Source organism: Nocardia anaemiae NBRC 100462, assembly GCF_001612725.1.
Classification (GTDB): domain Bacteria; phylum Actinomycetota; class Actinomycetes; order Mycobacteriales; family Mycobacteriaceae; genus Nocardia; species Nocardia anaemiae.
This window is the reverse complement of sequence record NZ_BDAZ01000026.1, coordinates 56,815-167,227: the sequence shown is the minus strand read 5'-3', so window position 1 is coordinate 167,227 and position 110,413 is coordinate 56,815. Positions and strand designations below refer to the sequence as shown.

Below are 110,413 nucleotides of genomic sequence, written 5' to 3'. Positions count from 1 at the left end.
GGGAGCGGCGGGCATGCCGGAACTCTACCTTGACACGATCTAAGTTCGTTATATAGAACTTAGATCGTAATAACGAACTTAGTTCGTATCGATGTTCGCGGAGGTGTGATGCGAGTTTCCGTTGTCGGAGCCGGGCTGGGAGGTCTGGCGCTCGCGCAGGGCCTTCGTGGTGCCGGGGTCGAGGCCGATGTGTTCGAACGTGACCCGGGGATTGTCGCGCGGTTCCAGGGCTATCGGCTCGTGCTGAACCCAATCGGTTTTCAGGCGCTGCGCGACTGCCTGCCGACGCGCTGGCACCCGGTGCTGGACGAGATCGTCATGGACGCCTCCGCCGAGCAGCTGATCCTGGACCCGCAATTGAACGAGACCGGCAGGCTCGGCGCGAGCCGGACCGGCATCGTCGTCGACCGCCAAGTGCTACGACACCTGCTGCTGACCGGCCTGACCGTGCACACCGACGCCGCACTCACCGGCTACGACGTTCTGGCAGGCGGCAAAGTCCGAGCCCAGTTCGCCCGCCGCGACCCGGCCACCGCCGACCTGCTCGTCGGCGCAGACGGCATCACCTCCGCGGTCCGCGGGGTGCTGTCGCCGCAGACCACCCCGACCGACACCGGCGTCCGGTTCGTCATCGGCCGCACCCCACTGACCGACGAGTTCCTCGGCCTGTCCAAGGCCTACGGCTCGAAGATCACCGGTGACGGCGTCAGCCTGCTGCTGGGCGCGATGCGCTTCCGTACCCCGCCCAAGCAGGCCGCCGAACACCTGGCCCCCGAAGTCTCACTGCCTGACATCGGCGACTACGTGCGCTGGGCCATGATCCTGCCGCCCAACGGTTCGCTGGCGGACCTGACCGCGCAGGACGCGGTCCTGTCCAGGATGCAAGGTTGGCACCCGCAGCTGCGCACGCTGATCGAACAGGCCGACCCGGACAACAGCACGCTGCTGTCCATCCGGGTGGTCGAGCCCGGCCGGCGCTGGGCGCCCGGCCCCGTCACGCTGCTCGGCGACGCGATCCACGCCACCTCCCCGACCGGCGGCAACGGCGCGAACACCGCGCTGCGCGATGCCGATCTGCTGCGCCGCTGCCTGATCGAGGTCATCGAAGACCGCCAGGACCTGCACAGCGCGGTCGACGACTACGAGCGGCAGATGTTCGACTACGGCGCCGAGGCCGTGCGCAGCAGTCTCGAGAAGCTGCCCGCCTTCGCCCCGGAAGCGAAACTGTCCTGAGCCGAAATTTCCGGTCAACTGCGTCAGGATTCACCGATGTAGCCACCTCGGACAGTGGCGCGGGCCCTCAGGCGCGTTTCGCGTCGATATGGCGCGGGGTTTCCTGCAGGGCGCTGACCTCGCCGAGCCACTGGCGTTGACGAGCCTCGTCGAGGCGGGCGCATTCTCGAGTCTCCGGCGCAACCGCGGTCTGCGGGGGCCGGTGATCGTCCGGTGGCGTTTGGCCTATCAGGCGCGGTCGTGGAGAGTGACCTGGTAGCCGTCGGGGTCGGCGAAGGTGAACGTCCGACCGAAGGGGCCGTCGATCGGTGCGGAGACGATGGTGTGACCGTCGGTGACGAGAGCATCGTGAATGGCCTGGACGTCTGTGGCGTGGAGCCAGATCGCGGCACCGATGCCGGGCTGAGCAACGGACGCGAGATCGGTGCCGGGTACGACGTCGCGGAGTGCGAACGCGATCGGCTTCGTCTCGAAGACGACGGCGTGCGGAGGTCCGTTCTGCGAGCGGACGAGGCCGAGGTACTGCTCGTAAAACGCCTGCGAAGCGTCGAGGTCGCGCGCCTGGAGCGAGATGAAGTCAGGGCCGGTGACGGGCATGATGATGCTCCTTAGTCGGTGTCAGTTTTCTGACACAGACCAAGCTATGTCAGAGTACTGACATGAGTCAAGACGGTGTCGGCATCGACCTACAGACGTCACTGGGCTACCTGCTGAAAGAGGCGTCGAGCGCCCTCCGCGTAGCCATGGAGGAGGTGCTGCGGCCGCTCGGGATGAGCGTGACTCACTACTCCTGCCTCGAGCTGCTGGCTCAACGACCGGGCCTGTCGAACTCCGAGCTCGCCCGGGGCGCGTTCGTGACACGGCAGACGATGAACGTGCTGCTTCAGGCCCTGGAACGAGACGGCTACGTGACCAGGCCTGCGGAGGCGCCCGTCGGGAAGGTTCTTCCCACGCGGCTCACGCCTCGTGGACGACGAAGCCTCGAGAAGGCGACCGTAGCGGTCCGGTCTGTCGAGGTCAGAATGCTGGCCGACCTGACCGAGACCGAGCAGTCAGACGCGGTCCGGATCCTGCGGAGCATGATCCATTCCCTGCGCGATGGCAGCGACGGTGCATAGCTCGTTCCCCGGCGCACGTCTCGTCGCGCCCGGATTGTCGGCGGAAAACTGAGCGCCACGCGGCAACTCAAAACGGACCATCTGGTCGGTGACTCTGGCTCTATCCGGGCCAGGGAGGACCGAAGGGGTGCTCGCTGTGGAGGATTGGGCTGAGATTCGTCGTTTGCGCCGGTCGGAGCGCATGCCGATCCAGGCGATCGCCCGGCTGATGGGCGCGCCCCGCAACACCGTGAAGCGGACCCTCGCTGCGGACGGGCCGCCGAAGTACCAGCGCCCGCCCAGCGGCGTTTGCCGGTGGCGATGTCCTCGGCTCAGACGATTCGTCCGAGCGCTTTGGGAGCAACAGCTTTGTGTAGTGCGCCGTTGGTCTGGCTTTCCTGCCCTCGGCACCTTGTCGGGAAGCACGCCGCGACCGATAGCCCTCGATTTGCTCGTGTGAGGACTCGTTGGCGTGTCGTCTCGGCGACGCGCCGATGGAGGCGATGAAGTGACTGTATCTCTGTATGTCACGGCAGCTAATTGCTTAGCTCAAGTAAGTAGTATATAGTTGCATAGCACAAGCAACTAATCTCGTGCTGGGAGTGGGCATGGCAGTGTCACCGGATGCGGCTCAGAGCCTGATAAAGGAGCTCTATTTCATGGGCCGGGCGATTCGCGCTGCCCTCGCGCACCCGGAAGAGGGACACCTGCTTCCCGGCGGTGTCGGCGTGCTGGGATCTCTCGAGGCCAGGGGAGGGTGTCGGCAGGTGGATCTGGCCGCGGACTTGTGCATCAGCCCATCGACACTGAGCAGGCACGTCGCCGATCTGGTGAGTTCCGGCCACATTGCCCGCCATGCCGATCCCAGGGACGGCCGAGCCACCCTCATCCAAATCACCGACCAAGGACGCGATCTGCTGCGGCGCATCCGAGTATCGCGGGCTCGGGGACTGCAGGCTGCTCTCGCCGATTGGAGCGAGGAGGAAGCCGAGCAGGCCGCCATGTTTGTTCAGAAGCTCAGGAATTCACTGGCCGCAGTCGCGCACCACACCGGGGTGTGCGAGGGCGAGCCGGTCGCGACGGAGAGTCAGGAAGTGGATGTCTAATTCAGTCGATGCGGGGACGCGGCGCGAGCCGGGCGCGATGACCCATCGTCAGGTCCTGGAAGCCCTGACCGGGCTGCTGGCAGCGTTGTTCACGGCGCTACTCAGTACCACGATCGTCTCGACCGCGCTGCCCACGATCATCGGCGATCTGCAGGGGTCGCAGACCGCATACGCCTGGGTCATCACCACGGCGCTGCTGGCCAACGCCGCGTCCACCCCGATCTGGGGCAAGTTCGCCGATCTGTTCAATAAGAAACTGCTGGTCCAGTCGGCCATCGTCATCTTCGTCGTCGGCTCGGTCATCGCCGGACTCGCCCACAACGTGCCGGTGCTGTTGGTCGCGCGTGTCATCCAGGGCATCGGCATGGGCGGGTTGACCGCACTGGTCGTGGCGATCATCGGCTCCATCGTCGCGCCGCGCGAACGCGGTCGGTACTCGGGCTACATGGGTGCGGTAATGGCGGTATCGATGTCGGGTGGGCCGATCCTCGGCGGTGTCATCGTCGACAGCCCGCTCGGCTGGCGCTGGTGCTTCTTTGTGTGCGTGCCGATCGCGGTGATCGCGCTGGTGCTGCTGCAGCGAACGCTGCGGCTGCCCACCGAGCGCAAGGACGGAGTGTCGATCGACTGGCTCGGTGCGGCGCTGCTGACCGCCGGTGTTTCGGTGCTGCTGATCTGGGTGTCCTTCGCCGGGAAGGCGAACTACTACCCCTGGATCTCCTCGGAGTCGGCGCTCTACGTCGGTGCGGGTGTGCTGCTGCTGATCGCGACCGTGTGGGTCGAATCCCGCGCCAAGTCGCCGATCATCCCGCTGCCGATCGTCACCGAACGCACCACCGGTCTGGCGATCATCGCCTCGATCGCCGTCGGTGTCGGCATGTTCGGTGCGACCACCTTCCTCGGTCAGTATTTCCAGACCGCACGCGGCTACTCACCGACCGTGGCCGGTGTCCTGACCATCCCGCTGGTAGCGGGCATGCTCGTCGCCTCGGTCGGCTCCGGCCAGCTGATCACCCGGTTCGGCAAGTGGAAGGGCTTCGTTGTCAGCGGCGGTGCGCTGCTGGTGGTCGGGTTCGGGCTGCTGTCCACGATCGACCACGCGACCAACCTGTGGCTGGTCGGCAGCTACATCGCCGTTGTCGGGCTCGGGGTCGGCATGATGATGCAGAACCTGGTGCTGGCCGTGCAGAACACGGTGAGCGTGCACAACATCGGCGCGGCATCCAGTAGCGTCGCCTTCTTCCGCACCTTCGGCGGCGCCATCGGGGTCTCGGTCCTGGGCTCGGTGCTGGCGACTCGCGTGAGCGAGCTTTCGGCAGAAGGTTTCGCCAGGCTCGGCATTCCGACCAGGTCCTCCGGCGGCAGCAACCTGAATCTGGATGCGTTGCCGACCCCGATAGCCACGATCGTGCGCGTCTCCTACGGCGACGCGACCGGCCGGATCTTCCTGATCGCCGCCGCCGCGACGGTCGTCGCCCTCATCGCGACCATCCTGCTTCCGAACCGTCCACTGCGCCGCACGATCGACATCGACCCGAACCTCGACCCGAACCCGAAAAAGACTGTGTCGCAGGACGATCCGACCGTCGGGGACGATATGGCGGCACTGGATGCCGAACTGGCTGCATTCGCGGAGTCGAGCTGGGACGAAGCCCAACTCCGGGAAGGCGCCGAGCGGGTCTTCTCCGAGCCTGAACCGGTGTCGGCCGCGTCGGTCAATGGGCATGCGCCGGTAGAACAGAACGGTCGTGTGTACCGGGTCCATGCGTCGTCACAGACCGGTCGGGCGAATGATGGCTCGTCCGGCTCGGACACCGGTGGTGGGGCATTGGGTGGTCGTGTCCATCGTGAGGACGGTCGTCCGGTGTCGGGTGCGGTGTTGACGTTGATCGAGCCGGGTGGCCGTCAGGTCGCGCGGGCGAGCAGTGCTGTTGATGGTGGCTATGCGATCACTGCGCCGGAGCCGGGCGGCTATGTGTTGATCGTGTCGGCGATCGGACACCAGCCGACCGCGGTCAATGTGTCGGTCGGTCAACGCTCCCAGCGACTGGATCTGACCTTGGTGGGTTCCGGTGAGTTGTCGGGTGTGGTCCGTACCGCGGGTCACGGTGTGCCGTTGTCGGGTGCCATCGTCACGTTGACCGATTTGCGTGGTGAGGTGGTCGGGTCGGCTGTCACGGGCGGCGACGGCACCTACGTATGTCATGGTGTGGTGTCGGGTGTCTACACCTTGGTCGCGGTCGCTGAGCATATGCGCCCCAGTGCCACCACGTTGACGGTGCCCGACAGTGGCGTGTTGCGTCATGACATCGAATTGGCTGCGATGGCAGTGCTTTCCGGGGCCGCCTGGGCAGACGGCAGGGCGGTGCCGGATGTGCTGGTGAGTGTGCTCGACGCCGCAGGTGAGGTGGCCGCGACGGCACGCACCGACGAGAACGGCTGTTATGTCGTAACCGATCTGCTCGAAGGGCAATACACCGTCGTCGCTCGCGGCTATCCGCCGGTGACCGGACAGGTCACTGTGTCCGGTGGCGAGGTCGCCTACGATGTGCGTCTCGGTTACGACGAGTCTGGGGATCGTTGATGAGTGGGTTGACCGGTCGTATTTGCACTGCGCAGGGGTGGCCGGTACCGGATGCGGTGTTGACGGTGACGGATATGAGCGGGCGCCAGATCGCCCGCGCGGTCGTCGACGAGACCGGGGCAGTGGGAACCGAGCTGTTGCCCGCGGGTGTACATACCGCGGTGCTCACTGCTGTCGGGTTCGAGCCGGTGGCGCGGACCGTGCAGATCTCCTCGGTGGGGACGGGTGTGCTCGGTGAGGTGGTGTTGGTGCCGGTCATGGGGGCGATGGCGCTGCCGCCGCCGGGGCCGTGGACGATCGATCCGGTGCATTCGACGGTGATCGCGACTGTTCGTCATCTGGGTATCGCGAGTATCAAGGCCCGATTCGCGGAGCTGAGCGGGCGGCTCGATATCGCTGAGCCGTTCGAGCGGTCGACCGGACATGCGGAGATCAATGCGGCGAGTATCGATACCGGTATCTCGATGCGTGACGATCACCTGCGCTCGCCGGAGTTCTTGGAAGTCAACAGTTATCCGCTGATCACCTTCACCGGCAGCGGGTTTCGTCGCACAGGGGGTGACACCTGGGTGATGCCGGGTGAGCTGAACCTGCACGGGCAGCGTCGCTCGGTCGATCTCGAGGTGACCTATGGTGGGTTCGGAGCGGATCCGTGGGGTGGTGTGCGCGCTGCGTTCCACGCCGAAACACTCTTGCACCGCAATGATTTCGCGATCGACTACAACGCGGTCGTGCGCGCGGGAGTGGCCGCCGTCGGCACCTCCGTCAAACTCGATCTCGACATCGAAGTCGTACAAGGCGAGCAGCTCCCAGCAATCTAGATAACTGCCGCCGCCACGGAATCGCGCGGTCGGCCGCGAGGACGCCACGTTGTCCGAAACCAGCTCGCAAACCGCGCGGTTGCCTGGGAGTCTGCGGCGAGATGCGTTGTGAAGATCCGGTAGTGCCGAACCGGTGCGTCGGCGCGGCATCGAGCAAGGTCGCATCACCTGATGCGAGGCCGTTCCTTCCGGCGCGCACTAACCCGAATCAGGTGACACTGCCGCTTGATGCGCGGTCGTTCACGGCGTGAGAACCGCTATGTGAACGAGAAAGGCCCCGCACCTCGATGGTGCGGAGCCTCTTCAAGTCACGCTGAATCAGATAGCGCGGACATCCTGGGCCTGCGGACCCTTCTGGCCCTGGCCTACCTCGAATTCCACGCGCTGGCCCTCTTCGAGGGACTTGAAACCTGACCCGCCGATAGCCGAGTAATGCACGAAGACGTCAGGGCCGCCTCCGTCTTGAGCGATAAAGCCGAAGCCTTTTTCACCGTTGAACCACTTCACACTGCCTTGAGCCATGTTATTTACAACTTCTTTTCTGTAGGTGAGCCGTGCAGATCGCTTCGATAAGCCCGGTCTCAACAGACAACTATGCCATGAGGCGCAGAATTCACACCTCCGGGGCTCGTATACCGAGGGCTCGGCATGGGTCGGCTGGAGTCACGAGGCCTGAAATATGCTTGGTGGTAGTGCCCAGACAGGCGGCCAGGTTTTGCGACCGGGTGGATGTGCGGCCGCGACGTGGGGTCCGAAATCTGTACGCAACCGATTCGGGACGGGAGGAATCATGAACGAAGATCAGTTGGTATCCGCGGTTCGCAGCACTGCGCAGATCGATGATGTCGACGAGGGCGCTCTGGCGATCCGGGCCACCCTGCAGGTGCTCGGTCAGCGGATCACGGGTGGTGAGACCAAAGACCTCGCATCACAGCTGCCGAAGACCTTTGCCGAGGCCTTGCCGCAGACCGGCGCGGGGGAGCGCTTCGCGATCGACGAATTCTATCGACGGGTGGCCACCGCTGAAGGCGGAGAACACACCGAGCAGCAGGCGCGCAGGCATTCTCGGGCCGTTATGGCCGCTTTGAAGGTGGCGATGCCACATGAATTCGACCATATTGCGGCGCAATTGCCCGCCGACTACGCCGACCTGCTCGGCACCGAACCCGTCCAGCACTGAACCGGATGCCGATGTGCTGACCGGGCTGGTATTCGTCATCGCCGGATGGAACGGTGGCCACCTCGGTGGCGGCACCGACGTGACCACCGCGCCACGGTCATGCGCACATAACCGAGAAGTAGAGACGTGGTGCCGGTTCCGCGGAGTAGCCTACGGTTGCATGAGCGCATGCGAGGTTTGCGGTAACGAATACGCTATGCCGATCGTCGTCGAGGCTCAGGGAAAACGGCATGTCTTCGACTGCTTCGAATGTGCGATCCACCGCATGGCACCTATCTGCGAGCACTGCGAGTGCAAGATCATCGGCCACGGCGTGGAAGCAGATGGTCGATTCTTCTGCTGCGTGCACTGCGCGGTGTCCGAGGGGGCCAGAGGCCTGGTCGACCACGTGTGACGGCGGTGCTGTCCCGGGACCGACGGTTCTTCCTGTTTCCCGGCGCAGCAGCGTTCAGTCGCATGGAATCTGAGCTGCTCGGTGTGGGGGCGATGAACTCGCCGCGGTACCGTCCCGCCGGGCTGCTGGTGTCCTCCTCTAGGTCGCGGATCATGTTCGACGGCGGACCGGGGGCCGAGCCCGGCGGCCGTATCGACGCCTGGCTGCTCACCGACGACCGTGCCGAGCTCATCGCGCAGATACGCCGCCTTGCGAGGGCTTACGACACCGAACCCGCAGTCGGCTCTTACAGTGCTCGAGCACTGCGGGTCGACCCGTGCCCTGTCGTGCACACCAGCCATCCCACCTGTGGCTATCTCATCTCCTGCGGCAGGCGTCGGGTGGTGTGGGCACCCGAGTTCTGGCAGTTCCCACTGTGGGCGGCTGGTGCGGATCTGATGTTCGCCGATGCCGCGGGCTGGACTCGGCCGATTCGTTTCGCGCACAACGTCGGCGGGCACGCCGCGGTGTGCGACACCGCCCGCCGCGCCCGGGAAAATGGTGTTCGACGACTGGTTTTCGCTCACATCGGCCGCCCGTCGATCCGTGCCATCGACCGTGGCGCCGTCCCGGAATTCGGCGAGTGGGGAGTCCAAGGCCGGATCTACCGCCTCCGCTGAAGAAACACCGCCCGGCGGCGAGCGCGGGTTTCAGCGCGGCAGGATGCCGCGTTCCTGGGCGGTGGCTCGGTTGAGTCGCGTCGATACGCGGGTGGCGAGAGCGGCGCCGCGCATCAACCATCGGAAGCTCCTGGATGATGGTCCTGGGAGCAGTCCGGCAAGTTGCACGCCGTCGATGAGGTCGTAGAGGGTTTCGCCCTCGTACATCAGATGGTCGGAGTTGAAGTGGTATCGGTCCACCGCTGTGCATTGGATGAAGGCGCCGTTGCCGGGGATGGCGACCGCGTCGGTGCCGTAGGGGTGCAGTTTCAGTGGGCCGACGAGGTGGCCGCTGCCGTAGTAGCGGACGACCATGCGTATCTCGCCCTGCGGTGTCACGTCGAGGTAGGACTGTCCGGGGATCGGGTCGTAGCGCCAGTCGGGAATGGCATCGAAGAAGGCGAAGTTGTACTGCACGAATTGATCGAGGCCGATCATGGTGGCGCCCAACGTCGTAACGTCTTTGTAGCGCAGATCCTCGGTGTAGAGCTCGTGGTTGTAGCTCATGTCTCGGGTCTGCCAGCTCCACCAGTACTTCTTCGCCCAGTCGAGGGTCCAGGCGATGTCGAGGCCGTGCTGGTGGTAGAACTCGATCTTCTTTTCGTACTCGTCGAACCATTGCTGGGTCATTGCGGTGAGAGCCGGTTCGTCGAGGACCGTTACGGGTTCGGCCCGGTTGTTCAGGATTCGCGGTATCGGCTGCGCCAGGCGTGGCCGGCGCAGCGATTGTTGGAATTTCTCGTCGTCGAACATCGACTACTCCATCGGGAAGCAACTGGTTTCCGATCAGGGTGGTTGTTAATGTGGCGCCGTGTCAAGGAGTTACGGTGGACGGGCGGCCGAGGATCGCGTCGCCGAACGGCGAAACCGGCTCGTCGACGCCGGGGTCGAAGTGGTCGGGCGTTGCGGCGTTGCGGCGTTGGGGATGCGCGCGGTCTGTCGGGAGGCGGGGTTGAGTCAGAAGTTCTTCTACGAGAGCTTCCCGAACGTCGAGGCGCTCCTGCATGCCGTGTACGCGGCCGCCCTGTCGCGGATGGAAGACGCTGTCGCACCGGCAGTTACCTCGAATGACCTGCACGGCGTGTTCGATGCCGCCGCGCGCCTCATGGAGGCCGACCCGCGCATCTGCCGCATCCTGCTGATCGAGCCGCTCGCGGATATCGGCCTGCGGCGTCACGTGCGAGAAACCACTCCGGGAATCGCGGTGTCGGCGCTGGGTGGTCTCATCGGCGGTGCACCCGATGACCCTCTGGTCAGGATGCGGTTCTCCGCGCTGTTCGGCGCGCTGATCTCGCTGTTCGTGGAGTGGACCGAGGGAAACCTCGGCACCGACCGCCGCGCCTTCGTCGATCACGTCACCGAGGTGGCCAAGCAGCTGGTTGGTCCGGAGGGCGGTGTCGGCCGCTGAATGGACACGTCGCGATGGCATCGGCGGTAAGCGCCGAACCATCGGCCAGCCCGCCCCGACGTCGGCCAGCGCGTCTTCGCGCGGCGGAGCCGCGGACTGTGCCCAGCGCGGCAGCCGCATGGCGAATCCGCTCCGAATGCCCGACCGACCCGCCAGCCGACGCACCGCCTCGGCCCGCTGCTGTTCCGCGATATGTTGGCGTGCATAGGGATTCGGCGCGTCATCGGTCAGAAAGAATGCCAGTGTCTGCACGATGGGTACCGGATCATCGGCGGCCAGCGGCTTGGCGAAGTCCAAGTCGTAGACCATATCGCCGAACTTCGCCAGATGGTCGCGGAACCGAATCCCGAACTTCTTCGCCCTCGGTCTCGGCTGTACCGTCGGCGAGCGCACATGGAATCCGGGCGGCACCGGCAGCCCGCGGCCGCCGTCCGCGCCAATGACGCCCCTTTGCCGCCGACCCGTTCGAGCGTGGCCGTCGGATCGGCCATACTCATAATGAACGAAATATCTTGCGTATCAGCATTATTCATTGTGTCTTTGTCATCAGAATTCTTGATCGGCGAAATCCCCGTGCTTGCTTCCCGGTCTCGACCGGGACGCGGAGTACGTCGCGGACCGCGGCTGCCGCCTTGGCCGCTGAGCACTGCCTGAGCTGAGCATCGGGTCACCGCGCCGACGATGTGGGCCGCCATGCGGGCAGCCGCTGCACCGCGCACGAGCCTTCACTCGCCGCCGAATGCCGGGTGATCGACAACGCGGATGGGGACTGATTCCGTCCGAGGTTTCGGTACGCCCCTGGAGGGTAGCCAGCAATTCCCGGCGGAGCGCCGGTGGTTTTCCTGATGTTCGGTCGGCTGCACGGAGTTGGTTCGGAAGGAGAACCGACATGTCCCTCGCTCCGATTCTGGCCGAAGTCGCGAACCTCAATCCCGAAACTCCACCGCTGTCGGAGCGGTTGATCAGGCTGCTCGGGCTCGTCACCTGGCTGCATTGCGCGGCCACCCTCACCGGCGTGGTCTGTGTCTGCGCTCAAGCCGCCTGGGCACGCGGCCACAACAGCCCGATCAGGTTGACCACCGTGCTGCTGCGCGCCGCGCTCGCCACTGCTGTGGTGGTGAGCGCTGGCATATTGCTGGAATCCATAATCCGGTAGCCGCTTGGGTAGCAACGCCGCGACCGTGCCGCCCACCGTTGCGCCGCTGAGGTTTGCTTATGATGCGTGCGCAGTGCTATTTTCCCAGCCCATCGGCTATTTACAGCCTATCGCTGAATGTTTGCCGATAAGGTCGCACGTGAGCTCGGACTTGCTGGTCAAACGAATGCCGTGAACTACCCATGGAGGTCATGGTCTTGACTCGTCGGTTTCTTCGCTTTCTCTGCAGGCGCAGCGGTTCGGTCCGGGTCATGAGCGCGCTCGGTAGCGCGGCACTCGGGCTGGCGCTGGCGACGACCGCAACCGCGGAACCGTTGTATCCGCAGCCCGATCCAGACCCGTTCTTCGCCGCCCCGGCGGATCTCGCATCGCACCGGCCCGGTGATGTGCTCGCCGTGCGGGCAATGCCACCCGTGGTCCTGTTTCCCGGCGCCACGGTCACGCTGGTCGCATTCCGGTCCACTAACTCGCACGGTGCGCCGATCGCCGCCACTACCACGGTTCTGACTCCCATCGGCCACCAGCCCGACGCGCCGATGCTGTCGTTTCAGCACTTCATCAATGCGCTCGGCACCGCCTGCGCGGTATCGCACCAGCTCTACAGCGGCGATCCGAATCTGGTGACGACGGCGTCGATGTTGAACACGGCGCTGGCGCAGGGCTGGAGCGTCGCGCTGCCGGATCATCTCGGCCCGAACTTCGCTTTCGGGGCGGCGCGTTTGGGCGGCCAGATCGTCTTGGACGGTGTACGCGCAGTGAAACGGCTGCCTGAACTCGCCGTGCAGCACAGCCGGGTTGTGCTGGCCGGTTACTCCGGCGGCGGCATGGCCACCGGATGGGCGGCTGCGATGCAGCCGTCGTATGCGCCGGAACTAGAACTCGAGGGCGCGGCCATCGGCGGCGCCCCGATGAACATCGAGAAGATGGCGGAGGCGGTGGGCATGGAGGCGCACCCGGCCTTCGGGCTGGCCATGGCGGCGGCGATCGGCCTGGAGCGGGAGTATCCCGACCGGATGCCGGTGAGCGCGTATCTCAACAAGCGCGGCCTGGCGATCCGAGATGCCATGGCCAACAGTTGCACCAACCAGATCCTCGCCACTGGTGTCGGCGGCAGTGCAGCCGAATACCTCGCAAGCAGCCCTACCGCTGCGTTCCCTGAGGCTCGGGCGGTGTTGCGGGAGAACAGCCTGGAGATGTATCCAGGGATTCCGGAAATACCGGTGTTCGAATGGCATTCGCCGACCGACCCCCTGATTCCGATCGACGCGATCGACCATGTCAACAGCCGCTGGTGTGCGGCCGGGGTGCGGCTGCAGACCATGGAGGTGCCCGCGTTCGAGCATCTGTCGGCCGCGGTGATCGGCGCCCCCGGGGCAATGACCTGGCTGCACGCCCGAATTGTCGGTGAGCCCGCACCCGCCACCTGCTGACGGGAGCGGCGTCGCCGCCATGCAGTTGCCGCAGCGTAGTACCTGCGGTATCGGGTTGTAGTGCGCGAAGGCGACGTGTGACACCGGATTTCGATCATCGGCGGCCCGCAATGCTTTGCGGAGCCGCCGATTTCGGTCACTCAGCCAATTTCCTGCCCGAGGTCGAAGGTGTGCGCAACCGGTGACGGTGCTGCCGTCCATTGGGACGTCGGCCTATCGCCCCTGCTCGTCGGAGTGGTGACGGGATTTCGGGATCGGCGTCGGGAAGGACTACCTCGGCGGCCAGGAGGAGTGCGGTGGGTACTGCGGGTATTGGCCGGGTGGTTGTTGGGTGGGTGGTTGCTGCCACTGCGGTGCGGTCGGGGTTCGCGGCGCGGGCGGCCGGGCCGACGCGATGATCGCCGTTATCGAAGCGCCCAGGGCGAAAAGCGCGGCGGGTATGCCGAGGGCGAAATCTTTGACCTCGGCGTAATCCGAGTGCTGCGCCGCACCGACCACGAGCGAGAGACCCGGGGCGAACAGCGTGCCCGCGGCGACGGCGGCGAGCGCACGGAAAGCGCCGTTCTTGGCACCGGCGCCGGTCACCAGGACAATGGCCGCCACCACGGCGATCACGGCACAGAGCAGGAACGGGATGTTGTCACCGAAATCGAGGTAGTCGTTGGTGAATCGCCAGATTCCGGTCAGAAGCGTGGACAGGACGAGTAGTCCAGCGGTGATCCAGTCCAGCGGCGAGGCGCCCGCCCGCGGCGGCGCAGCGAACCCGCGCGGCGGATACTCCGGTCGCTGCTGCGGATACGGGTACCCTTGCGGATTGGGGTAATTCCCTTGCGGCGGAAACGATTCGGGTTGATGTGGCGTGACCACGGCGAACTCCTTGCTGACCCCCGGGGCCGACGTGCGATCGATCAGGTCGGTCCGGCAACCATACCGAACCAGGGGCCCATGGGCCTGCCGGTCCTACGGCCCGACATATAACTGCTCGTTGGGGAGCCGCGGCAGACCGCGCCCGTCGTCCGGGATTACCGAAACCGCGTCGACGTAGTGGTGGGTCCTGTGGTCCTCGATGAACTGTTGGGCGGCGCTGGCCCGAGCTATGAAGTCCAGGATCATTCCGCGCAGGTGCACTCGCAGGTGCACGTCCGGCTCATCGGATGCTCTTGCGGTCGGCGCATCTTCCGGGGACGTGCACGCATCGCTGAGGATGGTCGACCGTGGTACGGGATGCCAGATCATCGGTTCACGCAAATTCCGAACAGCTAGTTCCTCGGTGAGGTGGTATTCCAGTATTCGTCCAAGGGCGTCAGCCGACCCTTCCCACTGCTGGTGAACGGATCAGCACTTGCAAGGCGGTGTGGCTGCCGGGGAGGTGGACCGTGCTGCCGGTGGCCCGGTCCGGATGGGGAAGAAGCTGACCGACCCCGCCCGGACCGGCCGAGCGTCATGTCAGGTCGGTGGCGATGATCTTCTCGATATTGCGTTCCGCGAGACCGGTAATCGTCAGGAAGGGATTGACGCCGGTGTTGCCAGGAATCAGCGATCCGTCGATGACGTACAGTCCGGAGTATCCATTGAGGCGGCCGTAGTTATCGGTGGCTTGGCCGAGCACGCAGCCGCCGAGAGGGTGGTAGACGAAATCGTCGCCCCAGACCTTGTAGACGCCGAAAAGATCGGTCCGATAAATCGTTCCCGCCTTGGAATTGATTGCATCGAAGACACGTTTCGCCGCATCGATCGAGGGTTGGGTGTAGGACGCCTGCCAGGACAGATCCACCCCGCCGGTGGACGCGTTGTAGGTGAACTTGGCGCGGTTGGGGTTCTTGGTGATCGCCAGATAGAGATTCACGCCGTTCTCGGTACCCGTTGGGAACGGGGCGATTTCGGCGAATACCGGACCATTCGCGTCGGCCCAGTTGTCGATGCCCATGCAGGGAATCGCGGATTGCAGCGCGCCGGTCAAATCCAGTCCGGCCCGGCCGACCATCACATTGCCGTTATTGCCCCAGCCCGCGCCGACCGAATCGGCCAGGTTGGGTAGCTTGCCCAGCGCCTTCATGGTGACAAGCAGCTTGCTGGTGCCGACACTGCCCGCCGCGAAGAAGACCTTGTCCGCGGTGACGGTCTTGGTCGCCACTGTATTGCCGAGCACGTCGATCTGGGTGATGACCACCGTGTAGCCGCTCGCGGCCGGTGCCACGCTGGTGACCTTGTGCAGCGGCGAGATGCTCAGGTTGCCGGTCGCGGCGGCTACCGCGAGATACGTCTTGTCGAGTGAGCGCTTTCCGTAGTTGTTGCCATAGATGACCTCACCGCCCAGCGCCGAGCGGGTGACGGTATTCGCCTGCTCCTTTTGCATATAGCTGAAGTCGTAGACGTTGGGCACGAATGTTGTTGTGTAGCCTGCCTTATTGGCGGTGGTGCGACTGACCCGCGCGTATTTGTAGCATTCGGCGGATTCGAACCACGCCGAGTCGACATTGTTGACGCCGAGTGCGGCCTGTGCCCGGGGAAAGTAGGTCGAATACATCGTCGTCGCATCGACCGATGGCAGGATCTGTTGGAAGTAGTCCTGTTTCGGCAGCGGTGCCATACCGCCGTTGACCAGCGAGCCGCCGCCGACCCCGCGGCCCTGATATACCCGGGTCGCCGCGAAATGCTCCGAATCGAGCACACCGGCGTCGCTCGGGCTGATATCCCGGTTGATATCGGCTCCGACGAAATAGCCGACCGGCTGCTCGGTCCTGGTCCGGAACCAATACGAGCGCTCATCCGGATTGATCATGGTGCAGAACACTTTTCCGTCCGAGCCGGGTGTATTCCAATTCTGTCCCATCTCGATCATCGCGACCTGCTTGCCCGCCTGACATAGGCGCAACGCGGCGACCGCGCCGCCGTAGCCACTGCCGATGATCAGATTCGGCACGTGATCCCCGTTGCCGATGGGTGCCGCCGACGCCTTTGCGGTCCACGCGGCCGGGCTGAGCGCCATCGCTCCGGCCGCAATTGCCGTGCCCGCCAAGAATTTCCGGCGATTCATCCCTTGGCGAACGCCGGTGTTGGCCGAGGGGCGTCGGTCGTACATGCGCGAAAACCTTCCGATGTGAGGCGTAGGAGAATGCCTCGAGTCGGCAGACTGTAACAGGTTCTAGTTGAGCAATTGAGCAAATTTCGATGTTGACGTGTCAAGCCGAAGCGGATTCTTGCGCCGCAGCTTCGATCGGTCAATAGCGTTGGCGTGCAACCAATTTCGATACAGGCTTAGACGAGGATCCGGCGATGTGTCGGAAGCGCTGCGCCGCGCTCAGCTCAACCCGTGATTTCGCGGTTGTAAAAGAACATGGTCACGAGTCCAGGTGGCGGGTGCGCAAGCGGTACTCGAACACGCCTCGCGGTTCACCTGGGCCGAAATATTCGTCGTCGTGTTCGACGAATTCGAACCCGGCCCGCTTGAACAGGTTCTCCGCGGGCTGATTGTCGGGTCGTACCGTCAGATAGACGACCTCGGCCCCATCTGTCCGGCACTGCTGCAGCATGTGGTGCAGCAGTGCCGGACCGTAGCCTTTGCCCTGGTGTTGCTCGGCCACCGCGAACGTGAACAGCAGGGCCCGGCCCGCCTTGCGCAGTGTCAGCGCATAGCCGATTACCCTGCCGTCCAGCTCGGCGACCAGCCAGTCGGATCCGTGCAGGTCGTAGAGCTGTCGCAGCATCAGATACAGGTACGGCTCGGCGAACACCGCGGCCTCGATGGCCGCGATATCTTCGATATCGGTCAAGCGTGCCTGCCGGTAGTGCGGCTGCGGCGCTCTTGCGAGTTCCATGAGCTTCCTGGTGCCGGGGCATAGGTCGTCGCGGACCACTGCACCAAGAACGATACGCGGCTGACCAGCGCCTGTGAGAACGTCGTTGGATCGGATATCACGACAGCGCGGACGATCATCAGAGGCCATTGTGCGCCAGTGCTTTTCGGAAATTTGTGTTCGGCCCGCATGTCGGACGGGCTCAGTCGTGACAAATCCAAACAGATCCGAAGTGTGATTCCGCCGCGACATAGTCTGGCCTCCGTCGGGGTGGTGTCGAATTCGGGAGGTATCGGATGTCGAGTCTCCGGACTGTCGTCGTCGCGAGCATGGTGGGTTGCTCGTTGCTGATGGGGCCGGTGCCCGCGCAGGCCGACCCGACCGAAGTCCCGGCAGCGCCTATGTCACCTGGACCGTCCGACCTGCAGCGGTGGATCGATGCTCACATCCCCGCGCCTTCGCTACCGCCCGCCGCGGCACCGCCATCCGGTGCGGTGCCCGCGGACTTGGCGGCGTTGTGGCAGGCGGTGCGGTCCGCGCCGTCGGGGGATCGGATGTTCGACGAGTGGCCGGATGGGCTCGATGGTCTGGCTCCCGGCGATATCGTCGAGTGGCGTGATGTGACGGCGACGTCCGCACCGCTGGCGATTGTGCCGATCGATCGTGCGATCCTGCTGAAGTTCCGGACGACGGACGCATCGGGCCTGCCATCCTTCGGCACTGCGACATTGGTGATTCCCGCCGCCGCGTGGACCGGTCCGGGGGATCGGCCGGTTTTGGTGAATGCCTTGCCGATCAATTCACTCGGGCTCAGCTGCACGCCGAGCTACGCGATGGCACACGGGCTGCACAGCAAGTTCAATGCCGGTGATCTGTTTCCGCCGAACACCGCCTGGGCGCTCAGCCGCGGCTATGCGGTGCTGATTCCCGACCACGAAGGTCCGTTGATGGCCTACGCCGAACCGAAGGTCGCCGGACATGTCCTGCTGGATTCCATTCGCGCGGTGCGCAATATGCTGCCGACCGCGTTCACGGACAGCCGTTTCGCGATCACCGGATATTCCGGCGGGGCGATCGCGTCGTATGCGGCCGCGATGCTGCTCGACGAGTACGCGCCGGAACTGTCGGATTCGGTGGTCGGGGCGGCCATGGGTGGGCTCGTCACCGATTATCGGATGGTCGCCAGTCGATTCAACGGCAACTCCGCGTCCGGCATTCTGCTGGTTGTCGCGCTGGCGATGAGCCGCGAGCATCCGGAGATACTCGGCTACCTGAATCATCTGGCGCAGTGGGCGGCGACCTCACCGATCAAGGACACCTGCGGGGACAGCAACGGCCCACTCGGTGTGGTCGGCGTTCCGATCGATGCCGCCGCCAATATCAGTGCCCCCTTGACCAGCGGTCTCGCTGACCGGATCTTCGGCCAACTCAGCCTGACCGACCGTAAATCGGGTGCGCCGCTCTACATCTACCACGCCGCCAGCGACATCTGGGTCCCGCACGAGAACGGCGACGATCTCTACCGCGACCAATGCCTGCGCGGCGTCCCCGCGGTGCACCGCACCGAACCCGGCGAGCACGTCATCGCCCTGTTCACCGGCTTCCCAGGGGAGATCGGTTGGATCGATGGACGTTTGCGTGGCGAGCCCGCGCCGAGCGAGTGCCCAGCGCAGTGAATGAGGCCTCTGGTGAGACACCGCTGAATGCCATTTCGCGGACCTGTGCTGATAATTTCAGCCGAGTGCTCGATGGGGAGCGCGATTGCGTCGGCTGTGACGACGCTTGTGGGGCGACTAGTGCGTTGCGGTTGCGAAAGGTGTTGCTACAGGGCCTGCTTCGGTGCGATGCGGGTGCGTCCACAGGCCGCGGCGTTCCAGGATGGGCAGCACGCCCTCGCCGAACCAGTAGGCCTCTTCGATGTGTGGGTAGCCGGAGAGGATGAAGTGAGTGATGCCGAGGTCGGCGTACTCGATCAGGCGGTCGGCGACCTCCTCGTGCGAGCCGACCAGGGCCGTGCCCGCCCCGCCGCGCACCAGACCGACGCCCGCCCACAGATTCGGCGCGATCTCCAGACGATCGGTGCGGCCGCCGTGCAGATCCAGCATGCGGCGCTGGCCTTCGGATTCGCTGCGCGCGAGACTGGCTTGCACCCGGTCGATTTCGGCGGGGTCGAGGCCGGACAGCAGTCGATCGGCGACGGCCCAGGCCTGTTCGGAGGTGTCGCGGCTGATGACGTGAATGCGTAAGCCATAGCTGAGGTCTCGGCCTTCGGCGGCGGCAAGCCCGCGAATCCAATCGAGCTTCTTGCCGACCGCGGCGGGCGGTTCACCCCAGGTGAGGTACGTGTCGGCATAGCGCGCCGCGACCGGTCCCGCGGGTCCGGAGGAGCCGCCGAAGAAGACCGGCGGGATCGGGTCCGGATGGTTGTTGAGCAGGGCATCGCGGATCTGAATGTGGGTGCCCTCGAAGCTGATCGGTTCCCGTGACTCCCACAGCTCACGTACCACGTGCAGGAATTCGGCGGTGCGCGCGTAGCGCTGTTCCTTATCGAGGAAATCGCCGTAGGCCTGTTGTTCGTGCGGTTCGCCGCCGGTCACCACATTCAGCAGCAGGCGGCCGCGGGAGTGGCGTTGGTAGGTTCCGGCCATCTGCGCGGCCAGGGTCGGGCTGAGCAGTCCGGGGCGGAACGCCACCAGGAATTTCAGCGTTTCGGTGGTTTCGACGAGCATGGCGGTGGTCAGCCAGGCGTCCTCGCACCAGGCGCCGGTCGGGGTGAGGACCGCCTCGAAACCGTTGTCTTCGGCCGCCGCGCCGATCTGGTTGAGGTAGCGCAGCGATGCCGGACGGTCGCCGGACATCGAGGTGCCATGACCACCGGCGATCAGGCCACGCGAATCGCCGTAGGTGGGCAGAAACCAATGGAACGACAGTGACATCGACAACTGCTCCTCGCGGGTTCGGATGCCGTTTTCGGGCACGGATAATCGCGATGCTGCCAGTGTGGTCGAGCCGTGTCACCGATTGGAATCTGTGTGGTTATTACCCCTACCAGGGTGTTTCGATCGCAGTGCGGATAACTGGTGAGCTGACGGGTAGGTCCGCGCGATCGTGGAGCGATGACATCCATCGAGGCGAAATCCACCACAGACTCCGACCTGGATGCGATCTTCGGGCCGATCTTCGACCGCATCGCACAGGGCGCGGTCGAGCGCGAGATCGATCGTCGGCTGCCCTTCGAGGAGGTGCGCTGGTTGCGGGCGGCCAAATTCGGTGCGTTGCGGGTGCCGGTCGAATTCGGCGGCTACGGTGTCACGGTGCGACAGCTGTTCCGGTTGCTCATCGAATTGGCGGCCGCCGAATCGAATCTGCCGCAGGCGCTGCGGGTGCACTTCTCCTTCGTGGAGGACCAGTTGCTCGCCGAACCGGGGAAGAACCGCGAGCATTGGCTGCGTGCCGCGGCCGGGGGCACGCTCGTCGGCAATGCGATCACCGAGCCGGGCGTCGGCGCGGTCGACCATTACCGCACGCGCCTGACCAAGGATGATGATCGGTGGCTGCTCAACGGCACCAAGTACTACAGCACCGGCTCGCTCTACGCGGACTACATCCTCGCGGCGGCCGATCGCGACGGTGAGCGGGTGGGCGTACTCGTCGACGCGAATGCCGACGGCGTACGCCAGCACGACGACTGGGACGGCTTCGGTCAGCGGCTGACCGCCAGCGGCACAACGGAATTCGCTGATGTCGTAGTTGAACCGGAGCGCATTCTGGGGCCGGGCTACGGCGCGCCGGGACCCACCTACGCGACTTCCTACCTGCAGTTGGTCCAGCTGTCGGTGCTCGCCGGTATCGCGAAGCGCGCCGAGCGCGATGCCCGCGAGTGGGTGGCGGCGCGCACCCGCGGCTACACCCATTCGGCCGCCGATTTGCCACGCCGGGATCCATTGGTGCAGCAGGTGCTCGGACGGCTTTCCGCCGCCGCCTTCGCCGCCGAGGCCACCGTGCTCGCCGTAGCCGACGTACTGGATAGGGTCCTCGCTGGCGGCGCACAGGACGAAGAGTCCATCGTGGCAGCGGAACTCGCCGCCGCGCAGGCGCAACTCGCGGTCATCGATGTCGTTTTGCCCGCCACCACATTGCTGTTCGAGGTGGGCGGCGCATCGGTCGTCTCCGAGCGGCTGCGGCTGGATCGGCACTGGCGCAATGCCCGCACCATCTCGGTGCACAATCCGGCCATCCAAAAGGCCAGGGCGATCGGTGATTATCTGTTGAACGGTACGCAACTGCCGTTCGCGTGGAGCGCGGGTGAGCGCAAGATCGGAGACCAGCAGTGACGCGCCGCATTCGCTTCAATGCCTTCGATATGAACTGCGTCGCGCACCAATCACCCGGTCTGTGGCGACATCCCGACGACCAGTCGCACCGGTACAAGGAACTGAGCTACTGGATCGAATTGGCAAAGCTGTTGGAGCGGGGCCGTTTCGACGGCATCTTCATCGCCGACGTGCTCGGCACCTACGACGTATACGGCGGCAACGACATCGCCGCACTGCGCCAGGGTGCCCAGATTCCGGTGGCAGACCCGCTGCTGCTGGTTTCGGCGATGGCCGCGGTCACCGAACATCTCGGCTTCGGTATCACCACCGGCACCGGCTTCGAACACCCGTATCCATTCGCGCGTCGGCTCTCCACCCTCGATCACCTCACCAACGGCCGTATCGGTTGGAATGTGGTGACCGGCTATTTGCCTTCGGCCGCACGGAATTTCGGCGCGGACGACCAGCTGGACCACGATGAGCGCTACAACCAGGCCGACGAATACCTCGAGGTGCTGTACAAGCTGTGGGAGGGCTCCTGGGAAGACGATGCGGTGGTTCGCGACGCCGCGCAGGGCGTCTACGTCGATCCGGCGAAGGTGCATCACATCGGCCATCGGGGTACGCATTATCAGGTGCCCGGCATCCATCTCTCCGAGCCGTCGCCGCAGCGGACACCGGTGATCTACCAGGCCGGTGCGTCGCCGCGCGGTGTCCGCTTCGCCGCCGAGAATGCCGAAGCGATATTCGTTGCCGGACCTTCGAAACGGATTCTGGCGCAAACCGTTTCCCGAATCCGTGACGCACTGGAAGCGGCGGGCCGGGATCGGTACTCCGCCCGCATCTACGCACTGGCGACGATCATTACCGACGCCACCGACGAGGCGGCACACGCCAAGCACGAGGAGTACCTGTCCTACGCCAGCGTCGAGGGCGGGCTGGTCTTCATGTCCGGCTGGATGGGCATCGATCTGTCGAGTTACCACTTGGACGGTCCGATCGGCCAGGTGCAGAGCAATGCCATTCAGTCCGCCGTGGCCGCCTTCCAGGAATTCGACGACGACGGCCGGGAATGGACCGTGCGGGATATCGGCCGCTGGGCCGGGATCGGCGGTATGGGACCGGTATTCGTCGGCTCAGGTGTCACTGTGGCCGACCAACTCCAGGACTGGGTCGCCGAAACCGATCTGGACGGCTTCAACTTGGCCTACGCCATCACCCCCGGCAGCTTCGAAGATATTGTGCGCCATGTGGTTCCGGTGCTGACCGAACGCGGCGCGTACGCGGCCGACTACACACCTGGCACCCTGCGAAACGCCTTGTTCGACAAGGGAGATCGGCTGCCGCAGGAGCACCGCGGCGCGCGATATCGCCTCGGTGGATCATTATCGACAGCCTTGCCCGACGCCGTTTCGCGCCCGGGCGCCACCGTCGCTGCCACTTAATCGAGCGAATTCAGGAAGGCCTGGGCGATGGATTCCAGGCCTTTCCTGTCGATATCGTCGAAGCGGCTCGGTTGTGGGCTGTCCAGATCGAAGACGCCGACAAGGATATTGTCGCGCACCAGCGGAACCACGATTTCCGAGCGTGTGTCGGCATCGCAGGCGATATGCCCCGGAAATGCGTGCACGTCGGGCACCAGTTGGGTCTTTCGGGTATCGGCGGCGGTACCGCAAACCCCTTTGCCGATGGCGATGCGCACGCAGGCCGGTTTGCCTTGGAACGGGCCGACCACCAATTCGTGCCCGTCGAAGAAATAGAAGCCGACCCAATTCACCTCGGTGAGGGCGTGGAAGACGAGCGCGGACAGATTCGCGGCATTCGCGATCCGGTCGGCCTCGCCCGCGACCAGTGCCTCGGCCTGCGCGACGAGTTGACGGTACTGTTCGGTTCGGTCACCGGTCAGTGCGGAAACAGTGAACGACATGGCTGAATCGTAGGGCAGCGATGATCGCACACGTTCGGTGCGATCGCGAATTCCAGGTCACCCCATTGATTCTCGATGATCGCAACACTGCGATCAGCGCGGCCGTGGACCGACCATGGTTGGCATGACATCGCAGAATTCCCGCTCCACCCGTTCGGCCGCGGTAATCGGCGCCGGTCAAACCCGCGTCACTGCGGCTCTAGGATTACTCGACGCCGGATTCGACGTCACGCTCTACAGCGACCGCGATCAGCGGTCATTGCGCGACGATGTACCCGCCACCGGCACCGCACTCGAATTCGGGGAGACCCAACAGGCCGAATCCGCGCTCGGTCTGGACACCTACACCGGCCGCGCCCCCCGGCATACCGGGCTCAGTGTGCGCATCGCCGGACCCGAGCGGGAGGAATTGATCCAATTCGACGGTCATTTCGACGGATATGTCGGGGTTGCCGTCGATACCCGGTTGAAGGCCGACGAACGGCTGGCCGCATTCCTGGAACACGGCGGACGTTTCGTGGTCGAGCAGGTGACCCCGGATAAACTCGACGCCATTGCCGCGGCCGCCGATCTCACGCTGGTCGCCACCGGACGCGGCGGTCTTTCCGACCTGTTCGCGATAGACCAGTCACGCACGCCTTACGACGCGCCGCAACGGTCGCTGCTCACCGTCACCGTGACCGGAATCGGCCACGACGAAAGCGTTTTCGCCCACCGCAGCCGGGCCGGTGGCGCGCACAGCGGTTTCTCGATCTTCGCCGAACAGGGTGAGGGCTGGTGGGGGCCGTATCTGCACAAGGACGCGGGTCCGAGCTGGGCCTTCCTCGGCTGGGCGCGGCCGGGCAGCGAATGGGAAAGTCGTTTCGCCGCGGCGGATTCGGCCGAATCGGCGCATCGGATCGTGCAGGACCTGTATCGCGATTTCATCGATTGGGATCTGCCCGAGGTGCTCGAAACCCGGGTGATCGCCGAGGATCCGCATTCCTGGCTCAAGGGCGCGGTCCGGCCGGTGGTCCGGTCCGGCGTCGGGCGCACCGCCGGTGGCCATGTGGTCGCCTCGCTCGGTGACACCTCGGTCGCCTACGACCCGATCGCGGGTCAGGGCGCGCAGAGCGGACTTATCCAGGCGCAGCGGCTGATCGCGGCGGCCGCCGTGCACGAGGGACCGTTCGACGAACACTGGATCAACGCGCAGTACGCGGCATTCCTGGCCGCGCGCGGGGATGCGGCGAATAAGGTCACCCGCTTATTCCTCGGCGACCCGGAATTGGCGGATATCGGCAATCAGCTCTTCGCCGCCGCCGCGGTCGATCAGCGCTTCGCGAATGCGCTCGTCGGGCTACTGCACCGCCCGCAGCCATTCCTCGGCGTCGATTCGCTCGACACAGCGGCCGAATTCATCACCGAGGTCACCGGTGCGGATGCCGAGGCGCTGCTCGGACGGTTCACACCGGCCGGTCGATTCAGTCGATCCGGTTACCGCCTGGCCAACGTCTGATCGCTACACCCATCCGATCGCACAGATTCAAACCCTCCTGTCGGTGGGCTTGCGGTGCTGGAGTGGAAGGGGCGCACGGTGCGCCCCTTCCTGGCGATAGACGGTTCCCGACATCAATGGAGTAAGCATGACGACAGAGCACATCGCCGATCAGATCCGGTTCGCCTACTGGGTGCCGAATGTCAGCGGGGGGCTGGTCACCAGTGATATCGAACAGCGCACCAGTTGGGACTTCGAATACAACAAGAAGTTGGCGCGCACCGCGGAGAACAACGGTTTCGATTATGCGCTGTCCCAGGTCCGTTACACCGCCTCCTACGGTGCGGAATACCAGCACGAGTCCACCTCGTTCAGTCTCGCGCTGCTCGGTGCGACCGAGCGGCTGAAGGTGATCGCCGCGATTCATCCCGGACTCTGGCATCCGGCCGTGCTGGCCAAATTCGGCGCCACCGCCGATCACCTCTCCAATGGTCGTTTCGCCATCAACGTCGTATCCGGTTGGTTCGCAGGGGAATTCACCGCACTCGGCGAGCCGTGGCTGGAGCACGACGAGCGGTATCGGCGCAGCGCCGAATTCCTCGAGGTGATCCGCAAGATCTGGACAGAGGATGATGTCAACTACGGCGGCGATTTCTACCGCATCCGCGATTTCACGCTGAAGCCCAAGCCGCTGAACACCCCCGAACGGCCGAATCCCGAACTGTTCCAGGGCGGTAACTCGACCGCGGCCCGCCGCAACGGTGGCCGCTACGCCGACTGGTACTTCTCCAACGGCAAGGACTTCGACGGCGTCACCGAACAATTGGATGAGCTGCGCACCATCGCGCGGGCGAACCAGCGCGAGGTCAAATTCGGTCTGAACGGCTTCATCATTGCCCGCGACACCGAGAAGGAAGCTCGCGATACCCTGCGCGAGATCATCGAGAAGGCGAATAAGCCCGCGGTGGAAGGCTTCCGCGACGCCGTACAACAAGCCGGTGCGTCCACCAAGGACCGCAAGGGGATGTGGGCGGATTCCACATTCGAAGATCTCGTGCAGTACAACGACGGTTTCCGCACCAAACTGATCGGCACACCCGAACAGGTCGCCGAGCGCATCGTGGCCTACAAGGAACTCGGCGTCGACCTGATTCTCGCCGGTTTCCTGCACTTCCAGGAGGAGGTCGAGTACTTCGGCGCGAAGGTGCTGCCGCTGGTTCGCGAACTGGAGGCCGCACGTACGCCCGCCGCAGTGGGGCACTGATGACCGCCGTCGTCGCCGACCGGATCGAATCCGCCGCACACGCGTATTCCGTTGCCGCGCAGCTTGCTTCGGATTTCGCCGTCGGCGCCGCGGCGCGTGATCGCGGCCGGGAGTTGCCCTTCGCCGAGGTGGATCGCCTCGCGTCGAGTGGATTGCTCGCGATCACTGTGCCCGCGGCATTCGGGGGCGCGGACCTGCCGCCGAGTGCGGTGGCGGAGGTGGTGCGCATTCTGGCGGCCGCGGACCCGAATATCGCGCAGATTCCGCACAGCCACTTCGTGTATCTGAACCTGTTGCGGTTGGCGGGTACGGCGGACCAGCAGGCGCGTTATTTCGGACAGGTGCTGGCCGGGGCTCGGATTGCCAATGCACAGTCCGAGCGCGGCACTGCGACTGTCGCCGATATCGCGACGACGGTGCGTCCGGTGGGTGATCGTTTCCGTATCGATGGCGTCAAATTCTACTGTACGGGTTCGCTTTTCGCGGATCTGCTCGCGGTGCTCACCCGGCTCGATGATCCGGAGGGCAGCAGTGGACTACCCGCGGGGGAGTACATCGCATATCTGCCAGCCGATACCCCGGGCGTGCGAATCATCGACGACTGGAACGGCATCGGTCAGCGCACCACCGGCAGTGGGACCATCGAATTCGTCGGGGTGTCCGTCGAGCCGGATCAGTTGATCGCCCGATCGGCGGCGGTGCACGCGCCGACCGGTTACGGTGCCTACGCGCAACTGCTGCATGCCGCGATCGATACCGGCATCGCCCGCGGTGCACTCAGGGCGGCAACGGAATTCGTGCGCAGCACGAGTCGGCCGTGGTTCGAATCGGGTGTCGACAGGGCTATCGACGATCCGCTGCTGATCCAGCGTTTCGGTGAGTTGTCGGTCGCGGTGACGGCGGCCGAGGCGACGCTCACCGCCGCCGGTGTTGCCGTCGATGCCGCCGTCAGTGCCGCCGAATCTGTTGCCGCGGCATCGCTTGCCGTTGCCACCGCCAAGGTACTCGGCGATCGCGCGGCCAACGAGGTGTCGGCGGCATTGTTCGAGGTCGGCGGAACACGCAGTGCGGCAGCGGATCTGAATCTGCACCACTTCTGGCGCAATGCCCGCACCCACACACTGCACGACCCGGTCCGGTGGAAATTTCAGCACATCGGCCGGTCGCTATTGCACGACACCGCGCCACCGTTGCACGGCGTGATCTGATCGAGCGAGAAGAGGATACGGAAAGTGACAGTTACGGTCGTCGTCGGGAATCCGAAGCCAGCCTCTCGTACCCTGACCGCGGCGACGCTGATCGCCGCGGGGTTACGCCCGGACGTGGAACCGGAGGTGATCGATCTGGTCTCCTTCGGTGCGGGCCTGCTGTCCTGGGGTGATCCCGAGGTCGCGGCCGCCGTTCGCGCAGTGGCGAATTCGGAGCTGGTGGTCTTCGCCAGTCCGACCTTCAAGGCCACCTACACCGGTCTGTTGAAGCTGTTCCTCGAGCAGTTCGAGGGCGGCACCGGACTGGCCGATGTGGTGGTGGTCCCGCTCATGCTCGGCGCGGGCCCCGCGCATGCGCTCGCCCCGGATCTGCTGCTCAAGCCGGTGTTGGTCGAACTCGGCGCGACGGCGGCGCTGCCCGGTCTCTACCTGTCGGACAGCACATTTCAAGAAGACGGTGCCATCGCGCGCTACACCGAACGCTGGCGTCCAGTCGCCGCGGCTCTGGCATCGCAGGCGGCCGATCATGCATGAGCTCTTCGAATTTCCGTCCGACGGCTCCGGACTGCGTCGGGTCTTCGCCAGCTTCCCCAGCGGTGTTGTCGCAGTCTGCGCCGAAATCGAAGGTACGCCACACGGTTTGGCGGTGAGCACCTTCGTCCCGGTCTCGCTTGACCCGCCCCTGGTGTCGTTCTGCGTGCAGAACAGCTCGGCGACCTGGCCGAAGCTCGATACCGCCACCCACCTCGGTCTGAGCCTGCTCGGCACCGATCAGGAGCACGCGGCTCGGGCTCTGAGCAACCGCGACGGCAACCGCTTCCACAATGTGGATGTGCATCGCGGTGCGGCCGACGCGATCTTCATCGATGGTGCGACGGCGTGGATCGAGGGCGCGGTCGAAGCTCGCATCCCGGCAGGCGACCACACCGTGGTCATCTTGCGCATCAACCGACTCGCTGCCCGCGACGACGCCGAGCCGCTGATCTTCCACGGCAGCAAGTTTCGCAGCCTGCACCCGTATCGGGAGATCACCGAGATCGCGAGCTGAGGCCGAGAACTGCTACCAGCCACACAACCACCGTGTCGATCGCGGCGACGGCGAGATGCCGCCGTCAGGTCGGGCGAGGTGCGGTGCCGCCCGGGAAGGTGGCGACGCGGACACCCGCGTATTCGGCTTGGACTTTGTAGTAACGGTTGATGGGGCCGTAGGCGGCGTAGAAGACGAAGCCACGGGTTTCTGGGTCGGCGAAGGGTGCTTCGGCGACGAAACGGGCCAGGACCGGGTCGAGGTGGGTTGGAAAGCTCGCTGGTTCGCACCGCACCGGGAAGCAGATCCGCTCCATATGCGATGAGGTCCAGGAAAAGGTGCGGTAGAGGTTGAAGGTGCGGGCGAGTAGGGCGAGTTCGGTGTCGGTCGGTGCGGTGAAGTCGAGTTCGGCCAGGATTCCGGTGATATCCGCGGGCGTGAGATGGCCGGGCTCGAAGACATTAGAGTAGAGGTTCATCGTGCGGGCATCGAAATCTACCGCGAGTATTCCGATTCGGCCGCCATAGCGGGATAGATGATCCGCGTGCGCGCGTGCCGACTCGGGAATTCCGGCGAAGCCGAGCACCCGTTCCACGCTGAGCAATTCGGGAAAGACCAGCCAGATCTTCTGCACCCCACCGGCAAGGGCGAGATCGACGCCCGAATTGACCGGCACCTCGGCCGCGATCTCGGCAAGCAACTTCTCCATCGGATGGCCGGTGTAGGTGAGAAGTCCCGCACCACATAGTTTCTCGATGAGCTCGGTCGGCTCGCCGGGGTGCATCACCCGGGCATTGACCTCGCGCTCACCCACCGGATGCGTGGTGGTGCGCACGCCGACGACGGAGTTGGTCCATAGGTCAGCGAGGGTTTCCAGTACCGGATCCACGATCACGGGGTCGTAGCGCGCCTCGGCCAGGCGCGCATACTCTCGCAGATCCTTGCGGAGTTGATCGAGTGTCCTTGCCATGCCGTTCATCGTCCCGGAAATGTTCGCCCGAACGCAGCGCTTCGCATGATCTCGCGGACGATGTCATGGAGCCTGTGATGCTGGCCCTTCGCGTTCGCCGATCTGCGCACGCTGTTGCGGTAGGTTCCGCCTGTGGCTTTGAACTGGAAACTGGTCATAGACACCAGCAACGCACCCGCCCTCGCCGACTTCTGGGCCGCGGCCCTGGACTACCAGGTCGAGGACCCGAGCGCGCTCGTCGAGCACCTGCTGTCGGCTGGCCAGCTCCCGCCTGACGCGGTCGTCGAACATCACGGCCGCAAAACCTTTCGCGGCTATGCCGCCATCCGGCACCCCGACGACCCCTTCGACCCGATCAGCGGCGTCGGCCGGGGTCGGCGACTACTCTTCCAAGACGTTCCGGAGGAAAAATCCGGTAAGAACCGTCTGCACATCGACGTGCACAGCGAGCCGGGCACCCTTGATGCGCTCGTTGCGCGGTTGGAAGCGTTGGGAGCAACCCGGATCCGCGAAATCGATAAAGGACCGGCCGGTCACTGGTGGGTTATGCGCGACCCCGAAGGCAACGAATTCTGCGCCGCATAGGTCGGGTGCGGGCGGGTGTTGCCCGCCCGCAGCCCTTCAGTGGTCAGGCCGGAACCCGTTCGGCGGCAACGAAATCGTCGACGAAGCCCAGCGCCCGGTCTTCCAAGCCCGCATAGTGGGCTTCGCGGACCGCGCCGGTGAGGGCTTCGTCGAACAGCAGATTGCCCGCGTCATCCAGGCGCTGCTGCTTCTCTTCCGCGCCGGGCAACAATCCCACCGACGACTGTGTGAGGCCGCAGTAGTAGGCGATACCGTCGTTGAGTTGCGCGCTGAGCGCGTCCTGCATGAGCTCGACGACCGCGTCGTCGGCCGCCGCGCCCGCCAGGCCCAGCCACAGCATCCGCTTGCCCGCGAGCCTGGGTTTGCTGCGGCCGTAGGCGAATCCGTAGTTCCACACCCGATCGATCCAGCCCTTCAGGATCGCCGGGACATGCATCCAGTACACCGGGAACACCGCGACGATCACGTCGGCGGCGAGGATGCGCCGCATATGGTTCTCGACTTCGGGGGAGTAGGACTTCTCCCGATTACCCCATTCCGGGAGGTCGGCGGCGGTCATCCGGGGATCGAAGTTCTCCGCGTGCAGGTCGAGCAGATCGATCCGGTAGCTGGCCGCGGTGAGCCGCCGGGTGGCCAGTTCGGCGATATGGGCGGTCAGCGAATCGGGCCGAGGGTGAGCGACGACGACCAGCGCGGTGCGGGTGGTCGCGGTGTCCACGGTCGGGTTGTGCTGCACGGGGGCCTCCCTGTTGGTCCGGGATTCCGGACGATCGGTTATACGGTCTGGGTTTTCATTCCACACCCCGGGCGATGGACGATCTATGGGTAAAGATCTACATTCGATAGGAGTTCGTCTACCCTCGCTGGTGTGGATCCATTGAGCAAACTGCTGGGCGGTATCCGTGCCGAGGGGGCTATGCTCACCAACGCGGTCTTGGAAGCACCGTGGAGCATCCGGTTCGCCGACGAGGCACCGCTGACCATGGTCACCGTGCTGCGCGGTGCGGGAACACTGCTGCTGCCGGGCGGTCTCGAGCGTCGGATCATGGTGGGGGACACCGCGATCGTGCGTGGCCCGGAAACGTTCGTCCTCGTCGACCGCGCGGATACTGTCGGCCTGCCGCACGAGGAATACGAGGTCGCCTGCTTCGCGCCGGATGCGAAATGCGATCCCCCGCTGGACGGCGGTCGCTGGGGGAACGACCCCGCCGGTGAGACCGCTCTGATTGTCGGTGCCTATCGGGCGTCCGGCCGACGCCACGAACGGCTGCTGCGTGCTCTACCACCCGTGCTGGTCGTGACCGACGATGTGGAGGTGTGCGCGTGGATGGAGTCGATCGCCGCGGATGCGGCCCGGCGTCCGGCCGGAGCGCAGGCGATGATGGACCGGCTGCTCGACTGGGCGTTGGTGTGCACGCTGCGCAACTGGTTCGACGAGCTGGACGCCGACGCGCCGGGTTGGTATCGCGGTCCGGCCGATCCGGTGGTCGGCCCGGCGTTGGAGGCCATGCACGGAAAGCCGTCCGCCGGTTGGACAGTCGCGTCGCTGGCGTCCGAGGCAGGGGTATCGCGCGCGTTGTTCGCACGGCGGTTCTCCGAGGTCATGGGACGGTCGCCGCTGGCGTATCTCACCGAATGCCGGATGGATGAGGCTGAGGAACTACTGGCCGACCGGAGTCTCACCGTGGCGCAGGTGGCGAAGGCCGTCGGTTATGCGGACGCTTTCGGTTTCAGCGCGGCGTTCAAGCGACATCGGGGTATGCGCCCCAGCGATTTCCGCGCCGGTGCCGGTCTGGGAGCGTGAAGCCATCGGGGCCGCTTGCGCAATCGGGCTGTCGCCGACTCCGGCACTGAAATCCGTTGTGATGCCCCGCCTTCCGCATTCACCGACCGTCAGGCTTCGAAGCGTCGCCGGGCGGACTCGATGTGCTGGAAGTACCGGTAGGTCCACTCGCACATTCCGTCGACCGTCGCTCGAAGTCCGTGGCCTGCTTCGGTGAGGGTGTATTCGACCCGGGGCGGGACGGTGGGGTGAACGGTCCGCTCAGCTAGGCCGTTGCGCTCCAACATACGCAGGTTCTGGGTGAGCATCTTGTGGCTGATGCCCTCGACTCGGCTGCGCAGCTCGCTGAAGCGCAGGGTGCCCTCCCCTAGAGCCTCGATGATCAACAGCGCCCACTTGTTGGCAACTTCGGAGAAGATCTCCCGCCCGAGGGAGTCGGCTCGCCGCAGGTCGGCATCCTCGGCCGAACCGCTGAGCTGTTTGGTCACCATAAGGTTCCTCAGTCACTGAAAAGTGCGTTCTTCCATGTCAACGCACACTCTCCTACAGTTCCTGAGTAACCACAAGAGACTCAAAGAGTCGTTTGACGAACTCGGGCTTGCAGGAGCCCGGACAAGGAGACGGACAACATGGCCATCACGCTGAAGAACCCCGAGGGACTGCCGAAAATCGATGTCTACCGGCAGGTGGCGATCGCCTCGGGTTCGAAGTTGGTCTTCATAGCCGGGCAGGTCGCTTGGGACGCGGAAGGGGTCACGGTCGGCGAAGGCGACCTCGCCGCGCAGGTTGAACAGTGCTACCTCAACATCGCCACCGCACTGGGCGAGGTCGGCGGTTCCTTTGGCGACGTAGCGAAACTGACCTTCTACGTCGTCGACTGGACTGCCGAAAAGATGCCCGCGCTCCTGGATGGAATCTCCCGGGCGACCGCGAAGCTGGGGGTCACTCCGGTGCCGCCGACCACGCTGATCGGCGTCGCGGCGCTGGACGTCCCCGAGCATCTGGTCGAGATCGAAGCCACCGCAGTCCTCGACTGAATATGTACCGCTGAGCGCCCAAGCGGCCAGCTACCGCACTCAGTTCCGTCACGACTGGACGCCCCCACCGCGTCGCACTCCCAATGGAATACTGGCTCCTGATTCACCGCCTGCGAACAGTCGCTGAAACCGCGGGTGCGTCGGATTCTGGACGTGCACACGGCAATCGGGATGGCGTGGTCCGAACCCGGCGACGTGAGACCGGACGCCGACCAGCCGGATCCGCCCATCCGAGTCGACAAAGGGGATCGGGATGAAGACGCATGATCCGATCAAGCATCGAGGTCGGTGGCGACCAGTTTGGCTACGAGCTCGAGTGCGTTGGGGTCGTCGCTGGTGACAACCACATCAGTTCCGTAGGCGGCGCCGAGGGTCATGATCATGAGGGCGGAGCCTGCGTCTACGGGGTCGCCGCCGACGAGGGACAAAGTTACTTCGGCGCCGGAGTCGGTGACTGTTTCGGCGATGATGTTGGCGGGGCGGGCGTGCAGGCCGATGGTCGAGGCGACGGTGACGGTGGTGCTGGCCATGGGGGTTCTCTCCTTGGGTGAGTGGGGGTTTCAGGCGGTGGCGAGGGCGGGGGTGCGTGGCTTGATGAGTTCCTTGGCGGCGGTGACGCAGAGGGCGGCTACGGCGGTGCCCGCGAGTAGGGCGGCGAGGAACCAGACGATGTGGCCTACCGCGAAGAAGACGAAGATGCCGCCGTGCGGTGCGCTGAGGGTGGTTCCGGTGGCCATGATCAGCGCACCGGTGACCGCGCCACCGGCCATCATCGAGGGGATGACGCGCAGCGGGTCGGCGGCGGCGAAGGGGATCGCGCCTTCGGAGATGAAGGAGGCGCCGAGAAGCCATGCGGCCTTACCGTTTTCGCGTTCGGCCGTGGTGAACAGACGGGGACGCAGCACGGTGGCCAATGCCATGGCCAGCGGCGGGACCATGCCCGCGGCCATGACGGCGGCCATGATGCGCAGCGAGGCCGGGTCGGTGACCGACAGTCCGGCTACCGCGAAGGAATACGCGGCCTTGTTGACCGGGCCGCCGAGGTCGAAGCACATCATCAGGCCGAGGATGGCGCCGAGGGCGAGGGCGGAGGTGCCGGTGAGGCTGTTGAGCCAGTTGGTGAGGCCGCTGGTGATCGCGGCGAGCGGCTTGCCGAGGAAGATGAACATCAACGCGCCGACGATCAGTGAGGCGAACAGCGGGATGACCACGACCGGCATGAGTCCGCGCGCCCATTGCGGGGCAGGTAGTTTCGCCACCCATAGGGCCGCGAATCCGGCGATCAGGCCACCGACGAGGCCGCCGAGGAATCCGGCGCCGACGAAGACTGCCACGGCACCGGCGGTGAATCCCGGTGCGAGACCTGGTCGGTCGGCGATGGCGAAGGCGATGTATCCGGCGAGAGCCGGTACCAGGAAGCTGAATGCCAACGAACCCAGCTGGAACAGCACCGCGCCGAGATAGGTTGGTAGGCCGCCGTCGGGTAATGCCGTCAGTGAGTTGTCGAGCACGATTTTCTCGGCGTGGTCGGCGATTTCGTAGCCGCCGAACAGGAATCCGAGCGCGATGAGCAGGCCGCCCGCGGCGACGAACGGGATCATATAGCTGACGCCGGTGAGCAAGATCTGCCGCAACCGGGTTCCCCAGCCGAGTGCTGCCGGAGCCGAATCACCTTCGGGGCGTGCGGATCCCGCCACGGTCGCGGCGGTGGGGTCGAGGGCAGCGCGCAGCGCGTCGGCGACCATGGTGTCGGGCTCGTTGATCGCCCGCTTGACTCCGGATTCGATGACCGGCTTGCCCGCGAATCGTTCCCGGCCGCGGACACCGACATCGGTGGCGAAGATGACAGCGCTTGCGGCGGAGATGGTTTCGGCGCTCAGCGGGGTGCTGCCGCTGGAGCCCTGGGTCTCGACGTGCACCATGACGCCCGCACGGTCACCGGCGGCGACGAGGGAGTCGGCAGCCATGTAGGTGTGGGCGATGCCGGTAGGGCAGGCCGTTACCGCGACGATCGTGCGCCCGGCAGCGGGGTCGGTCGCGTCATCCGAAACACCCTCGGGCGCAGGTGTTGTCGTGCTGGGCGATGCGTCGACGCCAGTCGCTGCCGGAGTAGTCGTTGGGCCATTTGCGGCGTCTTCTGATGTGCCGATCGAGGCCGCGGGCGTGGCGTTCGAAGCTTTTTGTGACACGGCTGCGCCGATCGAAGGCGCTGATGGCGCGGGCGTGCCGTTCGCGGCTGCCTGGGATGCGCCGCCGTGATCTGCTCGGGACGCGGCCGCGCCTGCGGAAGCCGTGCCGTTCGCGATGGGTGCGTCCGCGGCGTTCGAAGCCGCCTGGGACGTGGATACACCGTCCGTCGCAGCGGGTGTGACGGTACCGTTCGAAGCCGTCGGGGACGCTTGTGCGCTGCCGTTCGAAGCGGCGCCGGGCACGCTGCTCGAAACAGCGCCAGGCGCAGTCTTTTTCGGCGTCATCGCAGGCGTCTGCGCAAGCACATCCGTAACCAGCGCAACCACCTCATCAGCACTCGCGGCCCCCCGCAACGACCCCACGAACTCCGGCCGAACAAGCGCCCGAGCCAAACTCGACAACAACTTCATATGCTCCGCGCCAGCGCCCTCTGGCGCGGCGATGAGGAAGACCAGATCCGCGGGCCCATCGGCGGCACCGAAATCCACTGCGGGGTCCAACCGAGCGAACCCGAGCGACGCACTGGTCACGGCCGAATTCCGGCAATGTGGAATGGCGATCCCGCCGGGGAGCCCCGTCGCGGATTGTGCTTCGCGCGCCAGTGCCGCATCACGCAATGCCTCGGCAGAGCTAGCACGCCCATTGTCGGTGAGGCGCTGCGCGAGCGTCGCGATCACCGTTTCCTTGGCGCTGCCGAGGTCGGTATCGAGGCTGATCAACTCGGTGGTGATGATCGAATCAGGGGAGTGGGCCATCGCAGTGTCCTTCAGCGACTGTGCAGGGATTCCAACGTCGTGACGGCCACGGCGCGGGGGTCGGTGTGGTGTGGGCCGGGCAACCCGGTCCCGGGCAGCGCGGCGGCGGCGCTGCCGTAGGCGACGGCGCGGCGCAGCCGATCCGGCGCGTCCAGCCCGTCGAGCTCGGCGAGCAGGTATCCGGCGAGTGCGGAATCGCCCGCTCCCACGGTGCTGCGTGGGGTGATGGCGGGTGCGGCGGCATGCCACGCGCCCTCCGCGGTGACCAGCACGGCTCCGGCCGCGCCCAGCGTCGCGAGCACGGCATCGACGCCGCGACCGACCAGCGTGCTCGCCGCACGCGCGGCAGCGACGGGATCCTCGAGCTCGACCGGGTCGCCGTGGGTGAGCTGGGCCAGCTCCTCGGCATTGGGCTTGAGCAGTTGCGGCGCGGCCGATTCCAGTTCGGCGGCCAACGCGAGCAGGGGAGCGTCGGAGGTATCGACCGCGATCCGAGTGCCGCGCAGCCGGTGCAGCAGATACGCGTACCAATCCGTCGGGACGGCGGGCGGCAAGGACCCGGACAGCACCACCCAGCTCGCCTCGTCGGCGAGTTCGTCGAGCTGATTGGCAAGTGCGGCAAGGCATTCGGCGGACAGCGATGATCCGGGCTCATTGATTTTCGTGGTGGTGCCATCGCGTTCGGCGACGGTGAGATTGGTGCGCGCCGGGGTGGCGCACGACACCGCGCGGTGCCGGATATCGGCATCGGTGAGCATGCGCAGCAACGGATCACCGGCATTGCCGGGCAGTACCGCAACGGTCTCGACTCCGGCGGCGGCGATCACCCGAGAGACATTGACTCCCTTGCCGCCGGGCTGCGAGAGCACGGTCTCGGCACGGAGTACGGCACCGCGCCGCAATGGTTCCCGCAGGCTGACGGTCCGGTCGACGCTCGGATTCGCGGTAAGCGTGATGATCATGCGGTGACCACCTCGATGCCGTATTCGGTGAGTTCGTTGTGCACCGAAGGCAGCAGCCCGGTGTCGGTGACCAGCACGTCGAATTCGTCGACCGAACCGAAGCTCAGCAGGTCCTCGCGCCCGACCTTCGTGGCATCGGCGACCACTACGACCCGATGGGCGCTGGCGATCATGGCGCGCTTGACCGCCGCCTCGTCGGGATCGGGGGTGGACAGTCCGTGGCCGATGGTCAGCGCATTGGTCCCGATGAATGCCACATCGACCCGCAGTTCGCCGAGTACCCGCAGCGCCTCCGCACCGACCGCGGCCTGCGTGACACCCCGCACCCGGCCGCCGATCAGATGCAACCGCACCCCGCCGAATCCGCTGAGTCGGGCCGCAATGGGCACCGAGTTCGTCACGGCGACCAGTTCGCGGTCGGCGGGCAGGGCGGCGGCCACCCGGGCGGTGGTAGTTCCGGCATCGAACAGCACGCTGCCGCCGGTCGGGGGCAGATAGTCCAGGGCAGCCTTGGCGATGCGGTCCTTCTCGGCGGCACGCGAGTGTTCGCGCTCGGTGGTGCCGAGTTCGATCGCGGTGAGCGCCGCCGCGGGCACCGCACCGCCGTGCACCCGGCGGATCAGCCCCATCCGATCGAGGACCGCCAGATCCCGGCGCACGGTTTCGGTGGTGACCCCGTATTGCTCGGACAGATCGGCGACCGATACGCGCCCGCGTTGCCCGACCAGGGCGGCGATGGCCTGCTGGCGCTCCTCTGCGTACATCCGATCCTCCGATTGCCAATGTGTGTTTATGTTGTTTTATGCCCGTCTATGTTGCTTTGTCAAGAGATTTGAGTAGTCTGGATCACATCGAGCCGAGCTGAGTAATCGGTCGCACTCACTCGACATCGGCGTGGAGGAGGAATCGAATGTCCGGATCACCGCAGGCCACAGGCTCCGCGCGGGTAGCAGGCAGCGCCATGACATTGCGCGGCACCCCGGCGGTGCCCGGGATCGCCGCCGCGCCCACCGTGCGTCCGGCACCGCGGATCCGCGTAGACCTTCGTTCCGAACCGATCGCCGAGTCCGATCGGGCATCCCACCACGAAGCCTTCCTGGCCGCGACATCGGTGGTTGCGCGGCGCTTGCGTGAGCGAGCCAGTCGCGCGAGCGGGGCGGCCGCGGAGGTGCTCGCCGCGAATGCCGCCATGGCCGCCGATCGCGGCTGGCTCGGCGCCGCCGAGAAATTGATCGCCACGGGAACTCCCGCCGCCGTGGCGGCGACCGCGGCCACCGATCGGTTCGCCGAGGTGTTCACCAAGTTGGGTGGGTTGATGGCCGAGCGCGTCACCGACCTCCGCGATGTTTGTGACCGAGTGGTCGCCGAGCTGGCCGGTGCGCCGGAACCCGGCATCCCCACGCCCACTCGGCCATCGATCCTGCTCGCCGAGGACCTGGCTCCGGCCGATACGGCCGGTCTGGATCCGGAACTCATTGTCGGCCTTGCCACTTCGCGCGGCGGCCCGACCAGCCACACGGCGATCATCGCCCGGCAGCTCGGCATCCCGTGCGTGGTCGCGATCGCCGGACTCGACGATGTGCCCGCTGGAATCGACGTGCTGATCGATGGAGCGGCCGGACAGGTCGCCATCGGCCCGGACCCGCAAACCGCTGCCCGCGCCATAGCCGAGTACCGCACCCGGGAATCGCGCACGGCGGCCTGGACCGGTCCTGGCGCGACCGCCGACGGGCACCGGGTCGAGATCCTCGCCAATGTCCAAGACGGGGCCGGAGCCCGCGCGACGCGCGCACAACCGGCCGAGGGCATCGGCCTGTTCCGCACCGAATTATGTTTCCTGGACCGCGAATCCGAGCCGAGCATCGCCGAACAGGCGGGCATCTATCGCGAGGTCTTCGATGCGTACGCCGGGTCGAAGGTAGTGATCCGCACCCTCGACGCCGGATCGGATAAACCATTGCGTTTCGCCGAGCATGCCAAGGAAGCCAATCCGGCGCTCGGTGTGCGCGGCATCCGCATCGCGGCCCACGACAGCGGAATCCTGGACCGCCAACTCGACGCGATCGCCCAGGCCGCCACCGAGCGCACGCCGACACCGTGGGTGATGGCCCCGATGATTTCCACTGCGGCCGAAGCGAAGTCGTTCGCCGCCGCGGTGCGAGCGCGCGGGCTGGTCCCGGGCGTCATGATCGAGGTCCCTGCGGCCGCCCTGCTGGCCGAGGCCATTCTGGAACATGTCGACTTCCTCTCGATCGGCACCAACGATCTCGCCCAATACACCATGGCCGCCGATCGCATGTCCGCCGACCTCGCCGCACTGACCGACCCCTGGCAACCCGCGGTCCTGGCACTGGTGGCGCGCACTGCGGCCGCAGGGGCAGCCGCGCACAAGCCCGTCGGCGTCTGCGGCGAGGCCGCCGCCGATCCGCTATTGGCTTGCGTCCTAACCGGATTCGGTATCAGCTCGCTGTCCGCCGCCGGTGCCGCGGTGGCCGCGGTCGGCGCCACCCTCGCCACCGTCACGTTGGAAGACTGCCGCCGCGCCGCAGCCGCTGTCCTGTCGACCTCCGATCCGGAAAGCGCCCGCGCCGCGGCCCGCGCCGTCCTACGGGCCGCCGGATGATTGGCAGTTGAGTTTGCTGGATCCCTTGCTTCGTGTTCCAGCAAACTCGAGCGAAACGGTCGGGGATGTTGCGGCGATCTGGTGAATATGGCCACCGACACCATGAATCTCGCCGAGCGACGTCAAGCGATTCGACGCCTCGTCGCGGTCTGCCACGTAGTCAACAAGCTGGTAGAGCTAGCCGAGACGGAATCATCCGAACCGTTGATCGCGCAGGCGCATACCACCCGCCGGGTGCTCCAGGATCTGGTGCTGGACCTGGTGGCGATCGAGCCGCGCCCGACGTGTGAGCCGGAACGGGCAGGGCCCCAGTAAAAGTTAGCTGTCAAACTCGAGGCCGCGGTCCGCTATCGGGGACCGGGCAGGCATCGGCCGCCTCGGCGACTACTTGTGGTTCGGTCGCCTCCGCAGGACGCTCCCCGCGCTCCCAGCCAGCGCCCGTGACCGGTTCGATCGCGGCCAGCGCAACGAGCTCATCGTCATCGAAAACCCTTCCGCGACTGAGGAATCGAAACCCCTCCGGTGATTCCAGACTGAAGCCGGAACCGCGACCCGGCACCACATCGAGGACCAACTGGGTGTGCCGCCAGGCGGCGAACTGCGGTCCCGAGATCCATACCGGCGCAAGATCATCCGACTCCGGCGCGGTAGCTGGCAACTCGTCGACCCGCAATCGCAAATCGAGCAATCCGAGCAGCACATCGTGATCGCCGACAATGAATTCGCCTGCGGGATAACACATCGGGGCTGATCCGTCGCAGCAACCACCGGACTGGTGCAGCATGAGCGGTCCGTGCAGCCCGCGGAGGCGACGGAGCAGATCCATCGCCGCCGCGGTGGCGCGCACGCGCCGGGGGACTGCGGCCATCAGAAGAAACCTTGCGCCTTCGACGCATAGCCGACCAGCAAGTTCTTCGTCTGCTGATAGTGGTCGAGCATCATGCGGTGGTTCTCCCGGCCGATACCGGACTGCTTGTAGCCGCCGAACGCCGCATGTGCCGGGTACTGGTGGTAGGTGTTGGTCCACACGCGTCCGGCCTGGATATCGCGTCCGGCCCGGTAGGCCACCGAACCGTCACGCGACCATACGCCCGCGCCGAGGCCGTAGAGGGTGTCATTGGCGATCTTGATGGCTTCGTCGTAATCCGCGAACGAGGTCACCGAGACAACCGGTCCGAAGATTTCCTCCTGGAAGATCCGCATCGAATTGCTGCCAGCGAAAACTGTTGGCTGCACGTAATATCCGCCGGACAGATCGCCGCCGAGGTCGGCGCGCTCGCCACCGGTCAGCAACGTCGCACCCTCACCCTTACCGATTTCGAGGTAGGACAGGATCTTTTCGAGCTGATCATTGCTGGCCTGTGCGCCGATCATGGTTTCGGTATCGAGCGGATCGCCCTGCCGCACCGCCTTGGTGCGCACCACCGCGGCGGCCAGGAATTCGTCGTAGATATCGGCCTGGATGAGCGCACGCGACGGACAGGTGCAGACCTCGCCCTGGTTCAGCGCGAACATGGTGAAGCCCTCGAGCGCCTTGTCCTGGAAGTCGTCATTGGCGGCGAGGACATCGCTGAAGAAGATATTCGGGCTCTTACCACCGAGTTCCAGCGTGACCGGGATCAGGTTCTGCGAGGCGTACTGCATGATCAGGCGACCGGTGGTGGTCTCACCGGTGAAGGCGATCTTCTTGATCCGCGGGCTCGAGGCCAACGGCTTACCCGCCTCGACACCGAAACCGTTGACGATATTGACCACGCCGGGCGGCAGCAGATCACCGATCAGCCCGATCAGGAACATGATCGAGGCCGGGGTCTGCTCGGCGGGCTTGAGCACCACCGCATTACCGGCGGCCAGGGCGGGCGCGAGCTTCCAGGTGGCCATCAGAATCGGGAAGTTCCACGGAATGATCTGACCGACCACACCGAGCGGCTCGTGGAAGTGGTAGGCGACGGTGTCGGCGTCGATCTGTGACAGTGAACCCTCTTGTGCGCGAATGGCACCAGCGAAGTAGCGGAAGTGGTCGATGGCCAGCGGGATATCGGCGGCCAGGGTTTCCCGGATCGGCTTGCCGTTGTCCCAGGCCTCCGCGAGGGCGATCGCGTCGAGGTTCTGCTCGATGCGGTCGGCGATCTTGTTGAGGATGACGGCGCGCTCGGCGACCGAGGTCTTGCCCCAGGCGGGTGCGGCGGCGTGCGCGGCATCGAGGGCGAGTTCGATATCCTCCGCGGTGCCGCGCGCGACCTCACAGAACGGCTGACCCGTTACGGGACTGGGGTTTTCGAAGTACTGCCCCTTGACCGGCGCGACCCATTCGCCGCCGATCCAGTTGTCGTATCGGGTCTGGAACGACATGGCGGCGCCGGGTGTGCCTGGGCGGGCGAAGACGGTCATCGAATGCTCCTCGATCTGCTGACTTTCCTACGTCAGGTGTGATCCGGAACACTAGAAGCGGCCATGTTGCACGACAGTTGCAAGAAACCGGTCAGATGCCCAATTTGCGGTCGAGCAGTCGCAGTTGCGTCTTTACCTGGGCATAGAGCGAGGACTGCCGGTCAAGGGAGGCGAGGTAGGCGGTCCACGCCGCAACGTCCTCGCGGCCGTCGACTGAATCGGTCCAGCGGGCGAGCAAGCGGCGATCACCGGCGGTCAACAGGGCCGCGCGCAGCCGTCCGCGCAACTCGACGCGCAGTTCGGTGATGCCCGGTGCGAGCGATCGCGGCAGAATCGGACCGGCATAGGCGCGCAACGCTGCCGAGGTATCGCCGTGCGCGAGTGCGCGCCGAACCTGGTCGACATCAGTATCCAGATCCATCAGCAGCCGATACGGACGCGAACCGAGACCATTGGCGCCCAACATCTTTCGCACCCGCGACATCTCGGCGCGCACCGTCACCGGATCCAACTCGGATTCGTCGAGCAGCATGGCGAGATGGTCGGCGCTCAGTCCCTCCTGGAAATTGGCAAGCAGCAAAAGGATTTCGGCATGGCGCTGGGACAGACGGATGCGCTCACCATCGCGGATCAGCGTCGGTCGGGCCGGACCGAGCACCTCGAGGCGTGCCGTCGTCGATGCGAGCGGTTTCGGCGCGTCGAGCATGAGCAGGCGCAGTTCGGATTCCGCGGCCGACACCGTAGCGCGGATCAGTGATAACACCTCCGGCGCCGCGACACGGGGTCCGCCGGTGATATCGATGGCGCCGATGATCCGACCGCTGCGCGGATCATGTACGGGCGCAGCGGAACAACTCCATTCGTGCACCACGCGACTGAAGTGTTCGGCCCCGAAGATCTGCACATGGTGGTCGAGGGCGAGCGCGGTGCCGGGGGCATTGGTGCCCACCCGGCCCTCACTCCAATCCGCACCCTCGACGAAATTCATCCCCAGCGCCCGGTCCTTGACCTTCGAATCGCCCTCCACCCACAGCAACCTGCCCTCGGCATCGCTGATCGCGACGAGCAGTCCGGCATCTGCGGCATCCTCGACGAGCAGCTTGCGCACCACCGGTCGGATCAGCGCGGTCGGATGCGTGGCCCGATACCGTTGCAGCTCAATGCCATCGAGATCGACACCGGCGCCGAAGCGGTCCGGGTCGACGCCGCTGCTGCGGCTGCGTCGCCAGGAATCCAGCACCACCGGGCGCACCGGATCGGTCGGCAGCCGCTCGCCTTCGATAAAGCTGCGATGCGCACAGGACACCCGCCGCGCCAATTGCGCGAGGTCCTCGTCCGGTCGAACGGCCACCCAGGGGTTGCCGTGCGCTGTTGTGCTCAATCGGTGTCCTTCGTGTCGGCTCCATCCACTGTAATGCCGGTCACATCTCCGATGGGCAATGGGCGGGACATCGCCCGCAGCCATTCCATGTGGTGGGTAGTCCGCTCGGCACGCGCGGACCGGACGGTCGACGTAGGCTGACTCTGCTCTGCGCAGGCGGCACGGATGCCCCTGCGGTCGCGCACCATGCTCATCGCTTCTGCACAACGACTGGAGTCACGTCTCTTGACCACGCCAGAGTCGGCAACCACCACCACTCGCCCGTTCCCTGTCGCGCACGGATCGCCGATCGATACCGACGGCCCCCGAATCTCGTTGTTCTCAGCGGAATTCGCCGCGAACCCGCATGACGCGTACCGCGAGATGCGCAAGAGATACGGTTCGCTGGTTCCGGTGGAATTGGCTCCCGGTGTACCAGCGACCCTGGTGATCGGTTACTACACCGCGCTGCAGATCCTCAACGATCCCGACCACTTTCCGGCCGATCCACGAAGCTGGCAGCAGAACGTGCCCGAGGACTGCCCGGTGCGGCCGATGCTCGAATGGCGTCCGGCGGCGGTTCGCACCACCGGCCGTGAGCACACCCGCTACCGGGAGGCGATCGTGGCCGGTCTCGGTGTGGTCGACATGTTCGCTTTGCATTCCACCGTGGAGAAGATCGCCATTCCGCTGATCAACACCTTCTGCGAGGACGGTACCGCGGATCTGGTCGGGCAGTACGCAATGCCGCTGGCCTTCGCCGTGATCAACGCGATACTCGGTTGTCCGCAGGAGATCAGCCAGCGTGCCGCAACCGGTCTGGCGCGCATGATGGAGGGTGCGGATGCAGCCGTCGAGGGCGGCAAGATTCTTGCCGATGCCATGTTCGAACTGGTCTCCCTCAGGCGTGACCAACCGGCCGACGATGTCATATCCGTGCTGCTCGCCCATCCGGCGAAGCTCGATGACGCCGAGATGATCCAGCAGGTCCTCCTCCTGTACGGCGCCGGAATGGAACCGACGCAGAATCTGATCGTCAATACGCTGCGACTGATGCTGACCGACAATCGGTTCGGTGGTGGCATTCTCGGCGGCACTCTATCCACGCGCGACGCGTTGGACGAGGTGCTGTTCACCGACCCGCCACTATCGAACTACTGCATCACCTTCCCGAAACAGCCGGTGTTGATCGAGGGCTCGTGGTTGCCCGCGCACCAGCCGGTGGTCATCAGCATGACCGGCTGCAATAACGATCCGGCGATCACCACCGGCGAGTACACCGACAACAGTTCGCACCTGGCGTGGAGCGTCGGCCCGCATGCCTGGCCCGCCCGCTCGATCGCGACCCTGATCGCACAGGATGCGATCGATCAACTCCTGGACGCCTTACCGGAAATGCGGCTGGCCGTCCCCGACGAGGAACTGGAATGGCGACCGGGCCCCTTCCATCGTGCCCTGGTCGCGCTCCCCGTCACCTTCCCCAAATCCCCTCCGCTGCAGGTCTTCTGACTGGCGGGAGTCGGCTTCGGATGCTTCGATCCGGCTCCCGCGCGCCCGCGCCACCACGCCTGACAAGCTGCAAGCATCCCTCGACCGACTTGCCGCCATCGCCGAAGGGTAGGCATTGCTCGGCTCTGTGCCGAAACCCCAAGGTGGACAGCGAACCGCTGCTGGCTCACCGAGGACGCGTCGTGACACAGTTCGCCAACCGGTAGCCTCCGGTGTGCGGGACACGAATAATTTCGGCGGCCCGACATTCGACGACCAGGATCGCCTGCACCGCAGGCAATTGCGGCGGCATCCTAGGCGAGCGCGCGCGGAATCGTCGCGACGGGAATATGCTCGAAGTAGCTAGCTGGTAGTTGTAATCGGGGTCGTCGTGTCGCCAATCGATCCGCTTTCCACGCAACGCGACCTCACCTCAGGGTTCGCGGCAGAGCTGGCCGCTGCCGGGTTCACCGATGCCGCCGAAATCGGACGCGGCGGATTCGGAGTTGTCTACCGGTGTGCCCAGCCCGCGCTCGAACGCATGGTGGCTATCAAGGTGCTGACCGCCGATCTGGAATCGGAGAATCTCGAACGCTTTGTCCGTGAACAACTCGCCATGGGCAAGCTGTCGGGTCATCCCAATATCGTCAGCGTCTTCGAGGTGGGCTCAACCGCCACCGGACGGCCCTACATTGTCATGCCGTACCACCCGCACGGCTCACTGGACACCCGCATCCAGGAGCACGGTCCGATCGGCTGGCACGACGCGTTGCATATCGGCGTGAAAATCGCGGGCGCGCTGGAAACCGCACACCGGCGGGGGATGCTGCACCGCGATGTGAAACCCGGCAATATCCTGCTCACCGAATACGGTGAACCGCAGTTGGCCGATTTCGGCATCGCACGGTTGGTCGGCGGTTTCGAGACAACGGCGGGCACGATCACCGGTTCCCCGGCCTTCACCGCGCCCGAGGTGCTGCAGGGGCACGTCCCGGACGTGACCTCCGATATCTACAGCCTGGCCTCGACGCTGTTCTGCGCCAGCACCGGTCACGCTGTCTTCGAGCGCCGCAATGGTGAGCAGTTGGTCGCCCAGTTCCTGCGCATCACCAAACAGCCGATACCGGATCTGGGGGAGGCAGGGCTGCCTCCGGACGTGACCGCCGCCATCGAAGCCGCGATGTCTCGCGAGCGTTCCGAACGGCCTTCCAGTGCAGCCGAATTCGGTGCGCAACTGCGCGAGATCCAGGAGCGGCACGGCCTGCCGCCCGATGACATGCCGATCCCGTTACCGGCCGCCGAACCCGTCGGACATCGGCCGTCGCCGACGCCTACCTCCGGCCGCCGCCGCACCTCGGCGACGTCATCGACCATCACCCCACCCGTGCCCGCCACCCGCTTGCGGCCACCGGTGGCCAACCGCCCGCTGGTCGATCGCCAGCGGCTGCTCGCGCTGCTGCGCGACGGTCGCAACCGCAGGCTCGCGGTCATCCACGGCCCCACCGGATTCGGCAAAACCACCCTCGCCGCCCAATGGTGCGAGGCGCTGACCGCCGAGGGCACTGCGGTGGCCTGGCTGACCGTCGATCACGACGACAACAATGTCGTCTGGTTCCTCGCACATCTGATCGAAGCCATTCGCGCCGCACGACCTTCGCTCGCGCGCGAACTCGGCGAACTGCTCGAGGAGCACGGCGACGCGTCCGAACGCTATGTGCTGACCTCGTTGATCAACGATATCGATCGGCGCGGTGAGGAAGTGGTGGTCGTCATCGACGACTGGCACTGCGCCACCGACCCGGCCACTACGCGCGCATTGCGGTTTCTGCTCGAAGGCTGCAGTCCCGCATTGCATCTGGTGATCACCAGCCGCAGTCAGGCCGGACTGCCGATGAGTTCGATGCGGGCCCGCGACGAACTGGTCGAAATAGGTCCCAGCGCTCTGCGTTTCGATGTCGCGGAAGCACATACCTTCCTGGTCGAGTTGGGCGGACTCGACCTGGATCGCGCCGATGTCGAGGACCTCACCGAGTCCACCGAAGGCTGGGTCGCGGCACTGCAACTGGCGGCACTGTCCTTGCGCGGCAGCGACGTCGACTTCATGGTGGCGACCTCGATCACGCCGCGAATCTGCGGTGAGCTCGCCTCGGCGCTCACCGGCGTACCGGATGGCCAGGCGATGCTGGAGCAGATCGAACTGCAGGATCTGTTCCTGCGCAAGCTCGATGACGGCAATTGGTTCCGCTACCACCACCTGTTCCAGGATTTCCTGCAGCAGCGGCTGGAACGCGATCGACCCGAACGGACCACCGAACTGCACCGGGTGGCCTCCCGATGGCTGGCCGAGCATCGACATGTCAGCGAGGCCGTCGATCATGCCCTGCTGGCCGGGGACGAGCAGCGGGCCATCGAGATCGTCGAGCGAGATGGGATGTCGCTGCTCGAATACGGTCAGTTCGCCAGTCTCATCGGTCTGGTGAACAAGCTGCCCGCCACCATCATCGAAACGCATCCGCGGCTACAACTGGATCTGGCCTGGGCCAATATCCTGCTGCACCGGGCCGCACCGGCCGAACGTGCGCTGCGCCTCGCCGAATCGACGCTGGACCTCGGTGAACTCGACGAAGCCAGCACCGCGCTGCTGCGGGCCGAGGCCGGTGTGGTACGTGCGGTGGTCGCGGTGCGCGCGGACGCGCTGGCCGGAGTCGACGATATGCTGGCACCCTGCTTCTTCCGGGCCGAGGAACTGTCGCCGTATGTGGTGGCGATCGGTGCGAATGTCGCGACCTTCGCCGCGGGCTATCGCTACGACTTCGAAGAGGCGCTGCGCATCCAGGAATGGTCCGCCCCGTATATGCGCCAGAACAAGGGCTTCTACAACAATATTCACGGCCTGTGCTTTCTGGGGCTGGCCGCGAGCCTGCAACTCGATATCGCCAGGGCCGAGCAGTACTTCCGTAGGGCGATGAAGGTGGCCAAGCAATCCGGCGGCAGCCATTCCTACGGCGCGCGGCTGGCCGGGTCCCTGCTCGGCGAATTGCTCTATGAGCGTGGGGAAGTCGCGGAGGCGGAGCGGCTGCTCGATGAGGGCTACAAGCTGGGACCCGAAGCCGGTGTCGTCGATTTCAAATTGGCGCGCTATGTCGTCGGGGCGCGCATCAAAGCATTGCGCGGCGATCGCGCGGCCGCGATTCGCAGATTGAACGAGGGTGCGCGCGTCGCGCGTTCGATGTCATTGCCGCGACTGGGCGCCGAGGTGGAGAACGAGCGACTGCGACTCGGATTGCCGCCGCATCCGGAATTCGGTCCACTGCCCGTTGTCGAATACGGAAATCGCCGCGAGCCGGTCGACCCGATCGACGAATTCACGGTCCTGTACGAGGAATTCACCGCGATCCGGCTGCTGCTCGCCGCGGAAACGCCGGAAAAGACCGAACTCGCCTGCGCATGGGCCCAGGAATGGGTGGATCTGCTCGAATCCGTCAAGCGGCCGAGGGAATTGCTGAAGGCACGCCGAATGCTGATCGCCTGCCTGGCCGCCGCGGGCCGCACCGATGAGGCCAAGACGTTGTTGGCGACGGTAGCCGCCCAGTGCGCCGAATTCGGATCGGTGCGCTATCTGCTGGACGGTGGACCATACGTCGTCGCGACACTCGCGGCCGTGTACGAAGATCAGCTCGCCGGACGTTTGCGTCCCGAATGGCCCGATGTGCCAACGGAATTCCTGCTCGCCTTGGTCAATGCTCATGCGGCGCAACGAATCTGATGCCCGTCAGCCGGAAAGCAGCTCGGTGATCTCCGCGACGGGCATGGGCCGGTGGAAGAGCCAGCCCTGTGCGCTGTCGCAGCCGAGCGATTCGAGCCGATCGGCCTGATATTGCGTTTCGACGCATTCGGCGGTCAGGGTGAACCCGAGGGCATGAGTGAGTTCGATAATGGATTCGAGCACCAGCAGATCGGTGGCACCGGGCGATTCCGGGGTGCGGATACAGCGGATGAACGGTCCCGCGAGTTTGACGACATCGAGCGGCAGCTGGCCCAGGTAGGCGAGATTGGAATAGCCGGTGCCGAAATCGTCGATCGCGATGCGGACACCGGCCTCGGACAACGTGCGCAATGCCTGCAGCGGCCGACCGGTGGTGTGCATGAAGGCCCGCTCGGTCAGTTCGAGTTGCAGTCGGTCCGGTGCGATGCCGGTCTCGGCGATGACGTCCTGGACCCGATCCAGCCAGGTCGGGTCCGCCACCTCGGCGGCGGAGACATTGACGCTCACGATCGGCGTCCGGCCGGGAAAGCGGTCGTGCCAGTCCCGGCTGTCGCGACACGCGCGCTCGAGCACCTGCGCGCCCAATGCGCCGATATGGCCGTTGTCCTCGGCGAGGTCCACGAATTGCGCCGGGGCGAGTACGCCGAGTTCCGGATGCCGCCAGCGCACCAGGGCCTCGACCGCGATCATCCGCTGGTCGGCGAGGGCGACGATGGGCTGGTAGTCCAGGAATAGTTCATCGCGGAGCAGGGCGGCGGGCATGGCGGCCGAGAGTTCGGCGCGGGTGTGTTCGCGGCGGCCGCGATCGGCGTCGAAGACCGCATAGCGGGCGCGACCCGCCGCTTTGGCCCAGTACATGGTGGTATCGACGGCCTGCAGGAGTTCATCGGCGGTGGTGTGCTCGGTGCGTCCTTCCATGACACCGATGCTCGCGGTGACGGTGAGGTGGTGGCCGTCGATCTCGAACGGTTGGGTAAGCGCGTCGAGCATGTGCTTCGCGACCGCGGCGACGGTTTCGCCGAATTGCGGGACCAGGATGACGAATTCGTCGCCACCCATGCGCGCCACCAGTTGACCGGGTTGGGCGCAGGCGCGTAGGCGGGCGGCGACCTGGATGAGCAATTGGTCGCCGAATGCGTGTCCGAAGGTGTCGTTGACGAGTTTGAAATGGTCGAGGTCGAGATAGCAGAGGCCGAAATCGGCACTCGGATCGGCGAAGGCGGTGGCGAGCGCGTCGATGAATTTCGTCCGATTCGGCAGGCCGGTCAGCTGATCGTGGTGGGCGCGATATCGCAGCCGCGCCTCACTCGCGCGCAACTTTTCGGCGACGGCGCGTCGAGCGGCGATTTCGGCGGCCCGGACGTCCTCCTGCTCGGCGAGCAACCATGCCCGGAATGCGCGGATATAGCCATTCGTGAATGCGGCGAGCAAATCGGCCAGCCGATCCGCCGTGATGGTGCCCGTTTTGGTGAAATGCGTGCTTAGTGCCGCGATGCTGCGACCGAGCACCTCGTCGCCGACGAAATGCGACCGCGCCAACTCCGCCCCCAACTCGGCCACCCGATCAGCGGATTCGGCTGTCTGCGTTGCGATTTCGAACTCCATGGCCAGCCGTGTCAGCAGCATGCGCGCCCCACCCGCACTCGTCGATACCACATGATCACGCGCCCCACCTGTCAGCGCGGCAGTCCAGCGTCCGGTCAGGTCGCCGCGCGAGCCGTCTGCTGCACCGGGCCCGGCTTCCCAACCCATGAGACCTGATCTTACAGCGCAACTCACGACCGATGATGTTGGGAGACATGGCCGTTCCGGTCGGTTATCGAGTCACACACAATGCGGAGCCTCTGCCGGGGGCGACCCGGTATCGCGGCGAACCTTGCACGCGGACAGCGATATGTTGCGCGAGGATCCGAGTGAATTCGTGCGGTAGCGCGGGCGAGTCCGCGTGCTCTTCGACCCCGCGGATCCGACTCGCAACCGCCTCGATCAGTCGATGCACCTACGCAGCGCCTGTACGACGAAAGGCCATGCGGCGGAATCGGGATCGATGAGCTCGAAATGTCCGATCCCGGGCAGCTCGACGAGTTCTGCGCCGGATTTCGCGCAGTACTCGCGCGCCATTTCGATCGGCAGCCGCTGGTCGCGATCGCCGTGCACCACGACGATGGGGATGTCCGCGCCGCCGAGCACCGATGGGTCGGTGGCCGCGTAGCGCTCGGGAAAGTCTCGTGGCCCGCCGCCGAGCAATTCGGCGACCGCGCCCTGGCCATTGCCGCGGTGATAGGCATCGACCAGATTCGCCGCCGGTGCCAAGGCCACGACACCGGCCACTCGCGGTGGAACCTCGGTGTGGCAAGCACTTTCGCTCGGCAGCCGATGCCGCAGGGAAGCCCATAACGCCAGATGGCCGCCCGCGGAATGCCCGATGTAGAGGATGCGGTCCTGGTCGATGCGGCCCGGGCGTGCGTCCTCGATCAAACCGGGCAGAACATCGAGTGCCCGCGCGACATCGTCGAAGGTTGTCGGCCAACCGCCCCCGTCGCCGACCCGGCGATACTCGAGGTTGGCGACCGCGTATCCGAGTGCGGCCAGCGCCTGTGCCTGCGGCTTGGCATGCGCGCGGTCGAACTGGGCGCGCCAGAATCCACCGTGCAGCACCACGACGAGCGGCGCCGGACCGTCCGCGGCGGGCAGATACAAGTCGGCCACCTGGTCGCGGTGTGGGCCGTAGGCGATGGATTCCATCGCTTACAGGCTGAAGAAGATCTGACGCAGGACCAGGGCGATGATGAACACCACGGTGAACGCCAGATCGATGGAGAGTCCGCCAAGCCGGACCGGCTGTAGGTACCGGCGCACCGGGGCGATCACCGGTTCGGTCGCGGCGTGGCTCAGGTCGCGGGCGCGATTCACCCACTGGGGGTGCCTGCCATCGGCGAGCACCCCTACCCAATCGAATACCAGCCGGGCGAGCAGCAGCAGGATGAATACCGTCAGGGCTAACCCGAGCAAGGTGCCGATAAGGCTCATGTCGAACTCCTTCGTGGGTGACTACCAGTATCAACGGTCGGCATCGGCTGGGAAGTGTCCCAATCGTCGGGTTCTCAGCCGACTATCAGGTCGGTTAGCCTGTCTCGATGCGCCGACCGCTCCGATATCTGCCGATAGCCGTCCTGTCGACCCTGGGCTGGTTGCTCGCCACCGGGCCCGTCGCGACCGCCCAGGAGGCGTCGCATCTGCTCACCGTGCAGCAGTCGGGCGTGTTGCGCGTCTGCACCACCGGCGACTACCCGCCCTATACCCTGCGCGAAGACGACGGCACCTACCGCGGCGTCGACATCACCCTCGCCACCGACCTCGCCGCTACCTTACATGTTGTCCCGCAATGGATTCCGACGACCTGGTCCACCCTGACCGACGACTTCCTCGCACGCTGCGATATCGCCGTCGGCGGCATCTCCGACACCCCGGCCCGCCGCATCGTCGCCGACTTCTCCATCCCCACCTCCATCGACGGCAAGACCCCCGTCGTGCGCCGCACCGACGCCGCCGACTACGCCACCGTCGATCAGATCAACCGCCCCGAGGTCCGGGTGATCGTCAACCGCGGCGGCACCAACGAGGCCTTCGCCCGCACCAACTTCCCGGCGGCCCAACTGACCATCTGGCCGGATAACCTCACCATTTACGACCAGCTCGAACAGCACAACGCCGACGTCTTCGTCACCGACTCGGTCGAGGGCCGCTACCGCCAACGCACCCACCCCACCCTCCAGGTCCTACACCCCGACACTCCCTTCGACTCCGCCCCCAAGGCCTACCTCCTGCCCAAGGGCGACACCTTCTTCAACACCGTCGTCAACACCTGGCTCGAAACCGAAATCCGCACCGGCAGAAGCGATCAGCTGTTGACCGACTGGATCGGGTGAGGCGCGCTAGAGCCGCAGTGCCCAAAGCGGGAAGCCCTTTGGTGTCGCGAAGCTGAGGGGCTTCTTCGGTCAGTCCCGATCGGTGTGGGTGACGTGGACGGGAACGTCGTCGGCCCAGGGTTGGCGGGTGACCATGTCGGCGATATTTACTGTGCCGCGTTCGAATTCGCCGGTGGCGGCGTCGACCAGGCGATAGGACTGGGTTTGTTTGTGGATGGGTTGGGCGTCGAGGATGACTACCCGGACTTCGCCGGGGTCGAAATGGCAGCGCTCTTGCATGGCCGTGATGAGTTGTTCGTTGTGCATATGGCCGTCGCCGAAATTCCAGCCGAGGGCGGTGCTGCAGATGCGTTCGCCGTCGGTGAGGGTGTATTCGTCCTCGTGGCCGGATGGCATGGCTCGATGCACGAGGGTGAACAGGGCGCGGCCGTGAGTGTTCATGGCGCGGAAGGCATATCCCATGAACATCGGGATCTGGGCGCGGTCCTTGCCGTAGAACCGTTCCAGCTGGGCCTGCGGCATGCTGGCGATCGCGACGATGCCGCGGCCGATCTTTTCGGCCGCGGAGGGTTTGATGCACCACATCGTGGTGTCCCAGTTACCGGCGTAATAGCGCATGCCCGGTAGGAACGAAATCTGGTGCGGGAAAAGGTTTCCGGCGATCACGATGCCCGCGATCACCAGGAACAGCAGCACTACCGGCACCGGATGATGCAGATCGCTGATGCCGAGATCGGCGTGCGCGACGAACAATACGAGCACACCGAAGATCATGAAGACGTTCCATTCCAGCGGGACACCCATCGGAATGGCGGTCAGGATCGCCAGATGGAAGCACACCATCACTATTGCGGCGACCGCCGTCAGCCAGCCGCCGTGAGAGAACAACAGCACCAACGGAATACACATCTCGACGGCCGTACCGCCGTGCGCGAAGATGCGGGACAGCCGACCGGGCCGCAGGTCGTCGGGAAAATTCTCGAAGAACTTGCGCTTGAGCGACTTTTGCCGGAAAACTGGGCTATTGGACATCATCGTGGACACCACGAACGGAAAGTGCTTGTTCAGCTTCGATGTCGCCGCACCCATCCAGATCACCAAGAAGACCAGCTTCGCGGCGACGACCATATCGGCGGCGAAAAGGAAGGTGACGGCGAGCGTGGCATAGACCTCGCCGCGCGCCGCCAGGAAAATTACCTTGTCGCGCAACCCGATCAGCGCCAGCAGGCCGAGAATCGCGGCGATCTGCCACACCGGCAACAGTCCGACCGTCGTATCCAACTCCGGCACCGCACCGGTTCCGTCGGATAGCAAGGCGACCACTGTCATCACCAATAATGCCGCGTACAGCACGATATCCACCGGCGAACGCTCGGTGCCCTTGGTGAGCGGTACGACGCCCGGCCACGGCGGCAGCCGAATGGTCTTGGGCCGCAACCAATACAGAATCGACCCCATCGGCGGAAAGAACCTGTTGTTCAACGGACCGAACCCGCACCCGAGCCCGACCACCTCGAACAGCAGCGTATACAGCACAACCTTCTCGAAGACGATCGGCTCGGACCACCATGCGTCGACGTTCGCGAATCCATAGATCCCCTTGGTGGACAACACGATAAGCCAGCCACCGAGAATATAGAGACAGACCTTGCCGACATAGAACAAATGCAACGCGATCGGCGTCCCGAAACCCACCTCGGCCCAATGACGCGCCATGGGCCGGATCCGCTCACTTCGAGTGCCCTTGCTCCACTCCGCCATATCGACCACAGGCAGGTCGGGTTCGAGAAACCCCATCAAGCACGCTCCGATTCGCCGACACCGGAGCACCAACTCGAATCACGGCATCCGATGTGCTCCGATACGTTGACAGGTAGACCATTTGCTGTCAATCACCGGTCTCGACCTACGAGATCATGGTTGCCGCGGCGGATGCTTTGACGGCCGCGGCTATCACCGTTAGTTTCGGGTTCGTGTCTGGTACTCCACGCTTTCCTGGACTGAAGTCGGCCGATGCGGATTGGTTGGTGCAGACCGCGTTGGCGGTCGGTGCCGAGCGCGGGTTCGCGCCGCTGGCGGTGGCGGTTGTCGACCTCGCGGGTGAGGTGATCGCCCTGCGGCGTGGCGACGGCGGTATGCCCATGACCAGCCGAATCGCGGTGGCCAAGGCGCGTACCGCGCTGCTGGCCTTGCGACCCTCCGGCCAGATCGAACTGCCCGGCGGGATCGTGGACAGCATCCAACACCTCTACGGCGGCGACTTCGTCCCATGGGCAGGCGGAGTTCTGGTCACCGAAGGGGAGTTGATCCTCGGTGCCGCGGGCGCGTCCGGCGCCCATGCCCTCGAAGACGAGGCGGCCGTGCAAACAGCGGTGCAGCGGTGGCAGGAGTCGATGTCGGACGGGCGCGATGAGCGGTGAGCCGCTGGTGCTGTTGCACGGGGTGGCGATGTCGGCACGGGTGTGGGATCCGTTGATTCCGAAGCTGTCGGCCCGGTTCCAGGTGCTCGCGCCGACCGCGCTGGGGCATCGGGGTGGGGCGGCGGTGTCGCGGCGCCCGGCGCGGATTGCCGACTTTGTCGATGAGGTCGAACGGCTGCTCGATGAAAACGGCTGGGCGACAGTGCATCTGGTCGGAAACTCGCTCGGTGGGTGGACCGCGGTCGAGTTGGCACGCAGGGGACGGGCACGCACTGTCTGCGCGCTCTCACCGGCCGGATTCTGGGATGCGGGCGGAACAGGGCACGCCGATTCCTCCGCCACCATCGCGCGCAATGTCGCTTTCGCGCGCGTGACCCGACCGCTCGCACCGCTCACGCTGCGGTCATCGCTGGTGCGGCGCTTGGCCTTGCGGGTCATCGCCGAACACGGCGATCGCCTCGAACCATCGGCGGCCGAGGGCATCGTCGCCGATCTGCTCGGCTGTACGGTCACCGACGATCTACTCAACACCCGAGATGCGATCGCGGAATTCGAGCGACTACCTTGCCCGATCACCGTGGCCTGGTCGCAGGCCGACCGCATCTTTCCGGTAGCGGTCAATGGCGCGATCGCCCAGCAGCGCCTGCCGGGCGTCACGTTCGAGGTCCTGCCCGGTGTCGGACACGTCCCGATGATCGATGACCCCGAATTGGTTCTGCGCACCATCCTGACCCGCACCGGCGATTCACCCGGTCAGGACGGGGTTTCCGGCACCAGCTGAGCATGGCGGTTCCGCCGCCCGGAGAACTGGTGGCATGAGCCACCGATACGCTTCTCGAGCGATTCGCGAACTTCTCTGTGTGGTCCGGTGTCGACCGGCGGGCGCGGCCCGCCGCATCGGATCTTGAAGTGGGGGTAGTTCGGATGATGAATCGGGTAGGTATTGCGGCATTGGCGGCGGTGTCCGGATCGATATTGGCCTTCGGGGTGGCGGGGGCGCAGCAGCCGGATCTGTCGAACGGGTTCCGGTCGCCGAGCGGAAATATGACCTGCGTAGTTGCCGATAAGGGCGCGGTCTGCGAAATCGGTGGTCATTCGTATGCGGCACCGGCCAAGCCGAGCAACTGCTACCAGGCGTACGGCGACCGGATCGTGCTGTTCCAGGGCGATCCAGCGCGGTTCACCTGCCACGGTGACACGATCCGCGACAGCAGTCTGCCGATCCTCGATTACGGTCAGTCGTTCCGGTCCGGCGAAGTGGTCTGCGAGAGCGGGACTGCCGGTATGAAGTGCGCGAATACCCGTACCGGACACTGGTTCTCGCTCGCACGGGAGGGCTATCAGCTCGACTGATCGTTAGGACCCTCTACCGGCCTTCCGACCAAAAAGGACCTCATCGTCGCTGACTTCGCGGCCGTGATCGCCCGATCGCTGGACGCGGCGTCGGCTCGCGGCACCGGCGGCACCGGTTCGGCGAACGATGAGCTGGTCGAGCTGCCGCAGGCCGTCGTGATCGATATGCGCGAGGAGTAACGACGCTGTATCGGCGACCTGGCAACTCCGATGGCCGACCCTTGGCGCGCCGAGCCCTCACACCCGCGACCGAGCGGTGAAACTGTCGGTAGTCACAAACGCGAGACAGGGAGGCGCCATGCACTGGGATCAGATGTCCGCAACGCCCGATGACCTCCGCGAACGGGTGACGCGCGGGCGTCGGAGTGCCGGGCAACTCGGGGTGCTCGGCTCGATCATCGATGCCGCGGAAGGGCCGTGGCTCGGTGCGATGGATACCGACGGCCGAGGCGCGGCGGAGTTGCGGATGCACCTCGCGGGGCTTTTCCGCCTCACCGCGGTGGTGACGACTGCCGGAAAGTTCGATCTCGTGCAGTTGACGGGACCCAGCGCCGATCGGGTGCTGTCGTCGAAGCCGTCGGTACGGCGCGGATGGGATGCCGATCAACGCATGCCCAAACAGCCGGAGTGGCTGGATTACGTTGTGGGCTGGGTGATGTATGCCAGTGCGGAGGTCGACCATCGCGCGGTCGTCGAGTGGCGGCTGGCCGGTGCCGACCGGAAGCTGGCGGCGATGAACGACACGGTGGACAACCTGCGCGCCAGCCTCCGGGAACGCGAACAGCTGCGCGACGAGCTGGCCACCGAGGTCGCGGAATTGCGCGATGAACTCGAATCCCTCACCGGGAGTCCATAATCGTGTCGCCAACTACATCAAGCACAACCAGATGCACAAACCGCCGCCCGCTATGCGCTGGTCGCGCTGCCGACCACCGGTCGAATCGCCGTGCCCGGCACGAGTCGAAAGTTGGTCAGCCCGGCCACTATTCGGTCCAGTGCGATCTACACCTGGTGTCGAGGGGTGCGCGGCGCGTCGAATACCTTGTGCCGCAACAAATTGCGGCACAAGGTGCGCGGGCTACTGCGCGGTGGTCTGCCGCTTCGGCAGCTTCCAGCCCGGTCGCGGGAAGTGGCAGGTGTAGCCGTCCGGGTAGCGCAGCAGGTAGTCCTGGTGCTCGGGCTCGGCCTCCCAGAACTCACTCGCCGGGGTCACCTCGGTGACCACGTTGCCCGGCCACAGGCCCGAGTCATCGACATCGACGATGGTCTCCAGCGCGACGCGCTTCTGCTCGTCGTCGAGATAGAAGATCGCCGAACGGTAGCTGGTACCGATGTCGTTGCCCTGGCGGTCCTTGGTCGTCGGATCGTGGATCTGGAAGAAGAATTCCAGCAGCGCTCGGTAGTCGGTCTGCGCCGGGTCGTAGATGATCTCCACGGCCTCCGCGTGGCCCGGGTGGTTGCGATAGGTGGGGTGATCGTTTCGCCCACCGGAGTAGCCGACCCGCGTCGAAATCACCCCGGGCTGCTTGCGGATCAAATCCTGCATGCCCCAGAAGCAGCCGCCCGCCAGAATCGCCTTTCGCGTGTCGCTCACGCGTCCTCCTTAATGAACAGGGTCCTGTACCGACCGTAGCCTTCCGCCTCGAGGTCATCGAGGTGGATGAAGCGCAGGGCCGCCGAGTTGATGCAATACCGCAGCCCGCCCGCCGCACGCGGTCCATCGGTGAACACATGCCCGAGATGGCTGTCACCGTGCGCCGAACGCACTTCGGTGCGGATCATCAGATGACTGAGATCCCGCTTCTCGACCACGTTCTCGCTATCGATCGGCTTGGTGAAACTCGGCCATCCCGAACCGCTGTCGAACTTGTCGACCGAGGCGAACAACGGTTCACCGGACACCACGTCCACATAGATACCCGGCTCGTGGTTGTCCCAGTACTCGCCCGTGAACGCCCGCTCGGTCCCGTTCTCCTGGGTGACGTGGTACTGCTCGGGCGACAGCGCGTCCACCGCGGCGGGGTTCCGGTTGTATTCCTGTGCCACCTGACCTCCTCATATCGGCCCCACGTACAACCCGTGGCCCGATCCGGAAAGTCCCCGCCGAGCAGCGCGTCACACTTTCGTCATTATTGTGCGGCCACGACCTACGCGGTAGGCGTGCGGTTCGTGCGGAAGGCATCGCGGAGCCAGGGCGCTCGGCGGTGGTGTGGGCGGAAGCGGTCGGCCCAGCGGGGGTTCGATTCGTCGCGGCGGTAGGCGGCGAGCTGGCCCGCCATCGCGAAATGCAGGTGGGTGGCCTTTCCGACCACCTCGCCATCGGTGGCCAGCGCCTCCGGCCTCGGCAAGTGCACATAGAGCTCGGGTAGGCGGCGCTCGCCGTAGACCTTGCTGTGGCCGATCGCGGCCAGCAGCAGCGCCACCAGCGCGCGGGTGCGCGACCAGCGCAGATCGGCGCGCAGCCAGCGGACGTCGAGCAGTCCGGCGTCGAGCCGGTCGCGAAAGGCGGGTACGGCGCCGTGCGGGTGGTATGGGCCGTTGCCGATGAACAGGAACCACACCCGCTGCCAGCGATCGTCGAGATAGATCTCGATCGGTTCGGCCCGGTGCAGGGTAACCATGAGCGCGGCCGCGAAGGCGGGCCATTTGCCCCAGCGCGCCTGCCACTTCTCGCGCAGCCGCACCAGGTCCGGATAGGCGCCGATGCTGGCGGTATTGATCAAATGCCTGGTGTACGAACCGGTTTCGTCACCGTACTCGACGCGCGCGATATCGACCGCGACCGCCTCGCCCGCACCGGTGGCATCGATCACCTCACGCAGGTCGTAGACGCCGAGATCACGTGCGAAATGGTTGAGCGTGCCGGTGGGGATGACGGCCAGCGGCAATTCGTGCCGCAGCGCCACCCCCGCCGCGGCCGCCACGGTGCCGTCGCCACCGGCGATGCCGATCCCCAGCACGGGCTCGGTGTGTTCGGCCAGTGCCCGCTCGAGGTGTTCGGCGACATCCAGGTCGGGTTGGGTGCGCAGCACGGTCGCGGCGGGCAGGGCCGCGATGATATCGGCGGTGGGATCGTAGGTCGGATCGCCGGATACCGGATTCACCAGCACCACAAGACCTTTGCCCGCCACCATCGCGGGCGCTTCGCGGACGAGCCTGGCCTGCGCCTCATCCGATTCACGCACCGGCCACCAGCGTCGGGTGGCCAAGGCGATACCGGATCCAACGGCCGCTCCGAAGAGCACATCGGAGCTCCAGTGCACGCCGGTGTGCACCCGCGAGTAGGCGACGGTGGCTGCCAGCGGGGCGACAACTAGTGCGGTGCGCGGACTTTCGAGTGCGACCGCCGTGGCGAATGCCGCCGCGCAGGCGCTGTGCCCGGAGGGGAAGGATGAGGACGTCGGGGCCGGTAGCAGCCGCCGGTACGCGGGCAACAGTTCGGCAGCCGGTCGGCGCCGCGCGATGAGCGTCTTGAGTACGAGGTTGACGGCCAGGCTCGCGCCCCCGACCGAGACGACCCCGCGCAGCGCTGCCCGCCGCGGTGTGCCCTGCCGGGTGGCGAGCAGCGCGGCACTGACCAGCCACAGCGCGCTGAAATCGGCGCTCTTGGTGAGCCGCAGCAGGCCGCTGTCGACCATCGAGGCCGGTAACTCGGCGACCGCACTGCCGACCGCCCGATCGAATCGTCCGACTCTGTAGAACTTTCGCCGCACCCAGCCACTCACCCGCTCGACATTACCGATCGTGGCAGACAGCCGGGTGCCGCTCGTGACCCAGAGGAGTGCGAAGCGGGTCACAGGTCAATAGGGTTGATCTATGACCACCAACCCGTTCTTCGAGCCAAGTGCGCTGCCGTATGAGCTTCCTCCGTTCGCCGAGTTCGGTACGGAGCACTATTTGCCCGCGTTCGAGCGCGGGATGGCGGAGCAATTGGCAGAGGTTGCCGCCATCACCTCGGCCGGGGAGGAACCGAGTTTCGCGAATACGATTGCGGCGTTGGAGCGTTCGGGTGCGGTGCTGACTCGGGTCGCGAACGTGTTCTTCAACATCACGAGCTCCGATTCCAGCGCGGCCACCGATGCGATCGAGGCGGAGGTGTCGCCGAAGCTGGCGGCACACCGGGACGCGATCTATTTGGATCCCGAGTTGTTCGCGCGGGTCGAGGCGCTCTATGGGCGCCGGGAGGAATTGGGATCGGATCCCGAGGAAGCGCGGCTGCTGGAGCAGTATCACATTCGGTTCGTGCGTGCGGGGGCTCGGCTCGATGCGGCCGGTCAAGCCCGGCTGCGTGAGTTGAATGCGGAACTCGCCGCAGCCGCAACGGAATTCGGGCAGAACATTTTGGCGGCGACCAATGCTGCGACGGTGGTCGTCGAGTCGGCGGCGGAATTGGCGGGTCTGGGGCAGGCGGCCGTGGCCGCGGCCGCGCAGAATGCTCGAGAATTGGGCCGTGACGGCGCGTGGGCGCTTCGGCTGCAGAACGTTTCGAATCAGCCGGTGCTGGCGGAGCTGGCCGACCGGGACGTGCGCCAGCGGGTGATGGCGGCGTCGCTGAGTCGCGGGTCGAGTGATAACGGTGCGCTGGCCGTGCGTATCGCGGTATTGCGAGCCGAACGCGCCGCACTGCTCGGCTATTCGGATCACGCCGCGTACGTTGTCGAGGATCAGACCGCGAAAACCGCTGCGGCGGTGGAGGAAATGCTCGGGCGCTTGGTAGCGCCCGCAGTTGCCAATGCGGAACGCGAGGCGGCCGAATTGGCGCAGGCCATGGGCGGGCAGGAGCTGCGCTCCTGGGATTGGCAGTTCTGGTCGGAAAAGGTTCGGGCCGAACGCTTTTCGGTCGACGCGGAGGCATTGCGCCCCTATTTCGAGCTGGAGCGGGTGCTGCGCGACGGGGTGTTCTTCGCCGCCGAGCGGGTGTACGGGATCACCTTCCAGGAGCGGAAGGATCTCCTCGGATACCACCCGGAAGTGCGCATCTTCGAGGTTTTCGACGCGGACGGCAGTGCGCTCGGACTCTTCCTCGGTGACTTCTTCGCGCGACCCTCGAAGCGTGGCGGGGCATGGATGAACGAATTGGTCAGCCAGTCACGGCTTTTGGGAAAGCGGCCGGTGGTGGTCAACAACCTCAATATCGCGAAGCCGCCCGCGGGCGAACCCGCACTGCTCACCTGGGACAACGTGCGCACGCTGTTCCACGAGTTCGGGCACGCGCTGCACGGACTGTTTTCCGATGTCCAGTACCCGTTCTTCTCCGGCACCGAAGTCCCACGGGATTTCGTCGAATTCCCGTCCCAGGTGAACGAGATGTGGATGTCACGACCCGAGATACTCGCCAACTACGCCAGGCATTTCGAGACCGGCGAGCCGATGCCAACCGAACTGGTCGAGCGGATGGCCGAGGCCGAGCGTTTCGGGACCGGCTTCAAGACTGTTGAATACCTCGGCGCGACACTGCTGGACTGGGCGTGGCATCGGGTACCCGGACCCGAAGCGCTGGCCGACACCGACGCCGAAGCGTTCGAGGAAGAGGCGCTGCGCAAGGCCGGTCTGGCCATCGACGCGATTCCGCCGCGCTACCGGACCGGCTACTTCGCCCACATCTTCTCCGGCGGCTACGCGGCGGGCTATTACTCCTACATCTGGAGCGAGGTGCTGGACGCGGACACCGTCGAATGGTTCGACGAGGGCGACGCATCCATCCGGGAAAAGGGCGAGACCTTCCGTCGCGAACTGCTCTCCCGCGGTGGCTCGGTCGACCCGCTCGCGGCCTTCGAATCCTTCCGCGGCCGCGCCCCCGCAATCGAACCGCTCCTGATCCGGCGGGGTCTGTTGAACTGATCCGCGAGGGCCGGAACCGGCTGTGGCCCAGCCGGTTCCAGCGCGGGATGGTTATCCGAACAGGCCGCCGAGCACGCCGCCGCTCTGTCCGGCCTCCTGGCCGCCACCGGTGCCGCTGAGGAATCCGCCCGGCGGCAGTTCCGACGGCTGCACGATGACGAAGCCGCGTCCGGAGAACGACAGTGTCAGGCCCTCGCCGGTGCTGCGGCCGATGAGGCGGCCGAGGCCGAAGGAGTCGTTGCGTTTGATGCCGGTCGACAGGCTCGACGACCAGGCCACCGCGGCCTGCGGGTCGGCGTAGGTCGGTTGGTCGACATTGAGCACGACAGGCGAGCCGTGGGTGGTGATGGCGATGCGGCCGCGCCCGGTGAACACGCAGTTGAAGAAGCCCGCATTACTGGCGAAACCGGCTGCGCCCTGGACCCTTTGGATGTTGTAGGACAGCGAGGTATCGAAGGCGAGCACATTCGAACCGTTGATGGTGAGCCCATCGGTGCCGTCGAGGTCGACGGTGTGCACGTCGGCGGCGGCATCGGCGAGGAACAGGTCGCCGCGACCGGACACCTGCATGAGCGGCACGCCCTCGCCGGTGAGCCGCTGCTGGATCGCCCGACCGATACCGCCCGAACCGAGCGCCTTGAAGTGCAGATCGCCCTGGTAGGCAACCATCGATCCGGCCCGCGCCATGGTCTCGCCATTGACGGCGACCTTGATCATCTTGCCGCCCTGCTTCTGGATGCCGATGCCGTTGACCTCGGCGTGGCTCGGATTGAACAGTTCGCTCTGCATCGGCAGCGCTCCTTGCTGGGGTGCAATCGGTGGGGGCGGCGGCACGGCGCCGGACGGGGAATAGGCGGGCGGCGTCGGAGCCTGGTATTGCGGCTGGGCCGGATATTGCGGCGGCGCAGCGGGCGGCTGGTATTGCGGCTGGGCCGGGTACTGCGTCGCCGCAGCGGGCGGCATCGGAGCCTGCGGCTGGGCCGGAGCAGCGGGCGGCGCTGCGTCGGGTTCATCGTCGATATTCACACCGAACGCCGTCGCGATTCCGGCCAGCCCGTTGTCATAGCCCTGCCCGACCGCGCGCACCTTCCACGCACCGCCGCGCCGGTAGATCTCCACGCACACCACGGCCGTCTCGGTGCTGAGCCCGGTCATCGGGAAGGTCAGCGTCGCGTTGTCGGATCCGATGGTCGCGGTCAGCGAACTCGCGCCCGCGAAGGTCGGCGGCCCGCTGCCGTCGAGACTGGCCGTGACCACGACCTTGTCGACATCGGCTGGCAGCGCGGAGGTCTGCACATCGACCATATCGCCCGCACCGCGGCCGTGCCGATAGGTGACACCTGGTCCGGCGGGCTGATTGAAGAAGACGAAGTCGGCATCGGACCGGACCCGCCCGTCGGCCCCGAGCAGCAGCGCCGACACATCGACCGGCGCCGCGCAGGTGACGGTCACGATCATCCGGTCGCCGGGCGCGGGGCGATTTTCCCCGCGTGCGAGTGCGGTCACGGCGGACCGCCCCGGTCGATACGTCCGAGTGGCATGCGATTCACGGGATCAAGTGTGTCGCGAGTCCCGTCCGATTGCCACCACCCGTGCTAGATCCGGCCACGGCGGCCTGCGCAGCACCGCGAGCGTGGCAATGACCGCGGCCGCCAGACCGATCAATTCACCCATCAGCGCGATCCGGGTCGCATCGACCGCGGGTGTCCAGCTGACCTCGCCGTCGTGGACAACGAACGCACCCACCGGACGCGCGCTGCGCAGCAGGCCACCGGTCCTGGTGACGGTGATGATCGTGGTGCCGTCGGACGTTTCGTACGGCTGCCCGTAGGCGAGCGAATCATCCACTGTCCGTACTGAATTCACTTGGCTTCGAAGCATTGGTTCCTCCCCTCGACGCGGAACCGGCGGTGGCGCGGCCCCCTTGGAGTATCGGCGGCACCACCAAATGTGGCAAGGCCGCCCTGCGGCGGGTTGTGGTACGAAGTTGCGGGATTTGGCGGTGAGAGGCGAGTGGGTTGTCGGCGAGGCTTTTGCGGTGGTTGGTGCTGGTAGCGGTCGGGTCGGCGCTGCTCACCGTGCCCGGGGCACAGGTCGATCCGGAATACCGGTTCTATCACCAGCGACTGCACTGGCACGCTTGCGGTCTCGAGGATCTGGACAAGGCCGGGGCCGAATGCGCCTATGTGCTGGTGCCGCTCGATTATCTGCGGCCCTCCGATCGCACGCTGAAGATCGCGATATCCCGGGTCCGGGCCACCGATCCGGATCAGCGCCATGGCGTTCTGCTGGCCAATCCGGGTGGTCCCGGCGCATCGGGTCTGGACACCGTGGATCTGCTCGGTGACGTGCTCAGCCCGCGAGTGCGGGCCCGCTTCGATTTGATCGGTATGGATCCGCGTGGTGTCGGCGACTCCGGGCGCACGCCGCGCTGCGGATGGCCCGTCGGCGAAATGATCCATTCCGCTGGTCTGACTTCGCAGGGCTTCGCGCGGGAAACCGCACTGGCGGCGGATATGGCCGCGGGCTGTCTCGCCGATGATCCGGTGAAGGTGCGCCAGCTCACCACCCGCAATACCGCTCGCGATATGGAGGTCATCCGAGTCGCGCTGGGCGAACCGAAGCTCAGCTATTACGGCGTCTCCTATGGCACGTACCTGGGCGCGGTATTCACGCAGATGTTCCCGGACCACAGCGACCGGATGGTGTTCGACAGCGCGATCGATCCGGATCGGTATTGGACCGGCCTCGTGCAGGATTGGGGCGACTCGGACGAGCGAGCGATCGACGAATGGTCGAATTGGGCTGCGGAACAGGATGATACGTATCACTTCGGTTCGTCCCCAGCGGAAGTGCTGGCATGGCTGACCGAGCTGATCGCCACGGCGGGGCGGCAACCGATCGTGATGGACGACTTTCCGATCGACGATCATTGGCTGCCATTTCTCTTGCACAACACGGTGACCGATTTCCGGCGCAACCAAGCGCTGGCCGAAATGTTGCGCGAGATCGCCGATGCGGCGGGCGGCCCACCCGTTTCCGCGCGGGCGCCACGCCTGCAAATCGTCTTGCAGGCCTTGCGATCCGAGGAGAACTCCACCTTGGCCCAGATCGCCTGCGCCGATGCCGCCGCACCGACAGATCCGGCGTGGTACGCGGGCAATATCGAAGCGAGCCGCGCCACGCAGCCGATTTTCGGTCCGCTGGCCAATAACATTCAGCCGTGCGCATTCTGGCCCAGGCCGGTGGAACCCGCTACCACCGTGCGGAATTCGGTTCCCGCGCTCATCCTGCAGGCAACCGGTGACGCGCGAACGCCGTACACCCACGGTGCCCGACTACATCAGCACCTCTCCGCATCCCGCATGGTCACACTGCAGGACATCCGCATCCACATGACCTTCCGGCCGGATCTGAGCGCCTGCGTCAACAACGCGATCAATACCTACTACGCCGAGGGCACCCTGCCTGCCACCGACGTCACCTGCTACGCGGACCAGTAGGAATCAGCCGGGCACGACCGCCGAGGAGTGATATCGCGACGCCGCGTTCCACAGGAAGAAGCTGTTCGTCCCCGCGGCTGCCGCCGCATCGATCTGCGCTTTGACCTCGGCATCCCCGTAGTTCACCCCGAGGCTGAAATCCTGCAGCCATGGAATGACTTTCGCGCCGGTGCCTTCGGTCTGTTCGAAGAAATCGGCCAGCGATCGGACAATGATGTCGTACGGCTGGGCATTGGGGTTCGCGACACCGTATTCACCGGCATTCCAGTGCGACGGGTAGAGCATCGGAGCGACATAGTCGACATACCGGGCGATCCGCGGAATGTCTTGGGCGATCTCATCCGGGCGCGACGCCGCGATGCCGAATACGGCGGCACCGAGATTCGCGCCTTTGTCACGTACCGGATCCCGGCTCTCGTGCAGGAATTCGGCGATCGATTCACTGGGCGTGACGGTCAGACCCGGAAACTGCATCTGCGCCAGCGCGCCATCCGGCCGCCGGACATAGTCGTACATGATGCCGTCGAAGCCGAGCTCGGCCGCCTCGGTCGCGAGATCGATGTTGTACTTGCGGATTTCGGGATTGGCGAAGTTGGTGAATGCGATAGCACCGTACTTGCTGGCATACGGCTGACCGGAGGGATTCTGGATGACCCAGTCCGGATGTCCTTCGTGCCAGGCCCATTCGGCCATGGTCGGATCACGGAAGGCCACGATTCGCCCGACCACTCGTAGATTCAGCTCGTGCAGTTGCCGCAATGCGGCGCGCACATCGTAGATACTGGTGGCCGCGCCCGTCTGCCGGGCCAGCGGCACTTGTGAGTCGTAGCCGATGACCCCGTCCTCATCCTTGATATCGAGTTGAACGGTGTCGATGCGTCCCTCGCGGGCCATATCCAGAATGGGCTCGCGCAAGCCGTCGTATGCCCATCCGTACGCCGTGATATGCACGGCCTTGACGCGGGGCATATCGACCGAGGACGTAATCGCTTGCGTCGCCTTATTTCCCGCCGCGTCTACCGCGGTCACCGCACCGCCGACCGGTGTGCGCGGCAGCGTGATCTCGAAAGTGCCGTCCGCGGCTGGCGTGATCGATTGCGTGCCGACGGATACGTGCACGGCACCGGATTCCTTGCCGCGCAATGTGATCGGCTGACGATAGGATGCCGCGGTGCCCGGCTGGGTCACTTCAAGTTTCGGCGCTTCGGTATCGACGGTGAAGGTCGCGGTAACCCCGGGACCGGCGCTGAACAGGCCGAGTATGCCCCCGCGTGGGATCTCGGCGGTGAACTCGTGGTCGCCATCGGCGAGCTGTCCGGGCCGGTACACCACCGAATCGCCCTCGACCGTGCCGTGCACCGCCTTGCCGTCGAGTTCGAGCCGCATATCGTTCGGGTTGTGGCCCTTGGCGTCCACACGCAATGCGAGACCGCTCAGCGTGCTGGCCCCGACGACACCGTCCGGTAATCCGGCCAGCGCCAAACCCGCGGGCTCGGACCGATTGGCGCCGATGATCACGGATGCGATGAGTATTGATAAAGCTGCGATAACCGCTATTGCCGCGAGCCGCCATCGCCCGGTAATCGGGACCAATTTATCCAACGCGCACACCAACTTTCACCTGTCGCTATTGCCTAACTATCTACCTCGGACAGCGCGATGGGGCACGGTTATGCCGATTCGCAACCGAGATTCCTTGGTACCGCGTACCGTTCGATCGGTGGTGCGGTGCTCGGCTCTCGGAACTCGGGTTGTCCTGTCGGCCTTGATAATCGCGATGGTCACCGCATGTGGTGCGGCGGCGGATCCGGTTCCGGCGGCGATCGAGAAGGTTCCGGTGGCCACAGCGACGCCCGACCCGATTGCGGTGAGAGCCAACGAGCTCGGACTCGTACCCATCCTGATGTACCACCAGGTGACACCCACTCCGGTCGGCGAATACGACCAGACCCCGGAGAAGTTCCGTGCCGAACTCGAGCGCCTGTACCGCGAGAACTATCGACCGGTGACCGTCGCCGATTACATCTGCGGCCATATCGACATCCCCGCGGGCACCCACCCCGTGGTGCTCACCTTCGACGACTCCACCATCACCCAACTCCGGTTCACCGAGGACGCACAGGTTGCCCCGAATACCGCGATTGGGATTCTCGAGGAGTTCCGTGCGCGCAATCCCGACTTCCATCCCACGGCGACGTTCTATGTCAATAACGAGCCGTTCGCCGGTGACGCGCGCGCACTGCCCTGGCTGGCTGCGCATGGATACGAAATCGGCGCGCACACCGCGAGCCATGCCAACCTCGGTCGTTTGGACGGCACCGGCGTGCAGCGTGAGTTGGTCGAGAACCTGCGCGCGATCGTGACCGCGGCGCCCGGCGATCGCGTGCGCACGATGGCCTTGCCGCTGGGCATCTTCCCGACCGATCGTGCACTCGCCACCGCAGGAACCTGGGACGGCACAAACTACATGTTCGAGGCCGTGCTGCTGGTCGGCGCCGAACCCGCGCCCTCCCCATTCGGGCAGGTCGATCCCACTGCTGTGCCACGCATCCGCTCGGGAAAGAGCGAGGTCGACTTCGCCTCCGGCTACTGGCTCGACCGCCTCGACCAGCATCCGGACCAGCGCTATACCTCCGACGGCGACCCGAACAGGATCTCGGCTCCCGAACTCCTTGCCGACGAACTGAATCCGCGCTGGCGCAGCCAGTTCAACTCCTATTGACAAACCTGGAACCGACCATCCGGCGAATCGGTTCACGCCGAATCCGTCATGATTTTCGGCTGCGGCCGAACCCCTTGCCAGCGATTCGGTGCAGTGCCGTCCGGATCCGCTCGGCCGCCGAAGCATTCGCTGCCGGGATGATCCGACCAGGCCGTTTCGCCCTGAGCGGCCGTATGTATATTAGCGAGCGCAACTAGTTACGGGTGATCGGCGTGTGGGGGCAGATCGCTTGTGGCGCAGTGTGCCAACTGCTCGACCGGCTCGACTCAGGTTTCGAGACACTTCCACCACGGATAGCCGATCAGAACTAGGGCTCAAATTATGACGAATTCGACCACCCAGGCCCCGGCAACGTCGCCGGACCTGGATGCCGGTGAGGGTACGTCACTGTCGCACCGGCAGATCCTGACCATCCTGTCCGGACTGCTGCTCGGCATGTTCCTCGCCGCGCTCGATCAGAACATCGTGAGCGTCGCGATCGTGCGGATCGCCAACAGCCTGGACGGATTCGACGAACAGGCCTGGGCGACCACGGCATATCTGATCACCGCGACGATCACCACCCCGCTGTACGGCAAGCTGGCCGATATCTACGGTCGTAAGCCGTTCTACCTCACCGCGATCGGCCTGTTCGTCATCGGCTCGGTGGCCTGCACCTTCGCCACCTCGATGTATGAACTCGCCGGATGCCGCGCCTTCCAGGGCCTGGGTGCGGGCGGGCTGATGTCGTTGGCGTTCACCATCATCGGCGATATCGTGCCCGCTCGGGAGCGGGTGCGCTACCAGGGCTATTTCATGATGGTCTTCGGTTCCGCGACGGTGCTCGGTCCGGTGCTCGGCGGATTCTTCTCCAACTACGATCAGCTCTGGGGTCTCGAGGGCTGGCGCTGGGTCTTCCTGGTCAATGCGCCGATCGGCGTGCTCGCGCTCGGCGTGGTCGCCAAGGTGCTCAATACGCCGCATCAGCGTCAGGATCACCGCATCGACTGGTTCGGCGCGGTGGCATTGACGACCTGCGTGGTGCCACTGCTGATCGTCGCCGAACAGGGCCGGGATTGGGGTTGGAGTTCGCAGCGCGCGCTGATCTGCTACGGGATCGGCGTAGGTGGGCTGCTGCTGTTCCTACTCGTCGAGTTCCTGATGAAGGATGCGGCGCTGATTCCGTTGCGGCTGTTCAAGAATTCGACCTTCAGCGTGACCATCGCGGGCGGGTTCATCGTCGGTATCGCGATGTTCGGCGCGATCGTCATGGTGCCGCAGTATTTCCAAGTGGTGCGCGGATATTCGCCGACCAAATCCGGTCTGCTGATGCTGCCGCTGGTGCTCGGGATCATGTTCGGCTCGCAACTGGCCGGATTGACCACCAAATTGACCGGGCGCTACAAGGTCCTGCCGGTGATCGGGACATTCATCATCGCGGTCGGTGCGGCACTCTACGGGCAAGTGCATTACGACAGTCCGCTGTGGCAGCCGCTGGTCTACGGCGGCGTCATCGGATTCGGACTCGGTTGCTGCATGCAGACCCTGATCATCGCGGCGCAGAATGCCGGTCCGCGTTCGGATATGGGTGTTTCGACAGCGTCGGCGACCTTCTTCCGGCAGATGGGCGGCACCCTCGGTGTCGCGGTGTTCCTGACCATTCTGTTCAATCTGTTGCCGCACCGGATCATCGACGCATTCGGTGGTGCGCTGCCCGCCGGGTTCGACGCCGCGCAGTTGAGCACCATGCAGAGCAACACCAGCGGAATCGCCGCGCTGCCGGATGAGCTGAGGGTGCCGATTCTGATCGGGTTCACCGATGCGATGCACGGCGTCTTCTATGCCGCGGCGGGCGTCGCGCTGCTGGCCTGCTTGGTGCTGATGTTCATGAAAGAAATTCCGCTGCAGGACAATCCGGCTCCCGCCGTGGAGCCGGTATCCCTGGAATCCAGCTGGAACGAGGCACAGGTCTGGGAGGGCGCCGCGCTTGTGGTCTCCGAACCCGAACCGGTGCTTGCCGGTGCCGTCGGCCGCGTTTCGGTGGATCACGAAGGCAATGGCGTGTATGTGGCCGCAGTTGTGCCGCAGTCGCCTTCGGGCCTCGACTACGAAGGCACATCGATCGGCGGGCGGATCGGGCGCGAGGACGGCAGACCGGTGCCGGGCACGGTGTTGACCCTGATCGACCAACGGGGACACCAGGTTTCGCGGGCGACCGGGGATGCCGACGGTGGCTATCGCATCGAGGCACCCGCCGCGGGCAACTACGTCTTGATCGCATCGGCGACCGGACATCGGCCGGAGGCGGTCAGCGTGGCCATCGGACAGCGACCACAGCAGCTCGACCTGACCCTCACCGGCTCCGGCGAATTGTCCGGAGTGGTCCGTTCGGCGGGTCGCGGCACCCCGCTACCCGGTGCCACCGTCACGCTGACCGATATCCACGGTGAAGTCGTCGGTGCCGCGATCACCGGGGGTGACGGCGGGTATGTCTGCCACGGCGTCGTCTCGGGCACCTACACCCTGGTGGCGGTCGCCGAACATATGCGCCCCAGCGCCACCACCCTCACCATTCCCGACAGCGGTCTCCTGCACCACGACATCGATATGGCGTCGATGGCCGTGCTGGCCGGATCGGCCTGGGCCGACGGCGACCGAGCCGTCCCGGACATCCAGATCACCGTCCTGGACGCATCCGGCGACCTCACCGCCACCGCCCGCACCGACGCCAACGGCCGCTATCTGGTAACCGACCTCCCCGAAGGCCACTACACCGTAATAGCCCGGGGCTACCCACCCGTCACCACCCGAGTGACAGTCTCCGGCGGCGAAGTAACCCACGACGTCCGCCTCGGCTACGAACCCGCAGAAGCCCCCGACCCCCGCTGAGGTGCGGGGTCAGGGGAGGTGGGGGAGGACTTCGGTGGCGATGCGTTCCATTTGGGCGTACTCGTCGAAGAGGGGGTTGATCAGGATTAGTTCGGCGCCGACGTCGGCGACCTCGCGTAGGCCCTGGATGCAGTCCTTTGGAGTGCCGTGTACGGCGACGGGGAGCAGGGTTTTGCCGAAGTCGCCGTAGAAGTCGGTCAGGGCGGTGGCCATGCGTTGTTCGGCTCGCGCCGGATCGTCGTCGACCGCGATGTAGACGCGTTTTGCGATGCGGAAATCCGATGGGGCGCCGGGGTTTTCGGCCACCGTTTCGCGTACGAATCGGACCTGCTCGGCGAATTTGGCCGTCGTAGTCGAACCGGCACCGAAGAATCCGTTACCGTGCCGGACCGCCCGCCGCAAGGCCGCGGGTGTGCTGCCGCCGAACCACAGTGGCGGATAAGGCTTCTGGAACGGCTTCGGCTCCATGGTGGCGGCGGTCAGCTGCCAGAACTCGCCCTCGAAATCGGTCCGCGGCTGGGTCCACAGCGCCTTCATGACGCGCAGACCCTCATTGAAGCGGGACACCAGATTGTCGGCAGGGTCGACATCGAAGGCGGAGAACATTCGGTTGCGGCCGCCGATCCCGACGCCGATCTCGAGTCGGCCGCGGGTGAGCTGATCCAGCGTGCTGATGCGTTTGGCGAGATGCACCGGATTGTGCAGCGGTGTAACGAATACCGCGCATCCGAAGCGCAGTCGCTCATTGCATGCGGCCGCGTAGGTCAATAACTCGATCGGACTCAGATTGGGCGCGGATCCGAGCAGTTGCTCGGTGGTCCAGGCGCTCTCGAAGCCGAGCGCCTCGGCTCGATCCAGGTAGGCCCGCAGGCTTTCCGGTTGGAATGTTCCGTCGGGAATGAGCTGCGGAACCGAGATGGCGTATCGCATCATCCGAGCCTAGCTCGCGCGGCGCAGCGCCCCGGGCAGGTGATCGCGAGCAGACCTGAACATGCCGGTAACTCTTCTGTAACCGCCCGCCGAGCGGCAGCGGTACCCGCACGGCTAGATTGTCCGAAAGCCGTTATCCCAGAGAGGAAATCACCCCCGTGGGGCAGTTCTGCAGAGCCGTCTTCCTGGACGCCGACCACAAGCTGATCGGGTATCTGGAACCCAAGGTCCGCTTCCTGAAACGCGCCTGGATCGGCGACGACTTCGTCCAGGGTGTGGAGCGCCTGCTGACGGTGCCGACCCGCGTGGTGTGGGCCGGACCGCAGATGGGGCAGCGGGCCAGCCTCTACGACCAGGCCGCCACCGTCGCCCCGCTGGTCGCGCCCCAGAATGGCTTCATCGGCCGCTACATCCTCAATCACGACAAACACACCTATGTGGACAAGGCGACGGTCCGGCACGGCGATGACCGCCACCGCATCCACCCGCTGCCGATGCTCACCGCGGAGGGCGCGGATTGCGCCGGTGGCGATTTCGCACTGGTCGGGACGTGGTCCGGGGATCGCATCTCGATGAGCGCCACCGTGCCCGCCGGGTTCAAGCTACTGAAATACGACATGGTGCCGAACTAGCCCATGACTTTCGGGCGCCCTCGCGGCACGCGGATATGCGTGCCGCACTGCGGGATTCCGGTTCGTGTCAGAGTCGCGGGTCGAAGACCAGCCGAAATCCGGTCAGCCCGTGCTCATCGCCGGTGGCCCAGAACTCCCGTCCCGGCAATTCGTTCTGCGGCAGCCCGGCCTGTTCGGCGATATCGGCCGCCGGTATCCACATCGGCGAATGTGCCGGATGCCATGGTGTCTGCACCTGCGCCCGATCGCCGAACAACAGGATCACCCGCACCCGCACTGGTTCAGGATCCATAGTTACATGATGCGCGCTCGCAACGGCTTGTGCCGAGGTCGCGTGCATCAATCGAAACGCACTTCCCACCGTTTGATGCCATTGAGCCAGCCGGAGCGCAGATGCTCGGGTTCGGCGACCTGACTCAATTCGGGCATGGTGTCGGCGATGGCATTGAACATCAGATCGATCTCGAGTCGGGCCAGGTTCGCGCCGAGGCAGTAGTGCGTGCCCGCGCCGCCGAAGCCGACATGTGGATTGGGGTCGCGCAGGATATCGAAGGTGAACGGATTCTCGAAGGCGTCCTCGTCGAAATTGGCCGAGCTGTAGAACAATCCGACGCGCTGGCCTTTGCGGATCAACTGACCGCCGAGCTCCACATCGCGCGTCGCGGTCCGCTGGAATACCGAGACGGGGGTCGCCCAGCGCACGATCTCGTCCGGCGCGGTGCGTGGCCGCTGCTGCTTGTAGAGCTTCCACTGGTCCGGGTTGTCGACGAAGGCCTTCATGCCGTGGGTGATCGAGTTGCGGGTGGTCTCGTTGCCCGCGACCGACAGCAGGATCATGAAGAACGCGAACTCGTCCGATCCCAGATGCTCGCCGTCGATATCGGCATTGACCAGTTGGGTCACGATATCGTCGGCCGGGCAGGCGCGCCGCTGCTCGGCCATGGTCCAGGCATATCCGGTCAATTCCAGCTGTGCGGTCGGCGCATCGGTGGCGTATTCCGGATCGTCGGCGCCGATCATCTGGTTGGACCAGTGGAACAGTTTCTTGCGATCCTGCTGCGGCACCCCGAGCAGTTCGGCGATGGCCTGTAGCGGCAATTCGCAGGCGACCTGCTCCACGAAGTCACCACTGCCGGATTTCTTGGCCTCGTGCACAATTCGGGCCGCGCGCTCCGTGAGCGCCGCCCGCAGCCCCTCGACCGCGCGCGGAGTGAAGCCCTTGGACACGATGCGCCGATTCTTGGTGTGCACCGGCGGGTCCATATTGAGCAGAATCAGCCGCTGCATATCGATCTGCTCGCGGGTGATGGTGGACTGATAGCGGATGATCGCACTGTTCGCGGTCGAGGAGAAGATCTCCGGATGTTTCGAGATCTCCTTGATGTCCTCGAGTTTCGTGACCGCCCAATAGCCGCCGTCGTCGAAGCCGCTGGACCGATCGGGCTGGGCGCACCACCAGACCGGTGCGGTTCGGCGCAGCTCGGCGAATTCCTCGGTGGGTCTGCGTTTCGCCCACAGGTCCGGGTCGGTGAAATCGAATCCGGCGGGAATCGACGGTGTGGCCATGGCCACCTCCCAGAGCTGGAACACGTTCTACAACCGATTGAAGCACAATGTGTCGCTGCGAAATGGCGAAATGCCCATGCCTCGGCGGTCAGTGCTCGAGCTTGCGCAAGAGTTGGTGCAGCGTGTGCAGGTCGGCGGGGGAGAGGGCGGCGACGGCGGGCGGTGCGGGGTCGGGGGTGGCCATGGCCTGTGCCAACACGGCGCGACCGGCGGTGGTGATGGAGACCTGTTTGCGGCGGCGGTTGGTCGGGTCGATCTCGCGCACCACGAGGCCGAGTTCGTCGAGATTATTGACCGCGACCGTGGTCGCGGGCGCGTCCATGCCGGTCGCCTGCGCGATCTGGTTGAGCGTGAGCGGGCCGGGGCGCAGGCGGCGCAGAATGCGAATCCGGCTGAACGGCAAGCCGGTTCGCTCGGTGACCGCGCGCTTCCACGAGTCACGGGTATCCATCACCAGGTGAGTGAGCTGGGCCCACACATCGTCGGCGGTGGGTACGTCATCCGGCATGTGCGGGGACCTTCTCTTCCAATATCGGGGCGACGCGATCGCGGGACCGCGCGGCCCACCGGGTGTTCGCGACTATGCCGAGTATGGCGATCCCGGCGGTGAAAACCGCAATCAGCCACCACAGACCGGCCCCGGCCAGCGCGCCGCACAGTGCGACACCCATGCTCACGCCCACCTGTCTGCTGGTCGAGGCCACCGCCGCCGCGGCGCCCGCGCGATCCAGCGGCATTCCGCTGACCGCCGCCGTCGTGATCGGCGCATTGACCATGCCGAATCCGATCCCGAAGATCGCGAAGACGACGACCAGTTGCCAGATCGGCGTTGCCGCATCGAGTCGAGTGAGCAGCACGGCGGCGATGGTCATCGCGATACCGGCCGCGAGCAGTGACGGCCTGGTCCCGTGGCGCCCGACCAGACGCCCCGACAGCGGTGAGAAGATGAGCGTCGCGACCGCCATGGCCAGATACAGCAATCCGGTGTGCACCGCCGAATACCCGCGCAGTTCTTGCAGATACAGCGAGCAGGTGAACAGGAAAGCGCCGAGCGCCGCGAACGCGAAGATCGCCGTCACTGTCGCCGACGTGAACGGCACACTGCGGAAGAAGCGCAGATCGATGAACGGATCCGAGCGCCGCGACTCCTGCCACAGGAAGGCGGCAAGGGCCACCGCCGATAGCACGAACACCACGGGCAACCGCTCGATCAACCCGAATACCACCGTGAACAGCAATGCGATGGCAAGCAACTGTCCGATCGGATCGAGTCCGCGCACCGTGGCCGATTTCGATTCCGGCACGAACAGAGTCGTCAAAACCAGTGCGAGCACACAGATCGGCAGATTGATCCAGAACACCGACTGCCACCCGAGCGCATCGATCAGCACGCCGCCGATCATCGGCCCCAGCGCCATCGAGATACCGACCACCGCACCCCAAATGCCCACCGCGCGAGCGCGTTCCACCTTTCCGGTGAAAACCTGCGTAATGATCGACATCGCAACCGGGTTCAGCATCGAGCCACCGATCGCCTGCAAAAACCTTGCCCCGATGAGGGTTTCGATATTCGGCGCGAGACTGCACGCCAGGGAGCCGAGGGCGAACACCGTCAACCCGATCCGGAACACCCGCCGCCGCCCGAACCGATCCGCCGTCGCGCCCGCGAGTATCAGCAGACTCGCCATCGTGAGCGTGTAGATATCGATGATCCACTGCAGCCGAGCCAGCGGCGCATCCAGATCGGCCCGAATCGCGGGCACCGCGACATTCACGATCGTCGAATCCATCGACACGATCAGCAGACTCAGGCAACACGTCGCCAACACCACCAACTTCCGCCGCGGCGTCAACCCTCCAATAGTTGTATTCACACAACAATTGTGTAATCACAACTGTTCCGAATGCAAGGCGCATCCCAGAATGTGAGCCGTGAAACATGTCCATGGCCGCTGAAGTTTCAGTTGCCGTTGTGTGCCGGGATGTCGAGAACGGTGCGGAAGGCTGTCGCCGCGGGTGTGCTGCCGACGCGGCTCCAGATGACGTACTCCACGCGGGCCGGTGCGTCGGTGACCTCGATGGTGACAACGCCGGTGAGCTGCGGCGCGTAGGCGGCGGGGAGCATGGCCACGGCAAGGCCGGCTCCCACGAGTCGGGCGATGTAGTCCGCGCTGGTGACTTCGAAGGCGACGTCACGGTCGAGACCGGCGGCGGCGAAGGCCTGGTCGGATTGGATGCGTCCGGCTGTCCCGGCCGGGAGGTCTACGAAAACCTCGGATGAAAGTCTGCGAAGGTCGACCAGTTGTTCGTCGGCGAGCGGATGATCCGGCGCGAGCACGGCGACGAGTCGATCCCGCGCGAGCTCATGCACGGCGACACCATGGGGTCGCGCCGTGGTCGGCAGTCCGAGGAAGGCCACGTCGATGGCGCCGTCCCTGACCTGTTCGATCAGATCGTCGCTCGCGCCGACCCGCAGGTCGATGCGCACCTGGGGATACTTCCGACGGAAATCGCGGAGCGCACCCGGGATATCTACCGCGGCGACGGTCGGGATCAGGCCGACGGCGAGCCGCCCGCGTATCTCACCGACGGCCGCGGCCACCTCGGCGGCCGCGCGCTCGGCGGCGTCCAGACATTGACGGGCGGCGGGCAGGAATGCCGCACCGGCCGGTGTCAGCCGCACTCGGCGGCTGGTGCGCTCGAAAAGTCGTGCGCCGAGTTCGCGTTCCAGGCGCGCGATCTGGTGGCTGAGGGCGGACTGCACGACCAGGCATCGTTCGGCTGCCCTGGTGAAACTGTTGGTCTCGGCGACCGCGACGACGTAGCGCATTTGCTGGAGCTCCATGGATCAATCGTGAATCGAGATTGATCCGGTGACAAACATGTGTTGGACTCATTGATCGCCGCCGGGTGAGACTGCGAGGGTGAAAAGTTCAGTAGCACAGCGGGTTTCCGGTGCGTCCGAGGGAAATCTGCCACGCGCCGCCCTGACGGCGCTCGCGCCTTTGGCGTGGGGCACGACCTACGTCGTCACCACCGAACTTCTCCCGCAGGGACATCCATTCTTCGCGGGACTCTTGCGCGCGCTGCCCGCCGGTCTGATCGCATTGGTGATCACCCGGACGGTGCCACGCGGGGTGTGGTTGGTGCGGGCCGCGGTGCTCGGAGTGCTGAATATCGGGCTGTTCTTTCCGCTGCTGTTCGTCGCGGCCGAACGGTTGCCGGGTGGCGTTGCCGCGACTTTGGCGGCAGCTCAGCCGCTGCTTGTGGCGATCCTGGCCGTGACAGTTCTGCACGAGAGCCCGTCAGCCTGGCGGATCGGCTGGGGCGCGACGGGAGTTGTCGGCGTCGGCCTGGTGGTGATCGGTCCCGATGCGGCCCTCGATGTCATCGGGATCGTGGCGGGCCTGGCCTGCGCGGCCACGATGGCACTCGGCGTGACGCTCACTAAACGCTGGGGACGCCCCGCCGAAGTGAGTCCCACCGCGTTCGCCGGTTGGCAACTCACCGCGGGCGGCCTGTTCCTGGTGCCCGTCACCTTCCTCTTCGAAGGCGCACCTCCCGCGATCGACGCGCCCGCCGTCCTCGGCTACCTCTGGCTGGGACTGATCGGCGGCCTGATCGCCTACGTCCTGTGGTTCCGCGGCATCACCACCTTGCCCGTCAACTCGGTCTCGATTCTGTCCCTACTCTCGCCGCTGGTCGCCGCCGTGCTCGGCGCCGCCCTACTCGGCCAGACACTCGGCCCGATCCAGCTCGTGGGGTTCGGACTCTCACTCGCCGCCATCGTCGCGGGCCAACTTCCCGTTCCCACCCGTTCCGTACTCGAAAGGACAGCCCGATGAAGATCGCCGTCGTCGGAGCCGCAGGCATGGTCGGTTCGCGCGTCGTCAACGAAGCCGCGAGCCGAGACCATGACCTTCTCGCCGTATTCCGGAACGAGCGGCCGACCACGCTGCCCGCCGGAGTGACCGCCGTCGCGCATGACGCCGACCAGATGCGCAGACTGTTCAGTGATATCGACGCGATCGTGGTGGCGACCCGTCCGGCTGCGGGGCAGGAGAACACCGTCGCCGCGACCACGACGGCGTTGCTCGACGCGGCCGCGGCAGTCCATGCGCGCATCCTCGTTGTCGGCGGCGCCGCACCGCTGCAGATTCCAGGAAGCCCCGATCGGCTCGTCATCGACAGTCCGGAGTACGTGCCGCCCGCCATCCGCCCCATCGCCGCCGCCAGCCTCGCGCAATTGGAAGCCTGCCGCAAACACCCTGCCAACTGGATCTATCTCAGCCCGCCTGCCCAGCTCGAACCCGGACTTCGCACCGGAAGATACCGACGCGGCACCACCACCCTCATGACCGATGCCGACGGCGCATCCCGAATCTCGGCCGAAGACCTCGCTGTCGCGATCCTCGACGAACTCGAAACCCCATGCGATACACAACATTTCACCGTCGGGTACTGAGGCCCCTCCGAGGTGTCTTGGCCACGCTCGTCGTCGTACTGCTGCTACCCGTGGGCCGGGCGGCGGCGGATGGTGCGTTCTCCACCACGATCGACCTGCCCGCCGGATTCCGGCCGGAGGGTATTGCGATCGGGGCGCTGCCGGTGGCCTACCTCGGCTCGCAGTCGGACGGCTCGATCTACCGCGTCAGCCTGATGACCGGGCAGGGCGTCCTCCTGGCTCCCGGACCGGGTACACCGTCGCTCGGGCTGCGACTCGACCATCGCGGTCGGCTGTTCGTCGCCGGGGGCACTGCTGGCGATGCGCGTGTCGTGGACATCCGGACGGGCACGGTGTCGGCGAGCTACCGACTCGGCACGCCGCCGGACACATTCGTCAACGATATGGTGCTCACCCGCTCGGGCGCGTGGTTCACCGACTCCCGCATTCCCGTGCTGTACCACCTACCGGTCGGCCGCGACGGTGCGCTTCCACCGCCCGAGGCAGTGGTACGTCTGCCACTGATCGGCGATATCGCTTATGTGCCAGGAGCTTTCAACGCCAACGGAATCGTAAGCACTCCCGACGGTGCGGGTCTGATCATCGTTCAGTCGGTGACCGGCCACCTGTTCCGCGTCGACCCGGCGACGGGCACGACGCGCCGGATCGACCTCGGTGCCGAGACCGTGCCCGACGGTGACGGATTGCTCTTGCACGGCAGCACGCTGTTCGTCGTCCAGAATCGGCGCAACGCGATCGCCGTGATCGCGCTCGACGCTACGGGCACGATCGGCACTGTCGAGCGCCGCGTGACCGATCGTCGCTTCGACACACCGACAACCATCGCTGCGTTCGGTGATCACGTCTATCTGCCGAACGCTCGCTTGACCGCACCGCAGTCACCGACCACGCCTTACAACGTCGTTGCTGTCGACCGACCTGGTTAGGCCGCAATCGGATTAGGACCTGCCGAGATTCGGGCCGACGAAATCCGGGTATCGGCGAACGGCTCGAAACCGGTCGCCGAGACCCCCATCCGTCAGGCCGGTGATGTGCCGTTCGAGCCGAGGTGGCGGGCGAAGAATCGGGCGGCGCTGTCGACTTCGAACCTGGGCACCGAGGCGTGTCCGCCCGCATTGGCGTGCAATGTCTTTTCCTTCGAGGCGAAGGCGTCGAACAGTGCGAGCCCGGATCGGCGGTCGACGAGCTCGTCGTCCCACTGGAGCAGGAATTCGATCGGCACGGTGATCTGCGCCGCCGCCTCGGTCAGGGATTCGTGCCCGAGGCAACCGAAGACCGCGGCGGTGATCCTGGGCTCGACCGCGGTCAATGGCACGCCGATCCCGGTGCCCTGCATGATGCCCCAGAAGCCGATCGGCGCTTCGGAGCCGATTTCCGGCAGTTTCTGCAGGGCGTCGAGGGTCGCCCGCCATTCCGGTACGGCACGCGCCGCCAGATCGAGGTGGATCCTCACCACGATCGGGCCGATGGGCTCGCCCGCCGCCTGAGCTTGCCGTAGGGCGGCTACGTGCTGTTCGTCGGTCGCTGTGCGCGGCCGGTCGCCGTGTCCGGGTGCGTCGAGGGCGGCGACGTGGAAGCCACAGGTCGTTACGAAGCGGTGGGCGCGGCCGAGGATTCCCGGTGCTCGCCTGTGCTGGCCGCCGCCGTGCGCCATCAAAATCAGCGGTGCGTGATCCGACCCGGACTCGGGTGACCAGAGCACACCGGGGATCTCACCCAGAGTGAAGTCGCGCTCGATGACACCGTTCGACGATGTTTCCGAGATGAAACGCATGGATTGTTGCCTTTCGGGATTGCCTTCGCAGAGGCACTCCCGGCGACACCGATCGCCCTACCGTGAATTCGAGGGGAGTACCCACATGGATACAGCGTTCATGGGTCTCACCTCCTCGCACGATGTCACGGTCTCCGGCACGCTATCAGCCCGGGTATCGACGCGCCCAATCGTTTTCGCTGCCGTCCGAAACCCTCCCTCGGTGACTCGGACCGATCAGGGATCGAGAAGCCCGGGCCACGAGTCGGGGGCTAGCGTTACCGACAGAAAACAGTCGCGAGCTGCAGGTTCGGCAGCGACGTCGTGCCGGTGACACCGCATCGGCTCGACGGCGCCGACCGCGAACAGGCTTCAGCGCATCACCGCCGCCCAGCCCCGCTATGAGAAATACCAGCGCAAAGCCGACGAGGAATACCCGGTGGGCCGACTCAGCTCGCGGTGATCGTCCCGACTACGCGACGCGGGCGAGCCGCGCACCCGCGACATTGCCGGTAGCTCCGGAGCGCGTCATCAGACGGGTGATGGCCTCGGCGACCTCCACCGGCTGCTCCAGGATCACCGAGTGGCCCGCACCGTCGACCAGGACGAAATCCGAGTACTCGACGGCGGCGGCCATCGCGATGGAATGCGACGGCGGTGTCATCAGGTCGGCGTTACCACACAGCACCAACGTCGGGATCTTCGACAAGACCGCGAGGGCGTCGGTCTGGTCGTAGACCATGAATGCGCTCAGGAAGCTCGCCATGGTCACGATCGGGGTCTCGTTGTGCATGGCGTTGGCGAGTGCGAGCACCCGCGGGCTCACCTTGCGATCACCGAATTCGGCGGTCCGGATGACCGGGGCGAAGACCTTGCAGGCCATGAGCTTCGCGTGATGCATGAGGCCAGGAGCCCGTCGCACGGCCGCCTGGAAGGCGGAAACGGCCGGGTTGCGCAGCAGGCGGCCGAAACCGGCGTCGGCGAGTCCGCTCGCGGCGGTCGCGATGAGGGCGACGCCGGTAATGCGCGTGCCGATCTCGTGCGGGTTCTGGCTGACGTAGGTGAGCACCGTCATGCCGCCCATCGAGTGGCCGACGAGGACGACCGGCCCGGTGGGGGCGACCGCGTCGAGAACGTCGCGCAGGTCGTTGCCGAGCTGTTCGAGGTGGTAGGTCCGCCGGGACGCGGCGGCGGAATCGCCGTGGCCGCGGTGGTCGTAGCAGACGATCCGGGCATCCGGGTACCGGCGCAGCAGCGCGTCGCGTACGTAGGTCCACGACTCGGTGCGCAGGCAGTGCCCGTGCAGCAGGACGACGGTGAGCTCGGCATCTCGCGGGCCGTATTCGCGAACCGCGAGTGCCACGCCGTCCTCGGTCGAGACCGTGGCACGACGTTCCGCCGAGGTGGCGGTGGTGGTGCTGGTGATCGACATCGGGTGCTCCGGTTCGGTTGCGGTGACTTGATTAACTGTCCGCCGCATCGACCGCCGATATCAGGTCCCCGAGTGCTGAGCTCGTGCCCCCAAGGTGGACCGGATCACCACCAAGGTGTCACCGGTCGGCGCGCCACCGTGCTGTCGCTTGTCCGATCTCGGTTACCGGAGGTTCGTGATAGAGCCATTCCCTGGCGATTCGGTGCCAGTTGTTCGTGGTCCCCAATTGGCCCAATACGGCGAGGGTGAACAGGTCTGCTCGCCGTGAGAAGACATGCTCCGGCGGGAGCCGCTGCTGGCGCATACCGCGAAATTCGGCGGCCCTCGGGTCGACCGCGAGAATCACTGCGCCGGTGGCGAGTTCGGGGGTGACCGTGATTTCCTCGTCGGTCAGATGCCAGCCCGCGGCAGCCCACACATACTCCAGGCATTCTGCCGCGGTGACATCCGTGTCCGGGTCGATAATGCCGCGGCGCACCCACGCGTCATAGAGGTCCTGGGCCCGATCTTCACCGGCGGCCTGCAGACAGGCACGTTCGAGTTCGACGTGCACCGGATCCATAGCGTTGTAGAGACCGAAATCCACGAAGCAGACGCGACCGTCCGCGGCCAGCATGATATTGCCCGGGTGCGGGTCGCCGCAGAATTCGAAATCCGAAAACAGCGAACTGACATAGAAGCGATAGATCAGCTCGCCGATCCCGTCGCGTTCGGCCGCGGGCAGGTCCTGGATCTGCTGAAACGACTTCCCGTCGACGAACTCCGTCACCAAAACGTGGTGCCCGCAGAGCTCTTCGACGCTGTCGGGAACCGTGATGAATGGATGATCCCGGTAGCGTGCGGCGACTCGATGCTGGGTTCGTGCTTCGCGCAGGTAATCGAGTTCGCTGCCGATATTGCGGGCGATTTCGTCCAGCACATCGGTATCCGCCGCGCTCGGCAGCATGGATTTCCATAGTCTGCTGATCATCGCCAGATTGCGCATATCCGCCTCGACGGCCTCGTCCACGCCCGGATATTTGACCTTCACCGCGACGGTCCGTCCATCATGTAACTTCGCGCGATACACCTGGCCGATCGAGGCCGCGGCGACGGCGGTTTCATCGAAGTCGGCGAACGCTCGCGCCAATGGCCCGAGATCGTTTTCGATCACCTGCCGCATTGCCGGAAACGGGAATGCCGGCGCTTGATCGCGCAGCTCGGCGAGCTTGTCGCGGAACATCGCACGATGCGATTCCGGCAGCAGATCGACATCGAGAACCGACAGCATCTGCCCGAGCTTCATGGCCGCGCCCCGCATGGCGCCGAGCACGGTGACCAGTTGCTGTGCGGTGCGCAGCGTGGACCGTTCGGCGAGCAGCTGTCTGGCCTGTTCGGTTCGCCCGATCATCGACAGGCGGGTGCCGACTCCACGGATGGCCTGTCCCGCGACAAATCGGCCTACCCGGCCGCCCCTCGCGAGACGACTCTTCGGCACCCGACCGGCCACTATCGCACCTCCATCGGTCACGCTCGTGCATCTGGACTCAGCACATTCCACCCCATGGCGGCGTCATCGGATCAGGAATTCGTGGCATGAAAACCGGTGCGGCCGTTAAACTGAGCGACGCTCATCTTCTCAGCACAGTTCGGCAGGAGGGTGCGATGCCGCCGAAAGCCGTTGGGCAGCGTCGCCGCCCGACACAGGAACGCGCCAAAGCGACCCGAGAACACATACTCGACACCGCCGCAGAGCTTTTCGGCGAGCGCGGTATCGCCAACACCTCGACGAACCGGATCGCCGCCGAGGCCGGGGTGAGCATCGGCACCGTCTATCGGTACTTCGCCGACCGCTCGGTGATCGTCGAAGAGCTGCTCCGGCGCCTGCTGGAAAACATCGAAAGGCGCTTTACCGAGCGGGTTTTCGGGCTATCGGACAGGCCGATTCTGGAAATGATCAGCGGCATCCTGGAAGTCATCACCGACGAACTGGTGGTCAATGCCCGGCTGGTGCGGGCGCTGGTGGCCGGTGTGCAGTTCTACAGCAGCGGCATCCCCGAATTCGAGCCGCGGCTGCGGCTGCTGGTCAAACTGCTGGTGATCCAAATACTCGGCCCTGGTGACGATCACGAGTACGACGTGATGACATTCGTGCTGATCAACACCGGTTTCGCCGCGGTGCTCCGGGCATCGGCGTTGGAGGTCGACAGCCAGGAGCGCAAAGAGGCGATCGAGATGACCGCGCGGATGATCACGGCCATGGTCGAGGCCGAAATCAAAGCCAAGGCGGCCTGACGTCGCACTGCGGGCGGCGTCAAAAGTGAGTGCCTACCCAACTATTGGTATGCGAGCGCTCCTCGACGGCGATCGAGAACCTGCATTTTGCCTGGTAGCTGACTATGTCTGCGGCTGTTGCGGATTGTTCAAAGAGGAGTAGAAGGTGAGCTACCGCTCGGCTTAACGTTTCCTGGTACATCAGACAGCCGGTAACAGCAAAGTTCCCGGCGCGGCAGTTGTTCACCCAGGTCGTCGCGACCGCGTGACTACGATGACAAGGAGGTCATACGTGACGATCGAGAGTCTCGTCCGGCCCGAACTCAATGGGCTGGAACGGCCGTTTCCGCCGTCCGTACGCGATATCGACAGGTTGACCCGCGAGGTGATGGCACATCTGGCCGAGTCGGACGAACAGTGCGGCGCGTTGCCGGGGCGAACCCTGATTCGCGATCTGAAGGCTGTGGTCCGGATTTGTCTCGGGTGGTTGATCGACTGCGTGAACGGTCATGTGCCGCCGACGAGCACCGATCGGCTGGCGATCGCGGCCGCCGGATGTACCCGTGCGGGGATCCCGGTGGATACCGTCCTGCATGCCGTTCACGAGGGCTGCAAAGTCGGTCTGGATCTGATCTTCGCTCGTACGGGTCCGACGGATGTAGTCGGCGTCGTCACGGGTACCGCCAGAGTGCTGGAGCTGTCGAAACTGATTACCGCCACTGTCAGTAAGGCCTACGTCCTCGAGCACAAGGCCGTCGCCGCTGAGCACCACACCGCGGCGCACAGTCTGACCTCGGCCTTGCTCGCCGGTCGTCTCGATTCCGCGGCGGCGCGGGAACGCGGCTTGCCGATCGCCGAGGAGTACTCGGTACTCGCCGTTGCGATTGCGGCGCATCCCGATGAGAGCCACCCGCAGCTCGACGGGCAGGTCGTGGCACGCCGCAAGCTGCGCCGCCTGCAAGCCGCACTCGCGACGATATTCGGGGGACAGGCGCTGTCACTGTTATCCGTCGATGGCGGGACGATTCTGGTCCCGTCCGGCGTGCGGACCGATTCCGATTTGGACGGCCTGGTGCAACGGATGTCCGCCGCTACACAAGTGCCGCTCACCGTCGCAGTTGTCACCGCCCGCCCCGACGAGGTGCCCACCACCGCCCGCCATGCCCATGAACTCCTCGACACCGTGCAGCAGCTCGAATTGCCGCCCGGCGTATACAGATTCACCGAACTGGCGCTGCAATACCAACTGACCCGCCCGGGGATCGGCCGCGATGCTCTCGCCACCCGACTCACCCCACTGGACGAGTACCCCGACCTACTGGAAACTCTGCGGATCTACATCGACACCGGTCTGAGCCGAACGCGTGCCGCCCGCCAACTGTGCGTCCACCCGAACACCGTCGACTACCGACTCCGCCGAATAGCCCAGCTCACCGGCTTCGACCCCGCCGAACCCAGCGGCCTGTGGTACCTGCGCTCCGCCCTCGTCGCCCGCAAGGGCCACACCGCAAGCCGATCCACGTCGAGACAGTAGCGATTGCAGCACGACCAGCCCACCCGCGACGAGCACGATCAGGCCGATCACCCGGAATCCGCCGTCTGCGCCCGAAATGAACGCCGCGACGATGTCATCTCTGCGGTCGGAGATGGCGAGTGCCTGGGCTACGGTGTGCGGATCGTGGTCGGCGCGGATCTGTGGCGGTAGCGCGGCGACGAACTGTGCGGTGAGTGCCGTGCCGATGACCGCGACGCCGAGGGCGCTGCCGAATTCGCGGGTGATGGACTGCAATCCGGCCGCGACCCCGGCCTGCTCCGGCGGCAGTGCTTCGGTGATCGCTCCGGACAATGTCGGAAGTGCCAGCGCCACACCGACTCCCATGACGACCAGCCACGCGGCGTATGCGACATAGGGTGTCTGCGCGTTGCTCATGGACAGTCCGAGCAGTCCGCCGCCGACGAATACGAATGCGAGCGCGGTGGTGGCGTCGAGTCCGATCCGCTGTGACAGTCGTCCGACATGCTTCGCGCCGAGGATGATCGGGACGGTGAGCGGGATGATCCCGAGACCGGTCCTCAGTACGCCGAATCCCTTGCCGTACTGGAGAAATGAAGCGTTGACGTAGAACAGCGCGAACATTCCGAAGAAGACCGCCATCATGCCGAGGCAGGCGCTGCGCAGGGCCGGGAGGCGGAATAACCGCGGATCCAGCAGCGGGTGTTCGACTTTCAACTCGACCATTGTCCATACGATGAACAACACTGCGGCACAGGCGAATCCGGCAATAACGATCGCGCTGTCCCAGCCTGCCTCCGGGCCCTGGACGATTCCGAGCAGCATCGCGACCGACGCGCCGACCAGCAATACCGCGCCGAGCGGGTCGAGCCGACGGTCATGGCGCGGCGACACCGGCGCGATCCGTCCCACCAGAGCCGCGAGTACCAGCGCGATCGGCACGACACCGGCGAACAGCCAACGCCACGAACCGCCCGAAAGAATCGCCCCGCCACCGACATTGCCGACGACGCCACCGATACCCGTCATCGACGCCCACACCGCGATAGTCGCGCTCTTGCGCTCAATAGGAACAGCGTGCAGCAGGACGGCAAGCGTATTGGGCAGTACGGCAGCAGCACCGAGACCCGTGACCGCACGCCCGGCCAGCAGTAACGCCACGTTCGGTGCCGCTGCCGAGATGAGCGCGCCCAGCGCGAACAGCCCCAGTCCGGATAGCAGAGTCCCCTTGCGCCCGAAGCGATCTCCCGCCGCCCCGCCGGGGATCACCAGACAGGCGAAGACGATCACATAGGTATCGACGATCCAGACCAGCGCCGACGCGGAGGGATGCAGTGCGCTGGCGGCGAGCATCGGGACCGCGAGATTGATCGCGGCGACCATACCGACGACGAGCACGACGCAGGCGCAGATGACCGCGAGTAGGCCGCGCTGTGCGGGTGGACGCGATGGCAGGTTCGAAGTGTGATTGAGGTGCATGGCCACACGGTATGGACCTGCGTAATCTCCGCGCGACGCAACTTTCGCAACTGAGTTTTGCGTACGATGCAACTGTGCCAGAGCAGCTCGATTTGAACCTCCTGCGCGTATTCGATGCCCTGCTCCAGGACGGCAGCGTGACCGCGGCGTCCGAGCGTCTACATCTGTCCATCCCGGCGACCAGCCGAGCTTTGGGCCGGTTACGGCGGGCGATGGGCGATCCGATCCTGGTACGTGCCGGTCGTGGGATGGCTCCGACACCGTTCGCGCTGCGCGCCGCGCCGCGGGTGCGGTCCCTGCTGGACGAAGCGTCGGCACTGATCAGCGCCGATCGCGAGGTCGCGGTCGCAGATATGCAGCGCACCTTCACCATTCGCATCAACGACGGTGTGGCCTCGACCCTGGCGGCGGTGGCGGTCGATGCCACGGCCGCGGTCGCTCCGGGCGTGACATTGCGCTTCGTCGCGGAGGGCAGCGAGAGCATCGAGGCTCTGCGCGACGGCTCGGTCGATCTGGATATCGGCGCGGGCGAAATCATCGCTCCCGACATGCGGTCGGCTGTGCTGTACCGCGAACGAATAGTAGGCATCGTTCGGGCCGACAGCCCACTTGGCCGTCGCCCGACATTGCGCCAACTGTGCCGACATCCGCACGTCTCGGCCTCCCGCCGTGGTCGTGCTCGCGGGCCACTCGACGACGCACTCGAGGCCGCGGGCTTGCAACGCCACGTCGCGGCCGTCGTACCTACTTCCGCCGTCGCCGCACTCCTGGTCGCCTCGAGTCGATACGTCGGACTCGTCCCGCAGCGGCTCGCCGAACAGTACGGCCGATCCCTCGGCCTTCGCTGGTTTCCGATCCCCGCGCCCCTCCCGGAAGTCGAAGTACGACTGCTCTGGCACGCCCGCCTCGACGCGGACCCGGCGCAGCGCTGGCTCCGCGACACCATCCGCGACGCACTCCGTTCGCCGCGGCGGGAATCGTCGGATCGCATCGATTGATCAGTTTTCGAAGAAGCCCGACGGGGAACCGGATCGCATCAGGGCCGAACGGATCCATGCCGTTGTCAAGGCCGTTACACCAGCTGTTATGCCGAAACTCTGGTACGGTATGCCCGCGTATGCCCTGGGCGGCGAGGTCGTCTGTTTCCGAACCGCCGAGAAATTCGAGTCGCGGTACGCCACGTTCGGCTTCAACCCTGGATGAAGGCACCATCTGGCCGACCGCCTTCGCACTGACGAAGTTGACGGCCGACGATGAGGAACGGCTCGGCGCGCTCGTGAAGAAGGCAATCAGCTGAGGCGAGAGTGATTGTCGCGCAAACTATGATGATCTTTCCGATCGGTAGGAGGTGTGCGGGTGGGTGCGGCACGGTCTGGACATCAGTGGGGTTGGCTGCGCAAAACCGGCGCTGCGCTGACCGCAGCGGTTCTGCTGTCGTCGATCGGTGCGGTGGAAGCCAGCGCCACGCCGAAATTGCGCACCCCTGCGGGTGGTTACCAGGACTTGTTCGTGCCGTCGAGCATGGGGCCGATCAAGGTCCAGGTGCAGTGGGCGGCCCGGGGTGGGAGTGCGGCCGTCTACGTGCTCGACGGTCTCCGCGCGCCCACCGATCACAGCCAGTGGACCAGCGATACCGACGCGCTGCGCCAATTCGCAGGCGACAACGTCACTTTGGTGTTCCCGGTCGGCGGCCGGTCGAGCTTCTACACCGACTGGTACCGACCAAGTAGCACCAACGATCAGCAGACGACGTACAAATGGGAAACGTTCCTCACCCAGGAATTGCCCGGATACCTCGCTGGGTTCGGCGTTTCGCGCACCAACAACGCGATCGTGGGTGCCTCTATGGGCGGCAACGCGGCACTGATACTGGCCGGGCACCACCGCGACCAATTCAGGTTCGCCGGATCGTTTTCCGGCTTCGTGCACCCGACTTTTCCGCTCTGGAACGAAGCGATGCGCGCTGCCATGTGGGACGAGGGCAACTTCAATGTGGACGATATGTGGGGCCCGGCCGGTGACCCCGCCTGGAGCCGCAACGATGCCACCGTCCAGGCGGAATCGCTACGCGGGCTGCCGGTCTATGTCTGGACCGGCAATGGCCAGCCCGGCCCGCCCGACCTGCCGTACGGATTCGGCAACACGGTGAATGCGATGGCCCTGGAAGCGATGACGTTGACTTCCGCTCAGATGCTGCGCGATCGAATGGCCGAACTCGGCATTCCCGCGCGCTTCGACATCGTCGCCGGAACCCACACCTGGCCCTATTGGCAGCAAGCGCTCGCATCGGCGCGTCCGATGATCCTCGATGCGCTCGGCGCGCACTGAACTCAGGATTGGAAGATCGCCGATGTCACGGCCACATCGGCGTAACTGTAGTACCAGCCGTTCCACGTATCAGCGACGATCACCTGGATCGCATGGCCCCTTGCCGGACCGTCGGTAATCGACCACAAGCCATTGCCGTACCCGGTGGCCGGGCTGATGCTGCCATCGGACCATGTGAACTTCGCCGAACTCGGCGTACCGGGGGCGTTCCACGGAATGGTCACGTCGAACCGTCCGGAATCGATTCCCGGGAGCAACGAGCTGACGCACTCCCGCAGTATGGCCGTGCGCTGGATGTTCTGCCCCGCGCTACCGGTGCCGGGCAGCAACCGGCCGGTCATCAGACTGCCCTGGCGACAACCGCCGCCGCCATCGCTCGACGGGTAGGCCTGCACCTGCGGCGCACTCAGCACCGGCAGGGCGCACAGCACTGCCGCTACCAGCACGCTTCGACGAATAGACACCGCACCACCTCCCTACGACGGGACAGTGATTCACGCGGCTGGTCGAGCTGGACGCCGATGAACACGCAACGCGAACCACTGCTGACTCGATCAGCAGTTTAGCCGTCACGAGGTGCGTACTCGGAAGGCCGCCGCTGATTATCTCGACGTATTTCGGGTAGGTGCGACTAGGACGAGGAAAGGAGAGTCATGGTCGACAACGAGAGCTTTGCGCAAGCAGCACAACGGATCTACTACGAGTGGGACAAAGCGTTGTCGGATGACGACGTCGAGGGACTGCTGGCCCTGTACGCTCCCGACGCAGTGCTCGAGAGCCCCGCCGTCCCTCTGACCATGGGAACCAAGAGCGGAATTGTGCGCGGCCACAACGAACTTCGGCCCTTGCTCGAACAGGTCGCCGCGCGCAAACCGCCGCTGCGGACCTACTACCGAACGGGCTACCTGACCGACGGCGCGCGCACCATGATCTTCGAATACCCCCGCCAGACGCCCACAGGTGAGCAAATGGACTTCGTAGAGGTGATGGAGATCGCCGACGGTCTCATCCAGCGGCACTGCGTCTATTGGGGATGGCGCGGCGTCCAGGTCATCCAGGACGATGCCTACCACAAGTAGCGTGCCTCGCTCCGCATCGGGTGGTGTCGAAAGTGCTTGTGGCCCAGAGTCTTATCTCAGATCAGTTCGCGGCACCCGCGCGCCCGGAGTCGACCACACCGTCGATTGGCTGGCATCGCCATGGCCTCAGTGTCCCAGGGCGGCCCGACTTCGTGCGTACGCGATGAGATCTTCCGCGTAGGTCGCATCTCGTTCCGTGAAATGCTTTCGGAGCTGGTCGAATGCGTGGTCCAGTTGTGGTCCCGGTCCGCGATCGGCGAGTAGGACAACGATCGCCTCCCAGGTGGCCAGGCGCGGTTCGGGATGGGTGAGCAGTTCGTCGAGGTATCGGTCCGGCTGCACCAGCCGTAATGCACGGCGCGCGTAGGCGTGTACGCGCCGGGGGAGGTCGGCGCGGATGGCGTCGATATCGGTTTGCAGCACATGCTGGCCGGGCTGGTCCGGGTCGAGTCGTAGGGACCACAAGACGGTCAGCTCGTCGGGCAGTGTGTTGGTGGTGATCAGGCCGGGGCCGGTGGCCTCTTCCAGTGGTGTGGGCGGTAAACCCAGCTGTGCGTTGCGCCAGTTGCCGAATTCCCACCAGGCTGTCGGGGTGGCGGTCAGTTCCAAGCCGAATCCGAGCACCTGCTGTCCGCTGGTCCACGTGCGGGAAACCCGGGTTCGACCGACCGACGCGACACCGCCCGGCTCGATCCGTATCCACCTGGGGTCAGCTCCGTGAAACCCATACGGTTGCAACAGTTTTCCTGTCTCACGCAGCAGGCGACGCAGTGCCGACTCAGGTCTGACCATGCTCGCAGGTTAACGATGAGCTCCGACAGATCGTCAGTGCCGCCGGACTGGGACGGTGCACGCGGCGGGCCGTGACTTTCGAGTGGAGTGACGCACGTCACGTCGCGGCCATGTCACGTTCGGGCGTTGCGCGGTGTCTCGAGGGCATGACTGAACACGACACACGACACAAGGTTGTCGTCATCGGCGGCGGGTACGCCGGGACACTCGCGGCCAACCATCTGCGGATGCGGAGCGATATCGACATCACGCTGGTCAATGCCCGTCCGAAGTTCGTCGATCGAGTTCGGCTGCATCAGTTCGTGGCTGGTACCGGCGATACGACGATCGACTACGGAACGTTGCTCGGTGCGGGCATCCAGCTGGTTGTCGACAGGGCCACACGCATCGACACCGCCGCCCGTGCGGTGCGGCTGGCCTCGGGGCGCATGCTGGAATACGACCATGTCATCTACGCGGTCGGCAGCACAGCAGCGATACCGTCGGTGCCCGGCGCGGCCGAGTTCGCTTTTCCTCTTGCCGAATTCGAGTCCGCACAGCGGCTGCGCGCCAGGCTGGAGGAGTTGCCCCTCGATGCTGCGGTCACCGTGGTCGGCGGCGGCCCGACCGGTATCGAGACGGCCGCCGAACTGGCCGAACAAGGACGCACGGTCACGCTGGTGTGCGGCGCGACCTTGATGCCGTCACTGAGTGCGCCGGGTCGCCGGTACGTTGCCAAGTGGTTGTCGCGGCATGGCGTCACAGTGCTCGAGGGCGATGTGGTGCGCGAGGTCCGGCCGGATGCGGTCGTTTTCGCCGACGGTGCCGTGCACCCCAGCGCACTCACCATCTGGACGACCGGTTTCGGCGTGCCCGAATTGGCGGCCGAGAGCGGATTGCGGACCGACGCGCTCGGCCGTCTACTCACCGACGAAACGCTGACCAGCATCGACGACGATCGGATCGTGGCGACCGGCGACGCAGCCGCACCGTCGGGCCAGCCGCTGCGGATGAGCTGCCAGGGTGCCGGGCCGCTCGGGGCGCAGGCCGCCGATACCGTGCTCAGTCACATCGCGGGGACCGAACCCACGGTGATCGATCTGGCCCTGACGGGGGCGTGCGTCAGCCTCGGTCGTCGCGTCGGCATCCGACAATTGGCTCGTAAAGACGACACCGCGGTGAATCTCTACATCGGCGGCCGTGCTGGCGCGCGGATCAAGGAGATAACCTGCAAGGTAGCGGTGTGGAAGATCCGCCGCGAGGCTCGCAAGCCAGGCTCCCTGATCTGGCCCAAGGGCGGCCCGCGTCCCGAGCGGCCGACCTCCTCTGCACCAGTGGTCACGCCCTCGTGACAACCGACGAGCACACCGAGCGTTTCACCCTGCTGCGGCCACTGCTGTTCACGATCGTCTACGAAATCCTCGGCTCGGCAACCGAATCCGATGACGTGCTGCAGGACAGCTATCTGCGGTGGGCCGAGGTGGATCTCGCGACGGTGCGCGACACCAAGTCGTATCTGGCACGGCTGGTGACCCGCCAAGCGCTCAATGCCGTGCGGGCCGGAGCGCGCCGTCGCGAGGACTACATCGGGCCGTGGCTGCCCGAGCCGCTGCTGCTCGACGAGCACGATGCGTCCGCCGACATCGTGCTCGCCGAGTCGGTATCGATGGCGATGCTCGTCCTATTGCAAACACTCACTCCCGACGAGCGTGCGGTGTTCTTGCTGCGCGAGGTATTCGGCTTCGACTACGGCGACATCGCCGCAGCGGTGGGCAAATCCGTGATGACGGTGCGCCAGATTGCCCACCGCGCCCGCTCACACGTGCAGGCGCGTCGCAAACGCTTCGAGCCCGTCGACGCGGCGAAGATCGCGCAGATAACCGACCAGTTCATGGCCGCGGCGGCGACCGGTGATACGCATGGGCTGCTCTCGCTGCTCGCTCCGGACGCCACCTGGACCGCCGACAGCGGCGGTAAGGCCGTTGCGACGCGCAGGCCGGTGGTGGGCGCGCAGAAAGTGGCCCGATGCCTCGTGGAACTGTTCCACAAGGCGAGCGGGACGCCGAACCTCCGGATCGAAATGCTCAACTGCAACAACACACCCGCGATGGCCGTCTACCGCGATGACAACCTGGAAGGCGTGTTCCTGATGGAGATCATCGACGGCAAGATCACCAACTTCTACGCCATCCGCAACCCGGACAAACTCGCCACAGTGGCGGTTCCGCGTCGGATCAGCCGTTAGCGGTCCGGGAAACCCCGTGCATGTCAACCGAGGAGAAGCCCGCGACGGTATTCGTCAGGTGCGGACATCGAGAGACGTTGGCCGCCAACCAATGCGCGAGCGGCGAAGATGTAGTCGGTCGGATTATGGTGCGCTCGAGCGGTTTCCGTCGTGTTCGGGCGTCTGTGTTTCGAAGGCCTGGGCGACGGCGAGGCTGTCTTCGTAGACGTGGTGGCGGGTGATGAGGCCGTTTTCGACGGTGAGGTGTAGCGCGAAACGGGAGCGGTAGGCGCGTCCGGTGGGGCGGGCGGTTTGGCGGATTTCGCCGAGTACCACTGCGTCCGGGCCATCGACGAGGATGCGTTCGATCACGGTGCCGACCTGTTCGGGCACATGGTGGCGAGCGATCTCGCGAAAATGTTCGGCGGCGTCGGCTCTGGTGGCACGGTGCCGGATCCATGGGGTGGCGGCTCGGTTGTGCTCGTTGTCCGGCCAATTCAGTTTCCAGTCGCTGACCGGGGCGTAGAGCGCGGCGGTCGCTTCTGGATCGCCCGCACCGATCCGGCGCAGCAACTCCTCGACGACGGTGCGAGTGGTGATCGTCCCGAGTTCGTTCATGCCTGCCACCATGCCCGTGCCGCTGTGCCGCGTCGATTACCTCCGACGTAAAGCCGCTCGCTTGCGGGCCTCCTTCCACAGGCCGTAGATCGCCACCACCGGTTTTACCGCCATCCATTCACCGAACCGATAATCCGCGCCCCGGACCAGTCGCGACGCCAGCTCCGGGGACTGTTGGGCCAGGTATTGTCGCCCCTTCTCGGCGTGGAGGGGAATCGAGACGATTTTGATCCGATCGATGTCCTGTAGGTACGGGATGGCGAAACTGATGTTCTCCCAGGTGGTTCGGCTCTGATCCTCCAGGACGAGCTCGCCGCGATACCCGCAGGTCCGCGTGGCGTATCGAGCCATCAGAGCGGCCTCGCTCCGCGGACCCGCGCACGCCCCGCCACAGAGCACCAGACGAGTGCTGACCGCGGGGTCGATGGAGCGCAGACCGGCCCGCACGCGCCACCGGTTCATGAGGTTCACGCGGGTGCCCGCATTGCGATAGCCGAGGACCACGATGGCCTCGGAGGTGCCCGTGGCCGACCCCACGAGTCTGCGGGAAGCGCGCCAGTTCTCCCACTCGCCCCAAAGCAGCACGAGCACGAGACCGGTCGTCGAAAGCCAAGTCCGTTTCCGCACGGGGTTCAGCCAAACACAAACCTTCGAAAAAGCCGGTCGGCGACATGGCTTTCATCGATATCTCGGCTGCGTCCCCGATGTCGTTAAAAATGGGTGTGTGAGTGCGAAGTTGCTTCGCACTCACACGCCGGCGAGGTTCAGCGGCACATCTCCACCGCGTCGGCCTTGTTGTCCGCGCTGGACGGCAGGGTGCCGCGAGCGTTGTCCGGGATGGACGCGAGCAGCTGCCAGCGTTCGCCCGTCCAGTTGTACACCGAGACATTGACACCGGTGCGGTTCCAGTACGAGGTCAAACGGTCGCCGACGCCGCCGTTGCCGATGTCGTGCAGAAAACAGCCAGCGTCATACTGAAAGAGCGTGCTGCCGGTGCCATTGGCCCCGTCCCAGCCGCAGAACAACCCTCCCGGGCAGTCATAGCTCGGTGTCGCGGATGCCGGTGCGGCCGAGATCATCGCGCCACCCGCGACGGTGCCGAATGTCAGCACGGCCGCGGCGAGCGGGACCAGACGGCGAACGACGTTGGCGCGGTGGTTGATTTTCATGGTGCTGTCCTTCGTGAGAATCGGTGTCGGCCTTCCGACTGCTTGACACCAACTCTGTGCGGCCCCACCAACAACCGACCAACGACCGACTAATCCAGCAGATCAGCGGGCCGGTTGGGCGCCGCGGAGGTACTTCTACAATTCCGGCGTGACGCTCAACCTTGCCGACCTGGTCGGCTACACCGATCGCGACCTCGACGCCGACCTGACGCGTTGGTTCCCCGCTAGCACACCCGTCCAGGTTCCCGAGCAAACCCGTTCGGTGACACCGTTTCTCGCGCGCCTGGCTCCGACCGACGCGGCGGCGCTGGCCGCGTTGGACGGCCGGGTGCGCTCCGGCACACTGCCGCAGTTTCTGGACATCTTCGACTGGTCCTACGGCTTCGATTTCGCCGGAAACGACTGCGCCATTGTTGATTCGGACTACACGACCGAGTTGACCGACGACGATGTGTACTCGATCGGTGCGGACGGCGGCGGCAATCTGTATGTCGTACTCACCAATGGTCAAGTGGCCGTGTGGTTCCACGAGGAGGAGGTGCTCGAAGGCGGCACCCGCTTCGACAATCTGGACGTCTTCCTCTGGTCGTTCGTGCGCTACCGCGCCGTACGCGCCGGGAAGCTCGCGCTCTCCGATGTTGAGCCGGACTTCCGGGCGCTCGGCCAGGACGGCGCACTCGAACCACAGCTCGGCCTGCTCACCCTCATGAAGTAGCGATCACCACACAATGACCGTTCCATCAGCAGCCAGATCGACTACTACGGCCTGCGGATCGCCGTCCCGGACTCGACCGATGCGGTCGAGTTGGGGTGAGATGACCTGGCGGCGTGGCACCCGTACGCGCTGCGCTGGGCTTCTGGCCGCGCGGCACCGATTGGCTCGAGCGTGCGGACTTTCGTGGCCAGGGCGTGGTCTGGCAGCAGAGGAATCCCCCTCCATATTCAATCTATAGCGCACCCCGGGGCTTGCGGCAAGACCCCGGTCGTGCCGCAGAATCACTGGCCGAAGCCGGAACCTGCGGAAATGGGAGTCACGAAGTGCGTGGTGGCAGAAGTTTCCGCGTGAATTCATCGCGCCGGGAAATGGAGGGGAATGTGACTACTCGAGGGTATGAACTGGAATTGCAGTCCGAGCGCAGCTATGTGGCCGGGCTCTACACGCGGCTCGATGCCGAACGCGCGCGTGTGAAGGGTAAGTACACCGCGGCATTGCGGGGGACCGGCGGAACGCCCATGGAACGCGATTTCGAGGTGCGCGCGTTGGCCAAGGAGGCGAAGCGGCTGGACGTGGCCGACAACGGGTTGTGTTTCGGCCGGTTGGACACCGTCTCGGGCGAACATTCCTACATCGGCCGGATCGGCATTTTCGATGAGGAGAACGAGTACGAGCCGCTATTGCTCGATTGGCGGGCTCCGGCATCGCGCGCGTTCTACGTTGCCACTGCCGCGACGCCCGAGAATATGCGTCGTCGCCGTCAGTTCCACACACGCGGGCGTCGAGTGGTCGATTTCACTGACGAGGTGCTCGGCCGTCCCAGTGACGGCGAGCGAGGGGACGCGGCTCTGCTCGCGGCGGTCAATGCGCCGCGCGGTGCGGGAATGCGCGACATCGTCGCGACGATCCAGGCCGAACAGGACCAGATCATCCGGCTCGACCACCCGGGGGTACTGGTGATCGAGGGTGGCCCGGGCACCGGCAAGACCGTGGTGGCGCTGCACCGCGTCGCGTACCTGCTCTACACCCAGCGCGAACGGATGGAACGCCACGGTGTGCTGGTGGTCGGGCCGAATCCGGCGTTCCTCAACCACATCGGCCGCGTGCTGCCGTCGCTGGGCGAGACGAACGTCGTGTTCATGACCACCGGCGACCTGGTGCCCGGTTTGCACGTCACCGCCGAGGACACCCCGGAGGCCGCGCGACTCAAGGGCTCGCTGAAGATCCTGGACGTGCTCGCGGCGGCCATCGCCGATCGGCAGCGAGTGCCGGAGCATCCGGTGCCGATCGAACTGAAAGACGTCACGGTGCGCATCGATGCCGAGACCGCGGAGTGGGCCAGGGAGGAGGCACGCGCGAGCGGACTGCCGCATAACGAGGCCCGCGCGGTGTTCAGTGAGATCGTCACGTATGTACTCACCGAACGGGCGATAGCCCGGATCGGCCGCGGCTGGCTGACCCGGAAGGACCGCGAAGCATGGGAGAACCTGCGGACGGACCTGGTCGCCGAGCTCGCCGACACCGAGCAGTTCACCGCGGCACTCGACGAACTCTGGCCGATACTGACGCCGGAAATGCTACTGGCACAGCTGTATTCGTCCCCTGAGCGGTTGCGTGCGGCTGGTGCCGACCAGTCGCTGTGGCGCGCCGATGGTGCCGCCTGGACGGTGTCGGACGTGCCGCTGCTCGACGAACTTGTCGACCTGCTCGGCCGCGACACGGTGGCCGAGGAGGCGGCCGCGCGCGCCGCCGAGCGGGAACGCAAGGCCGAGGCCGAGTACGCCGCGGGTGTATTCGACACTCTCATCACGCGCGAGGACCTGAACGACGATATCGGTCTGCTCGCCCAGGACATGCTCTACGCCGAGGACCTCGCCGAGCGCTTCCTCGAACGCGACACCCGTGAACTCGTCGAACGTGCTGCCGCGGACCGGGATTGGACCTACCGGCACGTGGTGGTCGACGAAGCCCAAGAGCTGTCCGAAATGGATTGGCGGGTACTGATGCGGCGCTGCCCTGGCCGATCCTTCACAGTGGTGGGCGATCTGGCGCAACGTCGGTCGGTCGCCGGAGCGACATCGTGGGACACGATGTTCGAGCCGTACGTGCCCGGCCGCTGGGTCTACCGCTCGCTGTCGGTGAACTACCGCACCCCGGCGGAGATCATGGCCGTCGCCGCCGCGCTGCTCGCCGAGTTCGCACCTGGAGTCCAGCCGCCGGAGTCGGTCCGCGCGTGCGGGGTCCAGCCTTGGTCCAGACGGGTGACCGAGGATGAATTGTCCACCGCCATAGCGGAATTCGTACACGACGAAGTCGATCGCGAAGGCACCAGCATCGTGATCGGGCCACCGGGCGTGCCGGGCGCGGTGCCAGCATCGGAGACGAAGGGCCTGGAATTCGACGCCGTCCTGGTCGTGGAACCGGAACGGATCCTCGCCGACGGGCCACGTGGCGCGGCAGAACTCTATGTCGCCCTGACCCGCGCCACCCAGCGCCTCGGCGTCCTGCACCGTGGCCCATTGCCCCAGGCCCTCGCCGGACTCGTCGAAACCGACGCACCCGTCCCGGCAGGGGACCAACACTCGGCGTAACCATCGGGGTACGGGACCGGCCCGATCGCGTACCGGCTATTCACCCGCCCGATGCGTTGATCGTCACCTGTGTGGTCAGTGCTGAGCACCGGGAGCCGGTCCTGCTGGAAGAATCGAGCCATGTCGTCTGGTGTGGTTTCGACGTTGGTGACGGGGCTGATGCCTCTGCTGGGCGCTGCACTCGGTGCATCGGCAACGCTACTGGTGCAACGGAATTCGGCGCGCGAGGCGAAGTTCAAGTTCCTTGCCGAAAGTCGCCTCGCGCATCGAGAAGAACTGAAGTCTGCCATCCTCGACTACTTCGAGACGGCGCAGCGACTACAGGGAGAGCTCGATGTCCGCGAGCGGGGAGGCACTCCGGACGATATGAAGCGAATGATCGAGAGCGTCTGGCTAGCCGAGAAACGGGTCGAGATCATCTGCTCAGATGCCTTGCGGGACAGTGTAGTAGCGCATGCCCGCGGGCTCCACGATGCTGTCCGAGACCCTGTGACCTACCCTGATTGGTGGGATCATTGCCGGTTACTTCAATGCGACTTGATAGCGCAAGCAAAAGCCGAGCTTGCGCGCAAACACGATTGGTGACCCGGGCCTCCGAGTAGCCGCCATTGGATATGCGGGTACGTCGAGCTGCCATGGAATCGGAGCGATTCGCGGATGCGTCACGGGGTCGCTGCCGGGACCTCGGTCGAGGGTTCGACAGCGGCCGAGTCGAGGCGCGGGGCGTCATCGTGGGGTGAAATGGAGCCGACGACGACCGTGATCACCAGGATGAATGCGAGTAGTGCGCAACCGGTTCGGGTGAAATGGAACAGCTCCCAACGTCGCAGGATGTCGGCGTAGTCGCTGGGTGGCGTGCCGACCGACCAGCGCTTGATCTGCTGGTTGATCGGGACGTTTCCAAAGCGGGTCACCAGGAACGAGGCGAATGTCAGTGTCGAGGCGCCTGCCGCGATCCACCGCGGCCATGACTTCGACCGCACGGCCAGGACCAGTGTGCTCAGGACGGCGAGCCCCATCAGCGACTGCATTACCGGGCCGTTGACCCGCATCAGCGCGGTATGGAAGGTGAACCGAACATCAAGGGGCACTTCGCGAAACGCGTACAGCACGTTGACCGCGCCGTATCCGAACGCTCCGGCGAGCAGGCCGGGGAACAGCAAGGCCGCGGCCCGGACGGATTTCGACAACATCGGAACTCCCATCTCGATATCGCAACATCGAGTTGCGATATCGTCAGCATGCCTGCTGTACCCCGATATCGCAACAAGGAGTTGCAATGACTGCACCCCTCGGACGTGGACCGAAGGTTCGCGCCGCCGTGCTCGCCGCGACCGTCGACGAGCTGAGCGAGCACGGGTACGCCGCGTTCACCGTCGAGAATGTTGCCCAGCGGGCCGGTGTGCACAAGACCACCGTCTACCGCCGCTGGGCCGACCGGGATGACCTGATCGCCGATGCACTGGCCGAGAGCGTCGAAGCCGAAATCGCTATCCCTGATACGGGTTCGGTCGAGGACGACCTTCGGGCGTTGGCGCGTAGTCTGGTCGCGTGGATCAGCAGTCCGTCCGGCCGGGCGGTCCTCGCTGTCATGCTGTCCAACGTCGCGCCACCCGCCCCCACCCGCCATGCCTTCCGGGATCGCATCCGCAAGGCGCTGCCGCTCGTGACGCGTGCGGTCGAGCGCGGCGAACTGCCCGCTGGCACGAACCCCGTCGAGCTGATCAAAACCCTTGTGGCGCCGATCTATTTCCGCGTGCTGATTACCCGTGAGCCGGTGGACGACAACACCGCCGACGCGGCCGCGGCAGTGGCGTTGACCGCGGCGCGCGCCGGTCTATTCGGCTGAGCCCGGTCGGACAAATCAGTTGTCGGAATCGTGGTGGCCGAGCAGGATGCCCCGCATGGTTGCGTCGCGTTCCGCTGTGCTGCGTTGGCAGTTCGAACTGGTCTGGTCGTTGTTCGAATTTCATCTCGAGCGACTGGACCCGGACGACTTCCTTTGGGAGCCAGCAGGTTTGACGTGGACAATGCGACAGGACTCGGCTGCCCGGTCACAGGCCGTAATGGCTGATACCGATATCCCAGCGGCCGCTGTTGTCGGCGGTGTTGTCGTCGTTCTGGGCAAGCCAGAGCGAGGTGTCGGGACCGTGGTAGGTGACACACCCGCTGTCGTCGCCGATCCAGAACGCCTGCCCGGTGGCGACGAAGTATCCGTAAAAGCCGTATGTAGGGAAATCGGCATTGCCCCAGAAAGTGGAGAGCCGATCGGAATCGCTGCCTGATGGACCGAAAGACGGTCCCCAGGGCCACGAATCGACCTTGATCGAGCCACGTGCACGCAGCCGCACGACATCTCCGTCGCGGACCGGCATGCTGTCGTGCCATGGGTCGCCATAGGAGACGGGCTGCCCGTCGACGATAGCGAGCGGATCCGGTGTCACGTAGGTGCTGATCTGGTTACCACGACACAGCTGTAGTGACAGCGATGTTCCGGCGTGTGCGGACCCGGTCGTGATCGCGGCCGCAGCTGCCGCCGCGAGTGTGGTCACGAGGGCTATTGCAAGCTGCCTCTTCATGAAATCTTCTCCGGGTGGTGTCGGGGATCAGTAGTACGGCGCGTAGCCTTCGACGCGGACGAGGACATAGCCTGCGCTGTAAGCGGAGTCGATGGTGGTTTGATCGACGGCGAGGATGTTGTCCTGGCGCGCTTCGCTCCAGAACTGGTACAGCGGGCGGGTGCCGGGCTCCTGGCTGGTGTTGATGTATCCCTGAATACCGATGTGGGTGTATCCGGCGCTGTAGGCGGAATCGATACCTACCTGTGTCGCGGTGCTGAAGTTGTCCTGGCGGCTGTTGCTCCAGAACAGGTGCAGCGGTACGGTTCCCGGCTGCTGGGTCTCGTAGACGAATGCTTCCTTACGGATTGGCAGGTAAGCGGCGGCGGTGGCGCTGTTCTCGTCGTTGAGGTTGCCGGTGGTGAAGTTGTCGCCGCGGTCCGGATTCCACCAGGTGTAAAGGGGATACAGCGACGGAACGTCCGCGTGCGCGGCGGGTGCGGCAGCGAGAGTGGTCCCGGCGATTCCTGCGGCAGCTAGGAGCGCGGCCGCGGAGATGACGAGGCGCTGACGACGGGAACGCGTATATCGGTGCGCCCCCGATCCTGTCGTTACCATGATCCGTCGCATCATGATTCTCCCCTTTTCAAGTCTTTCCGACACGCTACGGCCTCCGTATTCGAAAGCGCTTGTCGGCCAACTGCTTACGTGCAGTACAACGGTAGTTTTCGCGCCGCGCCGACTGCTATACGCAGACTTGCGTATAGCAGTCCGGGATTTCGGCTGATATGCGAGATCTGTTGGTGCACAATGCAGGAGTGTCCGATAGGCCGGGTGGGGTTGCCAAAAAGATTCACGACTTAGCGCTGGAGATCATCACCGAGAAACAGCCGGTCCGGGTCTGGCCGCTATTGATGCAGAGACTGACCACTGACCTACCGTGTGACCTGGCAGTGCTGGTCGACCTGAACTGGGACGCTGGCACGGGTCACGCGCTCACCGGTTCTCCGGACTGGTTGCACGAGGCCCCGCTGGACGCGCTCATCCACGCGCACATGCGATCCCATCCCTTGCTGCGACACTACGCACACGCTCGGGACCTGACACCGCTGAGCATGGACGAGGTCGCCGACGACCGATGGTGGAAAGGAGAGGGGTATCGAGCCGGTAAAGACGCCATCGGCATCGACCGCCAGCTCGCTTTGCCGCTGTCCGCGCGGCCGGGCCGAATCCGAAGTGTCATCATGAGCCGCAGCGGTATCGGATTCAGCGATCGCGACCTCGAATACGCCATGCTCGCCAGATCACTGCTCGACACCGTCGAAGCCCACGAGACAGCTGTCATCGGCCACATGGGACCGGGGGACCCCGCCGAACACAAGATCACTCCACGCGAGCTGGCAGTCCTGACCCTGCTGTGTGAAGGCCTGACCGCTCGTGCCATCGGCACCAGACTCGCGATCACCCAAGCAACCGTGTCCAAGCACACCGAGAACATCTACCGCAAGCTCGGCGTGCGCGACCGCGTATCGGCATCGCGCAAAGCGCACAGTCTCGGACTCGTCCGCCCAGGTTAGCCCGCGGCCGATTCGCATCCCGGATCCTCGGTCTGCGGTGGACATCCGATATCACACCACAGTCCGATTCCATGTCATACCAAGGGATTACATGGAATGAGAATCCGGCCGATAGCTTCGGTGTATCGAAATCGTCACCCCGCCCGGACACACCGAGCAGTGCCCGCTGGATCAGATCTCCGGTCGATATCGAACGGTCGGCACAGCTGGCGGGCGGAGGTGGCATCTGCGACTCAGCCTCTCAGGAAGATCTATGACGACACCGGCCTTGGTCCCACAGTCATTTCCACCATCGCGGCGTGGCGGCGCCCGCGGTGACTACGCCCGTCTGTTGCGCCGGATCTCCGACGCGGGACTGATGAACCGACGTCCCGTCTACTACGCCGTCCGGCTCAGTCTGGTCGGGATTGCGTTCGCGGCAGGCTGGGCGGGATTCGTCCTCGTCGGCGACTCGTGGTGGACGCTCGTGATCGCGGCGCTCATGGCCGTGACGTGTGCTCAGGTCGCACTCGTCATGCACGATGTCGCACACCGCCAAGTCTTCCGGTTACGGCGGACGACGGAGGTCGTGGGCCGAGTCGTCGGCAACGCCGGAATCGGCCTTGGCTACGGCTGGTGGCAGGACAAGCACACCCGCCATCATGCCAATCCGAATCATGAGGAACTCGACCCTGATGTCGCACCCGACATTCTGGTTTGGTCACAACAGCAGGCGCGGGCCAGCCGTGGTCTGCCGCGTCTCGTCGGGAGGGCGCAGGCGTTCCTGTTCTTTCCGTTACTGATGCTGGAGGGCCTGAACCTCCATGTGGCCGGTGTGCGTGCGCTCAGAAATCGGTCGGTCAAACACCGCGGATTGGAGGGCGTGCTGCTCCTCGGCCACTTCGCCGCCTATCTGGCCGTACTGTTCGCGGTTCTGCCCGCCGACAAAGCCTTCGCGTTCCTCGCTGTCCACCAGGCGCTGTTCGGCCTGTACATGGGCTGCATCTTCGCCCCTAATCACAAGGGCATGCCGATCCTGACCGGCGACGACCGCCCCGACTACTTACGCAGGCAGGTGCTGACCTCCCGCAACGTGCGCGGTGGCATGTTGACCGACCTCGCCCTCGGCGGGCTCAACTATCAGATCGAGCACCACTTGTTCCCGAGCATGCCGACGCCGAATCTACGTCACGCCCAGGTGATCGTCCGCGATTACTGCGCCGAAATCGGCGTGCCCTACCACGAGACCGGGCTGATCTCCTCCTACAGCGAGGCGCTGAGGCATCTGCACCACGTCGGCGCGCCCCTGCGCACCACCGACCGACGCCCAGACGTCGGATGAACGTTTCCCGGCAAGCAAAGTAGGCCGGGCCCGAGTGGATCGCGCACGACGGCTGCGCTCCGTCGCGAGGCACGGTAGCCGATGAGCGTGTGTCGTCAGCGCCGGGCATCAACGGGTGTGGATGAGTTGCTGTCGGTCTGGACCCGTGTTCCGGTCTCGGCGGATCTGCGTATTGCGTCGAGTAGACGGTGCGTGTGCAGGCCGGTCTCGAAACTCGGGACTGTCCGCTCGCCCGTATGCAGATCCACCGCCAGTCGCGAGTAGAGCGCCGCGACATTGCGAGATTCCGTGGGTAGGTCCACCGCGAATTTCGGGCATGGTTCGGTGAGGTCCTGCCAGGTACCCCTTGGGCCACGTGAGCCGAGCAACCGCAGATCGCTCATCTGAATCCCACCCGGACCGGACGGCCCCTCGGAGACGAGGGCGAGATCGCCTTCGGTACCAGCGATTTCGATGCGCGTGCGGCCGTCGGTCAGCTTCGCGTCGTGCACGTGCACCGAGATAACCGCACCGCCGTCCGCTACACCGCTGAGCAGTAGGTGATCAGGGCTGGTGACCCGAACCCGCTCCTGTGTTTCAGTGATGATGTTGTGCGGGTTGCGGATTGCGAGGTCAGCGGAGAGTTCGGCGATATCGCCCAACAGGTACTCGAGCGGGTCGAGCGTGTGCCCACCGGCAACCTCCAACAGGCCCGCGCCGTTGTCGATATCGAGGGTGTATGCCGCCCACTCCGGAATCCGCCCACCCGCTCCCTTACCCCGCGCCGAGTACACCGTGGCCGAAACCACCTCCCCCACATAACCTTCCGCGAGGAGTGTGCGCGCCTGCCCGACCGCAGGTGAGAACCGCGCCTGCAGCCCGACAACGTGTTGCCGGTCCGAATTCACCGACAACTCCACCAACTCCTCGGCCTCGGCGGTCGTCCGCGCCAGTGGCCACTCCGAGTAGACATGCTTGCCCGCCGCGTTCGCCATCCTGATCAACTCCGCGTGCGCCGGGACCTTCACCGTGATCACCACCAGATCGACCTCCGGATGCTCGACCAACCGCCGCGCATCGCTGAACGGGTGTGCGGCCCCGAATACCCGCGCGGCTCGCTCGGCGCTCTCGCGTCGACTGGTTCCCACGGCGGTGAGCTCGAATTCCGGCAGTGCCCGCAACGCCGGGATATGCGCCCGCGCAGCCCATCCCCGCTCTGGGCTGGCACCTATGACGCCTACGCGAATCCTGTCCGACATCTACAAGCCCCTTTCACTAATCGGACCCTTTGGGTCCGGTTATGAAGCATAGATAAGCGGACCGAACGGGTCCACTTTGCTACAGTTGCCTGCATGAGCGCAGTCGACCGTCTGTTGTCCGAGGCATCCGGCACCCCGCGAGCCGACGCCCGCCGCAACCTCGAACGCCTCATCACAGCCGCCCGCTCCGCGATCGCGGACACCGGCGTGACCGTCACCGCTCGAGAGATCGCACAGCGCGCCGGTGTCGGCAAGGGAACCTTCTACCGCCGCGTCCCCTCCCTCGACGCGCTGCTCGAGGCCGTGCTCGAGGAGGTCCTCGACGAGGCCGGAGCTGCCGCCGACCACGCCCTCGCCGATCCGGACCCGTGGCACGGGTTCACCGAGTTCGCCACCGTCTACGTCCGGCTGCGTGCTGAAAGCTGCGGCGTCAACGACGCTCTGGGCGGTGCGGGATCCTGCGATCTCGGCGACACCATCACCGAGCTCGGGGACAGGCTGCGCCGCCTCGTCGACCGCGCACAGCAGGCGGGGGCCATGCGCGACGACATCACCTGGTGCGATGTCGCTTTCGCGCTCGCGGGAGTCGCCACAGAGCCGCGCACCATCGGCCTGCAAGCCGCGCCGGACCAGTGGACCCGAAACCTGCGCATCGTGCTCGACGGACTCGAGTCGCGACGCTGAGTCTGTGCGCGCGTCGCTTGCCGCCTACCACGAAGAAACCCATTTCAAGCTCGACCTTGCACCCGTCGACAGTTCTCCGATCTACCAGCGCAAAGCCGATGGTTGGCTGTGTCGAGTCGATGAAGACGGTTGGCTCTCTGAGCCGGGCCCTGACCTCGATGAAAGCGGCGCGATCGGGGAGACGTCGGTCGGTTTCGGCGACACTGAAATATTCGCGCGCCACGAGTTCAATTTCGCTCTCGGCGTTCAGTATTCGTCTGCCTCGCCCGACAAGCTGGTCTCGCTCAGCACGCGCGACTGGTCATTGGCCACCGGCAGGGACCACCCCTGCTCGCTGAACGATGCTGATTCGCCATCCAGGTAGGCACGGATGCCTACGGCCGGGTACTCGATGATGTCGTCGGGCAGTTGCTCGATCGAAAACCATTGCACGGCGGAACATTTGTCCGGCTCGCGGTTGAACGGTTCACCACGCCAATGTGGCGTGTGCAGGAATATCCCCAGTCGGGGCTCGGGCCCGGACCCGGCTACATGCGCAATGTGCACCACACGCAGGTCGGCGGGATCAATTGTGACGCCAACTTCTTCGAATGCCTCACGGGCGGCGGCTGCGGTGATCGGTTCACCCGCATCGAGTTTGCCGGATGGCAAATGCCATCGACCGGCGAAAGCGTCGCTGCCATGGCGTTGGGTCAGCAGCAGTCGATTGCCGTCGGTGAGCAGCACGTGCACGTCGATCAGGTGGCGGTCCGCCATGACAGGCAACTCCTGTAATTGGTCGGTTCGCGTGGAACATGTCTCAGGAGACGCGCAGAGCTTCCGGGGCATCCATGATCCAGAACATCCCGCGACCTGATTCCGCAGGCGCGCGTACCTCGCGTGGTGCGATCCGGTCGAGTCGGTATCCGAGTCGGCGGGGGATCGCGGCGCTGCGGATATTGGCTTCGTCGCAGTGGATTTCGACGTGGTCGATGCCGGGGAGGGCCAACGCGATTCGAGTCAGGGCGGCGGCGCAGCGGGTGATTACGCCGCGGCCGGTATGCGCGACATGGCACCAGTAGCCGATTTCCAGAGTGCGCGGACCGACACGGTCGTGGAGTCCGATCACGCCGCGCACGGTCCCCTCGAGGTCGAAGATGCCGTAGTTGCAACCTCCGTCGGGGCTCGGCCAACTCGTCGCCATCGCGTCGCCGAAGGTGCGTTGCCGCTCGAGTGTCGTGGGTTCGGCGAGCCAGTCCATCCATGGATGGAGATGGTCGAAGGAGGCGATGACCGCGTCGAATCGTGGTACCAGATCCTCGGGCTGCCAACGGCGCAGCAGCAGGTCACCCAGGTTGATCTGCTGAGGCGGCGCGATTCCGGGCGCAAGCGCGGCTGGTTGCTCGGTGGTCATCTCGAGATGTTGGCAGCTCGATCCGACATGCGGCAACGTAATAACGTCGGCAGGGCTGGCCCAGGCCCGGGGGCTGCGTCGAACGCAGTCGAATGGTGGTCGCCCACGGCGAATTCGACCGCCATATCGCTGCGCTCGGCGAGCTGCCGGAGGCGGATAGCGGAGGAAGCAATCTCGACGCGGAACTAGTTCTCCGGGTAGAGATCGAACTGCTTGACGTATCGGTGAGCAGGAACCGACACAGGCCCATCGGGTCCAGGCGCCTGGTGACTGAAAAGGCCCTCATCGACCCATCCGTTCCGGGCGTAGAAGGCACGCGCTCGGGTGTTGCCCGGAACTACCGCCAACCAGGCGCGCGAATGTCCACCGGCACGTATGCGCTGCTCGGCGGCACCGAGCAGAGTTGCGGCGATTCCGGTGCCACGGTGGCGGCGGGATAGGTAGACCTGGTCGACTTCGTCGTCGAGGGTCATGACGAAACCGGCGACCTCGTCATCGATGATCGCGACGACAGTGTCGTCGATTCGCTGTGTGGCGCGTTCGCCGAATGATTCCTGAGGGCGGACGGCGATGAGTTCGTCGGGGACATTGCCCAGATGGGCGTCGCGCCAGCCTTCGTACCAGATGGCCGCGATGGATTCGGCGTCCGCGGGGCGGGCGGGGCGCAGGTATGCGGAGTCGGTCATCAACGCAATGTAGCCCGGCGCGGGTTGACATGAACCCTGGTTCAGGTTGCAGGCTGGGGAGCATGAATCGACCGGCTGAATTCTGGAATGCTGCCTATGACAACGGGTCCGCGCCGTGGGTGATCGGGGAGCCGCAGCCCGCGGTGCTCGAACTGATCGAGCAGGGATGGATGCGGGGCGCGGTGCTCGATGTGGGGTGTGGTGCCGGTGAGCACACCATTCGGCTCACCGAGCTCGGCCATGACGTGCTCGGGGTGGATCTCGCGCCCAGTGCGATCGCTTATGCCAGGGCCAATGCGCGCGAGCACGGGGTGGCCGCGCGGTTCGAGGTGGCCGATGCGTTGGATCTGGGGGACGAACCCCGCTACGACACCATTCTCGACAGTGCGCTGTTCCATGTCTTCGCCTACGACAACGGTGATCCGACCGATTATCTGCGCAGCCTGCACCGGGTGCTGAAGCCCGGCGGGTATCTCCACATCCTCGCGCTCTCGGATGCCGAACCCGGCTTCGGCCCGCGCATCAGCCGCTCCGCGATCTCCGACGCGTTCGGTGCGGGCTGGGAGTTGGAGGAACTGGAGGTCGCACGCTATCGCGGACGCGTAAGCGAGGCGGTCGCGGAGGCAGCGGAACTAGGTCTCACCCCGGGCAGCATTGTCGACGAGGCAGCCTGGCTCGCCCGCGTGCGCCGTTCCTAGCACTGTGCAAACACCGACCCTGGTGGACTGTGCATCGGATCGCGGCACTGCCTGCCGTGATTCGATCGCCAATGGAAAGGGTCATTCGTCATGACATACACCCGTACCGGATTCGTGCGAACCGCTGTCGCGCTCGGCGGTCTGCTGGCGGCGGGGGCGCTACTGGTTCCTGGAACCGCTTCGGCGCAACCGGGCATCGGCGGCGGACTGATCGAGACGACATGCAGCTTCGCGCAGGTGGATGCGGCCGTTCACGCCGAGGCGCCCAAGCTCGCCGAACGCCTGGACAGCCATCCCGAGCGCAAGGCCAAGCTGCAGGAATTCCTCGGGCTGCCGGTCGAGCAGCGCAAGCAGCGCGCCCAGCAGTGGCTCGACAACCACCCGAATGCGCGGACCAAGATCGAGGAGAAGCGCAATTCGCCCGAGGGCCAGCAGAGAATCGACAAACTGCGGCAGATCGCGAACACCTGCCACAACTACTGATTCGAACGCGGGCGGCGCTATCCGGCGTCGCCCGTTCGGTTTTCGATGGTGACCGTGACGGTGAGTCCGCCTTCGGGCCGCGCGGTCGCCCGGACTTCGCCACCGTGCGCGTGCGCGACCGACCGCACGATCGACAGCCCCAGCCCCGCACCCCGGCTGTTCGGTGCATGCGCTGATTCGGCGACCCGCTCGCCGGAGGACAGTCTGCGGAACGGTTCGAAGAGTCCGTCGACCTCGAAGGCAGGCACTACCGGGCCGGTATTCTCCACGACGAGTTGGGCATTGCCCGCAGAACTAGCGGATCTGATTGAAACCCAACCATTTTCGTCGACGTTATAGCGAATCGCATTGTCCACCAGGTTCTGTGCCAGGCGCTCCAGCAATACCGGATCGCCGGAGACCGGAGCCGCCTCGATATCGGTCCGGATCTCGATACCGGCCAGGGCGGCGGCGTCGCCCGCGACCGTGACCACCCGACGGACCACCTCGGCCAGATCGACCCGACTGCGCTCGATGAGCCGCTGCTCACTGCTGGCGAGCACGAGCAGCCCGTCGATCAGCCGCTCGTGCCGGTTATTGACCTCCAGAAGCGTTGCCCCGAGCCGTCGCGTCGATTCGGGTGCGTCGGGATCGTCCAGCGCCACCTCGATCAACGTGCGATTGATGGTCAACGGTGTGCGCAGTTCATGCGAGGCATTGGCGACGAAGCGTCGCTGACCGTCGAAGGCGCGATCCAACCGCTCCAGCATGGCGTCGAAAGTGTCTGCCAGATCCTTGATTTCGTCATCGGGCCCGGTCAGCGCGATCCGCTCATGCAGGCTGCGATCGGCCACCCGCCGCGCGGTCGCGGTGATCTGCTGCAGTGGATGCAGGGCTCGCCCGGCCAACAGCCAACCCAGTCCACCGGCGAGTATCCCGATCGCGCCGAGTGATACCAGCGACCAAATGAGCATCGCCTCCAAGGTGTCGCGGCGCTCCTTGGCTGCTTGCGCGGTCAGCGCCTGGTACAACTCCTCGGTGACGATCGGCCGGTTCCGCTTGGCCAGGTACTCGCGCACGAGGATCTGGGCACCCATGCCGTGCCGCCGATCCAGCGACCGATCGAGATAGAAATACATCAGCGCAACGAGAATCGCCCCGGCGATGAAGAACGCGCCCGCATACAGCAGGGTGAGCCGGAGCCGAATCGTGCGACCCCTCACCGGATGCGGTACCCCACGCCCGCCTCGGTCTCGATCACCGGCGGATCGCCCAACTTCCGGCGCACCATCATGATCGTGTATCGCACCACCCCCGTGAACGGGTCGATGTTCTCGTCCCATGCCTTCTCCAATAGCTGCTCGGCCGACACCACGCCGCCGTCGGCGCGCAATAACTCGGTCAATACCGCGAACTCCTTGCGCGACAAAGAAACCGGCTCGCCGTCGCGGGTGACGGCAAGCCGATGCGGGTCGAGCCGAATCCCGGCTCGCTCGAGCACCACCGGCGTCGCGGGCCGCGCGCGCCGCCCCAGCGCCTGAATGCGGGCCACCAATTCTGCGAATGCGAACGGTTTGGTCAGGTAGTCGTCGGCGCCGAGGCCGAGCCC

At 65.4% G+C, this 110,413-nt stretch carries 107 protein-coding genes and 3 pseudogenes (1 of these 110 cut by a window edge); 57 read left to right on the top strand and 53 right to left on the bottom strand.

Annotation, left to right across the window (positions count from 1 at the left end; translation table 11 throughout):
• The first annotated feature begins 108 nt into the window (after positions 1 to 108).
• Positions 109 to 1,233, top strand: a complete 1,125-nt coding sequence (locus tag NA5_RS18105) for an FAD-dependent oxidoreductase (protein ID WP_062987499.1) — start codon at positions 109 to 111, stop codon at positions 1,231 to 1,233.
• A gap of 228 nt (positions 1,234 to 1,461) precedes the next feature.
• Here NA5_RS18105 and NA5_RS18100 read toward each other — a convergent pair whose 3' ends face one another.
• Positions 1,462 to 1,830, bottom strand: a complete 369-nt coding sequence (locus NA5_RS18100) for a VOC family protein (RefSeq protein WP_062987497.1) — start codon at positions 1,828 to 1,830, stop codon at positions 1,462 to 1,464.
• A gap of 62 nt (positions 1,831 to 1,892) precedes the next feature.
• Between NA5_RS18100 and NA5_RS18095 the strand changes: the two genes are divergently transcribed.
• From NA5_RS18095 to NA5_RS18080, 6 genes and pseudogenes are all read left to right on the top strand, one after another.
• Positions 1,893 to 2,351: a MarR family winged helix-turn-helix transcriptional regulator gene (locus NA5_RS18095; RefSeq protein WP_062987495.1), complete on the top strand. Its 459-nt coding sequence runs from the start codon at positions 1,893 to 1,895 to the stop codon at positions 2,349 to 2,351.
• Between the two features lie 127 nt (positions 2,352 to 2,478).
• Positions 2,479 to 2,637: pseudogene (locus NA5_RS42250) on the top strand (helix-turn-helix domain-containing protein); the annotation flags it as partial.
• A 301-nt stretch (positions 2,638 to 2,938) separates the two neighbouring features.
• On the top strand, positions 2,939 to 3,436 hold the full coding sequence (locus tag NA5_RS18090; protein WP_062987493.1) for a MarR family winged helix-turn-helix transcriptional regulator: 498 nt from the start codon (positions 2,939 to 2,941) through the stop codon (positions 3,434 to 3,436).
• A gap of 37 nt (positions 3,437 to 3,473) precedes the next feature.
• A pseudogene (locus tag NA5_RS43220) lies at positions 3,474 to 4,985 on the top strand (MDR family MFS transporter); the annotation flags it as partial.
• A 48-nt stretch (positions 4,986 to 5,033) separates the two neighbouring features.
• Complete coding sequence (locus tag NA5_RS43215; RefSeq protein WP_245672278.1) at positions 5,034 to 6,020, top strand: MSCRAMM family protein; 987 nt, start codon at positions 5,034 to 5,036, stop codon at positions 6,018 to 6,020.
• On the top strand, positions 6,020 to 6,841 hold the full coding sequence (locus tag NA5_RS18080) for a YceI family protein (protein WP_062987491.1): 822 nt from the start codon (positions 6,020 to 6,022) through the stop codon (positions 6,839 to 6,841). Before NA5_RS43215 ends, NA5_RS18080 begins: the two co-directional genes overlap by 1 nt.
• 318 nt (positions 6,842 to 7,159) lie before the next feature.
• Here the strand turns inward: NA5_RS18080 and NA5_RS18075 are convergent, their stop codons facing one another.
• Complete coding sequence (locus tag NA5_RS18075) at positions 7,160 to 7,363, bottom strand: cold-shock protein (protein ID WP_062987488.1); 204 nt, start codon at positions 7,361 to 7,363, stop codon at positions 7,160 to 7,162.
• Between the two features lie 268 nt (positions 7,364 to 7,631).
• Here NA5_RS18075 and NA5_RS18070 point away from each other — a divergent pair, with 268 nt between their 5' ends.
• From NA5_RS18070 to NA5_RS18060, 3 genes are all read left to right on the top strand, one after another.
• Positions 7,632 to 8,021, top strand: coding sequence for a DUF2267 domain-containing protein (locus tag NA5_RS18070; protein WP_062987487.1), 390 nt, complete (start codon positions 7,632 to 7,634; stop codon positions 8,019 to 8,021).
• The gene (locus NA5_RS43575; RefSeq protein ID WP_503826376.1) at positions 7,945 to 8,415 is read left to right on the top strand and encodes a metallothionein; all 471 of its coding nucleotides are present in this window, start codon (positions 7,945 to 7,947) and stop codon (positions 8,413 to 8,415) included. The genes NA5_RS18070 and NA5_RS43575 overlap by 77 nt, the downstream gene beginning before the upstream one ends.
• Before the next feature lie 62 nt (positions 8,416 to 8,477).
• Positions 8,478 to 9,074 (top strand): MBL fold metallo-hydrolase, encoded by a 597-nt coding sequence (locus tag NA5_RS18060; RefSeq protein WP_062987556.1) that lies wholly within the window; start codon positions 8,478 to 8,480, stop codon positions 9,072 to 9,074.
• A 30-nt stretch (positions 9,075 to 9,104) separates the two neighbouring features.
• Here the strand turns inward: NA5_RS18060 and NA5_RS18055 are convergent, their stop codons facing one another.
• The gene (locus NA5_RS18055; RefSeq protein WP_062987485.1) at positions 9,105 to 9,866 is read right to left on the bottom strand and encodes a nuclear transport factor 2 family protein; all 762 of its coding nucleotides are present in this window, start codon (positions 9,864 to 9,866) and stop codon (positions 9,105 to 9,107) included.
• A 58-nt stretch (positions 9,867 to 9,924) separates the two neighbouring features.
• Between NA5_RS18055 and NA5_RS39335 the strand changes: the two genes are divergently transcribed.
• The 3 genes from NA5_RS39335 to NA5_RS18040 all read left to right on the top strand — a co-directional run bounded on the left by NA5_RS39335 (position 9,925) and on the right by NA5_RS18040 (position 13,107).
• A complete protein-coding gene (locus NA5_RS39335) occupies positions 9,925 to 10,521 on the top strand; it encodes a TetR/AcrR family transcriptional regulator (RefSeq protein ID WP_084484224.1) in 597 nt (198 codons plus the stop codon).
• An 889-nt stretch (positions 10,522 to 11,410) separates the two neighbouring features.
• Positions 11,411 to 11,677 carry a hypothetical protein gene (locus NA5_RS18045; protein ID WP_062987481.1) on the top strand — a complete coding sequence of 89 codons (267 nt, stop codon included), beginning with the start codon at positions 11,411 to 11,413 and terminating at the stop codon, positions 11,675 to 11,677.
• A gap of 251 nt (positions 11,678 to 11,928) precedes the next feature.
• Positions 11,929 to 13,107 (top strand): lipase family protein, encoded by a 1,179-nt coding sequence (locus tag NA5_RS18040; protein ID WP_062987479.1) that lies wholly within the window; start codon positions 11,929 to 11,931, stop codon positions 13,105 to 13,107.
• A 270-nt stretch (positions 13,108 to 13,377) separates the two neighbouring features.
• On the opposite strand, the gene NA5_RS18035 is transcribed toward NA5_RS18040, so the two are convergent.
• The 4 genes from NA5_RS18035 to NA5_RS18020 form a co-directional block, all read right to left on the bottom strand.
• Positions 13,378 to 13,974, bottom strand: a complete 597-nt coding sequence (locus NA5_RS18035; RefSeq protein WP_062987477.1) for a hypothetical protein — start codon at positions 13,972 to 13,974, stop codon at positions 13,378 to 13,380.
• A gap of 93 nt (positions 13,975 to 14,067) precedes the next feature.
• Positions 14,068 to 14,343, bottom strand: a complete 276-nt coding sequence (locus NA5_RS18030; RefSeq protein ID WP_062987476.1) for a hypothetical protein — start codon at positions 14,341 to 14,343, stop codon at positions 14,068 to 14,070.
• 205 nt (positions 14,344 to 14,548) lie between these two features.
• Positions 14,549 to 16,189 carry a GMC oxidoreductase gene (locus NA5_RS18025; protein WP_084484223.1) on the bottom strand — a complete coding sequence of 547 codons (1,641 nt, stop codon included), beginning with the start codon at positions 16,187 to 16,189 and terminating at the stop codon, positions 14,549 to 14,551.
• 259 nt (positions 16,190 to 16,448) lie between these two features.
• Positions 16,449 to 16,925 carry a GNAT family N-acetyltransferase gene (locus tag NA5_RS18020; protein WP_169811321.1) on the bottom strand — a complete coding sequence of 159 codons (477 nt, stop codon included), beginning with the start codon at positions 16,923 to 16,925 and terminating at the stop codon, positions 16,449 to 16,451.
• A gap of 275 nt (positions 16,926 to 17,200) precedes the next feature.
• On the opposite strand from NA5_RS18020, the gene NA5_RS18015 reads away from it, so the two are divergent.
• Positions 17,201 to 18,580 (top strand): lipase family protein, encoded by a 1,380-nt coding sequence (locus NA5_RS18015; protein ID WP_062987470.1) that lies wholly within the window; start codon positions 17,201 to 17,203, stop codon positions 18,578 to 18,580.
• Between the two features lie 117 nt (positions 18,581 to 18,697).
• On the opposite strand, the gene NA5_RS18010 is transcribed toward NA5_RS18015, so the two are convergent.
• A complete protein-coding gene (locus NA5_RS18010) occupies positions 18,698 to 19,840 on the bottom strand; it encodes an LLM class flavin-dependent oxidoreductase (protein WP_062987554.1) in 1,143 nt (380 codons plus the stop codon).
• Positions 19,841 to 20,020: 180 nt separating this feature from the next.
• On the opposite strand from NA5_RS18010, the gene NA5_RS18005 reads away from it, so the two are divergent.
• Positions 20,021 to 21,238 carry an acyl-CoA dehydrogenase family protein gene (locus tag NA5_RS18005; RefSeq protein WP_062987468.1) on the top strand — a complete coding sequence of 406 codons (1,218 nt, stop codon included), beginning with the start codon at positions 20,021 to 20,023 and terminating at the stop codon, positions 21,236 to 21,238.
• The gene (locus tag NA5_RS18000; protein WP_062987466.1) at positions 21,235 to 22,665 is read left to right on the top strand and encodes an LLM class flavin-dependent oxidoreductase; all 1,431 of its coding nucleotides are present in this window, start codon (positions 21,235 to 21,237) and stop codon (positions 22,663 to 22,665) included. The genes NA5_RS18005 and NA5_RS18000 overlap by 4 nt, the downstream gene beginning before the upstream one ends.
• On the opposite strand, the gene msrC is transcribed toward NA5_RS18000, so the two are convergent.
• The gene (gene msrC, locus NA5_RS17995) at positions 22,662 to 23,147 is read right to left on the bottom strand and encodes a free L-methionine (R)-S-oxide reductase MsrC (RefSeq protein WP_062987464.1); all 486 of its coding nucleotides are present in this window, start codon (positions 23,145 to 23,147) and stop codon (positions 22,662 to 22,664) included. The genes NA5_RS18000 and msrC overlap by 4 nt on opposite strands.
• Before the next feature lie 124 nt (positions 23,148 to 23,271).
• On the opposite strand from msrC, the gene NA5_RS17990 reads away from it, so the two are divergent.
• The 5 genes from NA5_RS17990 to NA5_RS17970 all read left to right on the top strand — a co-directional run bounded on the left by NA5_RS17990 (position 23,272) and on the right by NA5_RS17970 (position 28,144).
• On the top strand, positions 23,272 to 24,645 hold the full coding sequence (locus NA5_RS17990) for a styrene monooxygenase/indole monooxygenase family protein (RefSeq protein WP_062987462.1): 1,374 nt from the start codon (positions 23,272 to 23,274) through the stop codon (positions 24,643 to 24,645).
• Positions 24,646 to 24,772: 127 nt separating this feature from the next.
• On the top strand, positions 24,773 to 25,888 hold the full coding sequence (gene sfnG / locus NA5_RS17985; RefSeq protein WP_062987460.1) for a dimethylsulfone monooxygenase SfnG: 1,116 nt from the start codon (positions 24,773 to 24,775) through the stop codon (positions 25,886 to 25,888).
• On the top strand, positions 25,888 to 27,096 hold the full coding sequence (locus tag NA5_RS17980; protein ID WP_062987458.1) for an SfnB family sulfur acquisition oxidoreductase: 1,209 nt from the start codon (positions 25,888 to 25,890) through the stop codon (positions 27,094 to 27,096). Before sfnG ends, NA5_RS17980 begins: the two co-directional genes overlap by 1 nt.
• A 24-nt stretch (positions 27,097 to 27,120) precedes the next feature.
• Entirely contained in the window at positions 27,121 to 27,630 is a 510-nt protein-coding gene (locus tag NA5_RS17975; RefSeq protein WP_062987456.1) for an NADPH-dependent FMN reductase, read from the top strand.
• Positions 27,623 to 28,144 carry a flavin reductase family protein gene (locus NA5_RS17970; RefSeq protein ID WP_062987455.1) on the top strand — a complete coding sequence of 174 codons (522 nt, stop codon included), beginning with the start codon at positions 27,623 to 27,625 and terminating at the stop codon, positions 28,142 to 28,144. The genes NA5_RS17975 and NA5_RS17970 overlap by 8 nt, the downstream gene beginning before the upstream one ends.
• Before the next feature lie 64 nt (positions 28,145 to 28,208).
• Here NA5_RS17970 and NA5_RS17965 read toward each other — a convergent pair whose 3' ends face one another.
• Entirely contained in the window at positions 28,209 to 29,093 is an 885-nt protein-coding gene (locus tag NA5_RS17965; RefSeq protein ID WP_169811320.1) for an aromatic prenyltransferase, read from the bottom strand.
• Between the two features lie 132 nt (positions 29,094 to 29,225).
• Between NA5_RS17965 and NA5_RS17960 the strand changes: the two genes are divergently transcribed.
• The gene (locus tag NA5_RS17960; protein WP_062987449.1) at positions 29,226 to 29,678 is read left to right on the top strand and encodes a VOC family protein; all 453 of its coding nucleotides are present in this window, start codon (positions 29,226 to 29,228) and stop codon (positions 29,676 to 29,678) included.
• 43 nt (positions 29,679 to 29,721) lie between these two features.
• Here the strand turns inward: NA5_RS17960 and NA5_RS17955 are convergent, their stop codons facing one another.
• Positions 29,722 to 30,414, bottom strand: coding sequence for an NAD(P)H oxidoreductase (locus NA5_RS17955; RefSeq protein WP_157110484.1), 693 nt, complete (start codon positions 30,412 to 30,414; stop codon positions 29,722 to 29,724).
• Positions 30,415 to 30,546: 132 nt separating this feature from the next.
• On the opposite strand from NA5_RS17955, the gene NA5_RS17950 reads away from it, so the two are divergent.
• Positions 30,547 to 31,482, top strand: coding sequence for an AraC family transcriptional regulator (locus tag NA5_RS17950; RefSeq protein WP_218020113.1), 936 nt, complete (start codon positions 30,547 to 30,549; stop codon positions 31,480 to 31,482).
• Positions 31,483 to 31,571: 89 nt separating this feature from the next.
• On the opposite strand, the gene NA5_RS17945 is transcribed toward NA5_RS17950, so the two are convergent.
• The gene (locus tag NA5_RS17945; RefSeq protein WP_062987448.1) at positions 31,572 to 31,952 is read right to left on the bottom strand and encodes a winged helix-turn-helix transcriptional regulator; all 381 of its coding nucleotides are present in this window, start codon (positions 31,950 to 31,952) and stop codon (positions 31,572 to 31,574) included.
• 138 nt (positions 31,953 to 32,090) lie between these two features.
• Here NA5_RS17945 and NA5_RS17940 point away from each other — a divergent pair, with 138 nt between their 5' ends.
• Positions 32,091 to 32,498, top strand: coding sequence for a RidA family protein (locus tag NA5_RS17940; protein ID WP_062987446.1), 408 nt, complete (start codon positions 32,091 to 32,093; stop codon positions 32,496 to 32,498).
• Between the two features lie 272 nt (positions 32,499 to 32,770).
• Here the strand turns inward: NA5_RS17940 and NA5_RS17935 are convergent, their stop codons facing one another.
• The 4 genes from NA5_RS17935 to NA5_RS17920 are packed head-to-tail and all read right to left on the bottom strand — an operon-like array spanning position 32,771 to position 37,169.
• On the bottom strand, positions 32,771 to 33,028 hold the full coding sequence (locus tag NA5_RS17935; protein ID WP_062987444.1) for an HPr family phosphocarrier protein: 258 nt from the start codon (positions 33,026 to 33,028) through the stop codon (positions 32,771 to 32,773).
• A 30-nt stretch (positions 33,029 to 33,058) separates the two neighbouring features.
• Positions 33,059 to 35,443 carry a fructose-specific PTS transporter subunit EIIC gene (locus NA5_RS17930; RefSeq protein ID WP_062987442.1) on the bottom strand — a complete coding sequence of 795 codons (2,385 nt, stop codon included), beginning with the start codon at positions 35,441 to 35,443 and terminating at the stop codon, positions 33,059 to 33,061.
• A gap of 11 nt (positions 35,444 to 35,454) precedes the next feature.
• Entirely contained in the window at positions 35,455 to 36,405 is a 951-nt protein-coding gene (locus NA5_RS17925) for a 1-phosphofructokinase family hexose kinase (RefSeq protein WP_062987440.1), read from the bottom strand.
• Positions 36,402 to 37,169: a DeoR/GlpR family DNA-binding transcription regulator gene (locus tag NA5_RS17920; protein ID WP_062987438.1), complete on the bottom strand. Its 768-nt coding sequence runs from the start codon at positions 37,167 to 37,169 to the stop codon at positions 36,402 to 36,404. The genes NA5_RS17925 and NA5_RS17920 overlap by 4 nt, the downstream gene beginning before the upstream one ends.
• Positions 37,170 to 37,315: 146 nt before the next feature.
• Here NA5_RS17920 and NA5_RS17915 point away from each other — a divergent pair, with 146 nt between their 5' ends.
• Together NA5_RS17915 and NA5_RS17910 are read left to right on the top strand one after the other, a co-directional pair.
• Positions 37,316 to 39,028, top strand: coding sequence for a putative PEP-binding protein (locus NA5_RS17915; protein WP_062987436.1), 1,713 nt, complete (start codon positions 37,316 to 37,318; stop codon positions 39,026 to 39,028).
• 81 nt (positions 39,029 to 39,109) lie between these two features.
• On the top strand, positions 39,110 to 39,343 hold the full coding sequence (locus NA5_RS17910) for a hypothetical protein (protein ID WP_218020112.1): 234 nt from the start codon (positions 39,110 to 39,112) through the stop codon (positions 39,341 to 39,343).
• A 10-nt stretch (positions 39,344 to 39,353) separates the two neighbouring features.
• Here NA5_RS17910 and NA5_RS17905 read toward each other — a convergent pair whose 3' ends face one another.
• The 3 genes from NA5_RS17905 to NA5_RS17895 form a co-directional block, all read right to left on the bottom strand.
• A complete protein-coding gene (locus NA5_RS17905) occupies positions 39,354 to 39,896 on the bottom strand; it encodes a DUF779 domain-containing protein (RefSeq protein ID WP_062987432.1) in 543 nt (180 codons plus the stop codon).
• The gene (gene adh / locus NA5_RS17900) at positions 39,896 to 41,419 is read right to left on the bottom strand and encodes an aldehyde dehydrogenase (RefSeq protein WP_062987430.1); all 1,524 of its coding nucleotides are present in this window, start codon (positions 41,417 to 41,419) and stop codon (positions 39,896 to 39,898) included. Before adh ends, NA5_RS17905 begins: the two co-directional genes overlap by 1 nt.
• A 91-nt stretch (positions 41,420 to 41,510) precedes the next feature.
• Positions 41,511 to 42,800, bottom strand: a complete 1,290-nt coding sequence (locus tag NA5_RS17895) for a sigma-54-dependent transcriptional regulator family protein (RefSeq protein ID WP_062987428.1) — start codon at positions 42,798 to 42,800, stop codon at positions 41,511 to 41,513.
• Between the two features lie 225 nt (positions 42,801 to 43,025).
• Here NA5_RS17895 and NA5_RS17885 point away from each other — a divergent pair, with 225 nt between their 5' ends.
• Together NA5_RS17885 and NA5_RS17880 are read left to right on the top strand one after the other, a co-directional pair.
• Positions 43,026 to 44,288 carry a cytochrome P450 gene (locus NA5_RS17885; RefSeq protein ID WP_062987548.1) on the top strand — a complete coding sequence of 421 codons (1,263 nt, stop codon included), beginning with the start codon at positions 43,026 to 43,028 and terminating at the stop codon, positions 44,286 to 44,288.
• A 370-nt stretch (positions 44,289 to 44,658) separates the two neighbouring features.
• Positions 44,659 to 48,033, top strand: coding sequence for a serine/threonine-protein kinase (locus NA5_RS17880; RefSeq protein WP_062987424.1), 3,375 nt, complete (start codon positions 44,659 to 44,661; stop codon positions 48,031 to 48,033).
• A gap of 6 nt (positions 48,034 to 48,039) precedes the next feature.
• On the opposite strand, the gene NA5_RS17875 is transcribed toward NA5_RS17880, so the two are convergent.
• From NA5_RS17875 to NA5_RS17860, 3 genes are all read right to left on the bottom strand, one after another.
• Entirely contained in the window at positions 48,040 to 49,785 is a 1,746-nt protein-coding gene (locus NA5_RS17875; protein ID WP_084484221.1) for a putative bifunctional diguanylate cyclase/phosphodiesterase, read from the bottom strand.
• Positions 49,786 to 50,019: 234 nt separating this feature from the next.
• Positions 50,020 to 50,778, bottom strand: a complete 759-nt coding sequence (locus tag NA5_RS17865) for an alpha/beta hydrolase family protein (RefSeq protein ID WP_062987418.1) — start codon at positions 50,776 to 50,778, stop codon at positions 50,020 to 50,022.
• Between the two features lie 3 nt (positions 50,779 to 50,781).
• Entirely contained in the window at positions 50,782 to 51,063 is a 282-nt protein-coding gene (locus NA5_RS17860) for a YggT family protein (RefSeq protein WP_062987416.1), read from the bottom strand.
• A 107-nt stretch (positions 51,064 to 51,170) separates the two neighbouring features.
• Here NA5_RS17860 and NA5_RS17855 point away from each other — a divergent pair, with 107 nt between their 5' ends.
• Positions 51,171 to 51,962: a transporter substrate-binding domain-containing protein gene (locus tag NA5_RS17855; RefSeq protein ID WP_062987414.1), complete on the top strand. Its 792-nt coding sequence runs from the start codon at positions 51,171 to 51,173 to the stop codon at positions 51,960 to 51,962.
• A gap of 69 nt (positions 51,963 to 52,031) precedes the next feature.
• Here the strand turns inward: NA5_RS17855 and NA5_RS17850 are convergent, their stop codons facing one another.
• Entirely contained in the window at positions 52,032 to 53,759 is a 1,728-nt protein-coding gene (locus tag NA5_RS17850) for a DUF3556 domain-containing protein (protein ID WP_062987412.1), read from the bottom strand.
• Positions 53,760 to 53,935: 176 nt separating this feature from the next.
• Here NA5_RS17850 and NA5_RS17845 point away from each other — a divergent pair, with 176 nt between their 5' ends.
• The 4 genes from NA5_RS17845 (at position 53,936) to NA5_RS17830 (ending at position 56,591) form a co-directional block, all read left to right on the top strand.
• Positions 53,936 to 54,382, top strand: coding sequence for a GlcG/HbpS family heme-binding protein (locus NA5_RS17845; RefSeq protein WP_062987546.1), 447 nt, complete (start codon positions 53,936 to 53,938; stop codon positions 54,380 to 54,382).
• A complete protein-coding gene (locus NA5_RS17840) occupies positions 54,372 to 55,163 on the top strand; it encodes an alpha/beta fold hydrolase (protein ID WP_062987410.1) in 792 nt (263 codons plus the stop codon). The genes NA5_RS17845 and NA5_RS17840 overlap by 11 nt, the downstream gene beginning before the upstream one ends.
• 143 nt (positions 55,164 to 55,306) lie before the next feature.
• Positions 55,307 to 55,735 (top strand): DUF6636 domain-containing protein, encoded by a 429-nt coding sequence (locus NA5_RS17835; RefSeq protein WP_062987408.1) that lies wholly within the window; start codon positions 55,307 to 55,309, stop codon positions 55,733 to 55,735.
• A 298-nt stretch (positions 55,736 to 56,033) separates the two neighbouring features.
• Positions 56,034 to 56,591, top strand: coding sequence for a hypothetical protein (locus NA5_RS17830; protein WP_062987406.1), 558 nt, complete (start codon positions 56,034 to 56,036; stop codon positions 56,589 to 56,591).
• A 222-nt stretch (positions 56,592 to 56,813) separates the two neighbouring features.
• Here the strand turns inward: NA5_RS17830 and msrA are convergent, their stop codons facing one another.
• The 3 genes from msrA to NA5_RS17815 form a co-directional block, all read right to left on the bottom strand.
• Entirely contained in the window at positions 56,814 to 57,329 is a 516-nt protein-coding gene (gene msrA, locus NA5_RS17825; protein ID WP_062987404.1) for a peptide-methionine (S)-S-oxide reductase MsrA, read from the bottom strand.
• Positions 57,326 to 57,781, bottom strand: a complete 456-nt coding sequence (gene msrB / locus NA5_RS17820; RefSeq protein WP_062987402.1) for a peptide-methionine (R)-S-oxide reductase MsrB — start codon at positions 57,779 to 57,781, stop codon at positions 57,326 to 57,328. The genes msrA and msrB overlap by 4 nt, the downstream gene beginning before the upstream one ends.
• A gap of 101 nt (positions 57,782 to 57,882) precedes the next feature.
• On the bottom strand, positions 57,883 to 59,460 hold the full coding sequence (locus NA5_RS17815; protein WP_245672273.1) for a bifunctional phosphatase PAP2/diacylglycerol kinase family protein: 1,578 nt from the start codon (positions 59,458 to 59,460) through the stop codon (positions 57,883 to 57,885).
• 91 nt (positions 59,461 to 59,551) lie between these two features.
• Here NA5_RS17815 and NA5_RS17810 point away from each other — a divergent pair, with 91 nt between their 5' ends.
• Positions 59,552 to 61,576, top strand: coding sequence for a M3 family metallopeptidase (locus NA5_RS17810; RefSeq protein WP_062987401.1), 2,025 nt, complete (start codon positions 59,552 to 59,554; stop codon positions 61,574 to 61,576).
• Between the two features lie 51 nt (positions 61,577 to 61,627).
• On the opposite strand, the gene NA5_RS17805 is transcribed toward NA5_RS17810, so the two are convergent.
• Together NA5_RS17805 and NA5_RS17800 are read right to left on the bottom strand one after the other, a co-directional pair.
• A complete protein-coding gene (locus NA5_RS17805) occupies positions 61,628 to 63,082 on the bottom strand; it encodes an AIM24 family protein (RefSeq protein WP_245672272.1) in 1,455 nt (484 codons plus the stop codon).
• Between the two features lie 48 nt (positions 63,083 to 63,130).
• Complete coding sequence (locus NA5_RS17800; RefSeq protein ID WP_062987399.1) at positions 63,131 to 63,457, bottom strand: hypothetical protein; 327 nt, start codon at positions 63,455 to 63,457, stop codon at positions 63,131 to 63,133.
• A gap of 137 nt (positions 63,458 to 63,594) precedes the next feature.
• Between NA5_RS17800 and NA5_RS17795 the strand changes: the two genes are divergently transcribed.
• Positions 63,595 to 65,079, top strand: coding sequence for an alpha/beta fold hydrolase (locus NA5_RS17795; RefSeq protein ID WP_063813457.1), 1,485 nt, complete (start codon positions 63,595 to 63,597; stop codon positions 65,077 to 65,079).
• Between the two features lie 3 nt (positions 65,080 to 65,082).
• On the opposite strand, the gene NA5_RS17790 is transcribed toward NA5_RS17795, so the two are convergent.
• Positions 65,083 to 66,681: a putative glycoside hydrolase gene (locus tag NA5_RS17790; protein WP_063813456.1), complete on the bottom strand. Its 1,599-nt coding sequence runs from the start codon at positions 66,679 to 66,681 to the stop codon at positions 65,083 to 65,085.
• Positions 66,682 to 66,856: 175 nt separating this feature from the next.
• Between NA5_RS17790 and NA5_RS17785 the strand changes: the two genes are divergently transcribed.
• Positions 66,857 to 67,801: a polysaccharide deacetylase family protein gene (locus NA5_RS17785; RefSeq protein ID WP_157110483.1), complete on the top strand. Its 945-nt coding sequence runs from the start codon at positions 66,857 to 66,859 to the stop codon at positions 67,799 to 67,801.
• Positions 67,802 to 68,122: 321 nt separating this feature from the next.
• Positions 68,123 to 70,669 (top strand): MFS transporter, encoded by a 2,547-nt coding sequence (locus tag NA5_RS17780; RefSeq protein ID WP_062987393.1) that lies wholly within the window; start codon positions 68,123 to 68,125, stop codon positions 70,667 to 70,669.
• 9 nt (positions 70,670 to 70,678) lie between these two features.
• Here NA5_RS17780 and NA5_RS17775 read toward each other — a convergent pair whose 3' ends face one another.
• Positions 70,679 to 71,599: an LLM class flavin-dependent oxidoreductase gene (locus NA5_RS17775; RefSeq protein WP_063813464.1), complete on the bottom strand. Its 921-nt coding sequence runs from the start codon at positions 71,597 to 71,599 to the stop codon at positions 70,679 to 70,681.
• Positions 71,600 to 71,757: 158 nt separating this feature from the next.
• Between NA5_RS17775 and NA5_RS17770 the strand changes: the two genes are divergently transcribed.
• Positions 71,758 to 72,231, top strand: a complete 474-nt coding sequence (locus NA5_RS17770) for a hypothetical protein (RefSeq protein WP_062987389.1) — start codon at positions 71,758 to 71,760, stop codon at positions 72,229 to 72,231.
• A gap of 67 nt (positions 72,232 to 72,298) precedes the next feature.
• On the opposite strand, the gene NA5_RS17765 is transcribed toward NA5_RS17770, so the two are convergent.
• The 5 genes from NA5_RS17765 to NA5_RS17745 form a co-directional block, all read right to left on the bottom strand.
• Positions 72,299 to 72,523 carry a hypothetical protein gene (locus tag NA5_RS17765; protein ID WP_157110482.1) on the bottom strand — a complete coding sequence of 75 codons (225 nt, stop codon included), beginning with the start codon at positions 72,521 to 72,523 and terminating at the stop codon, positions 72,299 to 72,301.
• A gap of 47 nt (positions 72,524 to 72,570) precedes the next feature.
• Positions 72,571 to 73,797 carry a cytochrome P450 gene (locus NA5_RS17760; protein WP_062987540.1) on the bottom strand — a complete coding sequence of 409 codons (1,227 nt, stop codon included), beginning with the start codon at positions 73,795 to 73,797 and terminating at the stop codon, positions 72,571 to 72,573.
• Between the two features lie 88 nt (positions 73,798 to 73,885).
• Complete coding sequence (locus NA5_RS17755) at positions 73,886 to 74,305, bottom strand: MarR family winged helix-turn-helix transcriptional regulator (protein ID WP_062987384.1); 420 nt, start codon at positions 74,303 to 74,305, stop codon at positions 73,886 to 73,888.
• Positions 74,295 to 75,671 (bottom strand): MFS transporter, encoded by a 1,377-nt coding sequence (locus tag NA5_RS17750; protein ID WP_062987383.1) that lies wholly within the window; start codon positions 75,669 to 75,671, stop codon positions 74,295 to 74,297. Before NA5_RS17750 ends, NA5_RS17755 begins: the two co-directional genes overlap by 11 nt.
• A gap of 86 nt (positions 75,672 to 75,757) precedes the next feature.
• A complete protein-coding gene (locus NA5_RS17745) occupies positions 75,758 to 76,642 on the bottom strand; it encodes a LysR family transcriptional regulator (RefSeq protein WP_062987375.1) in 885 nt (294 codons plus the stop codon).
• A gap of 79 nt (positions 76,643 to 76,721) precedes the next feature.
• On the opposite strand from NA5_RS17745, the gene NA5_RS17740 reads away from it, so the two are divergent.
• The 3 genes from NA5_RS17740 to NA5_RS17730 are packed head-to-tail and all read left to right on the top strand — an operon-like array spanning position 76,722 to position 79,188.
• Entirely contained in the window at positions 76,722 to 77,642 is a 921-nt protein-coding gene (locus tag NA5_RS17740; RefSeq protein ID WP_084484218.1) for an EamA family transporter, read from the top strand.
• Complete coding sequence (locus NA5_RS17735) at positions 77,639 to 78,262, top strand: NAD(P)-dependent oxidoreductase (RefSeq protein ID WP_062987374.1); 624 nt, start codon at positions 77,639 to 77,641, stop codon at positions 78,260 to 78,262. Before NA5_RS17740 ends, NA5_RS17735 begins: the two co-directional genes overlap by 4 nt.
• Positions 78,263 to 78,279: 17 nt before the next feature.
• Positions 78,280 to 79,188: an SMP-30/gluconolactonase/LRE family protein gene (locus NA5_RS17730; protein WP_245672271.1), complete on the top strand. Its 909-nt coding sequence runs from the start codon at positions 78,280 to 78,282 to the stop codon at positions 79,186 to 79,188.
• Between the two features lie 92 nt (positions 79,189 to 79,280).
• Here NA5_RS17730 and NA5_RS17725 read toward each other — a convergent pair whose 3' ends face one another.
• The 3 genes from NA5_RS17725 to NA5_RS17715 all read right to left on the bottom strand — a co-directional run bounded on the left by NA5_RS17725 (position 79,281) and on the right by NA5_RS17715 (position 82,936).
• The gene (locus tag NA5_RS17725; RefSeq protein WP_062987373.1) at positions 79,281 to 80,036 is read right to left on the bottom strand and encodes an alpha/beta hydrolase family protein; all 756 of its coding nucleotides are present in this window, start codon (positions 80,034 to 80,036) and stop codon (positions 79,281 to 79,283) included.
• 451 nt (positions 80,037 to 80,487) lie between these two features.
• Positions 80,488 to 81,447, bottom strand: coding sequence for an alpha/beta fold hydrolase (locus NA5_RS17720; protein ID WP_062987372.1), 960 nt, complete (start codon positions 81,445 to 81,447; stop codon positions 80,488 to 80,490).
• Positions 81,448 to 81,565: 118 nt separating this feature from the next.
• Positions 81,566 to 82,936: an ABC1 kinase family protein gene (locus tag NA5_RS17715; protein WP_062987369.1), complete on the bottom strand. Its 1,371-nt coding sequence runs from the start codon at positions 82,934 to 82,936 to the stop codon at positions 81,566 to 81,568.
• A gap of 155 nt (positions 82,937 to 83,091) precedes the next feature.
• Between NA5_RS17715 and NA5_RS17710 the strand changes: the two genes are divergently transcribed.
• Together NA5_RS17710 and NA5_RS39325 are read left to right on the top strand one after the other, a co-directional pair.
• Complete coding sequence (locus tag NA5_RS17710; protein ID WP_062987534.1) at positions 83,092 to 83,721, top strand: TetR/AcrR family transcriptional regulator; 630 nt, start codon at positions 83,092 to 83,094, stop codon at positions 83,719 to 83,721.
• Between the two features lie 271 nt (positions 83,722 to 83,992).
• Positions 83,993 to 85,234: a PucR family transcriptional regulator gene (locus NA5_RS39325; RefSeq protein ID WP_245672270.1), complete on the top strand. Its 1,242-nt coding sequence runs from the start codon at positions 83,993 to 83,995 to the stop codon at positions 85,232 to 85,234.
• A gap of 228 nt (positions 85,235 to 85,462) precedes the next feature.
• Here NA5_RS39325 and NA5_RS17695 read toward each other — a convergent pair.
• Positions 85,463 to 86,692 (bottom strand): annotated as a pseudogene (locus tag NA5_RS17695) (MFS transporter); the annotation flags it as partial.
• Positions 86,693 to 86,766: 74 nt separating this feature from the next.
• Here NA5_RS17695 and NA5_RS17690 point away from each other — a divergent pair.
• Both NA5_RS17690 and NA5_RS17685 read left to right on the top strand, forming a co-directional pair.
• Positions 86,767 to 87,690: a LysR family transcriptional regulator gene (locus tag NA5_RS17690; protein WP_062987532.1), complete on the top strand. Its 924-nt coding sequence runs from the start codon at positions 86,767 to 86,769 to the stop codon at positions 87,688 to 87,690.
• Between the two features lie 358 nt (positions 87,691 to 88,048).
• On the top strand, positions 88,049 to 89,020 hold the full coding sequence (locus NA5_RS17685; RefSeq protein ID WP_157110481.1) for an alpha/beta hydrolase: 972 nt from the start codon (positions 88,049 to 88,051) through the stop codon (positions 89,018 to 89,020).
• A 2-nt stretch (positions 89,021 to 89,022) separates the two neighbouring features.
• Here NA5_RS17685 and NA5_RS17680 read toward each other — a convergent pair whose 3' ends face one another.
• On the bottom strand, positions 89,023 to 89,484 hold the full coding sequence (locus NA5_RS17680) for a hypothetical protein (RefSeq protein ID WP_157110480.1): 462 nt from the start codon (positions 89,482 to 89,484) through the stop codon (positions 89,023 to 89,025).
• Positions 89,485 to 89,673: 189 nt separating this feature from the next.
• Here NA5_RS17680 and NA5_RS17675 point away from each other — a divergent pair, with 189 nt between their 5' ends.
• A complete protein-coding gene (locus NA5_RS17675; protein ID WP_062987358.1) occupies positions 89,674 to 90,099 on the top strand; it encodes a nuclear transport factor 2 family protein in 426 nt (141 codons plus the stop codon).
• 126 nt (positions 90,100 to 90,225) lie between these two features.
• Here the strand turns inward: NA5_RS17675 and NA5_RS17670 are convergent, their stop codons facing one another.
• A complete protein-coding gene (locus NA5_RS17670) occupies positions 90,226 to 90,891 on the bottom strand; it encodes a hypothetical protein (RefSeq protein WP_062987356.1) in 666 nt (221 codons plus the stop codon).
• 146 nt (positions 90,892 to 91,037) lie between these two features.
• Between NA5_RS17670 and NA5_RS17665 the strand changes: the two genes are divergently transcribed.
• Both NA5_RS17665 and sigJ read left to right on the top strand, forming a co-directional pair.
• A complete protein-coding gene (locus NA5_RS17665) occupies positions 91,038 to 92,222 on the top strand; it encodes an NAD(P)/FAD-dependent oxidoreductase (protein WP_062987354.1) in 1,185 nt (394 codons plus the stop codon).
• A complete protein-coding gene (gene sigJ, locus NA5_RS17660) occupies positions 92,219 to 93,115 on the top strand; it encodes an RNA polymerase sigma factor SigJ (RefSeq protein WP_062987352.1) in 897 nt (298 codons plus the stop codon). The genes NA5_RS17665 and sigJ overlap by 4 nt, the downstream gene beginning before the upstream one ends.
• Before the next feature lie 123 nt (positions 93,116 to 93,238).
• Here the strand turns inward: sigJ and NA5_RS17655 are convergent, their stop codons facing one another.
• The 3 genes from NA5_RS17655 to NA5_RS17645 all read right to left on the bottom strand — a co-directional run bounded on the left by NA5_RS17655 (position 93,239) and on the right by NA5_RS17645 (position 94,881).
• On the bottom strand, positions 93,239 to 93,712 hold the full coding sequence (locus NA5_RS17655) for a nuclear transport factor 2 family protein (RefSeq protein ID WP_062987529.1): 474 nt from the start codon (positions 93,710 to 93,712) through the stop codon (positions 93,239 to 93,241).
• A 36-nt stretch (positions 93,713 to 93,748) separates the two neighbouring features.
• Complete coding sequence (locus tag NA5_RS17650; RefSeq protein WP_062987350.1) at positions 93,749 to 94,339, bottom strand: YdcF family protein; 591 nt, start codon at positions 94,337 to 94,339, stop codon at positions 93,749 to 93,751.
• A 137-nt stretch (positions 94,340 to 94,476) separates the two neighbouring features.
• Complete coding sequence (locus NA5_RS17645) at positions 94,477 to 94,881, bottom strand: peptidase inhibitor family I36 protein (RefSeq protein ID WP_062987348.1); 405 nt, start codon at positions 94,879 to 94,881, stop codon at positions 94,477 to 94,479.
• A 148-nt stretch (positions 94,882 to 95,029) separates the two neighbouring features.
• On the opposite strand from NA5_RS17645, the gene NA5_RS17640 reads away from it, so the two are divergent.
• The 3 genes from NA5_RS17640 to NA5_RS17630 all read left to right on the top strand — a co-directional run bounded on the left by NA5_RS17640 (position 95,030) and on the right by NA5_RS17630 (position 98,772).
• Entirely contained in the window at positions 95,030 to 95,596 is a 567-nt protein-coding gene (locus NA5_RS17640; protein WP_062987346.1) for a hypothetical protein, read from the top strand.
• Positions 95,597 to 95,976: 380 nt separating this feature from the next.
• Complete coding sequence (gene helR, locus NA5_RS17635; RefSeq protein ID WP_174555242.1) at positions 95,977 to 98,187, top strand: RNA polymerase recycling motor ATPase HelR; 2,211 nt, start codon at positions 95,977 to 95,979, stop codon at positions 98,185 to 98,187.
• Positions 98,188 to 98,307: 120 nt separating this feature from the next.
• On the top strand, positions 98,308 to 98,772 hold the full coding sequence (locus NA5_RS17630) for a hypothetical protein (protein ID WP_062987344.1): 465 nt from the start codon (positions 98,308 to 98,310) through the stop codon (positions 98,770 to 98,772).
• A 77-nt stretch (positions 98,773 to 98,849) separates the two neighbouring features.
• Here the strand turns inward: NA5_RS17630 and NA5_RS17625 are convergent, their stop codons facing one another.
• The gene (locus NA5_RS17625) at positions 98,850 to 99,380 is read right to left on the bottom strand and encodes an anthrone oxygenase family protein (RefSeq protein WP_062987342.1); all 531 of its coding nucleotides are present in this window, start codon (positions 99,378 to 99,380) and stop codon (positions 98,850 to 98,852) included.
• Between the two features lie 86 nt (positions 99,381 to 99,466).
• Between NA5_RS17625 and NA5_RS17620 the strand changes: the two genes are divergently transcribed.
• Positions 99,467 to 100,036, top strand: coding sequence for a TetR/AcrR family transcriptional regulator (locus NA5_RS17620; protein ID WP_062987340.1), 570 nt, complete (start codon positions 99,467 to 99,469; stop codon positions 100,034 to 100,036).
• A 205-nt stretch (positions 100,037 to 100,241) separates the two neighbouring features.
• On the opposite strand, the gene NA5_RS40470 is transcribed toward NA5_RS17620, so the two are convergent.
• Both NA5_RS40470 and NA5_RS17610 read right to left on the bottom strand, forming a co-directional pair.
• Positions 100,242 to 100,766 carry a hypothetical protein gene (locus tag NA5_RS40470; protein ID WP_157110479.1) on the bottom strand — a complete coding sequence of 175 codons (525 nt, stop codon included), beginning with the start codon at positions 100,764 to 100,766 and terminating at the stop codon, positions 100,242 to 100,244.
• Positions 100,767 to 100,793: 27 nt separating this feature from the next.
• Positions 100,794 to 101,378, bottom strand: a complete 585-nt coding sequence (locus tag NA5_RS17610) for a hypothetical protein (protein ID WP_062987336.1) — start codon at positions 101,376 to 101,378, stop codon at positions 100,794 to 100,796.
• A 185-nt stretch (positions 101,379 to 101,563) separates the two neighbouring features.
• Here NA5_RS17610 and NA5_RS17605 point away from each other — a divergent pair, with 185 nt between their 5' ends.
• Positions 101,564 to 102,322, top strand: a complete 759-nt coding sequence (locus NA5_RS17605; RefSeq protein WP_169811319.1) for a helix-turn-helix transcriptional regulator — start codon at positions 101,564 to 101,566, stop codon at positions 102,320 to 102,322.
• Positions 102,323 to 102,575: 253 nt separating this feature from the next.
• Positions 102,576 to 103,643 (top strand): fatty acid desaturase family protein, encoded by a 1,068-nt coding sequence (locus tag NA5_RS17600; RefSeq protein WP_062987332.1) that lies wholly within the window; start codon positions 102,576 to 102,578, stop codon positions 103,641 to 103,643.
• A gap of 95 nt (positions 103,644 to 103,738) precedes the next feature.
• Here NA5_RS17600 and NA5_RS17595 read toward each other — a convergent pair whose 3' ends face one another.
• Positions 103,739 to 104,881 (bottom strand): Gfo/Idh/MocA family protein, encoded by a 1,143-nt coding sequence (locus NA5_RS17595; protein WP_062987330.1) that lies wholly within the window; start codon positions 104,879 to 104,881, stop codon positions 103,739 to 103,741.
• Positions 104,882 to 104,974: 93 nt separating this feature from the next.
• Here NA5_RS17595 and NA5_RS17590 point away from each other — a divergent pair, with 93 nt between their 5' ends.
• A complete protein-coding gene (locus NA5_RS17590) occupies positions 104,975 to 105,565 on the top strand; it encodes a TetR/AcrR family transcriptional regulator (protein ID WP_062987329.1) in 591 nt (196 codons plus the stop codon).
• Between the two features lie 246 nt (positions 105,566 to 105,811).
• Here NA5_RS17590 and NA5_RS17585 read toward each other — a convergent pair whose 3' ends face one another.
• The 3 genes from NA5_RS17585 to NA5_RS17575 all read right to left on the bottom strand — a co-directional run bounded on the left by NA5_RS17585 (position 105,812) and on the right by NA5_RS17575 (position 107,644).
• A complete protein-coding gene (locus NA5_RS17585; RefSeq protein WP_063813452.1) occupies positions 105,812 to 106,321 on the bottom strand; it encodes an NUDIX hydrolase in 510 nt (169 codons plus the stop codon).
• A gap of 43 nt (positions 106,322 to 106,364) precedes the next feature.
• Positions 106,365 to 106,958, bottom strand: coding sequence for a GNAT family N-acetyltransferase (locus NA5_RS17580; protein ID WP_084484215.1), 594 nt, complete (start codon positions 106,956 to 106,958; stop codon positions 106,365 to 106,367).
• Positions 106,959 to 107,143: 185 nt separating this feature from the next.
• Entirely contained in the window at positions 107,144 to 107,644 is a 501-nt protein-coding gene (locus tag NA5_RS17575; protein ID WP_062987327.1) for a GNAT family N-acetyltransferase, read from the bottom strand.
• A gap of 62 nt (positions 107,645 to 107,706) precedes the next feature.
• Between NA5_RS17575 and NA5_RS17570 the strand changes: the two genes are divergently transcribed.
• Together NA5_RS17570 and NA5_RS17565 are read left to right on the top strand one after the other, a co-directional pair.
• Positions 107,707 to 108,342 carry a class I SAM-dependent methyltransferase gene (locus NA5_RS17570; RefSeq protein WP_062987326.1) on the top strand — a complete coding sequence of 212 codons (636 nt, stop codon included), beginning with the start codon at positions 107,707 to 107,709 and terminating at the stop codon, positions 108,340 to 108,342.
• A 90-nt stretch (positions 108,343 to 108,432) separates the two neighbouring features.
• Positions 108,433 to 108,825 carry a hemophore-related protein gene (locus NA5_RS17565; protein WP_062987323.1) on the top strand — a complete coding sequence of 131 codons (393 nt, stop codon included), beginning with the start codon at positions 108,433 to 108,435 and terminating at the stop codon, positions 108,823 to 108,825.
• Positions 108,826 to 108,842: 17 nt separating this feature from the next.
• On the opposite strand, the gene NA5_RS17560 is transcribed toward NA5_RS17565, so the two are convergent.
• Together NA5_RS17560 and NA5_RS17555 are read right to left on the bottom strand one after the other, a co-directional pair.
• On the bottom strand, positions 108,843 to 110,027 hold the full coding sequence (locus NA5_RS17560) for a sensor histidine kinase (RefSeq protein ID WP_062987321.1): 1,185 nt from the start codon (positions 110,025 to 110,027) through the stop codon (positions 108,843 to 108,845).
• Positions 110,024 to 110,413 carry the 3' portion of a response regulator transcription factor gene (locus NA5_RS17555; protein ID WP_062987319.1) on the bottom strand. Its footprint extends 267 nt past the window's final position, so 390 of the gene's 657 nt are visible here — the last part of the coding sequence; the start codon falls outside the window, past its right edge; the stop codon is at positions 110,024 to 110,026. The genes NA5_RS17560 and NA5_RS17555 overlap by 4 nt, the downstream gene beginning before the upstream one ends.

Bases quoted from the DNA above. Each gene is read 5' to 3' on its own strand.
- NA5_RS17645 (WP_062987348.1), bottom strand. From the start codon at position 94,881: ATGAAAATCAACCACCGCGCCAACGTCGTTCGCCGTCTGGTCCCGCTC.
- NA5_RS17620 (WP_062987340.1), top strand. From the start codon at position 99,467: ATGACTGCACCCCTCGGACGTGGACCGAAGGTTCGCGCCGCCGTGCTC.
- NA5_RS17735 (WP_062987374.1), top strand. From the start codon at position 77,639: ATGAAGATCGCCGTCGTCGGAGCCGCAGGCATGGTCGGTTCGCGCGTC.
- sfnG (WP_062987460.1), top strand. From the start codon at position 24,773: ATGACGACAGAGCACATCGCCGATCAGATCCGGTTCGCCTACTGGGTG.
- NA5_RS18040 (WP_062987479.1), top strand. From the start codon at position 11,929: ATGAGCGCGCTCGGTAGCGCGGCACTCGGGCTGGCGCTGGCGACGACC.
- NA5_RS17760 (WP_062987540.1), bottom strand. From the start codon at position 73,797: ATGGCCACACCGTCGATTCCCGCCGGATTCGATTTCACCGACCCGGAC.
- NA5_RS17925 (WP_062987440.1), bottom strand. From the start codon at position 36,405: ATGATCATCACGCTTACCGCGAATCCGAGCGTCGACCGGACCGTCAGC.
- NA5_RS17755 (WP_062987384.1), bottom strand. From the start codon at position 74,305: ATGCCGGATGACGTACCCACCGCCGACGATGTGTGGGCCCAGCTCACT.
- NA5_RS17625 (WP_062987342.1), bottom strand. From the start codon at position 99,380: ATGTTGTCGAAATCCGTCCGGGCCGCGGCCTTGCTGTTCCCCGGCCTG.
- NA5_RS17970 (WP_062987455.1), top strand. From the start codon at position 27,623: ATGCATGAGCTCTTCGAATTTCCGTCCGACGGCTCCGGACTGCGTCGG.
- NA5_RS17990 (WP_062987462.1), top strand. From the start codon at position 23,272: ATGACATCGCAGAATTCCCGCTCCACCCGTTCGGCCGCGGTAATCGGC.
- NA5_RS17935 (WP_062987444.1), bottom strand. From the start codon at position 33,028: ATGGCCAGCACCACCGTCACCGTCGCCTCGACCATCGGCCTGCACGCC.
- NA5_RS18095 (WP_062987495.1), top strand. From the start codon at position 1,893: ATGAGTCAAGACGGTGTCGGCATCGACCTACAGACGTCACTGGGCTAC.
- NA5_RS43575 (WP_503826376.1), top strand. From the start codon at position 7,945: ATGAATTCGACCATATTGCGGCGCAATTGCCCGCCGACTACGCCGACC.
- NA5_RS43215 (WP_245672278.1), top strand. From the start codon at position 5,034: ATGGCGGCACTGGATGCCGAACTGGCTGCATTCGCGGAGTCGAGCTGG.
- NA5_RS17720 (WP_062987372.1), bottom strand. From the start codon at position 81,447: ATGTCGATCACCAGCACCACCACCGCCACCTCGGCGGAACGTCGTGCC.
- NA5_RS40470 (WP_157110479.1), bottom strand. From the start codon at position 100,766: ATGAAGAGGCAGCTTGCAATAGCCCTCGTGACCACACTCGCGGCGGCA.
- NA5_RS17595 (WP_062987330.1), bottom strand. From the start codon at position 104,881: ATGTCGGACAGGATTCGCGTAGGCGTCATAGGTGCCAGCCCAGAGCGG.
- NA5_RS18075 (WP_062987488.1), bottom strand. From the start codon at position 7,363: ATGGCTCAAGGCAGTGTGAAGTGGTTCAACGGTGAAAAAGGCTTCGGC.
- NA5_RS17810 (WP_062987401.1), top strand. From the start codon at position 59,552: ATGACCACCAACCCGTTCTTCGAGCCAAGTGCGCTGCCGTATGAGCTT.
- NA5_RS17610 (WP_062987336.1), bottom strand. From the start codon at position 101,378: ATGATGCGACGGATCATGGTAACGACAGGATCGGGGGCGCACCGATAT.
- NA5_RS17630 (WP_062987344.1), top strand. From the start codon at position 98,308: ATGTCGTCTGGTGTGGTTTCGACGTTGGTGACGGGGCTGATGCCTCTG.
- NA5_RS17665 (WP_062987354.1), top strand. From the start codon at position 91,038: ATGACTGAACACGACACACGACACAAGGTTGTCGTCATCGGCGGCGGG.
- NA5_RS17915 (WP_062987436.1), top strand. From the start codon at position 37,316: ATGTCCGGATCACCGCAGGCCACAGGCTCCGCGCGGGTAGCAGGCAGC.
- NA5_RS17575 (WP_062987327.1), bottom strand. From the start codon at position 107,644: ATGACCGACTCCGCATACCTGCGCCCCGCCCGCCCCGCGGACGCCGAA.
- NA5_RS18030 (WP_062987476.1), bottom strand. From the start codon at position 14,343: ATGATCTGGCATCCCGTACCACGGTCGACCATCCTCAGCGATGCGTGC.
- NA5_RS17800 (WP_062987399.1), bottom strand. From the start codon at position 63,457: ATGCTTCGAAGCCAAGTGAATTCAGTACGGACAGTGGATGATTCGCTC.
- NA5_RS18010 (WP_062987554.1), bottom strand. From the start codon at position 19,840: ATGTCACTGTCGTTCCATTGGTTTCTGCCCACCTACGGCGATTCGCGT.
- NA5_RS17785 (WP_157110483.1), top strand. From the start codon at position 66,857: ATGGTCACCGCATGTGGTGCGGCGGCGGATCCGGTTCCGGCGGCGATC.
- NA5_RS17830 (WP_062987406.1), top strand. From the start codon at position 56,034: ATGCACTGGGATCAGATGTCCGCAACGCCCGATGACCTCCGCGAACGG.
- NA5_RS17745 (WP_062987375.1), bottom strand. From the start codon at position 76,642: ATGGAGCTCCAGCAAATGCGCTACGTCGTCGCGGTCGCCGAGACCAAC.
- NA5_RS17860 (WP_062987416.1), bottom strand. From the start codon at position 51,063: ATGAGCCTTATCGGCACCTTGCTCGGGTTAGCCCTGACGGTATTCATC.
- NA5_RS18015 (WP_062987470.1), top strand. From the start codon at position 17,201: ATGTCGAGTCTCCGGACTGTCGTCGTCGCGAGCATGGTGGGTTGCTCG.
- NA5_RS17565 (WP_062987323.1), top strand. From the start codon at position 108,433: ATGACATACACCCGTACCGGATTCGTGCGAACCGCTGTCGCGCTCGGC.
- NA5_RS17675 (WP_062987358.1), top strand. From the start codon at position 89,674: ATGGTCGACAACGAGAGCTTTGCGCAAGCAGCACAACGGATCTACTAC.
- NA5_RS18105 (WP_062987499.1), top strand. From the start codon at position 109: ATGCGAGTTTCCGTTGTCGGAGCCGGGCTGGGAGGTCTGGCGCTCGCG.
- NA5_RS17580 (WP_084484215.1), bottom strand. From the start codon at position 106,958: ATGACCACCGAGCAACCAGCCGCGCTTGCGCCCGGAATCGCGCCGCCT.
- NA5_RS17855 (WP_062987414.1), top strand. From the start codon at position 51,171: ATGCGCCGACCGCTCCGATATCTGCCGATAGCCGTCCTGTCGACCCTG.
- adh (WP_062987430.1), bottom strand. From the start codon at position 41,419: ATGACCGTCTTCGCCCGCCCAGGCACACCCGGCGCCGCCATGTCGTTC.
- NA5_RS18005 (WP_062987468.1), top strand. From the start codon at position 20,021: ATGACATCCATCGAGGCGAAATCCACCACAGACTCCGACCTGGATGCG.
- NA5_RS17980 (WP_062987458.1), top strand. From the start codon at position 25,888: ATGACCGCCGTCGTCGCCGACCGGATCGAATCCGCCGCACACGCGTAT.
- NA5_RS17945 (WP_062987448.1), bottom strand. From the start codon at position 31,952: ATGGTGACCAAACAGCTCAGCGGTTCGGCCGAGGATGCCGACCTGCGG.
- NA5_RS17670 (WP_062987356.1), bottom strand. From the start codon at position 90,891: ATGGTCAGACCTGAGTCGGCACTGCGTCGCCTGCTGCGTGAGACAGGA.
- NA5_RS17965 (WP_169811320.1), bottom strand. From the start codon at position 29,093: ATGGCAAGGACACTCGATCAACTCCGCAAGGATCTGCGAGAGTATGCG.
- NA5_RS18020 (WP_169811321.1), bottom strand. From the start codon at position 16,925: ATGGAACTCGCAAGAGCGCCGCAGCCGCACTACCGGCAGGCACGCTTG.
- NA5_RS17865 (WP_062987418.1), bottom strand. From the start codon at position 50,778: ATGGAATCCATCGCCTACGGCCCACACCGCGACCAGGTGGCCGACTTG.
- NA5_RS17585 (WP_063813452.1), bottom strand. From the start codon at position 106,321: ATGGCGGACCGCCACCTGATCGACGTGCACGTGCTGCTCACCGACGGC.
- NA5_RS17835 (WP_062987408.1), top strand. From the start codon at position 55,307: ATGATGAATCGGGTAGGTATTGCGGCATTGGCGGCGGTGTCCGGATCG.
- NA5_RS18080 (WP_062987491.1), top strand. From the start codon at position 6,020: ATGAGTGGGTTGACCGGTCGTATTTGCACTGCGCAGGGGTGGCCGGTA.
- NA5_RS17850 (WP_062987412.1), bottom strand. From the start codon at position 53,759: ATGGGGTTTCTCGAACCCGACCTGCCTGTGGTCGATATGGCGGAGTGG.
- NA5_RS17710 (WP_062987534.1), top strand. From the start codon at position 83,092: ATGCCGCCGAAAGCCGTTGGGCAGCGTCGCCGCCCGACACAGGAACGC.
- msrC (WP_062987464.1), bottom strand. From the start codon at position 23,147: ATGTCGTTCACTGTTTCCGCACTGACCGGTGACCGAACCGAACAGTAC.
- NA5_RS17840 (WP_062987410.1), top strand. From the start codon at position 54,372: ATGAGCGGTGAGCCGCTGGTGCTGTTGCACGGGGTGGCGATGTCGGCA.
- NA5_RS17875 (WP_084484221.1), bottom strand. From the start codon at position 49,785: ATGGGTTGGGAAGCCGGGCCCGGTGCAGCAGACGGCTCGCGCGGCGAC.
- NA5_RS18090 (WP_062987493.1), top strand. From the start codon at position 2,939: ATGGCAGTGTCACCGGATGCGGCTCAGAGCCTGATAAAGGAGCTCTAT.
- NA5_RS18070 (WP_062987487.1), top strand. From the start codon at position 7,632: ATGAACGAAGATCAGTTGGTATCCGCGGTTCGCAGCACTGCGCAGATC.
- NA5_RS17570 (WP_062987326.1), top strand. From the start codon at position 107,707: ATGAATCGACCGGCTGAATTCTGGAATGCTGCCTATGACAACGGGTCC.
- NA5_RS17930 (WP_062987442.1), bottom strand. From the start codon at position 35,443: ATGGCCCACTCCCCTGATTCGATCATCACCACCGAGTTGATCAGCCTC.
- NA5_RS17655 (WP_062987529.1), bottom strand. From the start codon at position 93,712: ATGAACGAACTCGGGACGATCACCACTCGCACCGTCGTCGAGGAGTTG.
- NA5_RS18100 (WP_062987497.1), bottom strand. From the start codon at position 1,830: ATGCCCGTCACCGGCCCTGACTTCATCTCGCTCCAGGCGCGCGACCTC.
- NA5_RS17905 (WP_062987432.1), bottom strand. From the start codon at position 39,896: ATGGCCGCAGTCCCCCGGCGCGTGCGCGCCACCGCGGCGGCGATGGAT.
- NA5_RS17765 (WP_157110482.1), bottom strand. From the start codon at position 72,523: ATGGATCCTGAACCAGTGCGGGTGCGGGTGATCCTGTTGTTCGGCGAT.
- NA5_RS18045 (WP_062987481.1), top strand. From the start codon at position 11,411: ATGTCCCTCGCTCCGATTCTGGCCGAAGTCGCGAACCTCAATCCCGAA.
- NA5_RS17590 (WP_062987329.1), top strand. From the start codon at position 104,975: ATGAGCGCAGTCGACCGTCTGTTGTCCGAGGCATCCGGCACCCCGCGA.
- NA5_RS18055 (WP_062987485.1), bottom strand. From the start codon at position 9,866: ATGTTCGACGACGAGAAATTCCAACAATCGCTGCGCCGGCCACGCCTG.
- NA5_RS17725 (WP_062987373.1), bottom strand. From the start codon at position 80,036: ATGCGTTTCATCTCGGAAACATCGTCGAACGGTGTCATCGAGCGCGAC.
- NA5_RS17600 (WP_062987332.1), top strand. From the start codon at position 102,576: ATGACGACACCGGCCTTGGTCCCACAGTCATTTCCACCATCGCGGCGT.
- NA5_RS18060 (WP_062987556.1), top strand. From the start codon at position 8,478: ATGGAATCTGAGCTGCTCGGTGTGGGGGCGATGAACTCGCCGCGGTAC.
- NA5_RS17920 (WP_062987438.1), bottom strand. From the start codon at position 37,169: ATGTACGCAGAGGAGCGCCAGCAGGCCATCGCCGCCCTGGTCGGGCAA.
- NA5_RS17780 (WP_062987393.1), top strand. From the start codon at position 68,123: ATGACGAATTCGACCACCCAGGCCCCGGCAACGTCGCCGGACCTGGAT.
- NA5_RS18025 (WP_084484223.1), bottom strand. From the start codon at position 16,189: ATGTACGACCGACGCCCCTCGGCCAACACCGGCGTTCGCCAAGGGATG.
- NA5_RS17940 (WP_062987446.1), top strand. From the start codon at position 32,091: ATGGCCATCACGCTGAAGAACCCCGAGGGACTGCCGAAAATCGATGTC.
- NA5_RS17775 (WP_063813464.1), bottom strand. From the start codon at position 71,599: ATGCGATACGCCATCTCGGTTCCGCAGCTCATTCCCGACGGAACATTC.